General features: G+C 66.9%; 107 protein-coding genes and 1 pseudogene (1 of these 108 cut by a window edge). 51 read left to right on the top strand and 57 right to left on the bottom strand.

Annotated features, from left to right (window positions below; all coding sequences use genetic code 11):
• Window positions 1-411, top strand: partial view of a 2-hydroxy-3-oxopropionate reductase gene (locus JC881_RS16560; RefSeq protein ID WP_198786794.1) — the end only. 501 nt of this gene lie to the left of the window's left edge; the window shows 411 of its 912 coding nt (coding positions 502-912); the start codon falls outside the window, past its left edge; its stop codon occupies window positions 409-411.
• Window positions 412-633: 222 nt separating this feature from the next.
• Here the strand turns inward: JC881_RS16560 and JC881_RS16555 are convergent, their stop codons facing one another.
• Window positions 634-1,974, bottom strand: coding sequence for an NAD(P)/FAD-dependent oxidoreductase (locus JC881_RS16555; protein WP_198786793.1), 1,341 nt, complete (start codon window positions 1,972-1,974; stop codon window positions 634-636).
• 248 nt (window positions 1,975-2,222) lie between these two features.
• Between JC881_RS16555 and JC881_RS16550 the strand changes: the two genes are divergently transcribed.
• The 5 genes from JC881_RS16550 to JC881_RS16530 all read left to right on the top strand — a co-directional run bounded on the left by JC881_RS16550 (window position 2,223) and on the right by JC881_RS16530 (window position 7,822).
• The gene (locus tag JC881_RS16550) at window positions 2,223-4,526 is read left to right on the top strand and encodes an NADP-dependent malic enzyme (protein ID WP_198786792.1); all 2,304 of its coding nucleotides are present in this window, start codon (window positions 2,223-2,225) and stop codon (window positions 4,524-4,526) included.
• Window positions 4,527-4,706: 180 nt separating this feature from the next.
• Window positions 4,707-5,741 carry an ABC transporter substrate-binding protein gene (locus JC881_RS16545; protein WP_198786791.1) on the top strand — a complete coding sequence of 345 codons (1,035 nt, stop codon included), beginning with the start codon at window positions 4,707-4,709 and terminating at the stop codon, window positions 5,739-5,741.
• The gene (locus tag JC881_RS16540) at window positions 5,741-6,568 is read left to right on the top strand and encodes an ABC transporter ATP-binding protein (RefSeq protein WP_198786790.1); all 828 of its coding nucleotides are present in this window, start codon (window positions 5,741-5,743) and stop codon (window positions 6,566-6,568) included. The genes JC881_RS16545 and JC881_RS16540 overlap by 1 nt, the downstream gene beginning before the upstream one ends.
• Entirely contained in the window at window positions 6,568-7,338 is a 771-nt protein-coding gene (locus tag JC881_RS16535) for an ABC transporter permease (RefSeq protein ID WP_198786789.1), read from the top strand. Before JC881_RS16540 ends, JC881_RS16535 begins: the two co-directional genes overlap by 1 nt.
• A 7-nt stretch (window positions 7,339-7,345) precedes the next feature.
• Window positions 7,346-7,822 carry a nucleoside deaminase gene (locus JC881_RS16530; protein WP_198786788.1) on the top strand — a complete coding sequence of 159 codons (477 nt, stop codon included), beginning with the start codon at window positions 7,346-7,348 and terminating at the stop codon, window positions 7,820-7,822.
• 12 nt (window positions 7,823-7,834) lie between these two features.
• Here the strand turns inward: JC881_RS16530 and JC881_RS16525 are convergent, their stop codons facing one another.
• Genes JC881_RS16525 through JC881_RS16515 form a run of 3 tightly spaced genes read right to left on the bottom strand, consistent with a single transcriptional unit; the run spans window position 7,835 to window position 10,103 of the window.
• A complete protein-coding gene (locus tag JC881_RS16525) occupies window positions 7,835-8,056 on the bottom strand; it encodes an oxidoreductase-like domain-containing protein (RefSeq protein WP_198786787.1) in 222 nt (73 codons plus the stop codon).
• 13 nt (window positions 8,057-8,069) lie between these two features.
• Complete coding sequence (locus JC881_RS16520) at window positions 8,070-9,419, bottom strand: sensor histidine kinase (protein ID WP_233101838.1); 1,350 nt, start codon at window positions 9,417-9,419, stop codon at window positions 8,070-8,072.
• 3 nt (window positions 9,420-9,422) lie between these two features.
• Window positions 9,423-10,103: a response regulator gene (locus tag JC881_RS16515; protein ID WP_198786786.1), complete on the bottom strand. Its 681-nt coding sequence runs from the start codon at window positions 10,101-10,103 to the stop codon at window positions 9,423-9,425.
• 139 nt (window positions 10,104-10,242) lie between these two features.
• Between JC881_RS16515 and JC881_RS16510 the strand changes: the two genes are divergently transcribed.
• Window positions 10,243-10,929 carry a phosphatase PAP2 family protein gene (locus JC881_RS16510; RefSeq protein ID WP_332875255.1) on the top strand — a complete coding sequence of 229 codons (687 nt, stop codon included), beginning with the start codon at window positions 10,243-10,245 and terminating at the stop codon, window positions 10,927-10,929.
• Between the two features lie 21 nt (window positions 10,930-10,950).
• On the opposite strand, the gene JC881_RS16505 is transcribed toward JC881_RS16510, so the two are convergent.
• Window positions 10,951-11,379, bottom strand: coding sequence for a GlcG/HbpS family heme-binding protein (locus JC881_RS16505; protein WP_198786785.1), 429 nt, complete (start codon window positions 11,377-11,379; stop codon window positions 10,951-10,953).
• Between the two features lie 86 nt (window positions 11,380-11,465).
• Here JC881_RS16505 and JC881_RS16500 point away from each other — a divergent pair, with 86 nt between their 5' ends.
• Window positions 11,466-12,389, top strand: coding sequence for a LysR family transcriptional regulator (locus tag JC881_RS16500; protein WP_332875254.1), 924 nt, complete (start codon window positions 11,466-11,468; stop codon window positions 12,387-12,389).
• Here JC881_RS16500 and lpxO read toward each other — a convergent pair whose 3' ends face one another.
• From lpxO to JC881_RS16485, 3 genes are all read right to left on the bottom strand, one after another.
• Window positions 12,390-13,286: a lipid A hydroxylase LpxO gene (gene lpxO, locus JC881_RS16495; RefSeq protein ID WP_198786784.1), complete on the bottom strand. Its 897-nt coding sequence runs from the start codon at window positions 13,284-13,286 to the stop codon at window positions 12,390-12,392. It abuts the gene before it with no gap.
• 104 nt (window positions 13,287-13,390) lie between these two features.
• Window positions 13,391-14,818, bottom strand: a complete 1,428-nt coding sequence (locus JC881_RS16490; RefSeq protein WP_198786783.1) for a sensor histidine kinase — start codon at window positions 14,816-14,818, stop codon at window positions 13,391-13,393.
• The gene (locus tag JC881_RS16485) at window positions 14,815-15,498 is read right to left on the bottom strand and encodes a response regulator (RefSeq protein WP_198786782.1); all 684 of its coding nucleotides are present in this window, start codon (window positions 15,496-15,498) and stop codon (window positions 14,815-14,817) included. The genes JC881_RS16490 and JC881_RS16485 overlap by 4 nt, the downstream gene beginning before the upstream one ends.
• 226 nt (window positions 15,499-15,724) lie before the next feature.
• On the opposite strand from JC881_RS16485, the gene JC881_RS16480 reads away from it, so the two are divergent.
• Window positions 15,725-16,780 carry an alpha/beta fold hydrolase gene (locus JC881_RS16480; protein WP_198786781.1) on the top strand — a complete coding sequence of 352 codons (1,056 nt, stop codon included), beginning with the start codon at window positions 15,725-15,727 and terminating at the stop codon, window positions 16,778-16,780.
• 13 nt (window positions 16,781-16,793) lie between these two features.
• Here the strand turns inward: JC881_RS16480 and JC881_RS16475 are convergent, their stop codons facing one another.
• The gene (locus JC881_RS16475) at window positions 16,794-17,711 is read right to left on the bottom strand and encodes an NAD(P)-dependent oxidoreductase (protein ID WP_332875253.1); all 918 of its coding nucleotides are present in this window, start codon (window positions 17,709-17,711) and stop codon (window positions 16,794-16,796) included.
• A 66-nt stretch (window positions 17,712-17,777) separates the two neighbouring features.
• Here JC881_RS16475 and JC881_RS16470 point away from each other — a divergent pair, with 66 nt between their 5' ends.
• Entirely contained in the window at window positions 17,778-18,125 is a 348-nt protein-coding gene (locus tag JC881_RS16470) for a winged helix-turn-helix transcriptional regulator (protein ID WP_198786779.1), read from the top strand.
• A 4-nt stretch (window positions 18,126-18,129) separates the two neighbouring features.
• Here the strand turns inward: JC881_RS16470 and JC881_RS16465 are convergent, their stop codons facing one another.
• On the bottom strand, window positions 18,130-18,531 hold the full coding sequence (locus JC881_RS16465; protein WP_198786778.1) for an OsmC family protein: 402 nt from the start codon (window positions 18,529-18,531) through the stop codon (window positions 18,130-18,132).
• Window positions 18,532-18,616: 85 nt separating this feature from the next.
• On the bottom strand, window positions 18,617-19,084 hold the full coding sequence (locus JC881_RS16460) for a winged helix-turn-helix transcriptional regulator (RefSeq protein ID WP_013542969.1): 468 nt from the start codon (window positions 19,082-19,084) through the stop codon (window positions 18,617-18,619).
• A gap of 128 nt (window positions 19,085-19,212) precedes the next feature.
• Here JC881_RS16460 and JC881_RS16455 point away from each other — a divergent pair, with 128 nt between their 5' ends.
• The gene (locus JC881_RS16455) at window positions 19,213-20,514 is read left to right on the top strand and encodes a D-amino acid dehydrogenase (RefSeq protein ID WP_198786777.1); all 1,302 of its coding nucleotides are present in this window, start codon (window positions 19,213-19,215) and stop codon (window positions 20,512-20,514) included.
• A gap of 23 nt (window positions 20,515-20,537) precedes the next feature.
• Here JC881_RS16455 and JC881_RS16450 read toward each other — a convergent pair whose 3' ends face one another.
• Window positions 20,538-21,665, bottom strand: coding sequence for an aromatic ring-hydroxylating dioxygenase subunit alpha (locus JC881_RS16450; RefSeq protein ID WP_198786776.1), 1,128 nt, complete (start codon window positions 21,663-21,665; stop codon window positions 20,538-20,540).
• Window positions 21,666-22,018: 353 nt separating this feature from the next.
• On the opposite strand from JC881_RS16450, the pseudogene JC881_RS16445 reads away from it, so the two are divergent.
• The 3 genes and pseudogenes from JC881_RS16445 (at window position 22,019) to JC881_RS16435 (ending at window position 24,448) form a co-directional block, all read left to right on the top strand.
• Window positions 22,019-23,052, top strand: a pseudogene (locus JC881_RS16445) (ABC transporter substrate-binding protein).
• Window positions 23,049-23,579, top strand: coding sequence for a nucleoside deaminase (locus tag JC881_RS16440; protein WP_198786775.1), 531 nt, complete (start codon window positions 23,049-23,051; stop codon window positions 23,577-23,579). The pseudogene JC881_RS16445 and the gene JC881_RS16440 overlap by 4 nt, the downstream one beginning before the upstream one ends.
• Before the next feature lie 38 nt (window positions 23,580-23,617).
• Window positions 23,618-24,448, top strand: coding sequence for an urease accessory protein UreD (locus JC881_RS16435; protein ID WP_198786774.1), 831 nt, complete (start codon window positions 23,618-23,620; stop codon window positions 24,446-24,448).
• A 20-nt stretch (window positions 24,449-24,468) separates the two neighbouring features.
• On the opposite strand, the gene JC881_RS16430 is transcribed toward JC881_RS16435, so the two are convergent.
• From JC881_RS16430 to JC881_RS16420, 3 genes are read right to left on the bottom strand one after another with little or no spacing between them, the layout of a single operon-like run.
• Window positions 24,469-25,050, bottom strand: a complete 582-nt coding sequence (locus JC881_RS16430; RefSeq protein ID WP_198786773.1) for a hypothetical protein — start codon at window positions 25,048-25,050, stop codon at window positions 24,469-24,471.
• The gene (locus JC881_RS16425; RefSeq protein WP_198786772.1) at window positions 25,047-27,464 is read right to left on the bottom strand and encodes a hypothetical protein; all 2,418 of its coding nucleotides are present in this window, start codon (window positions 27,462-27,464) and stop codon (window positions 25,047-25,049) included. Before JC881_RS16425 ends, JC881_RS16430 begins: the two co-directional genes overlap by 4 nt.
• An 8-nt stretch (window positions 27,465-27,472) precedes the next feature.
• Window positions 27,473-29,968: a type VI secretion system Vgr family protein gene (locus tag JC881_RS16420; protein ID WP_198786771.1), complete on the bottom strand. Its 2,496-nt coding sequence runs from the start codon at window positions 29,966-29,968 to the stop codon at window positions 27,473-27,475.
• A 225-nt stretch (window positions 29,969-30,193) separates the two neighbouring features.
• On the opposite strand from JC881_RS16420, the gene JC881_RS16415 reads away from it, so the two are divergent.
• The 5 genes from JC881_RS16415 to nikR all read left to right on the top strand — a co-directional run bounded on the left by JC881_RS16415 (window position 30,194) and on the right by nikR (window position 34,908).
• Window positions 30,194-31,678: a DUF4331 domain-containing protein gene (locus JC881_RS16415; protein WP_198786770.1), complete on the top strand. Its 1,485-nt coding sequence runs from the start codon at window positions 30,194-30,196 to the stop codon at window positions 31,676-31,678.
• A gap of 10 nt (window positions 31,679-31,688) precedes the next feature.
• Window positions 31,689-31,982: a hypothetical protein gene (locus tag JC881_RS16410; RefSeq protein ID WP_198786769.1), complete on the top strand. Its 294-nt coding sequence runs from the start codon at window positions 31,689-31,691 to the stop codon at window positions 31,980-31,982.
• A 23-nt stretch (window positions 31,983-32,005) separates the two neighbouring features.
• Window positions 32,006-33,175 (top strand): tetratricopeptide repeat protein, encoded by a 1,170-nt coding sequence (locus JC881_RS16405; protein WP_233101837.1) that lies wholly within the window; start codon window positions 32,006-32,008, stop codon window positions 33,173-33,175.
• Window positions 33,176-33,185: 10 nt separating this feature from the next.
• A complete protein-coding gene (locus tag JC881_RS16400) occupies window positions 33,186-34,337 on the top strand; it encodes a HupE/UreJ family protein (RefSeq protein ID WP_198786767.1) in 1,152 nt (383 codons plus the stop codon).
• Window positions 34,338-34,425: 88 nt separating this feature from the next.
• On the top strand, window positions 34,426-34,908 hold the full coding sequence (nikR, locus tag JC881_RS16395; protein ID WP_198786766.1) for a nickel-responsive transcriptional regulator NikR: 483 nt from the start codon (window positions 34,426-34,428) through the stop codon (window positions 34,906-34,908).
• Window positions 34,909-34,937: 29 nt separating this feature from the next.
• Here nikR and JC881_RS16390 read toward each other — a convergent pair whose 3' ends face one another.
• Both JC881_RS16390 and JC881_RS16385 read right to left on the bottom strand, forming a co-directional pair.
• Window positions 34,938-37,049, bottom strand: coding sequence for a TonB-dependent receptor (locus tag JC881_RS16390; protein ID WP_233101836.1), 2,112 nt, complete (start codon window positions 37,047-37,049; stop codon window positions 34,938-34,940).
• 101 nt (window positions 37,050-37,150) lie between these two features.
• A complete protein-coding gene (locus JC881_RS16385) occupies window positions 37,151-38,029 on the bottom strand; it encodes a LysR substrate-binding domain-containing protein (RefSeq protein WP_198786765.1) in 879 nt (292 codons plus the stop codon).
• 106 nt (window positions 38,030-38,135) lie between these two features.
• Between JC881_RS16385 and JC881_RS16380 the strand changes: the two genes are divergently transcribed.
• The 5 genes from JC881_RS16380 to JC881_RS16360 all read left to right on the top strand — a co-directional run bounded on the left by JC881_RS16380 (window position 38,136) and on the right by JC881_RS16360 (window position 44,553).
• A complete protein-coding gene (locus JC881_RS16380) occupies window positions 38,136-38,726 on the top strand; it encodes a cysteine dioxygenase family protein (protein WP_198786764.1) in 591 nt (196 codons plus the stop codon).
• A gap of 83 nt (window positions 38,727-38,809) precedes the next feature.
• Complete coding sequence (locus JC881_RS16375) at window positions 38,810-40,384, top strand: rhodanese-like domain-containing protein (RefSeq protein WP_198786763.1); 1,575 nt, start codon at window positions 38,810-38,812, stop codon at window positions 40,382-40,384.
• 54 nt (window positions 40,385-40,438) lie between these two features.
• A complete protein-coding gene (locus JC881_RS16370) occupies window positions 40,439-41,458 on the top strand; it encodes a Bug family tripartite tricarboxylate transporter substrate binding protein (RefSeq protein WP_198786762.1) in 1,020 nt (339 codons plus the stop codon).
• A 53-nt stretch (window positions 41,459-41,511) separates the two neighbouring features.
• The gene (metC, locus tag JC881_RS16365) at window positions 41,512-42,720 is read left to right on the top strand and encodes a cystathionine beta-lyase (RefSeq protein WP_198786761.1); all 1,209 of its coding nucleotides are present in this window, start codon (window positions 41,512-41,514) and stop codon (window positions 42,718-42,720) included.
• Between the two features lie 177 nt (window positions 42,721-42,897).
• Complete coding sequence (locus JC881_RS16360; RefSeq protein ID WP_198786760.1) at window positions 42,898-44,553, top strand: ankyrin repeat domain-containing protein; 1,656 nt, start codon at window positions 42,898-42,900, stop codon at window positions 44,551-44,553.
• Window positions 44,554-44,571: 18 nt separating this feature from the next.
• On the opposite strand, the gene JC881_RS16355 is transcribed toward JC881_RS16360, so the two are convergent.
• The 4 genes from JC881_RS16355 to JC881_RS16340 form a co-directional block, all read right to left on the bottom strand.
• Window positions 44,572-44,991, bottom strand: a complete 420-nt coding sequence (locus JC881_RS16355; RefSeq protein ID WP_198786759.1) for a sel1 repeat family protein — start codon at window positions 44,989-44,991, stop codon at window positions 44,572-44,574.
• Between the two features lie 120 nt (window positions 44,992-45,111).
• On the bottom strand, window positions 45,112-46,383 hold the full coding sequence (locus JC881_RS16350) for a glutamate carboxypeptidase (RefSeq protein WP_198786758.1): 1,272 nt from the start codon (window positions 46,381-46,383) through the stop codon (window positions 45,112-45,114).
• 117 nt (window positions 46,384-46,500) lie between these two features.
• A complete protein-coding gene (locus tag JC881_RS16345) occupies window positions 46,501-46,707 on the bottom strand; it encodes a YbdD/YjiX family protein (RefSeq protein ID WP_013542989.1) in 207 nt (68 codons plus the stop codon).
• A 7-nt stretch (window positions 46,708-46,714) separates the two neighbouring features.
• Window positions 46,715-48,787, bottom strand: coding sequence for a carbon starvation CstA family protein (locus JC881_RS16340; protein ID WP_198786757.1), 2,073 nt, complete (start codon window positions 48,785-48,787; stop codon window positions 46,715-46,717).
• A gap of 188 nt (window positions 48,788-48,975) precedes the next feature.
• Here JC881_RS16340 and kdsA point away from each other — a divergent pair, with 188 nt between their 5' ends.
• Window positions 48,976-49,821, top strand: coding sequence for a 3-deoxy-8-phosphooctulonate synthase (kdsA, locus tag JC881_RS16335; RefSeq protein ID WP_198786756.1), 846 nt, complete (start codon window positions 48,976-48,978; stop codon window positions 49,819-49,821).
• Here the strand turns inward: kdsA and JC881_RS16330 are convergent.
• Complete coding sequence (locus tag JC881_RS16330) at window positions 49,818-50,330, bottom strand: C40 family peptidase (protein WP_198786755.1); 513 nt, start codon at window positions 50,328-50,330, stop codon at window positions 49,818-49,820. The genes kdsA and JC881_RS16330 overlap by 4 nt on opposite strands.
• A 78-nt stretch (window positions 50,331-50,408) precedes the next feature.
• Complete coding sequence (locus tag JC881_RS16325) at window positions 50,409-50,843, bottom strand: DUF3806 domain-containing protein (RefSeq protein WP_198786754.1); 435 nt, start codon at window positions 50,841-50,843, stop codon at window positions 50,409-50,411.
• A 90-nt stretch (window positions 50,844-50,933) separates the two neighbouring features.
• Here JC881_RS16325 and JC881_RS16320 point away from each other — a divergent pair, with 90 nt between their 5' ends.
• Both JC881_RS16320 and JC881_RS16315 read left to right on the top strand, forming a co-directional pair.
• On the top strand, window positions 50,934-51,494 hold the full coding sequence (locus JC881_RS16320) for a hypothetical protein (protein ID WP_198786753.1): 561 nt from the start codon (window positions 50,934-50,936) through the stop codon (window positions 51,492-51,494).
• Window positions 51,491-52,699, top strand: a complete 1,209-nt coding sequence (locus JC881_RS16315; RefSeq protein WP_198786752.1) for a PrsW family intramembrane metalloprotease — start codon at window positions 51,491-51,493, stop codon at window positions 52,697-52,699. The genes JC881_RS16320 and JC881_RS16315 overlap by 4 nt, the downstream gene beginning before the upstream one ends.
• Window positions 52,700-52,820: 121 nt before the next feature.
• Here JC881_RS16315 and JC881_RS16310 read toward each other — a convergent pair whose 3' ends face one another.
• The 4 genes from JC881_RS16310 to JC881_RS16295 are packed head-to-tail and all read right to left on the bottom strand — an operon-like array spanning window position 52,821 to window position 56,732.
• The gene (locus JC881_RS16310) at window positions 52,821-53,564 is read right to left on the bottom strand and encodes an amino acid ABC transporter ATP-binding protein (protein ID WP_198786751.1); all 744 of its coding nucleotides are present in this window, start codon (window positions 53,562-53,564) and stop codon (window positions 52,821-52,823) included.
• A gap of 12 nt (window positions 53,565-53,576) precedes the next feature.
• Window positions 53,577-54,716 carry an amino acid ABC transporter permease gene (locus JC881_RS16305; protein WP_198786750.1) on the bottom strand — a complete coding sequence of 380 codons (1,140 nt, stop codon included), beginning with the start codon at window positions 54,714-54,716 and terminating at the stop codon, window positions 53,577-53,579.
• A 17-nt stretch (window positions 54,717-54,733) separates the two neighbouring features.
• On the bottom strand, window positions 54,734-55,609 hold the full coding sequence (locus JC881_RS16300; protein WP_198786749.1) for an ABC transporter substrate-binding protein: 876 nt from the start codon (window positions 55,607-55,609) through the stop codon (window positions 54,734-54,736).
• A 55-nt stretch (window positions 55,610-55,664) separates the two neighbouring features.
• A complete protein-coding gene (locus JC881_RS16295; RefSeq protein ID WP_198786748.1) occupies window positions 55,665-56,732 on the bottom strand; it encodes a TauD/TfdA family dioxygenase in 1,068 nt (355 codons plus the stop codon).
• A gap of 394 nt (window positions 56,733-57,126) precedes the next feature.
• On the opposite strand from JC881_RS16295, the gene JC881_RS16290 reads away from it, so the two are divergent.
• Window positions 57,127-57,771: a GntR family transcriptional regulator gene (locus JC881_RS16290; RefSeq protein ID WP_198786747.1), complete on the top strand. Its 645-nt coding sequence runs from the start codon at window positions 57,127-57,129 to the stop codon at window positions 57,769-57,771.
• A gap of 31 nt (window positions 57,772-57,802) precedes the next feature.
• On the opposite strand, the gene JC881_RS16285 is transcribed toward JC881_RS16290, so the two are convergent.
• Window positions 57,803-58,903 (bottom strand): AraC family transcriptional regulator, encoded by a 1,101-nt coding sequence (locus JC881_RS16285; RefSeq protein ID WP_198786746.1) that lies wholly within the window; start codon window positions 58,901-58,903, stop codon window positions 57,803-57,805.
• 131 nt (window positions 58,904-59,034) lie between these two features.
• Between JC881_RS16285 and JC881_RS16280 the strand changes: the two genes are divergently transcribed.
• The 6 genes from JC881_RS16280 (at window position 59,035) to JC881_RS16255 (ending at window position 66,055) form a co-directional block, all read left to right on the top strand.
• Complete coding sequence (locus JC881_RS16280; RefSeq protein WP_198786745.1) at window positions 59,035-61,251, top strand: DUF6351 family protein; 2,217 nt, start codon at window positions 59,035-59,037, stop codon at window positions 61,249-61,251.
• 247 nt (window positions 61,252-61,498) lie between these two features.
• Window positions 61,499-62,365: a branched-chain amino acid ABC transporter permease gene (locus JC881_RS16275; RefSeq protein ID WP_198786744.1), complete on the top strand. Its 867-nt coding sequence runs from the start codon at window positions 61,499-61,501 to the stop codon at window positions 62,363-62,365.
• Entirely contained in the window at window positions 62,365-63,402 is a 1,038-nt protein-coding gene (locus JC881_RS16270) for a branched-chain amino acid ABC transporter permease (protein WP_198786743.1), read from the top strand. Before JC881_RS16275 ends, JC881_RS16270 begins: the two co-directional genes overlap by 1 nt.
• Window positions 63,395-64,159, top strand: a complete 765-nt coding sequence (locus JC881_RS16265; protein ID WP_198786742.1) for an ABC transporter ATP-binding protein — start codon at window positions 63,395-63,397, stop codon at window positions 64,157-64,159. Before JC881_RS16270 ends, JC881_RS16265 begins: the two co-directional genes overlap by 8 nt.
• Window positions 64,146-64,853: an ABC transporter ATP-binding protein gene (locus tag JC881_RS16260; protein ID WP_198786741.1), complete on the top strand. Its 708-nt coding sequence runs from the start codon at window positions 64,146-64,148 to the stop codon at window positions 64,851-64,853. The genes JC881_RS16265 and JC881_RS16260 overlap by 14 nt, the downstream gene beginning before the upstream one ends.
• Before the next feature lie 29 nt (window positions 64,854-64,882).
• Entirely contained in the window at window positions 64,883-66,055 is a 1,173-nt protein-coding gene (locus JC881_RS16255; protein WP_198786942.1) for an ABC transporter substrate-binding protein, read from the top strand.
• A gap of 60 nt (window positions 66,056-66,115) precedes the next feature.
• On the opposite strand, the gene JC881_RS16250 is transcribed toward JC881_RS16255, so the two are convergent.
• Window positions 66,116-67,171 (bottom strand): AraC family transcriptional regulator, encoded by a 1,056-nt coding sequence (locus tag JC881_RS16250; protein WP_233101835.1) that lies wholly within the window; start codon window positions 67,169-67,171, stop codon window positions 66,116-66,118.
• A 213-nt stretch (window positions 67,172-67,384) separates the two neighbouring features.
• On the opposite strand from JC881_RS16250, the gene JC881_RS16245 reads away from it, so the two are divergent.
• Window positions 67,385-69,475 carry an alpha/beta fold hydrolase gene (locus JC881_RS16245; RefSeq protein ID WP_233101834.1) on the top strand — a complete coding sequence of 697 codons (2,091 nt, stop codon included), beginning with the start codon at window positions 67,385-67,387 and terminating at the stop codon, window positions 69,473-69,475.
• Between the two features lie 72 nt (window positions 69,476-69,547).
• Here the strand turns inward: JC881_RS16245 and JC881_RS16240 are convergent, their stop codons facing one another.
• Window positions 69,548-69,871, bottom strand: a complete 324-nt coding sequence (locus JC881_RS16240) for a hypothetical protein (RefSeq protein ID WP_332875251.1) — start codon at window positions 69,869-69,871, stop codon at window positions 69,548-69,550.
• 306 nt (window positions 69,872-70,177) lie between these two features.
• On the opposite strand from JC881_RS16240, the gene JC881_RS16235 reads away from it, so the two are divergent.
• Window positions 70,178-71,389 carry an L-dopachrome tautomerase-related protein gene (locus JC881_RS16235; RefSeq protein ID WP_198786740.1) on the top strand — a complete coding sequence of 404 codons (1,212 nt, stop codon included), beginning with the start codon at window positions 70,178-70,180 and terminating at the stop codon, window positions 71,387-71,389.
• A complete protein-coding gene (locus tag JC881_RS16230; protein ID WP_198786739.1) occupies window positions 71,389-72,255 on the top strand; it encodes a 2-keto-4-pentenoate hydratase in 867 nt (288 codons plus the stop codon). The genes JC881_RS16235 and JC881_RS16230 overlap by 1 nt, the downstream gene beginning before the upstream one ends.
• Before the next feature lie 9 nt (window positions 72,256-72,264).
• On the opposite strand, the gene JC881_RS16225 is transcribed toward JC881_RS16230, so the two are convergent.
• Both JC881_RS16225 and JC881_RS16220 read right to left on the bottom strand, forming a co-directional pair.
• Window positions 72,265-73,182 carry a LysR family transcriptional regulator gene (locus JC881_RS16225; RefSeq protein ID WP_198786738.1) on the bottom strand — a complete coding sequence of 306 codons (918 nt, stop codon included), beginning with the start codon at window positions 73,180-73,182 and terminating at the stop codon, window positions 72,265-72,267.
• Window positions 73,183-73,213: 31 nt separating this feature from the next.
• Window positions 73,214-74,035, bottom strand: coding sequence for a helix-turn-helix transcriptional regulator (locus tag JC881_RS16220; protein WP_198786737.1), 822 nt, complete (start codon window positions 74,033-74,035; stop codon window positions 73,214-73,216).
• Between the two features lie 99 nt (window positions 74,036-74,134).
• Between JC881_RS16220 and JC881_RS16215 the strand changes: the two genes are divergently transcribed.
• A complete protein-coding gene (locus tag JC881_RS16215; RefSeq protein ID WP_198786736.1) occupies window positions 74,135-75,031 on the top strand; it encodes an SDR family oxidoreductase in 897 nt (298 codons plus the stop codon).
• A gap of 43 nt (window positions 75,032-75,074) precedes the next feature.
• Here JC881_RS16215 and JC881_RS16210 read toward each other — a convergent pair whose 3' ends face one another.
• Window positions 75,075-75,911, bottom strand: a complete 837-nt coding sequence (locus JC881_RS16210) for an oxidoreductase (protein ID WP_198786735.1) — start codon at window positions 75,909-75,911, stop codon at window positions 75,075-75,077.
• Between the two features lie 124 nt (window positions 75,912-76,035).
• Here JC881_RS16210 and JC881_RS16205 point away from each other — a divergent pair, with 124 nt between their 5' ends.
• Both JC881_RS16205 and JC881_RS16200 read left to right on the top strand, forming a co-directional pair.
• Complete coding sequence (locus JC881_RS16205; RefSeq protein WP_198786734.1) at window positions 76,036-77,010, top strand: AraC family transcriptional regulator; 975 nt, start codon at window positions 76,036-76,038, stop codon at window positions 77,008-77,010.
• Window positions 77,011-77,146: 136 nt separating this feature from the next.
• A complete protein-coding gene (locus JC881_RS16200; protein ID WP_198786733.1) occupies window positions 77,147-77,758 on the top strand; it encodes a DUF4329 domain-containing protein in 612 nt (203 codons plus the stop codon).
• Window positions 77,759-77,785: 27 nt separating this feature from the next.
• Here JC881_RS16200 and JC881_RS16195 read toward each other — a convergent pair whose 3' ends face one another.
• Entirely contained in the window at window positions 77,786-78,682 is an 897-nt protein-coding gene (locus tag JC881_RS16195; protein WP_198786732.1) for an AraC family transcriptional regulator, read from the bottom strand.
• 101 nt (window positions 78,683-78,783) lie between these two features.
• On the opposite strand from JC881_RS16195, the gene JC881_RS16190 reads away from it, so the two are divergent.
• Window positions 78,784-79,527, top strand: a complete 744-nt coding sequence (locus JC881_RS16190; protein WP_198786731.1) for an SDR family oxidoreductase — start codon at window positions 78,784-78,786, stop codon at window positions 79,525-79,527.
• Between the two features lie 18 nt (window positions 79,528-79,545).
• Here the strand turns inward: JC881_RS16190 and JC881_RS16185 are convergent, their stop codons facing one another.
• Complete coding sequence (locus JC881_RS16185; protein WP_198786730.1) at window positions 79,546-80,451, bottom strand: LysR family transcriptional regulator; 906 nt, start codon at window positions 80,449-80,451, stop codon at window positions 79,546-79,548.
• A gap of 114 nt (window positions 80,452-80,565) precedes the next feature.
• Here JC881_RS16185 and JC881_RS16180 point away from each other — a divergent pair, with 114 nt between their 5' ends.
• From JC881_RS16180 to map, 3 genes are all read left to right on the top strand, one after another.
• Window positions 80,566-80,961: a RidA family protein gene (locus tag JC881_RS16180; protein WP_198786729.1), complete on the top strand. Its 396-nt coding sequence runs from the start codon at window positions 80,566-80,568 to the stop codon at window positions 80,959-80,961.
• A gap of 77 nt (window positions 80,962-81,038) precedes the next feature.
• Window positions 81,039-81,296 carry a ParD-like family protein gene (locus JC881_RS16175; protein ID WP_198786728.1) on the top strand — a complete coding sequence of 86 codons (258 nt, stop codon included), beginning with the start codon at window positions 81,039-81,041 and terminating at the stop codon, window positions 81,294-81,296.
• Window positions 81,293-82,087, top strand: a complete 795-nt coding sequence (gene map, locus JC881_RS16170) for a type I methionyl aminopeptidase (protein ID WP_332875250.1) — start codon at window positions 81,293-81,295, stop codon at window positions 82,085-82,087. The genes JC881_RS16175 and map overlap by 4 nt, the downstream gene beginning before the upstream one ends.
• Before the next feature lie 32 nt (window positions 82,088-82,119).
• On the opposite strand, the gene JC881_RS16165 is transcribed toward map, so the two are convergent.
• From JC881_RS16165 to JC881_RS16155, 3 genes are all read right to left on the bottom strand, one after another.
• The gene (locus tag JC881_RS16165) at window positions 82,120-82,767 is read right to left on the bottom strand and encodes a hypothetical protein (RefSeq protein ID WP_198786727.1); all 648 of its coding nucleotides are present in this window, start codon (window positions 82,765-82,767) and stop codon (window positions 82,120-82,122) included.
• 59 nt (window positions 82,768-82,826) lie between these two features.
• Window positions 82,827-83,243: a nuclear transport factor 2 family protein gene (locus tag JC881_RS16160; RefSeq protein WP_198786726.1), complete on the bottom strand. Its 417-nt coding sequence runs from the start codon at window positions 83,241-83,243 to the stop codon at window positions 82,827-82,829.
• Window positions 83,244-83,361: 118 nt separating this feature from the next.
• Window positions 83,362-84,468, bottom strand: a complete 1,107-nt coding sequence (locus tag JC881_RS16155; RefSeq protein ID WP_198786725.1) for an SMP-30/gluconolactonase/LRE family protein — start codon at window positions 84,466-84,468, stop codon at window positions 83,362-83,364.
• Window positions 84,469-84,729: 261 nt separating this feature from the next.
• Here JC881_RS16155 and JC881_RS16150 point away from each other — a divergent pair, with 261 nt between their 5' ends.
• From JC881_RS16150 to JC881_RS16135, 4 genes are all read left to right on the top strand, one after another.
• Window positions 84,730-85,560 (top strand): class I SAM-dependent methyltransferase, encoded by an 831-nt coding sequence (locus tag JC881_RS16150; RefSeq protein WP_198786724.1) that lies wholly within the window; start codon window positions 84,730-84,732, stop codon window positions 85,558-85,560.
• 142 nt (window positions 85,561-85,702) lie between these two features.
• A complete protein-coding gene (locus JC881_RS16145; RefSeq protein ID WP_198786723.1) occupies window positions 85,703-85,993 on the top strand; it encodes an excalibur calcium-binding domain-containing protein in 291 nt (96 codons plus the stop codon).
• Between the two features lie 38 nt (window positions 85,994-86,031).
• Entirely contained in the window at window positions 86,032-86,502 is a 471-nt protein-coding gene (locus JC881_RS16140; RefSeq protein ID WP_198786722.1) for a hypothetical protein, read from the top strand.
• Between the two features lie 194 nt (window positions 86,503-86,696).
• On the top strand, window positions 86,697-87,536 hold the full coding sequence (locus JC881_RS16135; RefSeq protein ID WP_198786721.1) for a HEAT repeat domain-containing protein: 840 nt from the start codon (window positions 86,697-86,699) through the stop codon (window positions 87,534-87,536).
• A 31-nt stretch (window positions 87,537-87,567) separates the two neighbouring features.
• Here JC881_RS16135 and JC881_RS16130 read toward each other — a convergent pair whose 3' ends face one another.
• A complete protein-coding gene (locus tag JC881_RS16130; protein ID WP_198786720.1) occupies window positions 87,568-87,867 on the bottom strand; it encodes a hypothetical protein in 300 nt (99 codons plus the stop codon).
• 85 nt (window positions 87,868-87,952) lie between these two features.
• Window positions 87,953-88,597 carry a DUF938 domain-containing protein gene (locus JC881_RS16125; protein ID WP_198786719.1) on the bottom strand — a complete coding sequence of 215 codons (645 nt, stop codon included), beginning with the start codon at window positions 88,595-88,597 and terminating at the stop codon, window positions 87,953-87,955.
• Window positions 88,598-89,046: 449 nt separating this feature from the next.
• Between JC881_RS16125 and JC881_RS16120 the strand changes: the two genes are divergently transcribed.
• The 3 genes from JC881_RS16120 to JC881_RS16110 all read left to right on the top strand — a co-directional run bounded on the left by JC881_RS16120 (window position 89,047) and on the right by JC881_RS16110 (window position 91,086).
• A complete protein-coding gene (locus tag JC881_RS16120; protein ID WP_198786718.1) occupies window positions 89,047-89,778 on the top strand; it encodes a hypothetical protein in 732 nt (243 codons plus the stop codon).
• Window positions 89,779-89,818: 40 nt separating this feature from the next.
• The gene (locus tag JC881_RS16115; protein WP_233101833.1) at window positions 89,819-90,436 is read left to right on the top strand and encodes a hypothetical protein; all 618 of its coding nucleotides are present in this window, start codon (window positions 89,819-89,821) and stop codon (window positions 90,434-90,436) included.
• Window positions 90,437-90,681: 245 nt separating this feature from the next.
• The gene (locus JC881_RS16110; protein WP_198786716.1) at window positions 90,682-91,086 is read left to right on the top strand and encodes a hypothetical protein; all 405 of its coding nucleotides are present in this window, start codon (window positions 90,682-90,684) and stop codon (window positions 91,084-91,086) included.
• A 620-nt stretch (window positions 91,087-91,706) separates the two neighbouring features.
• On the opposite strand, the gene JC881_RS32445 is transcribed toward JC881_RS16110, so the two are convergent.
• From JC881_RS32445 to JC881_RS16030, 17 genes are all read right to left on the bottom strand, one after another.
• Window positions 91,707-91,949, bottom strand: a complete 243-nt coding sequence (locus JC881_RS32445) for a hypothetical protein (protein ID WP_233101832.1) — start codon at window positions 91,947-91,949, stop codon at window positions 91,707-91,709.
• Between the two features lie 435 nt (window positions 91,950-92,384).
• Window positions 92,385-93,095: a response regulator transcription factor gene (locus JC881_RS16105; protein WP_233101831.1), complete on the bottom strand. Its 711-nt coding sequence runs from the start codon at window positions 93,093-93,095 to the stop codon at window positions 92,385-92,387.
• Window positions 93,092-94,462 carry a cache domain-containing protein gene (locus JC881_RS16100; protein WP_198786715.1) on the bottom strand — a complete coding sequence of 457 codons (1,371 nt, stop codon included), beginning with the start codon at window positions 94,460-94,462 and terminating at the stop codon, window positions 93,092-93,094. Before JC881_RS16100 ends, JC881_RS16105 begins: the two co-directional genes overlap by 4 nt.
• 45 nt (window positions 94,463-94,507) lie before the next feature.
• Window positions 94,508-95,500 carry a hypothetical protein gene (locus JC881_RS16095; RefSeq protein ID WP_198786714.1) on the bottom strand — a complete coding sequence of 331 codons (993 nt, stop codon included), beginning with the start codon at window positions 95,498-95,500 and terminating at the stop codon, window positions 94,508-94,510.
• Between the two features lie 22 nt (window positions 95,501-95,522).
• The gene (locus tag JC881_RS16090) at window positions 95,523-96,794 is read right to left on the bottom strand and encodes an MFS transporter (RefSeq protein WP_443083353.1); all 1,272 of its coding nucleotides are present in this window, start codon (window positions 96,792-96,794) and stop codon (window positions 95,523-95,525) included.
• 123 nt (window positions 96,795-96,917) lie between these two features.
• The gene (locus JC881_RS16085) at window positions 96,918-97,856 is read right to left on the bottom strand and encodes a VTT domain-containing protein (protein WP_198786713.1); all 939 of its coding nucleotides are present in this window, start codon (window positions 97,854-97,856) and stop codon (window positions 96,918-96,920) included.
• Window positions 97,857-97,973: 117 nt separating this feature from the next.
• Window positions 97,974-99,356 (bottom strand): heavy metal sensor histidine kinase, encoded by a 1,383-nt coding sequence (locus JC881_RS16080; protein ID WP_198786712.1) that lies wholly within the window; start codon window positions 99,354-99,356, stop codon window positions 97,974-97,976.
• Entirely contained in the window at window positions 99,353-100,090 is a 738-nt protein-coding gene (locus tag JC881_RS16075) for a heavy metal response regulator transcription factor (RefSeq protein ID WP_198786711.1), read from the bottom strand. The genes JC881_RS16080 and JC881_RS16075 overlap by 4 nt, the downstream gene beginning before the upstream one ends.
• A gap of 168 nt (window positions 100,091-100,258) precedes the next feature.
• Entirely contained in the window at window positions 100,259-103,441 is a 3,183-nt protein-coding gene (locus tag JC881_RS16070; protein ID WP_198786710.1) for a multidrug efflux RND transporter permease subunit, read from the bottom strand.
• Complete coding sequence (locus JC881_RS16065) at window positions 103,438-104,646, bottom strand: efflux RND transporter periplasmic adaptor subunit (protein ID WP_198786709.1); 1,209 nt, start codon at window positions 104,644-104,646, stop codon at window positions 103,438-103,440. Before JC881_RS16065 ends, JC881_RS16070 begins: the two co-directional genes overlap by 4 nt.
• Before the next feature lie 4 nt (window positions 104,647-104,650).
• Window positions 104,651-106,132: an efflux transporter outer membrane subunit gene (locus JC881_RS16060; RefSeq protein WP_198786708.1), complete on the bottom strand. Its 1,482-nt coding sequence runs from the start codon at window positions 106,130-106,132 to the stop codon at window positions 104,651-104,653.
• Window positions 106,133-106,319: 187 nt separating this feature from the next.
• Window positions 106,320-107,330 (bottom strand): aldo/keto reductase, encoded by a 1,011-nt coding sequence (locus JC881_RS16055; RefSeq protein ID WP_198786707.1) that lies wholly within the window; start codon window positions 107,328-107,330, stop codon window positions 106,320-106,322.
• A gap of 88 nt (window positions 107,331-107,418) precedes the next feature.
• Window positions 107,419-108,966: an alkaline phosphatase D family protein gene (locus tag JC881_RS16050; protein ID WP_198786706.1), complete on the bottom strand. Its 1,548-nt coding sequence runs from the start codon at window positions 108,964-108,966 to the stop codon at window positions 107,419-107,421.
• Window positions 108,963-109,724 carry a glycerophosphodiester phosphodiesterase family protein gene (locus tag JC881_RS16045; protein ID WP_198786705.1) on the bottom strand — a complete coding sequence of 254 codons (762 nt, stop codon included), beginning with the start codon at window positions 109,722-109,724 and terminating at the stop codon, window positions 108,963-108,965. Before JC881_RS16045 ends, JC881_RS16050 begins: the two co-directional genes overlap by 4 nt.
• A 32-nt stretch (window positions 109,725-109,756) precedes the next feature.
• Window positions 109,757-110,677 carry an ABC transporter permease subunit gene (locus JC881_RS16040; protein WP_198786704.1) on the bottom strand — a complete coding sequence of 307 codons (921 nt, stop codon included), beginning with the start codon at window positions 110,675-110,677 and terminating at the stop codon, window positions 109,757-109,759.
• A 24-nt stretch (window positions 110,678-110,701) separates the two neighbouring features.
• Window positions 110,702-111,607, bottom strand: coding sequence for an ABC transporter permease subunit (locus tag JC881_RS16035; RefSeq protein ID WP_198786703.1), 906 nt, complete (start codon window positions 111,605-111,607; stop codon window positions 110,702-110,704).
• A 28-nt stretch (window positions 111,608-111,635) separates the two neighbouring features.
• On the bottom strand, window positions 111,636-112,261 hold a 626-nt coding region (locus tag JC881_RS16030), incomplete at its 5' end, for an extracellular solute-binding protein (RefSeq protein ID WP_198786702.1).

Genomic DNA, 112,261 nt, shown 5'->3' with positions numbered 1-112,261 from the left:
GTGGGCGCCGTGGGCGACGGCCAGGTCTGCAAGGTGGCCAACCAGATCATCGTGGCGCTGAACATCGCGGCGGTGGGCGAGGCGCTGCTGTTCGCCTCGAAGGCGGGCGCCGATCCGGCCAAGGTGCGCCAGGCGCTGATGGGCGGCTTTGCGAGCTCGCGCATCCTCGAAGTGCACGGCGAACGGATGATCAAGCGCACCTTCGCGCCGGGTTTCCGCATCGCGCTGCACCAGAAGGACCTGAACCTCGCGCTGCAGAGCGCGCGTTCGCTGGGCGTGGCACTGCCGCAGACGGCGGGTGCGGCCCAGTTGATGAACGCCTGCGCGGCGCTCGGCCATGGGCAGCAGGATCACTCGGCACTGGTGCGCGCGCTCGAAGCGCTCGCCCAGCACACCGTCACGCCGGACTGATCGATCACTCCCGTTCGGGCGGCGTCATGACCGCCGTTCGGGCTGAGCTTGTCGAAGCCTTGCGCCAGCACTTCGACAAGCTCAGTGTGAGCGGGCTGCTCTCGAGCCCAGGGCGCTCCCTTTACGACCACCGTTCGGGCTGAGCTTGTCGAAGCCTCGCCCGATCGGGCGCTGGCCCTTCGACAGGCTCAGGGAGAACGGTGATGACGCGAAGGCATCGCGTCAGGTTTTCGCTGCCTCCAGCGACTCTTTCAGGTTCCGCCTGCGCCATGCCCAGGTCTTCACGGCCTGCGGCAGGATGCCGATGCACGAGGCGTAGTACGTCACCTTGAAGCCCCAGAAGCGCGGGCCGATGGGCGTGTCGCGGAACAGGTCGCCGGCCAGGATGGACAAGAGCGCCTCCTGCATGCGCCACACGTTGCGCGGGTTCATGAAGAGCCGGCGGATGGCCGGCGAGGTGATGCGGTAGATGAACCACGAGAACATCTTCGGCCCGTGCTTCATGACCTTCTCGTAGTGGCGGAAGGCGCGCTCGGCCTCCTTCGCTTCGCCCTTGAGCCAGTGGTCGGCCGCGGTCGCGGCCTCGAAGCCGCTGTTCATCGCCAGGTACACGCCCGAGGAGAACATCGGGTCCACGAAGGCGTAGGCATCGCCCACCATCATGAAGCGGTCGCCGCGGCAGAACTTGGAGTCGTAGGCGTAGTTGCCGGTGGTGGTGGCGCCCTCCATCAGCGTGGCGTTCGCAAGGCGCGCGGCCAGCTTGGGCGCGAGCGCGATGGTCTGCATGAGGAAGTCTTCGAGCGACGCGCCCTGGCGGCGCTTGAAGTACGCGGGCGAGGCCACGGCGCCGACGCTCACGGTGCCGTCCTTCAGCGGGATGTACCAGAACCAGCCGTGGTCGAACCAGAAGAGCGTGATGTTGCCCTCGAAGCGCCCGGGCCGGCGCTCGGCGTTGGCGAAGTGGCCGTAGAGCGCGGCGCTCGCGTGCTTGCGGTTGCGCTGCTTGGCATCGAACTGGTTGGACAGCAGCGTGTCGCGGCCGCTCGCATCGATCACGAAGCGCGGGCGCCAGGTCGTCTCGGTGCCGTCGTCGGCCTTGATCTTCACCAGCGGGCGGTTGTCGGGCGTGCCCTTGCCGGCGTCCATGTCCACGCCGGTGACGCGCTGGCCCTCGAAGGTGCGCGCGCCGCGCTTGCCGGCATGGCGGAACAGCAGCTCGTCGAATTCCGAGCGGCGCACGTGCACCGCGTACGGAAAGCTCTTGTCCATCGCCTCGCCGAAATTGAAGTGGCTCGTGTGGTCGTGCCAGGGCGAGACGAACTCGGCGCCGTGCTTCTTGATGCCGATGGCCTCGACCTCGGTGCGCACGCCCAGCCGGTCGAAGAGAGGCATGTTCATCGGCAGCAGCGATTCGCCGATGTGAAAGCGCGGGTGCTGCGCCTTCTCGATCAGGACCACGTCGTGGCCCTTGTCCGCGAGCAGCGCGGCCACGGTGGAGCCCGAAGGGCCGCCGCCGATGACCACGACGTCCGGGTCGGTGCTGGTGAAAGGTCCGGGTGTCATGCGCTGCCCCTCCGTTGTCTTTGTGTTTGGGTTGACGATGCCCGCCGCCCTCGCGGCAAGGCTCGGCTTTCTTATGGTTAACCTCGATTCACCTGGATGCACCTCGATCAACAGCGCCGGAGTTTAGCGAACCGGCCGCCCCGGTTTCGCGCAAGCTATGGGTTCAGGCGTTTTCGGCATTCCCCCCGCGGGAGAGGGTCGCGCTTTTGCGGTAGCCTCATTGCCCGTCAGAAACAAGGAGACATTTCATGGCTGCACCCCTCTCCCCCGCAGAAGAAGCACTTCGCGAGGCAGCGCGCGAATACCATCGCTCGCCCGTCAAGGGCAAGATTTCGATCACCCCCACCAAGCCCCTCTTGAACCAGCGCGACCTGTCGCTGGCCTATTCGCCGGGCGTGGCCTATCCGTGCCTGGACATCGCCGCCGACCCGTCGCTGGCGGTCGAATTCACCGCGCGCGGCAACCTCGTGGGCGTGGTCACCAACGGCACCGCGGTGCTGGGCCTGGGCAACATCGGCCCGCTGGCCGCCAAGCCGGTGATGGAAGGCAAGGGGTGCCTCTTCAAGAAATTCGCCGGCATCGACGTGTTCGACATCGAGCTGGCCGAGAACGACCCCGACAAGCTGGTCGACATCATCGCGGCGCTGGAGCCCACGCTGGGTGGCATCAACCTGGAAGACATCAAGGCGCCCGAGTGCTTCTACATCGAGAAGAAGCTGCGCGAGCGCATGAACATCCCGGTGTTCCATGACGACCAGCACGGCACGGCCATCATCTCGGCCGCGGCGCTCATCAACGGGCTGGAGCTCGTGGGCAAGAAGATCGAGGACGTGAAGATCGCCGTCTCGGGCGCGGGCGCCGCCGCCATCGCCTGCCTCGATGTGATGGTCGGCCTGGGCGCCAAGCCCGCCAACATCTACGCCTGCGACTCCAAAGGCCTCATCTACATCGGCCGCGCGGGCGGCTTCGACGAATCGAAATCGCGCTACGCCCAGAAAGACACCGGCGCCCGCACCCTGGCCGACGTGGTGAAGGACGCCGATGTGTTCCTCGGCTGCTCGGCCCCCGGCGTGATGTCGGCCGACATGGTCAAGACCATGGGCACGCAGCCCATCATCCTGGCGCTGGCCAACCCCGAGCCGGAGATCCGCCCCGAGCTGGCCAAGGCCGTGCGGCCGGACTGCATCATCGCCACCGGCCGCTCGGACTACCCGAACCAGGTCAACAACGTGCTGTGCTTCCCGTACATCTTCCGCGGCGCGCTCGATTGCGGCGCGACCAAGATCACGGAAGAAATGAAGCTGGCCTGCGTGCGCGAGATCGCCGACCTCACCAAGGCCGACATCAGCGAGGAAGTGGCCACGGCCTACGCGGGGCAGGAGCTCTCGTTCGGGCCCGACTACATCATTCCGAAGCCCTTCGATTCGCGCCTCATCCTGCGCATCGCGCCGGCCGTGGCCAAGGCAGCCGCGGCTTCCGGTGTGGCCACCCGCCCCATCGAGGATATGGAGGCCTACCGCCAGCACCTCACGCGCTTCGTCTACCAGACCGGCATGTTCATGCGCCCGGTGTTCACCGCCGCCAAGCTGGCCACCGCCAAGCGCGTGGCCTACGCCGAGGGCGAGGACGAGCGCGTGCTGCGCGCCGCGCAGCTGGCCGTCGACGAAGGCCTGGCGCACCCGATCCTGGTGGGCCGCCCCGCCGTGATCGAGGCGCGCATCAAGAAGGCGGGCCTGCACATCCGCGCGGGCACCGACTTCGAGATCGTCAACCCCGAGGACGACCCGCGTTTCCGCGTGTACTGGGAAGCCTTCCACAAGCTCATGGGCCGCCGCGGCGTGACGCCCGAGGCCGCCAAGACCATGGTGCGCCGCTCCAACACCACCATCGCCGCGCTGATGCTGCACCTGGGCGATGCCGACGCGATGATCTGCGGCCTGGTCGGGCGCTTCGACGTGCACCTGGAGCACATCCGCAACCTGATTGGCCTGAAGCGCGGCGCGCCGGGTTTCGCGACGCTCAACGCGCTCACGCTGGAGAAGCGCACGGTCTTCATCACCGACACCAACGTGAACGAAGACCCGAGCGCCGAGATGCTCGCGAGCATCGCGCTCATGGCCGCCGAAGAGGTGCGCCGCTTCGGCCTGCCGCCCAAGGTGGCCTTCCTCTCGCACTCGAACTACGGCACCTCCAGCCGCGGGTCGGCGCGCAAGATGCGCCTGGCGCGCGACCTGTTCGCGCAGATGGCGCCCGACATCGAATGCGACGGCGAGATGCACGGCGACGCCGCGCTCTCGGAAGAAGTGCGCCGCACCGCGCTGCCCGAGACCACGCTCACGGGCGAGGCGAACCTCCTGGTGTGCCCGAACCTGGACTCGGCGCACATCCTCTACAACGTGCTCAAGATGACCGGTGCCAACGGCATCACGGTCGGCCCGATCCTCCTGGGCGGGGCGGGCTCGGCGCATGTGCTGACGCCTTCGTCGACCGTGCGGCGCGTGGTCAACATGACGGCGCTGGCGGTGGCCAATGCGACGACCGCGCTGAAGTAACCCACGCTGCCTCCAGCGAAAACGCCCCGCCGTGGTGACGCAGCGGGGCGTTTTTTCGTGTTTTTGCACTGGAAGCACTCCGTTGCGCACCGCCGTGGCCAGCCCGGAAGGGTTCGCACCAATCGCGTGCGGGCACCGTTTTTGCTTGAATGCCGAAGCATTCACCTTCACGGATCCCGCATGAACAAGCGCCAACTGCTCCAGTCCTTTCTCGCCGCCTCGGCCCTGAGCTTCGGCCTTTCAGCGGCCCATGCGCAGGCCCCGACGCCGATCAAGTTCCAGCTCGACTGGCGCTTCGAAGGACCGGCGGCGCTGTTCCTGCACCCTGCCGCCAAGGGCTACTTCAAGGCGGCGGGCCTGGACGTGACGATCGACGCGGGCAACGGCTCCGGCGGCACGGTCACGCGCGTGGCATCGGGTGCCTACGAAATGGGCTTTGCCGACCTCGCGGCGCTGATGGAATTCCACGCCAACAACCCCGATAGCCCCAACAAGCCGGTCGCGGTGATGATGGTCTACAACAACACGCCGGCCTCGGTCATGGCGCTCAAGAAGAGCGGCATCACCAAGCCCGCGGACCTGGCCGGCAAGAAGCTCGGCGCGCCGGTGTTCGACGCGGGCCGCCGCGCGTTCCCGATCTTCGCCAAGGCCAACAACATCGGTGCCGTGAACTGGACCGCCATGGACCCGACGCTGCGCGAGACCATGCTGATGCGCGGCGACATCGACGCCATCACCGGCTTCACCTTCACCTCGCTCCTGAACCTGGAGGCGCGCGGCGCCAAGACGGCCGACGTGGTGGTGCTGCCCTACCCCGACTACGGCGTGAAGCTCTACGGCAACGTGATCATCGCGTCGCCCAAGCTCATCAAGGAGAACCCGGCGGCGGTGAAGAAATTCCTCTCGGCCTTTGCCAAGGGTGCCAAGGAAGTCATCGCCAATCCGGCGATGGGCATCGAGTCGGTGAAGGCGCGCGACGGCATCATCGACAGCAAGCTGGAAACCCGCCGCCTGCAGCTGGCCATCGACACGGTGATCAACAGCGCCGACGCGCGCGCCGAGGGCTTCGGCGGCGTCAACGCGGGCCGCATGTCGCTCATGGCCTCGCAGGTGTCCGACGCCTTCAACACCAAGACCCGCGTGAGCCCCGATGCCGTGTGGACCGCCGCCCTGCTGCCGCCGGCCGCCGAACTCAGCGGAATCCTGCGCAAGTGATGGCGGACGCACCGAGCGACACTGCCGCCCCCTTCGTCGAATTCCAGGACGTCTGGCTCGCCTACAACGAGGAGCTGCTGCGCGAGAACCACTTCGCGGTCGAGGCGATCGACCTGAAGGTCAAGCGCGGCGAGTTCATCGCGATCGTCGGGCCTTCGGGCTGCGGCAAGTCGACCTTCATGAAGCTCACCACGGGGCTGAAGATGCCCTCGATGGGCAAGATCCGCATCGACGGCGCGCCGGTGACCGGACCGCTCAAGATCTCGGGCATGGCCTTCCAGGCGCCGTCGCTCCTGCCGTGGCGTACCACGGTCGACAACGTGCTGCTGCCGCTGGAGATCGTGGAGCCCTACCGCTCGAACTTCAAGGCCAGGCGAAAAGAATACGTCGAGCGCGCGCGCAGGCTGCTGCAGAAGGTGGGCCTCGCGGGCTATGAAGACAAGTTTCCGTGGCAGCTCTCGGGCGGCATGCAGCAGCGCGCGAGCATCTGCCGCGCGCTCATCCACGAGCCCAAGATGCTGCTGCTGGACGAACCCTTCGGCGCGCTCGACGCGTTCACGCGCGAGGAGCTCTGGTGCATCCTGCGCGACCTCTGGACCGAGCAGCAGTTCAACGTGATCCTGGTGACGCACGACCTGCGCGAATCGGTGTTCCTGGCCGACACGGTGTACGTGATGAGCAAGAGCCCGGGCCGCTTCGTGGTGAAACGCGATATCGAGCTGCCGCGTCCGCGCGAGCTCGAACTCACCTACACGAAAGAGTTCACCGACATCGTGCTGGAACTTCGCGGGCACATCGGCGCGATGCGCGGCAAGGCGGTCGCATGATGAAGAATTCGAAACAGATCGAACGCTGGTCGCCCTGGCTGCTCTTGGTCGCGGTGCTGCTGCTGTGGCAGATCATTTGCGCGGGCTTCGAGGTCTCGGACTTCATCTTCCCGAGTCCGTGGCGCATCTGGACGCAGTTCTGGGAGTTCAAGGAGATCATCGCGGGCCATGCGTGGCGCACCTTCTGGGTCACGATGGCGGGCTTCGGCCTCGCGATCGTGGTGGGCGTGCTGATGGGCTTCGTCATCGGCAGCTCGCGCATCGCGTATGCGGCGATCTATCCGCTCATGACGGCCTTCAACGCGCTGCCCAAGGCGGCCTTCGTACCGATCCTGGTGGTGTGGTTCGGCATCGGTGCGGGGCCGGCGATTCTCACGGCGTTTCTCATCAGCTTCTTCCCGATCATGGTCAACATCGCGACGGGCCTGGCCACGATGGAGCCCGAGCTCGAAGACGTGCTGCGCGTGCTCGGTGCCAAGCGCTGGGACGTGCTCATGAAGATCGGCCTGCCGCGCTCCATGCCCTACTTCTTCGGCTCGCTGAAGGTGGCGATCACGCTGGCCTTCGTCGGCACCACGGTGAGCGAGATGACTGCGGCCAACGAGGGCATCGGCTACCTGCTGATCTCGGCCGGCTCGGCCATGCAGATGGGCCTGGCCTTCGCGGGCCTGATGGTGGTGGGCGCGATGGCGATGCTGATGTACGAGCTCTTCAGCGTGATCGAAAAACACACCACGGGCTGGGCCCACCGCGGCTCCCAGAACCAGTGAGACGCGCATGACCCACGACCAGATCCTTCGCGCGCTGCGGCGCGCCGACGAAGTGGCCCGCCGCGCGATGGCGATGGGCCGCCACCCCTTCGGCGCGGTGCTCGTCGCGCCCGACGGCGAGACCATCCTCGCCGAGCAGGGCAACATCGACACGGTGAACCACGCCGAGGCAACGCTCGCGCGCCACGCCGCGCAGAACTGGCCGGCCGACTACCTCTGGCAGTGCACGCTGGTGACGACCTTCGAGCCCTGCGCGATGTGCGCGGGCACGAGCTACTGGGCGAACATCGGGCGCATCGTTTATGGCGCGGAAGAATCGGCGCTGCTCGCGCTCACGGGCGACCACCCCGAGAACCCGACGCTGAGCCTGCCGTGCCGCGAGGTGTTCGCGCGCGGGCAGAAGCACGTCGAGGTGATCGGGCCGGTGCCTGAAGTGGCCGAGGAAATGATCGCCACGCACCGCGGGTTCTGGGAGACGCGGTAGGCCGCCAGGTCGCTAGGCCAGCAGCAGCGAAGCCTCGTCGCGCCAGTAGTTCACCGCGGCGAGCCAGCCTTCCCACACGCAGCCGTTGCAGCCGCGCCCGCAGCAGGTGGTGGGCTCGGGCGGCGGTGCGCGCATGGCGAGCCCCTCTGCATCGAGCACCGCCTGCACGCGCGCGATCAACGCCTGCGCGCTCGCAAGGTTCGTGGGCTCGGGCAGCCGGTCGATGAGGTTCATGGCGACGCGATTCTCACGCGTTGAGGTTCAACTCGAGCCGCATCTTCGCGCCACCCGATTCGCTCGAACCGATGGTCAGTTGACCGCGATGCAGGCGCGCGACCTCGGCCACGAGATGCAGCCCCAGCCCCGCGCCGCGCCCGCGCGGCACGAGCCGATGAAACGGCGCCACCACGCGCTCGCGGTCCGCCTCGGGAATGCCGGGCCCCGAGTCCAGCACCTCGATGCACGAGGGCGCGCACAGCCGCACCTCGATGTCGCAGCCCTGCCCGCCATGCTCGATGGCGTTCTGGATCAGGTTGGTGAGCGCGCGTTCGAGCGAGGGCGCATCGCCGTGCACCATCAGCGGCTGCGGCGCATCGACCGAGAGCGTGCAACGGTTCTGGATCGCGAGCGGCGCGATGTCGGCCGCCACGCGCTCGCACAGCGCCCTCAGGTCCACCGGCTCTTCCTGCGGCACGACGTGGTCCAGGCGCTGCAGGTCGAGCAATTGCTCGGCCAGCGTGGCCAGGCGCGCCGAGGCCTGCATCAGCTTCACCTTGAGTGGATCGTTCGGCAGGCCTTCCAGGTGGATCTGCAGCGTGGTGATCGGCGTGCGCAGCTCGTGCGCGGCGTCGGCGAGGAACCGCTCCTGCCGGTCGTAGCCTTCGTTGAGCCGGTCGAAGGCGCGGTTGACGGCGTTGACCAGCGGGCGGATCTCGCTGGCCACGTTCGCGAGCGGCAGGCGCGTGGTGCGCTCGTGCACGTCGATGCCCTCCGCATGCTCCGCGGTGGCCACCACGCCCTGCAGGCCGCGCTTCACCACGAAGGGCGTGGCCAGGATCACGCCCAGGCTGGTGAGCAGCGCCATCGGCGCCACCAGGAACAGGAACACGAGGCCCGTGCCCTTCAACGTGTTCTTCACCGACAGCGGACTGCCGGTCTGCGCGAGCACGTTGACCGGGCCGGCAGTGGTCTCGACGCGCTCGAAGCGGGCCTTGGGCTGGGTGTTGTCCTTCGCGGGCTCGATGGCGATGCGCGCCATGCCGTCGAGCGTCGTCATGAGCGTCGCGTATTTGGGCGGCACATCGCCATGACGCACTTCGGCGCCCTTGGCATCGCGCGCGATGAACCAGAAGCCCGGGTCGCCGTTCTGCAGGCGCAGGAATTCGGCCGTCGGCACCACGATCAGCTTGCCGGCGGCGTCGCGGGTCAGCGCGCGCTGGATCACCGCGACGGTCTCCTGCCCGGTCTCGTCGACCACGCGGCCCAGCACCCACGCCAGGCCGATGAAACCGCCCAGCACCAGCGAGCCGACCACCACCTGCAGCAGGATCAGGCTCCAGATCAGCCGCCAGCGCAGCGAGAGCAGGCTCAGGCTCATGCGTCAGGCCGCCGACGCCGCGCAGATGAGATAGCCCACGCCGCGGATCGCATGGATCTCGACCTGCGCGCCCGCCTTGTCGAGCTTGGAGCGCAGCCGCGAGACGTGCGTGTCGAGCGCATTCGACTGGATGTCGTCCTTGTGGCCGTACACGCGGTCCTGCAGCGCCTCGCGCAGCACGGTGCGGCCGCGGTGCTCGAGCAGGGTCTCCAGCACCAGCAGTTCGCGCCGCGGCAGCGTGAGGCTCGCCTCGCCCACGTGGGCCTGCCGCGCGTGGTGGTCGAAGCGCAACTGCCCGAGCGTCATGACGAAGTTGGCGCGCACCGCGGGGCGACGCGCCAAGGCGCGCACGCGCGCCATGAGCTCGTCCATCGAGAAGGGCTTGGCGAGGTAGTCGTCCGCGCCGCCATCCAGGCTCAGCACGCGCTCCGCCACGTCGGACATGGCGGTGAGCACCAGCACGGCGGCGGCGATGTCGTTCTGCCGCAGGAACGCCACGAGCGAGAGGCCGTCGCCGTCGGGCAGCCCGCGGTCGAGCACGATCACGTCGTGCTGCGCGCCGAGCGCGGCCTCCTCGGCTTCGCGCAGCGAGCCCGCCACATCGACCACCGCCTGGTTCTGGCGCAAGGCCGACGCGAGCGCCTGCGCCAGATCGACTTCGTCTTCGACAAGCAGGATTCTCATGAGGGGATGCAGAGGATGCGGGGAGGCAGTGGAGCGGATGGGCCGGACATTCTAGGAGAGCCCCTAGGCCGCCCAGGCGCAATGTTCACGCAATGCAGTTGCATAAGCTGGGGCGATCCCCTTTCCGAAAGCCGCATCGGTGACATCCCGCTCGAGCCCCGCCGCCCTTCCTTCCGTGCCCTGGTACATGGCACTGGGACAGCGGATCGCGACGCTCTGGTTCGTCAAGATGATCGGCACCACGGCCGGCATCTCGGGCTTCTTCTTCCTGTACTTCTGGGTGATGCACAACCCGCCGTCGACGCCGACGGTGATGCCGCTCACGCCCATCGACCACTGGGTGGCCGTGAGCGACGACGCGATGCTGCTGTACGGCTCGCTGTGGTTCTACATCTCGCTCGCGCCTGCGCTTGCGAAGGACAAGGCCGAGCTCTGGGCCTGCGCGCAGGGCGCCGCGGTCATGGCGACGATCGGCCTGGTGGTGTTCTGGTTCTTTCCGACCACGGTGCCGGTGTTCGCGGTCGATTGGTCGCAGTACCCGGCGCTGCAGTTCTTGAAGGCCACCGACGTGGGTGGCAATGCCTTCCCGTCGCTGCACGTGGCCTTTGCGGTGTTCACGGCCGTGCTGCTGGGCCGGCAGTTGCGCAGCGTGGGCGCGCCCGCGTGGACGCATTGTGTGAACCTGCTGTGGGCCTTCGGCATCGTCTACTCGACGCTCGCGACGCGCCAGCACGTGCTGCTCGACGTGGTCGGCGGCACGCTGCTCGCGGTGCTCGTCAGCTGGGCGCGCACGAAGCGCGAACGGCTGGTGCTGGCCGAAGCCTGAGCCGCGCGGTCAGAGCGGCAGTCAGAGCGCCTCGACGCCCGCGGCCGCCACCTGCGCATCCTGCGTCGACTGCATGCCCGAGACGCCGACGGCGCCCACGAGGCAGCCTTCGTGCATCAGCGGCAGCCCGCCTTCGAGCGGGCATGCGCCCTCGGTGGCCAGCAGGCGCAGGTTGAGGCCGCCCGCGGCGAGTGCCTCTTCGAACACGCGCGTCGGCCGCTTGAAGCGCACGGTGCTGCGCGCCTTGGCCTGCGCGATCTCGACGCTGCCGGTCTGCGCGTGGTCCATCTTGTGCAGCACCACGAGGTTGGCGGCGCTGTCCATCACCGCGATGACCATCGGCCAGCCGTGGGCGCGCGCCTCGGCTTCGGCGGCCGCGGCCACGCGCCGGGCGACGTCGAGGGACACGGGCGCGCCGTACGAAATGATGGGTTGTTGCATGGTGCTCATGGCGATTCCTGTGAAGTGACAAACGATGCACAGGACGATATCGGCGGGCAGAATGCCTGGCCATTCCCCAAAACTTCGCATCCGTTGTGCACGAATCGCCAGCTCACCGCCCCGATGCCATCGCGCCCGTTTCTCTCGCATCCCTTGCGTGGGACGACATCCGCTTCTTCGTCGCGGTGGCGCGCGAAGGCAGCCTCTCGGGCGCGGCGCGGCAGTTGCGCGTGGAGCACTCGACGGTCGCGCGCCGCGTCGGCGCGCTGGAGTCGCACATCGGCGTGCGCCTCTTCGACCGCCTGCCGCGAAGCTGGGCGCTGACGCAGGAAGGCGAAGCGCTGCTCGCACCCGCCGAGCGGTTGGAACAAGAGGTGCTGGCCTTCGCGCGTGCCGCCGCCGCGAACACGGCCCACCAGGGCACGGTGCGCGTCTCGGCGCCACCGGCCTTCGCCAGCCATTTCATCGTGCCGCTGTGGGCCGCGCAAGCTGCGCAAAGCGACCGGTGGCCGGGCATCGCGCTGGACATCGTCGGCGAACTGCGCAGCGCCAACCTGCAGCGCCGCGACGCGGACATCGCGATCCGCTTCATGCGCCCGACCGAGCCGGGCCTGGCCGCGCGCAAGCTCGGCGAGTTGGCCTTTCGCCTCTATGCCGCGCCGGTGTGGCTCACGCGCGCGGAGAGCGACTGGCGCTTTCTCGGCTACAGCGATTCGCCCGGCAACGTGCCGCACCAGCAACTGCTGGCCGAGCTTGCCGGTGCGCGCCCCTTCGTTTTGCGCAGCAACGACCTCACGGCCTTGCACAACGCATGCCGCGGGGGCCTGGGCCTCGCGATGCTGCCGGACTTCATGGCGCGCGGCGACGCTGCACTGGTCGAAGTGCCCGGCGAAGGCCGGCCTGTGATGCGGGAGGTGTGGAGCGTGGTGCACCCCGATGTGAGGCGCTCGCCGCGCGTCAGGGCCGTGGCCGACGCGCTGGCGGAAATGGTCGGCGCCCACGCCGGGCGCCTTGCGTGATTACCAGAAGATCCAGAGGGCGAGGCCGCCGAAGATGGACCACTTCACGAGGTAGTACGCGCGCTTGTCCCAGGCCTTCAGGCGCTTGCCGACCACGCGGATCTGGTAGATGTACTTGAACGCGCGGTTGATGCCGCCCGTCTTGTCGCCCGCATCGTTGGGCGAGCTCGCGGCGGCCAGCAGGTTCTTGGCGAACCAGCGGTTCACGGCGCTGGCCCAGCGGTACTTCAGCGGACGCTCGATGTCGCAGAACAGGATCACGCGGTCGTGGTCGGTGGTGTTCTCGGCGTAATGGATGAAGGTCTCGTCGAACACCACGGCCTCGCCGTCGCGCCAGTGGTAGCGCTGGCCGTCCACGTCGATGTAGCAGCCTTCGACGCCGGGCGTCCACAGGCCCAGGTGGTAGCGCAGCGAGCCGGCGAAGGGGTCGCGGTGGCGCACGAGGCGGCTGCCGGGCGGGAGCTCGGCGAACATGGCCGCCTTGATGGTGCCGATGCCCTTGAGCAGCTCGGTCGTGCGCGGGCACAGGATGGCGGCCGAGGGATGCGCCTCGTCGTACCACTTCAGGTAGAAGCGCTTCCAGCCGCTCTTGAAGAAGGAGTTGAAGCCCACGTCGTTGAACTGGCTCGATGCCTTGATGCTGCCGCCGTTGCGCATGGCCAGCGCCTCTTCGCGGATGACTTCCCAGTTCTGCTCGAGCACCCGCATCTCGGGAAACTCGGCGGGCGACAGGTACGGCGTACCCGGCACCTTCGAGAAAAGGTACATGAAGACGTTCAGCGGCGCGAGGAAGGTCGAGTGATCAGAGAGCTGTCTGAAGAAGCGATGCCGGACCTGCCCGCGGAAGTGAACGTAGAGCGCGCTGAGCGCGAAGATAGCAAGAATGACCCACTTCATTGTTGAAAGTGTCCTGTAGACGGCGCCGGGGGTAGCCATAGATTGTAAATCTCTGTCCCCAAATGGACCTGACCACGGCCTTTGGCCGCGTCCGGGGGGAGGTTTCAGGTGCAGAGCATGGGCTGGGGCGCCTCGGCCACCGCCAGCGGCAGCCGCACCGTGGCCCTGAGGCCCCCGCCCAGGGCTTCGTCGAGCACGACGCTGCCGCCGTGCCTGTCCACCACCGACTTGACGATGGCAAGCCCGAGCCCGCTGCCGCTCTGCGTCTGGTCGGGGTTGCGGAAGAACCGGTCGAACACGCGCTCCCGCAGCGCAGGCGGAATGCCCGGGCCCCGGTCGGCCACGGTCAGCACCGCCCGGGCGCCCTCGCGGGCCACCCGCACCGTGACCGTTGCGTTCTCCGGGCTGTACTTGATGGCGTTGTTGATGAGGTTGTCGACCATCGAGGCCAGGCTTTCGCGCTCGCCCAATACCGGCACCTGGCCTTCTCCATCGAGCTCCAGCTCCACACCGCGGGCGCGGGCGAGGCCTTCGATCATCGCCAGACGGTCCTGTACCAGCGCATCGAGCGACAGCATGACCGGCAGGCCGCCGTGCAGCACCGCGTCGCTGCGCATGAGCTGCAGCAGTTGCCCCACCAGCCGAGCCGCGCGGTCGTTGCTGCGCAGCAGGTTGCCCATGAGTTCGCGCTGGCCTTCGTCGGTGCTCTGCTCCTTCAACGCCTCCACGTTCACGCGCATGGCCGCGAGCGGCGTTCGCAGTTCGTGGGCCGCGTCGGCGATCAGGCTGCGCTCGCGCGAGGTGCTGTCGCGCACGCGCTGCAAGAGGCTGTTGATGCTCTGCACCAGCGGCTGCAGTTCCTTGTGGGGCGGCGTGTACGACAGCGGCGTCATGTCGGCGGGGCCGCGCTCGGAGGTCTCCTTGGTCACCTGCCGCCAGGGCCGCAGCGCGACGCGCATCGAGAGCCACGCCGGAAAGATCAGGAACGGCAGGCTGATCACCAGCGGCAGCACGTAGAAGCCGCGGTACATGACAGTCACCGTCAGCCGCCAGACGCTGGGCTCGGCCAGCATCACGCGGGTGTCGCCATTGGAAGAGACCAGCGTGCGCGCACGCCATTCGCGGCCGCCCGCCTTCACGGTCTCGATGCGGTCGGGCACCGTGTTGAGGATGACGGGCACGGCCGCCGTGGAGCGGTAGATCAGCTTGTCCTTCTGCCACACCTGCATGACCGGCGCGGTGTCGGACGCGGCATTGCCGTCGCCCACGGATTCGAGCAGCGCCATGTCGAAGGCCGCCAGGCTCTGCTGCTGCCGGGCGGGTTGATCGGCCAGGTTTTCAGAGATCGAGAGAATCGAGCGGAAGATCTTCTCGTACTTCAGGAGCTCGGGGTCTTCGTACGAGTCGTACAGCAGGAGCGCGATGGCCATGGTCCAGAGCAGGGCCACCACGGCCATCTGCGCGAGCAGCAGCCGCCGCATCAGCGAGGGCTGCTTCCACTTCTTCCAGCGCAGCGCCAGGGCCTGCATCATCGGGGCGTGCTCCGCACCAACGACTGCATGTCGATCACGTAGCCGATGCCGCGCACCGTGCGGATGTAGCCCTGCCCGATCTTTTTGCGCAGGTTGGAGATGTGCACCTCCAGCGAGTTGCTGCCGTTGGCCTGGCCGCCGGGCAGCACCTGCTCTTCCATCACGCGGCGCGTGACCACACGGCCGGTGCGCTTGAGCAGCAGCGCCAGCAGGTCGAACTCGCAGCGCGAGAGGTCCACCGGCTCGCCATCGACGATCACGCCGCGCGTGGGCTCGTGCAGCGCGAGGCCGCGCATGCGGATGGTCTCGTCGTTGAAGCCGTAGCTGCGGCGCGCCAGCGCCCGCACGCGCGAGAGCAATTCGGCGAGCGCGAAAGGCTTGACGAGGTAATCGTCCGCGCCGTCGTCCAGGCTGCGCAGGCGGTCGTTGAGCGCATCGCGCGCGCTCAGCACCAGCACCGGCAATATCTGCCGGTCGCGGCGCAGGCGAAACAGGAGGTCGAGCCCGTCGCCATCGGGCAGGCCCAGGTCGAGCAGCACCATGTCGAACGTGCCGCCGGCCAGGGTGCGCAGGGCGTCGTCGAGGCGGCGCACCCACACCACGTCCATGCCCTGGTTGACCAGCGCGATGCGCACGCCGTTGCCGAGATCGAGATCGTCCTCAACAAGCAGAAGGTTCATGGGATGTGCAGGGCGGCATCGCCCATTGGTCGGAATGGGGCGAAGTATCTGCCAAGCCCCGCGCAGGGACTTCAGGAAATCTTCATGAAGGGCGAAGGGCTTCTTCAGGTGCGAAACACACACTGGACCGCTCCCCTGCAGAAAGCACATCGACGTGAATCGCCTTCCCTCGCAACCCCTCCGGCCCTTCTGGTTCCAACCCCGGCGCAGGCACATCCTGCGCGCCATGGCCGCCCTTGCGCCAGCGCTCGCCATGACGGCCTGCGGCGGCGGTGGTGGCAGCGGCAGTGGCGGCGGTGGGGTGGGCACCGGCCCCGCCGCGGTCTGCGTCACCGAACGCCGCGTGAAGGTGTCCAGCGCACCCGAAGTCTCGCTCCAGGTGCGCGACTGGCACCGGCCCGGCATCGCGGGCCCCGTCATCGTGCTGCTGGCCGGCCTCGGCGGCAACGCGCGTTACTTCGACGGCCTCGCGCCTGCGTTGGCGAGCGATTTCTCGCGCGTGGTGGCGATCAGCCGGCGCGGCTACGGCCTCTCCGGCAAGCCGCTGCCCGTCCAAAGCGCCACGCAGCATTACGAGGTGGACGATCTCGTCGCCGACCTGAAGGCGGTGCTCGACGACCTCGCGCTCGAGCGCGTGGTGCTGGCCGGTCATTCGATCGCCGGCAACGAACTCACGCGGTTTGCGGGCCGGTTTCCCGCACGGGTGCAGGGGCTGATCTACCTGGACACCTCCTTCGACTACACGGTGGACGGCGATACCGGCGGCGAGGAACTGCCCACGAACCAGGCGTTCGCCGAGCCCGTTGCAACGCCCGGAGACAACCAGTCGATGCAGGCGGCCATCGCCTTCCAGCGGCGCAAATTCAAGGCCTGGTGGCCGCCGCTCGAAGCGAACCTGCGCGATGCGCTCGACGTGCAGCCCGATGGCAGCGTGCGCCCCAACACACCCGAGAGCGTCGAGACCGCCATGGACACCGCAGCCCACACCTTCTCGCCCGACTACGTGCAGGTGCGCGCGCCTTCGCTGGTGATCACCGCGCTGTTCGCCGACAACCGGGACCTGTTCTCGTGGCTGGAGATGCCGCTCGATGCGAAGACGGAGAAGGACGCCGCCGACTTCCTGCGCATCTATCGCCGCGCGCGCATCACGGACGCGAACCGCCTCGTGGCAGCGCTCAAGACACCGCACCACGTGACGCTCGACAACTGCGCCCACGGCGACTTCCTCATGGAGCGCGAAGCCGATGTGCTGCGCGCGATCCGCTTCATGACGTGGGCATGACGCGATGCGCCGGTCAGCGCAGCAGCTTGATCAGCGCCGCGATCTCTTCGCCGCCGAGCCCCGCCGCATCCGCACGCTTGAAGAGCCCCGCGGCGAACGCCGGGAACTCGGTGTTGATGCCCGAGTCCTCCGCCGTCTGCAGGATGCGCTGCGTCGCCTCGACCGAGATGCGCATCGGGCTCTGCGAGATCTTGAAGTCGCCCGACTGGATCACCGAACCTTCGTGCTGCAGGAACGCGGCGAAGGTCGGCATGATCCCCGCGACGATGCGGCCGAACTCGGCCACGTCGAAGCCTTCGTGCTCGGCGATGCGCGCGCCGTGCATGAACCCGAGCAGCGTGCCGTAGATGGTGGAGAGCGTCGCGAGGTCCATCGCCGCTGCGGCGCTGGCCGTCTCGCCCAGGTACACGGTGCCGCCGCCCAGCACCTTCAGGAGCGCCTCTGCCTCGCGGAAAACGGCTTGCGCGCCCGACATGAGGATGGGCGTGTCGGGCTGGCCCATCTGGTCCGGCGCGGCCTGGATGGCGCCTTCGAGGTAGGTGGCGCCTTGGCGGTGCGCCCACAGCTCGGCATCGCGCGCATCGCTGGGGCTGCCGGTGGTCAACTGCACAAGCAGGCGGCCATCCATCGCGGCGGCAACGCCTTCCATCGCGAGGATGGCTTCGGCGGCGCGGTAGTCGTAGACGCACATCACGGCGACCTGCGCGGCGCGCACCGCCTCGGCCGCGCTGCGCGCGAGCACCGCGCCCTTGGCGACCAACGCATCGGCCTTCTGCGCGGTGCGGTTCCACACCGTGACCTTGTAGCCCTGTTCGAGATAAAGCCGCGCGATGGTGACACCCATCGAGCCCAGGCCGATGACCGAGATTTCCTTGTTGTTCATGATGATCGAATGCAGGTTGTGATGACGCCCGCATCGTAGGAATTCCACTTGCCAATGGTCAAGTACCTACCATAAAGTGCGGTACTTACCAAAACGTCAGTAATGGATCGGCACATGAAGGCGAGCAAACCCTACAACTGCGGCATCGGGCCCGCATTCGAAGTCATCGGCGGCAAGTGGAAAGCGGTCATCCTCTGGGAGCTGCATGTGCAGCCGCGCCGCTTCGGCGAGCTCAAGCGCCTGCTGCCCGACATCAGCGAGAAGATGCTGATCCAGCAGTTGCGCGAGCTGGAAACGGACGGCATCGTCAACCGCGAGGCGTTCCACGAAGTGCCGCCGCGCGTGGAGTACTCCGAGACCAAACTCGGCGCCACGCTCAATGCGGCGCTCGGGCCGCTCGCCGATTGGGGCGATCGCTATGCCAAGCGCGTGGACGCCGCGCGCAAGAAGGCCGAAGGCTAGTGCGCTAGTCGGCCCAGCCGGTCTCGATCTCGGTCTTCACCTCGGTCATGAGCTTGTGCACCGGGCACTTGCCCGCCACGCGCAGCAGTTCGTCGCGCTGCGCTTCGGTGAGGTCGCCGGTCAGGCGCAGGCCTGATTTCAGGCGGTAGACGCCCTTGCGCTCCTCGCTGTCGTCGCGGTCGACGATCACCTCGATGTCTTCCACCGGAATGCCCTTGCGGCGCGCGTAGATCAGCACGGTGAGCGCCTTGCAGGCCGCGAGCGATGCGTCGTACAGGTCGTGCGGCTCGGGGCCTGCATCGCTACCGCCGCCGGCCGGCGAGGCATCGACGGCGATCTCGTGGTTGCGGATCTTGAGGATGTGGCGCGTGGCGGTCGTGCCGTCGCGGTGGATCGTGAGGGTCATTGCCGTTTTTTCCTTGAGGGTCTGAAGAGGAGGATGGGAAGCGCGAGCGATCGTAGCGGCCGCGCCGGGCGTGCGTCGGCAGACGTCAGCGGTCCACGGCGAGCACCAGCGTTTCCTTGATCTCCTCCATCACCACATAGCTGTGCGACTCGGCCGCCACGGGCAGCTTCTTGAGGATGTCACCGAGCAGGTGGCGGTACTCGCTCATGCCGCTCAGCCGCGCCTTCACCAGGTAGTCGAAGCTGCCAGACACCAGGTGGCATTCGAGCACCTCGGGCATGTGCAGCAGCTCCTGCTTGACCTTGTCGAACACGTCGCCCGACTTGGCCGACAGCTTGATCTCCACGAACACCAGGAGCGTCTTGCCCAGTGCCTCGGGCGACACGCGCGCGTGGTAGCCGGTGATGACGCCGTCGCGCTCCATGCGCTTGACGCGCTCGGCGCAAGGCGAGGCCGAGAGGCCGATGTGCTCGGCCAGTTCGGTCATGGAAACCCGGCCCTGGCGCTGCAGCAGGTCGAGGATCTTGCGGTCGATTCGGTCGAGTTCCGGCATTTCACTCCGCAGGTTGCATTGGGCGATTCTTGGCAGTGGATTTCGCCGCCAAATCCTGAAAAACAATGGAATCCACTGCATTGTGCACTTTAGATTCCATGCATTCCATACGAATCGGCGAATACACCATGAAAGTCATCGTTCTCGGCGGCGGCGTGATCGGCACCACCACGGCTTACTACCTCGCGCGCTCGGGCGCCGAAGTCACGCTGCTCGACCGGCAGTCCGGCCCCGCGGAGGAAACCAGCTTCGGCAACGCCGGGCAGGTGTCGCCGGGCTACTCCACGCCGTGGGCCGCGCCGGGCATTCCGCTCAAGGCGATCAAGTGGATGTTCAAGAAGCACGCGCCGCTGTCGATCCGCCCCGACGGCACGCTGTTCCAGTTGCGCTGGATGGCCGCGATGCTGCGCAACTGCTCGCCCGAGCGCTACGCGGTCAACAAGGAACGGATGATGCGCGTGGCCGAATACAGCCGCGGCTGCCTGCAGCAACTGCGCGCCGACACCGGCCTCGCCTACGAGCACCGCACCGGCGGCACGCTGCAGCTCTTTCGCACACAGGCGCAGCTCGATGCGGTGCAGCGCGACATCGCGGTGCTCCAGGAATGCGGCGTGCCCTACGAACTGCTCGACCGCGACGCCCTTGCCCGCATCGAGCCCGCGCTGGCCGGCGCGCGCGACCGCCTCACCGGCGGCCTGCGCCTGCCCAACGACGAAACCGGCGACTGCCACCTGTTCACCCGGGGTCTGGCCGACATCGCGCGCGGCCTGGGCGTGGACTTCCGCTTCGGCCAGTCCATCGACGGCCTGGAGACCGATGGCGGCCGCATCACCGGCGTGCGCACTACCACCGGCAAGATCCTGACGGCGGATCGCTACGTGATGGCCTTCGGCAGCTACTCGCGCGCCGCCGTCGCTTCGCTGGGCCTCGACATTCCCGTGTACCCCGTCAAGGGCTACTCGCTGACCGTGCCGCTCATCGACGAATCGCTCGCGCCGCAATCGACGGTGCTCGACGAGACCTACAAGGTCGCGGTCACGCGCTTCGACAACCGCATCCGCGTCGGCGGCATGGCCGAGCTCGGCGGCTTCGACCTGCGCCTGAATCCGGCCCGTCGCGCCACGCTGGAGAAGGTGGTGAGCGACCTCTTCCCCGGCGGCGACCTCGCGCGCGCCACCTTCTGGACGGGCCTTCGCCCGATGACGCCCGACAGCACGCCCATCGTCGGCGCCACGCGCTACGCGAACCTGTTCCTCAACACCGGCCACGGCACCTTGGGCTGGACCATGGCCTGCGGCTCGGGCAAGCTCATCTCGGACATGGTGATGGGCCAGCAGCCGGACATCCGCACTGACGGGCTCGGCATGGACCGCTACGAACAGGCGCCCTCGCGCGGCGCGCGCCCGCAACCGGCTCCAGCGCCGGCTTGAGCAGCGCCCTGCCCCCAAACCGTTCACGCTGAGCTTGTCGAAGCGCTGCGCGAGGCTTCGACAAGCTCAGCCCGAACGGTGGTGGTGATGACTTGGCCCGCGGAACTTCCGCGGTGCACTTCCGCCTCCCCGTGCTTCGCAAGCAGTTGCATCAGGTGCTTGCGGATCAGCATGCCGGGCCGGTCCGATTCCATCGAATACTCGACGCCGCGCCGGCGCGTATCGACCAGTGCATCGGGGTCGGTCGATTCGAGGATGTCCTTGTCCTCGCGCGTGATCTCCGCATCGAAATCGATCAGCATCTGCGCCGCGCAGTCGGCCTCGGTGTCGTTGCGAAAGAGCCATTGGCACAGCTGCATGCGCCCGTCGTCGATGGGCGTGAAGCAGTTGATGATGATGTGCCGCACCCCGCTCGGGTACTCGATGTCCAGGCGGCGCGAGAACGGCAGGAAGTAGGCGTTGCGCATGTGGCGCGTGGTGATCGCATCGGTCACGCCGCTGATCGCGTGGAACCTGGGCGGATTGGTCGCCTCGATGACCGTCTCGGCGTAGAAGCCCGATTCGTTTTCGACCAACTCGTATTTGCTCGGCTTCGGGCTCGCGGCCACGCCGAAGGTGGCGCGGTGCACGAAGCTGAAGTGCGAGTTGTCGAATGAATTTTCGAGCGCGCGCATCGGGCTCGTCTGCCACTCTTCGTGGAACTGGAAGATCGTGCGATAGCCCGGGTCTGCGAACTCCGGAATGTCGGGGATGTCGGCGATGGGCTCCTCCAGCGCCACCCACGCGTAGCCGTAGCGCGCCGTGCAGCGGTAGGCGGTGGTGCGGTACTCGGGCGAGATCTTGCGGTCGGCCTCGTACTGCGGAATGCGGATGACCTGGCCGCTGCGGTCGTAGGTCCAGCCGTGGTAGCCGCACTGGAGGGCGCCCTGCCCGCAGGCCTTGCCTTGCCCATCGACGCACCAGCCCTTGGAGAGCTTCGCGGTGCGGTGGCAGCAGCGGTCGCGCAGCGCGGCGGGCTGGCCGTCGGCGTCGATGAAGAGAACGATGTCTTCGCCCAGCAGCCGGAAAGGCTTGGGGCCAGCGGCCAGTTCGGTGAGCGGCATGACGGCATGCCAGAACTTGCGGAAGACGGGTTGTCGGGTAACGAGCATGCGTGGGACTCCTTCTGTGTTGCGCGTGGGTACGTACGAACCTGAAAGAGCAATTTCCTGCCGGGACGATGCGTGGGGCACCGCGCGGCTGAACGCTTCTACTCTGCGCAAGCTGCCTTGCAAATTGCGCGCCCGGATTGTGGCGCGCCGCGCTGGCCGATGTACGCCTTTCCACGCAAAGCCCGAGAAAACCCCGAGCGAAAGCCCTTGGCATGCGTCGTGCATGGATGCGGGCAAGAGTAGAAGCGTTCAGCAGCGCACGCACCACGAATGTGCGCCGCCCGGAAATTGCTCTTGAAGCGCCTTCTGCTCCTGTGCAGGGGATTCAAGACCACCGATTCCGAGGCCCCACCATGCAACGCCGATCCTTTCTCGCGGCCAGTGCCGCCGCCCTTGCCGCTCCTTCCGTCCTGGCCCAGGGCGGCAAGTTCACCCCGGTCAAGTTCACGCTCGATTTCCGCATCAACGGCCAGACCGCGCCCTTCTTCCTCGCGCACGCCAAGGCTATTACAAAGACGAAGGCCTCGACGTGACCATCGACACCGGCGCCGGCTCGGTCGCCTCGATCACGCGCATCGCGAGCGGCGTCTACCAGTTGGGGCTGGGCGACATCAGCTCGCTGATCGAGTTCAACGCACAGAACCCGGGCACGCCGATGGTGCAGGCCGTGTACCAGTACTACAACCGCGCGCCCTTCGTGATCATCGGCCGCAAGGACCGCGGCGTGACGGCCGACTTCAAGAGCCTGCAGGGCAAGAAGGTCGCCGCGGCCGCTGTCGAATCGACCCGCCGCGCCTGGCCGATGGTCGCGCGCAAGCAGGGCATGCGCAGCGATGCCTTCCAGTGGCAGACCACCGACTTCAGCGCGCGCGACAACGTGATGGTGCGCGGCGACGTCGATGCCGCCACTTACTTTCACGACTCGGCCATCTCGCTCTTCGCGCGCATGAAGCCCGAGGAACTCGCGGTGCTGAAATACGCGGACGCGGGCGTCAACCTCTACGGCAACGCGATCCTCGCGAGCAGCAACCTCATCGCGCAGAACCCGAAGGTGGTCGCCGCCTTTTTGCGCGCGACCAACCGCGCCATCGTCGAGACCTTCGCCAACCCCGCGCCGAGCATCGCCGCCATGCGCCAGCGCGAGCCCATCCTCGAGGAGAAGATCGAGCTTGAACGCTGGGGCGTCACGGCGCAATATGTGGGCGCGGCGGACACGCGCGGCCACGGCCTCGGCGACATCAGGAAGCTCACGCTGGAGCAACAGGTCGACGAGGTGGCCGAGGTCTTCGGACTCAAGGTCAAGCCCGCGGCTGACGCCATCTTCAACACCTCGATGCTCCCATCGCATAACGAACGCGTGATTGAACGCATGATCTCCAAGGCATGAATTTCAGCAACACAAACAACACCACCTCGCTCCCCGAAGAAACCGCGCTCGACGAGCGCGACGGGCGGTATCTGCGCAAGGCCATCGGCTGGTCGCACCTCGCGCGCCGCCGCGGCAACCGGCCCTTCGGCTCGGTCATCGTCTCGGCCGAGGGCGAGGTGCTGGCCGAGGCCTACAACAACACGGGCGAGACAGGCGACTGCACCGGCCACGCCGAGACGAACGCAGTCCGCGCGCTGGCCGGCCGCGGCATCTCGCGCGAAGCGCTCGCGGGCGCGACGCTCTATGCCTCGGGCGAACCCTGCGTGATGTGCGCGGGCGCGATCTTCTGGTCGAACATCGGCCGCGTGGTGTTCGGCATCGACGCCGAACGCCTGCGCGTGTTCCGCGGCGAGCGGCAGGACCAGCGCGATGCGGAGCTCTCGTGCCGCGATGTGTTCCGCGCGTCGCCGCATCCGATCGAATGCATCGGGCCGGCGTTGCTGGACGAGTCGGCGGCTGCACACGACGGCGCCTGGAAGGTTTGAGCGACTTGCACGGCTTCACTGCTCGATAGACTCGGCGCATGCCCTGGCACGCCCGTCTCCATCTCGACTATCGACAAGAATTCGACCGCACCGTCGCCCGTTTCCGCCACGACGGGCCGCTGCGCATCCTGCAGAGCCTGTACCCCGAGGGCGACGCGATCTGCCACAACGTGCTGGTGCATCCGCCCGGTGGCCTCGTCGGCGGCGACACGCTCGACATCGACATCGAGGGAGCGGACGGCAGCCACGGGTTGATCACCACGCCCGGTGCCTCGCGCTTCTACCGCTCCGAAGGCGAACTGGCGCTGCAGCGCACGCGCATCCGGCTCGCCCGGGGCGCGCGGCTCGAATGGCTGCCGCTGGAGGCGATCTGCTACAGCGGCTGCCAGGCGGAGAACCGGCTGACCATCGAGGTCGAACCGGGCGCCGAGATGATCGGATGGGACGTGACCGCGCTCGGCCTGCCGAACGCAAACCAGCCGTTCGAGCGCGGCACCTATCTGCAGCACATCGAGGTGCCCGGGGTGTGGCTGGAGCGCGGGCGCATCGATGCGGCGGATCAGCGGTTGCTGCAAAGTCCGCTGGGCTTCGGCGGGCACAAGTGCATCGCATCGCTGTTCTTCGTCTCGGGCTCGCCGGCCACGCGGGCGCGCCGCGAAGCGCTGCTGGGGCATGCGCGCGCGCTGCTCGAGGCGCATGGGTTGTTCGACAGTGCTGGTGCGACGAGTCCGCATGCCGAGGTCGTCGTGCTGCGCGTGCTGGCGCCGGTGGTGGAGCCGGCGATGCAATTGCTGCGGCAGGTGTGGCAGGCGTGGAGAGGCGAGCTTTGGGGGTTGCCTGCGGCTACGCCGCGGATCTGGTCGACCTGAGCGAGTCAACCTGCTGCCCCTTAATCGAAATACCCGATGCGGCCGATCATTCTCATGATGACCGAATGCACTTTTCCTGTTGCCGTTCTTGGCGGCTGAACGTCGATTTGAAGGCACACGTTGCCTTCTACTCTCAGGCAAGCGAGATAGAAATTCATCGGCAATACGGTTCCATCGCCATGGAGAGCATCGATATGCGCGACCTGCCCTTTCCAATTAATTCCGGACGTATTTCTTTGCCACGCCACATGCCTGTAGTACCGGCCGCCGGAATCTTCTTGCTCGATCTGGTCACGGGGTGTCGCGGAAGATTTCGGAGTTTCTGGCGAATTCCCTTGCGCCGAGCAATACACATTTACTCGGGCCTCCACCTCTTTTCTTGCTTCACGGATTTTCAGAGTGAATTCAGCAGAATAATAATTTCGGCCTTCAACTTTAGATTCAACGATACCCGCGCTTTCTATTTTTTCAACGATTTCTCTGTCGAACCTCAATCGGCATTTTGATTTAAGGTTTTCAGAAAATTCTTCTCCATTCATCCTCTGCTGTGAATACGCCGGTGCAATGAGCAAGAGCAATAACAGGCCGGTGACCCATCTCATGGGAGCGTTCTTCTGACGAAATTTTCCGGAATTCCCTGTGGCTGATTCTGCGCGTCTTGAAAAACCGACACGTCGAGCAACACCACCAGTGCGTTGACGAAAGCCGTCGACCGGTCGATCAATCCATTCATGTCCGGCGGACTCTGTCCAGTGGACGCAGGATAATTGACCGCAGCAGCGCAATTGGCAAAAGACTGGTTGTAATACCAAGTCTTGATACCATTCCGCACAGTAGGCGTCGAGTTTCTTTGATTGAGATCATTCTCCGCGTCATCCGCATATTTATTGGTATTTCCGACACTTGGCAGATTTGGATGTCTGGCGGTCGGCTCGCATTTTCCCGGCCAGATCCAATAAGCTGCAGAGCTTTGAGCCGCATGACGTGTGTCGAACGCGATTTGGTCTCGCCAGCCATTTTCCAGCACCGTCGGCGGCACAGCAGGCGATATGCCAATAAATTTAAAATATTTATAGTAATTATTATCTCCGCCGTTGATATTTCCATTTGGATTTGTCAATTGAAGAAAGCCGCGTCCGTACCAACCGGCATGCAGCGTCGGGTCGCGTCCGCCGCTTTCCCTCATATCGCTGAGCCACTGCGTTTCCTGAACGGCATTGCCAAAGAAGCAGGCCTGCCGGATCGGTGTGGAAATCAAGAACTTGCGCAGCGCCAGATTGAGGTCTGTCGCTTGGGTTGTCAGCATGGCTTGCGCCCTCGACAAATTGGGGGCTTCCCACGCAGGGACGGCGGATGAACGGTGGCTCCCCGGTTTGCGCAGGACGTTCACGGGTATCAGTTGCGCGAGCTCTCTCTTGCTGCGCCATCCGCACCTTCGCATCAGCCCCACGAACTCGCTGGGATGAAATCGCCAATCGGCGTCCAGGAAGGGTTTAGGCAAGCCTGTGAAGGTGACCGCACGGGCATGCTTCACAAAGCGATCCCACTTCTGCGCACCGGTGGCATCGTCATCGGTCGTCTTGAAGTCCTCGGTCTCCAGCCAGCCGTAGCGCGCCTCGACCGTCGTTCGGTCCCACTCGCTCGGGAATTTGCAGATCGTGCGACGCAGTTTCTCTCTCACCCCAGCGTCACCGAGCCGCTTGGCCAACTCGACGCGGTCCATACGCCGGTCGTTCTGCGGGTCCGGATCGCGGATCAGCGTTTTCATGTGAAGCGAGTCGCATCGCAGGTCCGCATTCGGGTCGTCGTCGAAGCAGTTCCAACCCATGACCGGCGGGAAGTCCGCATCGCTGAACTTGAAGGTGCCTGGCGCGTTCAGGTCGGCCCAGACCTCGCCCGCCGGCGTGACGATCTTGCGCCAGTGCGCAGCATTCGCAGGCAGCGGATCAGTTCCCAGATTGCGCCCGAAGCGCAGCAACTCGTACCAGCCGCTGGGGCTGCTCGCGGCGCGCGTCGCGACGTCCAGCGCGCCGTGGCGATCGTTGCAGACGGTGTACAGGTCGTATTCGAAACTCTGGCTTGCCGCAGCCTTGACTGCGGCCGACGCGCTGCCGCTGCTGATGTAGTCGTACCGGCTGTCGCTGCGCGGTGCACCGATGCGCGCACCCAACCTGTCGCAGCTGGTGAGCGTCGCAACGCCCTTCTCGCAGGTGATCTGCACCCACTGCGGATTGCGCAATGTGTAGGGTGAGGGCTGGCCACCGGCCGCATTGCCGCCGCCTGCATGGCTGGCCGTGCGCAAGTGGCTGGTCGGTTGATTCACGCTGGTGGCGGTGCCGGCGGGCAGATAGACATACACACTGCCGAAGACGCTGTCGCTGCGGCCATCGGCAGTGGGCGGCGGCGGGTCCAGCGGATCGACCCAATCGGGTCCACGTCGGGTCAGCCGCCGGAGATTGGCTTCGTCGCAGCAGATCTCGAAATGAACCTGCCCGTCGTGGCCGTAGATCTGGCCAGGTGCGCCCAGCTCTTCTTTTCGGTAGACGGCATCGCCGATCGTCCAAGGCGCTCTCGTTCGCGGACAGTTCGCGATGCTGGCCATGTGCATGCAGGCGCTGTAGTAGACGACCTCGGTGACAGCGGTCCCTTCCGCACCGATCTCGGTCCTGTGCTCGATGACGACAAACCCATCGCTGGTCCACGCGGCCGTGGGCGTGTCGGCATGAAAAGGGTTGTAGTTGAGCGGATGGGCGACGTCGTTGTTCTGCACCGTCGGCGCGTGGACGAAAACCACCTTGCCGTCGGCAACGGCACGCACGGGCAGATAAGCGCCGCCCGACGAAGGCGCCTGGATGTGAATCCCGTTGTGCCACCCCAGCTTCAGGCTCAAGGGAAACGAGCCTTCGGGTGCATGGGTGCTAGCCAATCGCGAAGCGGGCTGTGCCATCGCGGCGTCGAGCCACGCTTCTTCGGATGAGCCCGCGCGATCGGGCAGGAAGGGAGGACTGATGATCATGGCGGCGTTCAGAGCGAGAAGGGATACGCCGCGTCCTTGCGGGAAGCAAGGTGCAACTCGGGGCGCGGAAAGGCCGTCGTATCGACCGGCCGGTTCATCGGCCCGATCAACGAGTGACTGGCCGCGTGCTCGACCCACGTCCCCTGGGTGCCGTGCTGGATACCCTGCGCATTCCAGCGGCTGAAACTGCCGCCGCCGTTGACCACCAGTTCTTCTTTCGCGGTGATCGTGATGCGGTTGGCGGCGTGGGTGATGTCGAGCTTGGCCAGCAGGTGGATGCTCTGCTGCAGCGCCTTGAACTCGATGTTCGCGCCGGCCGCCACCAGCCGGATGCCGGCCTTGTACGAGAACATCCGGATGGCCTGCTGCACGCTGACCAGGAAGCTCTTGCCCGCGCTCACGCTGGTGTGGCCGCCGCTTGTCAGCGCGTGATGCTCGCCGCTGGCCATGTGGGTGGACTGCGCCGTCGTGCTCTGGATGCCCGCAGGGCTGGCCAGCACGAGATGCGGTTCGGCCAGTTCGGAGAAACGGCCCTCGGCCGGCTTCCCGCCCGATCCCTTGATCGCGTCGTTCTGCGCCTTCAGCACCCGGGTCACCGCATCCTGGTCGCCTGCCGCATGAGCTTCAGCCTGCTGGGCGGCCGTCGACAAGCTCTCATGCCGCTCGCGGCTTCCTGTGAGCCGCGCCAGCGTCTCGTCCATGGACTTGATGTGGCCGGCCGCATTGCCGCGCACCTCGGTGGTGATGAGCAGCCCGTCCGCGGCCCTCACGACGCCATGCCCATCGGTGCGCAGCTCGAAGCCCTCGCCGCGCGGGTCCTTGCGCCCGGCGTTGTCCTCGATGCGCGTGATGTGCCCCAGGCTCAGCTGGCTGTGCTGGTGGTCGGACTTGAGCTGCGCCTGGATCTTCGCGTCGGTGTCGTCCAGGACCAGGTGGTTGCTGCGTCCCGCGGCGCTGTTGCCGCCTTCCTTGGTCAGCTCTCTCGACCTGAAACCCGAGAGCGCCGCCTGGCCGGGCAGCGTCCACGGCGGCAGGTTCGACTGGTTGTGCACGCGCCCCGTGCACACCGGCAGGTCCGGATCGCCGCCGATGAAATCGACGATGACCTCCTGCCCGATGCGCGGGATCTGCACGCCGCCCAGCTGGTTGCCGGCCCAGGGCGAGCTCACGCGAATCCAGCAGGTGCTGTGCTGGTTCCTCAGGCCCAGCCGGTCCCAGGGAAATTGCACCTTGATGCGGCCGAGTTCATCGGTCCAGAGGTTCTGGCCTTCAGGCCCTACGACGACGGCAACGTGCGGGCCGTGCGTGAAGGGCTTCGAGCGCGTGTGCACCGGGCGAAGCACTTCGGCGACGGGATGGGCCGTCAAGTCGACGCTGATGCGCCACTGCTGCTTTCTGTCGGCAGCCGCCTCCTTGACCTGGCTGTCCTGCGCGACGTCCTCGATGAGAAAGCGGGTCTCGATGATCAGGTACTCGGCGTTGGCACTTTCCCTCGGATGCCTTGCGAGCCTGAACGTGCTGCCCGCCACCATGCCGCGGAGATTGCCGCTGGCCTGCACCCTCGCCCCGTGGGTTCGCAGCGCCTGCATGCGCAGCAGGGCGAGCTGGCGGCCTTCGGCTTGCGGATCGTTGGCGGCGTCCATGCCCGCGCGAGGTTGCGCACTGTGGCTGCCGGCCGAGCCGTGGTGCCATTGGTAGACCTCCTGGTCGGCCTGCCCGGTCGGGCGCGGGTCCTTGCGGCTCGCGCCGAGGTCGGCGCGGGGCCGCGTGTAGTCGTAGTCGCGGCTGGCGTACTGACCGCTGGTGAGCCGATGGCAGGGAACGACGCTGTGCAGGTATTCGGCATCGAGCTTCCAGCCGGGCGGGTGGTATTCCACCTCCTTGTATGCGGCGCTCTCGCTGGCGCCGTATGCGCCCATCGCATCGCAGAGGACCAGGCGGTGCTTCCCTTCGGAATGCGCGAAGTGGTAGCTGATGCCCCACTCCTCGCAGAGGCGGCAGAAGAAATCGAAGTCGCTTTCGTTGTACTGGACCTGGTAGTCGCGCACGGGGTACGTTTCCATCAGCCGCTTGTCGATGGGGAAGGCGTAGTCGGCCAGCAGCGCATCGAGGACCTGCACGACGTTCAGGTTCTGGAAGATCCTGCAGTCGGTGGACAAGGTGGCCAGGTGCAGCCACGGACGCAGGGTGAGCCTGTACTGCACATGCCGCCCTTCCTCGCCCCAGAAGGCCGCATCGGTGATGAGCGCGTTGATCTCGCGGGGCGCGCCTTCGTCCAGTTCGATGAGGCAGCCGATCTCGCGGCCGATGAAGTCATCAAGCTCGAAGTCCGCCGCGCCGCTGGCGCCGAGGTTCAGGTCGTCGGGGGTCTTGAGCAGCAGTTCGTACTCGAACAGTGCATTGACGCATTCCCGGCCCGACAACCGCACGGGCTCGAGCGCCGGGCGGCCGAGGACAAAGGGAATGGCAGGGCTTTGGACGCGAAGCGTGCGAGATGAAGTCATCGCCCCAGTGTTCCGGCCGCGCCGGATAACACTGCGAACAATCGTCACCCCCGCAAGGCCTCGCGCCACAAAGTCGCCGAAAGCGGGAGATATGTCACCGCCCGTATGACGCAGCGCGCATTTCGTATGAAGTTCCCGGCCTTCTGTCCGACAAACCGATTGCCGCTTGTCTCCGTATTCGGTCTGGACCTCTTCCATAACCGACTCCTACCGAGGGTGACAGCCATGAATTTCGTTCGAATTCCCTTGCACGCCTGCGTTCTCGCGGCCTGCACGCTGACGGCATCCGGCGCTTTTGCCTCCAGTCACCGCGAGGCGCCCTCGATTGCCGGCACGCCGAAGGTGGACGCCACCGATTTCTACATGTTCCGCAGCTACGAGACCGGCCGCCAGGACTACGTCACCCTCATCGCGAACTACCAGCCCGACCAGAGCCCGTACGGCGGCCCGAACTACTTCGCGATGGACCCGAACGCGCTCTACGAGATCCACCTGGACACCGACGGCGATGCGGTCGAGAACATCACCTTCCAGTTCCGCTTCAAGAACACGCTGCGCGACATCCAGCTGCCGATCGCCGGCAAGCAGGTCTCCATTCCGCTGGTGCAGGCCGGCGGCATCACGGGCCCGAACCAGGCCACCAGCAATCTGCGCGAGACCTTCACGCTGAACATCGTGCGCGGCGATCGCCGCTCCGGGGTGAGCGAGGCCATCACCGCGGCCGGCGGCGTCAAGGAATTCGACAAGCCCACCGACAACATCGGCGACAAGACCTTCGGCGGCCCCACGGGCTACGCCGCCTATGCGGCCCAGCACCTCTACAACGTCAACATCCCGGGCTGCGCGGCACCGGGGCGCGTGTTCGTCGGGCAGCGCAAGGACCCGTTCAGCGTGGCGCTGGGCCAGGTCTTCGACCTGATCAACCTGAACCCGCTCGGTGCGCCGAACGGCAACCCCGATGCGCTCGCGGGCAAGAACGTCACCACCATGGCGCTGGAGGTGCCCATCGCCTGCGTCACCACGGCCGGCAAGCCGATCATCGGCGGCTGGACCACCGCGAGCGTGCGCCAGGGCCAGCTCGTCGCCAGCCCGCCCAAGCGCGGCCACGGCACCACCACGCTGGCCGGCGGCGCATGGGCGCAGGTCTCGCGCCTGGGCATGCCGCTGGTCAACGAGGTCGTCATCGGCCTGAAGGACAAGGACCGCTTCAACAGCTCCAGGCCGAAGGACGACGGCCAGTTCGCCGACTACGTGACCAACCCGACGCTGCCCGCGCTCGTGCAGACGCTGTTCCCTGGCGCGCCGGCACCGACGAACTTCCCGCGCACCGACCTCGTGGCCGCGTTCCTGACCGGCGTGGAAGGCGTCAACAAGCCCGCGAACGTGACCGCCTCGGAAATGCTGCGCCTGAACACCGGCACCGCGCCGACACCCAAGGCCGGCCAGAACAACCTGGGCGTGCTGGGCAACGACCTGGCCGGCTTCCCGAACGGCCGCCGCCCGGGCGACGACGTGGTCGATGCGGAACTGCGCGTGGCCATGGGCGTGCTGTGCGTGGCCACCGGCGCCACCGACACGCTCAAGGTCGGCTGCAAGCCGTCCGACGCGCCCGCGGGCTCGGCGCCGATCACCGACGGCGCGATGCAGAGCGCGGCGCAGTTCCCGGAAACCTTCCCCTACCTGAACACGCCGCTGCCAGGCGCTCAATAAAGAGAACGCCATGACGAAGAACAAGTTCTATCGCGTCGCCGGCCCGCTCCTGGTCGCCGCAACCCTCGCGGGCTGCGGTGGTGGTGGCGGCGGCGGGGGTTTCAGCTTCTATCCCTTCCCGCCCGCCGGCGGGGGCCAGCCGCCGACGATGCCACCGCCCCAAGCGGATGCGTACGACACCTTCATTGCCTACGTCAAGGCGCTGGTGACCGGCGGCGGGCTCGACATGGCCGAGGCCGCGGACGTCGCGATGTTCGATCCGCCGCCGACCTCGGAAACCAAGGACCCCGTCTCCACCGAGTGATGGCGATGCGTCGGCGCCTGCCCATGCGGTACGCACTGCAGGCGTGCGCCGCGGCCCTCTGGATGGCCGCGGCGACGACCTCGGTCGGCGCCGCGCCCCGCGTTCCCACCGACGACCACGAGGTCGTCGAATCGCTGCCCTCGGTCGCCGGATGGTCGCGCGAGGCGCGCACGCTGCGCCGCGAGCTTCAGCAGCGGCCGACCGACGCGACCGTGGCCATCGCCGCCGCCGCCCGCTACCTCGAACTCGCGAGATCGCAGGGCGACGCGCGCTACGCCGGCCATGCCATGGGCGCCCTCGCCCACTGGGCCGCCATGCCGTCCAACGAGACGCCACCGGCCGTGCTGGTGATGCGCGCCACCATCGCACAGTTCCTGCACGACTTCGACGGCGCGGAGGCGATGCTGAAGACCGCGCTCACCCGGCAACCGTCCAACGCACAGGCCTGGATCACGCTGGCCACCATCTACCGCGTGCGCGGCCGCTACAGCGAATCGGATGCGGCCTGCCGCGCGCTCGGCCGGGTCGGGCCGGCCCTCTACGCGCTCGCGTGCATGGCGGAAAACGCCGGCTTGCGAGGCAACCACGACGAGGCACGAGGCACCTTGAAGAAGCTGCTGGACGACCCGCAGCTCCAGGCCCGCGAGCAGGCCGGCACGCGCCAGTGGCTGCTCACCAGCCTCGCCGAAATCGAGGAGCTCGCCGGCCGCCCTGCCGAGGCCGACGCCACCTATCGCCGCGCCCTGCAGGCCGAGCGCTCGGGTTATCTGCTGCTCGCGTACAGCGACTACCTGCAGCGCGCCGGCCGGCCGAAGGAAATTCCCGCGCTGCTCGACACGGAAGCGCGCAGCGATGCGGTGCTGCTGCGCGTGGCCATCGCCGCGCGCGGTCTCGAGGGCGCGCGCGCGGACGCGGACGAACTCAAGGCCCGCTTCGGCGCGGCCGCCGAGCGGCCCGGCACCACCGCGGTCCATGCGCGCGAGGAAGCGATGTTCGCGCTCGACGTCGAAGGCGATGCAAGGCGCGCGCTCGACCTCGCCAGGCTCAACGTGAAGCTGCAGCGCGAGCCCATCGACCTGCTGCTGTTCGCACGCGCGGCCGTCGCGGCGAAAGACGAACCGGCGCGCGCCGAAGTCAAGGCCCTGGTGCAGCAGATCGGCCTGCGCGATGCGCGCGTCGACGCGCTGCTTTGAACGCCACGCCATGACCTCGCGCACCTGCCGCTCCCTGCTGACCTCGCTGTTCTTCTGGATGCTCGCCTTGCTCGTGCTTCCGGCGCACGCCCACAAGGCCAGCGACGCCTACCTGCAACTCTCGCGCGATGGCGACCGCATCGACCTGCGCTGGGACATCGCGCTGCGCGACCTCGATGCGGTGCTGGACCTGGACGCCAACGCCGACCAGAAACTTTCCTGGGGCGAGGTGCGCACACGCCTGGGCGACATCAAGGCCTACGCGCTGGGGCGGCTGCGGCTTCAGGGTGGCCAGTGCGTGCCCGCCGAAACCCAGGCGCCCGCCATCGAGAACCGCATCGATGGCGCCTACCTCGTGCTGCAGATGCGCGCACCCTGCGGCGCGGCCGATGCGCTGTCCATCGACTACCGCCTCTTCCAGGACGTGGACCCGACGCACCGCGGCCTGCTGCGCGCCGAGACCAGGGGCGCCGCCACGCCGCTGCTTCGCTCGCTGGACCCGTCGGCCGGCCCCGTCTCCATCGCGTGGGCCGGTGCGCAAGAGGCCGCGGCGCCCGCCAGCTTCTTCGCCGACGGCATCCACCACATCCTGATCGGCTACGACCACATCCTGTTCCTGATCTGCCTCCTGCTGCCCGCCGTGCTGAAACGCCAGGGCGGCGGCTGGACGCCGGTGCTTGCATGGAAGGACGCGGCGTGGCCGATGCTGGGCATCGTGACGATGTTCACCATCGCGCACTCGATCACGCTGGCGCTCGCGGGGCTGAAGATCGTGACGATTTCGCCGCGCATCATCGAGCCCGCGATCGCGGTCACCATCATCGTGGCGGCGCTGGACAACATCTGGCCGGTGCTGCGCGGGCGCCGCAAGCTCTTCAGCTTTCTCTTCGGCCTGATCCACGGCTTCGGCTTCGCGGGCGCCCTGGGCGAACTCGAACTGCCGACGCGCCAGTTCGTGCTCGCGCTGCTCCAGTTCAACCTGGGGGTGGAGGCCGGCCAGCTGGCGGTGGTGGCCGTGGCGCTCGCGGTGCTGCTGGCCTTGCGCAACTGGCGGCGGTATCCGCCGCTGGTCTTGCACGGCGGCTCGATGGCTGCGGTGGCGCTGGCCACGGTGTGGCTGTGCGAACGGGTGCTCGACGTGAAGGTGCTGCCGTTCTCCTGAGAAAAGAAAGAAGAGAAGAGAAGGAAAGGGAAGACAGGCGCGCTGAATCCGGCGGGTGGCAGCTCGCGTACCTGCAGGCATACCGCCGATGAACCGCTTCACCATTTCCCTCGACGCGCAACTCGCACGGCAGTTCGAGATGCTCATTGCACAGAAGCGCTACACGAGCCGCTCCGAAGCCGTGCGCGACCTGATCCGCTACGGGCTGGGCCGCGCGGGCTTGCGGGGCATGCAGTTCGATGCCGCCGTGTCGTCGTGCATCGCGAACGTCAGCTACGTGTACGACACGCGCGAGCTCGCGCTGGCCTCGCGGCTCCTGGCGCTGCGCCATGCGCACCATGGCATGGCCGTCGCCTGCCACCAGACGCCGCTGGACCACGGCAGCTGCATGGAGTGCGTGGTGCTGCGCGGGCCGGTGGCCGCCGTGCAAGGCGTGGTGGACCAGCTGATCTCTCTGCGCGGCGTTCGCCACGGTCACGCGAATGTCGTGGCGCTGACGGACGACGCGACGCCGCACGCCCACGCGCACGCACTGTCCCATCCGCATTCGCACCTCACGCCGATGAACTGACCGATGAACTGACGCGGACCGCGCGGCGCTCAGAACGTCCAGCGTGCGCTGACACGCGCGGTGCGCGGCTCCATCGGATGCACATGCCGGTCGTCAACGCCGCCGTTGCAAGCGCCCGTCACCACTTCGCCCGCCGTGCACGACGCATAGGCGTACTCGATGTCGTTGCCCTTCTTGCCAGCCAGGTTGAACACATCGAGCCCCAGCGTCAGATGCTTGTTGACGGCATAGCGCGCGCCGAAGTTCACGAGCGTGGCCGAACGTGAGCGAATGCTGTTGGTGGTGTCCAGCGCGCGCGGCCCCAGGTAGCGCAGCCGCAGCGACGCCGTGAGCGGGCCTTCGGTGTAAGTGACGCCCGCGGCCAGCACCTTCTCGACCGCGTTGTCGATGTAGTTGCCTTCGCCCTCGGGCGCGAGCCCCCTGAAACGCGCGCGCGACACCGCGCCGTCCAGCTCCATGCGCCAGGCGCGGCCAAGCTTCCAGCGCAGCGTCGCCTCCAGGCCGCGGCGGCTGCTCGCGCGCCCGGGTTCGGTGGTGCCGGCGTCGCCGACATACACGAGCTCGGAGTCCAGCCTCAGTTGCCACAGCGCCACCGTCGCGGTGAAGTTCTCGTCGGGCTGGAAGCGCCAGCCCACCTCCGCGCCCCGCCCCTTGACCAGGGCCGGCACCCGGTCGGCGGCAGTGCCGCTCGCGGGATCGATCGCGATGGTCGCGCCGCGCACGTCGTTGCTGTGAAAGCCCACGCCCGCGTTCAGGTAGAGCTCGTGCTGCGGCGTCAGCGCGAAGGCTAGGCCCGCCTTGGGGCTGGCGATCGCGTCATGCCCCTTGCCGCTGTTGACCGCGCCATAGGTGGGCTCGCGCCCGTCGACGCGGTAGCGCAGCATGTCGCCGCGCACGCCCGCGTAGCCGCGCAGGCGCTCGGTGAAATACACCAGCTGCTGGCCGTACACGGAGACAAGGTCCTGCGAAACCTTGTCGCTGCGCACCGTGGCGAGCCGCTCGCGGGCCTGCGTGTCGTAGAGGCCCACCTCCGAGATCCGGTCGCCGCGCCAGCTCGCACCGAAGCTCAGCACGCCGTCCAGGCCGCCGAACTTCGTGGGCATCGTGCGGGCCGCCTGCGCGCCGAAGATGCGCCGGCGGTCGGTCTGCTCGAACTGGTCGCCGTTGACCGGGTTGTTCAGGAAATAGGTGAAGTCGGAGAACAGGTCGAAGCGGTAGTCGATGGCGTAGGCGCTCACCGTCGTCTCGCCCTCCGGCCCCTTGTCGAACCACTTGCCCGACAGGCTCACGCGCTGGGTGCTGCCGCCGTCGGTGGGGTTGAGCGAGCCGAAGCGCGAGAGCTCGCCGCTGTCGATCAGGCGCCCGGGCACCTGGTCGGTTGCGGTCCAGCGGCTCTTGTAGGCCATGCCGGTGAGGCTGAAGCCGCGCGTGGGCGAGCCCTGCGAGTAGCGCGCCACGGCGCTCACCTTGCGCAGGTTCTCGGGCACGTCCCAGGGGCCGTCGTTGCCCTCGATCTCGATGGCGCCCAGCCAGGTCTGGTCCTCGCGGGTGTGCGAGCCCGCGGCCAGCAGGCGCTTGAAGTTGCGGGCGCCGAGCGTGACTTCGGCAAAGGGCGCGTCCAGCACGCTGAAGTAGTCCAGCGATGCGCTGCCCGCGAGCGAGAAGTCGCCGCCCTCGGCGAAGTACGGCCCCTTGCGGTAGCGCACGCCCGAGACGAGCTCGGGAATGAGGAAGTTCAGGTCGGCATAGCCCTGGCCGTGTCCGTGCGTGGGCATGTTCACCGGCATGCCGTCGACGGTGACGGCGAAATCGGTGCCGTGGTCCAGGTTGAAGCCGCGCAGGAAGTACTGGTTGGCCTTGCCGTCGCCCGAGTGCTGCGTGGCGACCACGCCGGGCACCGCCTCGACGATGTCGCCGGGGCGCAGCTTGGGGCGGGTCTGGAACGACTCGCGCTCCACCGCGCCCTCGCTGGCGCTGTCGGCTGTGCCTACGACGGCATCGCGCGGACCGACGACTTCGATGGCAGGCAGGTGGGTCTGCTGGGCGGACGCTGCGGCGCTGCCGAGCAGCGCACAAAACAGCGTGCCAGGCAGCGCACCAGGCATCCAGGGCTGCGAACCCAGGCCAGAGGGAAATTTCATGAACACCTTTGTCTCGAAGCCGATGGGATCTTTCGCACGCCCATCGATTACGCGAAGAAGGTGCCGGCGGATTCGGCGCTGCCGCAAACGCCTCAAGCCACTCAGGCCGGCATGTCGGTCCGCGGCAATCGCAGGTGTTTCTTCAGCGTCTCGAACACCTGCCGCGTGACCGGGTTCACCACATGGCTGCGCACGTACAGGTAGTACGCGAGATCGGGCAGCCGCGGCATGCCGTCACCCGCGCCCAGCACGCGCAGGCCCGCGTCGAGCTGCTCCACGCCGCGCGCCGTCACGCCGAGCCCTGCCCGCAGCGCCGCCTTGATGCCGATCAGGCTCGACGAGGTGTAGCGCGGCGTCCATGCCACGCCCGCCGCATCGAGCGCCTCGTGCCCGATGCGGCGAAAGATGCTCGGCCCGTCCGCCATGATGAGCGGCACCGGCTTCGTCGGGTCGTGCACATAGCCCGCGGCGCACAGCCACACGGTGGGCGAATTGCGCAGCACCACGCCCTCGAACTGCGACTGCGGATCGGCGCGGTTGGAGATGATCATGTCGACCTCGCCGCTCTTGAGCGATGTCATCAGGTAAGGGCTGCGGCCGATATGGATGTCCAGCTGCAACAGGGGCGACGTGCGCGCCACCTCGGTCAGCAACAGCGGCAGCATCGTCTCGGCCACGTCGTGCGGCGCGCCGATGCGCAGGTTGCCTTCGAGCTGGCCTTGCCGCAGGCTGCGCAGCGCCTCGTCGTTGAGCGCGAGCATGTGGTGCGCATAGCTCAGCAGCCGCTCGCCATGCTCGGTCAGCCGCTTCTGGCGGCCCTGCTTGACGAAGAGCGGATGGCCGATCTGCTCTTCGAGCCGCTGCATCTGCTGCGTGATGGCCGACTGCGTGCGTGCGAGGTGCACGGCCGCCGCCGCAAAGCTGTGGTGGCTGACGACGGCCGCGAACGAGCGCAGCAGTTCAAGATCGAGCGTGGGCATACATTAATTTTATTGATGTGTTTCTTGCGCCGCTTGGATTGTGGCGTCACGCCGCCGTCACTACAGTGAATGCACACGAATTAGGCAACCCCACTGGAGAAACCGCATGAGCACCCCATCCGAGCAACGCCGCCAGGCGGTCGAGGCATCGATCGGCGAAATGAAGAAAGCCATCGGCGGCGCTGAACCGACCCGCGAAAAGCTCGATGCGGTGCTCGAATCGCTGCAGGGCCTGGCCGCCCACGCCGAGTACTGGGGCGCCGCCGACTTTCCGCCGCCCGAAGCCGGCGAGCACCAGGCCCGCTACCTGATCGCCGAAGACCCCGACCAGAGCTACGCGCTCTACCTGAACGTGATGCGTCCGGGCAAGAAGATCGTGCCGCACAACCACACGACCTGGGCCTGCATCGCGGCCGTCGAAGGCACCGAGCACAACCGCGTGTATGCGCGCACCGACGATGGTGCCGTGCCGGGCGTCGGCAAGCTGAAAGAGACCGAGCTGGTTGTCGTCGCACCTGGCAAGGGCATCGCGCTGATGCCTGAAGACATCCATTCGGTCGAGATCCAGGGCGAGCAGGTCATTCGCCACCTGCACATGTACGGCCGCGCGCTCGAGACGCTGAACGCGCGCACCGCCTACGACCTGGCTGCAGGCACGTACCAGACCATGGGCATCGGCGTGCAGACGCGCCGCTAGACCTCCACCACCTTCTCCGATCCATCTTCTTCATGCGAGGCGCGCGCCTTGCAGGACCGCGTTCGTCCCAACGACTTGCATTCATGACTTCCCACATCGACCCGAAGACCCTCAAATCCTGGCTGCACGACGGCAACGAGATCGCGCTGCTCGACGTGCGCGAGCACGGCCAGTACGGCGAGGCGCACCTGTTCTACGGCATCCCTCTGCCCTTCAGCCGGCTCGAAGTCGATACACCGCGCCTCGTGCCGCGCCGCGGCGTGCGCGTGGTCGCGTATGACGATGGTGAATCCGGGGTGGCCCTGCGCGCGGCCGGGCAACTCGCTGGGTTGGGCTACACCGACGTGCACGTGCTGCAAGGCGGCGCACCCGCGTGGAAGGCCGCGGGCTACGTGCTCTTCGCGGGCGTCAACCTGCCCTCCAAGACCTTCGGCGAACTGGCCGAGGAGACGTACCACACGCCTCGCGTCAGCGCCGACCAGCTGGCCGAGATGCTCGCGCGCAAGGACAAGGTCGTGGTGCTCGATGGCCGCCCCGTGAGCGAGTTCCACAAGATGAACATCCCGGGCGCGACCTGCTGCCCCAACGGTGAGCTGGCCTACCGCGTGCGGCGCCTCGTGCCCGACACGACCACGCCGATCGTCATCAACTGCGCGGGGCGCACGCGCAGCATCATCGGCGCGCAGACGCTCATCAACCTCGGGCTGCCCAACCCCGTCTATGCGCTGGAGAACGGCACGCAGGGCTGGTACCTGAACGACCACACGCTCGGGCACGGCGGCACGCAGCGCTATGCGGCCGACAGCGGCAACACCGATCTGCGGCCCGCGGCCAAGGCGCTCGCCGAGCGCTTCGACGTGCCCACGGTGTCCGCGAGCACCGTGCAGCAATGGGCCGCGGAAACTGGCCGCACCCTCTTCCTCTGCGACGTGCGCACGCCCGAGGAGTTCGCGGCCGGTAGCCTCCCCGGCGCGCAGCACACGCCCGGCGGCCAGCTGATGCAGGCCGGCGACCAGTACTTCGGCGTGCGCGGTGCGCGGCTCGTGCTGCTCGACAACGACGGCGTGCGCGCACCGACCATCGCGAGCTGGCTGCGGCAGATGGGGCACGACGCGAGCGTGCTCGAAGGTGGGCTGGCGAGTGGGCTGTCGCTGGCCCCTGCCGCCGCGCCGAACGCGCCCGCATTGAAGACCATCGATGCACAGGCGCTGTCCGCCCGCCTTGCGCAAGGCGATGTCGCGCTGGTCGATCTGCGCGGCAGCATGCAGTTCCGCGCCGGCCACATCCCGCAGGCCCGCTGGTCGATCCGTCCGCGCCTGGCCGCCGACATGAAGGGCGAGACGCGCCAGATCGTGCTGGTCGCCGACGATGCCGCACTGGCCGCATGGGCCGCCGCGTCCGAACTCGCGGACCACGCTGCGCTGCTGCTCGAAGGTGGCATGGCCGCATGGCGCGCCGCCGGGCTGCCCATCGAGGCGACGCCCGTGCTGCCCGCCGATGCCGACTGCATCGACTACCTGTTCTTCGTGCACGACCGGCACGACGGCAACAAGGAGGCCGCGCGCCGCTACCTCGCGTGGGAGACCGGCCTCGTCGCGCAGCTCGATGCGCAGGAGCGCGCGGCTTTCAGGCTGCCCCCCGCCGCATCGCACACCTAGCCACTGCTTTCCTTCCGCTCGTCGTTGTCCGTTCCTATCCCCAGGAGTCCTGCCATGTCGTCTGCTTTTCGCGTCTCACGTTGTGCCCGCCTTGCCCGCCTTTCCATTGCCGCCACATGGCTCGCGGCGCTGGCCCTGCAGCCCGCATCGGCCGACCCGCTGCCCGCGCGCAACGGCTTTCCCTCGCAGACGGTGAAGTTCATCTCGCCCTTCCCGCCCGGCGGCGGCAACGACGCGACGGCGCGGCTGGTCACCACGCGACTGCCGGAAATCATGGGCCAGGCGGCGGTCGTCGACAACCGCGGCGGCGCGGGCGGCAACATCGGCGCCAAGACGGTGGCCGACTCCAGGCCCGACGGCTACACCGTGCTCACCTCGCAGGTGTCGATCATGGCGGTGAACCCCACGCTCTACGCTTCGGCCGGCTTCGACCCCATCAAGAACTTCATCCCGATCACGCAGATCAACGCCGCGCCGCTCGCGCTGGTGGTCGATGCCAACTCGGCGCTCAAGAGCTTTGCCGATCTCGCCACCAAGGCCAAGGCCGCGCCCGGCAAGGTGACCTATGCGACGCCGGGCAACGGCACGCTCTCGCACCTGGTGGGCGTGGTGCTCGCCAAGGACAACGGCATCGACATGACCCACGTGCCCTACAAGGGCGCCGGCCCCGCGCTCACCGACCTGCTCGGCGGACAAGTCGATGTGCTCGTCACATCGACCGCCTCGGTCGCGGGCCTCGTGCAGAACGGCAAGCTGCGCGTGCTCGCGGTGACCAGCCCGCGCCGCATCGGCGTGTTCGCCAAGTCGCCGACGCTCGAGGAACTGGGCTACGCGGGCGCGCGCTTCGAAGACTGGTACGGCTTCTTCGCGCCGGCTGGCACGCCGCCCGAGCGCGTGGCCTATCTGAACGAAGCCATCGTGCGCACGCTGCGCCTGCCCGAGGTGACCAAGCTGGTGAACGACGGCGGCAGCGAAGTGGTGGCCAACTCGTCCGAAGCCTTCGCCGCGCAGCTCAAGCAAGACATCGACCGGTGGTCCCGCATCGTCAAACTCTCCGGCGCGAAGGCGGATTGATTCATCGGTTAGCGCACCATAGAGGCCTGGCCCACGCTCGACAGAACACCACCATGTCCGACTCGCACAAAGAAGACCCCGCTGCACAGGCGCTCGACACGCGGCTCACGCGCACCGGCAAATCGCCTGCCTATTTCGGTGGCACGCCCGTCAACACGCCGCTGGTGCGCGCCAGCACCGTGCTGTTCGACAGCGTGGCCGCGATGCGCGACACCCGCGCGCGCCGCGACGACGAGCGCGCCTTCAGCTACGGCGCGCGCGGCACGCCCACCACCTTCGCGCTCGAAGACGCGGTGAGCGAACTCGAAGGCGCCTACCGCACGCGGCTCTTTCCGACGGGCCTTGCGGCCATCGGCATGGTGCTGCTGTCGTACCTGAAGCCGGGCGACCATGTGCTGATGTCCGACAGCGTGTACGAGCCCACGCGCAACCTCGTGCATTCGTTTCTCGAACCCTACGGCATCCGCAGCAGCTTCTTCGCGGCGGACGGCAGCGGCATCGAAGACCTCTTCGAGCCCACCACACGCTTGGTCTACGCCGAGTGCCCCGGCTCGCTGGTCTACGAGATGTGCGACCTGCCCAGGCTCGCTGAGCTCGCGCATGCACGCGGCGCGCTGCTCGCGGCCGACAACACCTGGGGTTCGGGCGTGCAGTACCGCCCGCTCGCGCTCGGCGCGGACATCTCCACCATGGCCGCCACCAAGTACCTCTCGGGCCACTCCGACGTGATGATGGGCACCGTCGCCACCACGCGCGAGGCGTGGCAGCCGCTCAACGAGCGTTGCGACGCCTTCGGCATGACCGTGAGCCCCGACGATGCGTGGCTGGTGCTGCGCGGCATGCGCACGCTCTCGGCGCGGCTGCAAATGCACGAGCGGCACGCGCTCGAAGTGGCGCATTGGCTCCAGGCGCGGCCCGAGGTGGCGACGGTGTTCTGCCCCGCGCTGCCGCAGCACCCGGGCCACGACCTCTGGAAGCGCGATTGCAACGGCATCAACGGGCTCCTTTCGTTCGAGCTCAAGCCGGGCATTGAGAACGCGGCGGTCGAGCGCTTCGTCGATGCGCTCGCGCTCTTCGGCCGCGGCTCGTCGTGGGGCGGCTATGAAAGCCTCGTGGCCTGGACCAACATGCGCGCCGCGCGCAGCGTGACCGACTGGACCGCGCGCGGCGCGGTCGTGCGCCTGCACATCGGCCTGGAAGCGCCGGCCGATCTGCAGCGCGATCTTGCGCAAGGATTCGCGGCGATGGCCGCCTCGCGTTGACCCTCCGGCGCCTCATGGCCTACCATCGCCCCCGCGGTGCAAGCCGCGCCCGGGCCCGCGGGAAGGGTTGAACCCACTTGCTTTCGCATGCTGCCGCACGCTTGCGCGGCGCTACCAACCAGCTCCTTTGTGCAGCCGGATTTGCGGGTCGTCGGCGCTTCATGCACGGAGGTTCATGTGAAACGCATTCCCGCACGGCCCGATCTCGGGCATCTCAAGAAGCAAGCCAAAGCGTTGCTTGCCGCCTACCGCAGCGGCGATCCCGCCGCCCTCTCCCGATTCCGCGACGCACTGCCTGCCGCCGCCCGCAAGGACGATGCGGCCATCGCCGCGCTCGGCCTGCGCCTGCACGACGCGCAGTCGTGCCTTGCGCGCGAATACGGCTTCGTGTCGTGGGTCGATCTGCAGGGCTTCGTGCTCGCACGCATCGCGCAGGCGAACGATCCGGCGCGCGCGGTGCTGCTCTGGTCGCGCGCCGCGTATGCGGGCGAAATCTCTGGCGGCAACAACCTCGCGAGGCCCGCGGTGGCTGCGCGCCTGCTCGAAGAAAGCCCCGGCCACCTGGGCGACGACCCGCACCTCGCGTGCGCCATCGGCAATGAGGACGTGCTGCGACGGGCGATTGCGCGCGACCCCGAATGGGTCCGTCGCGCGGGCGGTCCGCTCATGCTCCCGCCGCTCAATGCCGTCGCGTACTCCAGCCTGATGCAACTGCCGGCCTTTCGCGAGCGCCTGCGCGCCTGCGCGAAGCTGCTGCTCGATGCCGGTGCCGATCCGAACCAGTCCATCGGCAGCCGCTGGCCGCCCGCTTCGCTCAGTGCGCCATCCGAGGAATTCAAACTGTCCGCGCTGTACGGCGCGGCCGGGATGAACCGCGATGTGGAGCTCACGCGCTTGCTGCTCGACGCCGGCGCCGATCCGAACGACGGCGAATCGCTCTACCACTCGCTCGAAGAGCCCGCCTGCACGCGCCTGCTGCTGAAGGCCGGCGCGCGCGTCGGCGGCACGAATGCGCTCTACCGCGTGCTCGATCTCGACCAGCTCGAATCGCTGCAGCTGCTGCTCGCGCACGGCGGCGATCCGAACGAGGCCGCGCCCGGCGAGCCCACGAGCGACTGGGGACGGCCGCTGCTGTGGGCCATCCGGCGGCGGCGTTCGGCCGCGCACATCGAGGCGCTGCTGGACGCGGGCGCCGATGCGTCGGTGCGCACGCCCGAGGGCGTCGATGCGCGCACGCTCGCGCTGCGCTTCGGGCTGACGGAGGTGGCGCAACTGCTCGCACAGCGGACCGGCGGCGACGCGCCATTGCCGCCCGACGAAGCGTTCGTCGCCGCATGCGCGCGCGGCGACGAGCCTGCCGCACGGCGCATCCAGACGGAACATCCTCAGGTGATTGCCACGCTGTCTCCCGCGCAACTGCGCCTGCTCCCCGAGCTGGCCGCGCAGCCGGGCTGCGGTGCGGCCATTCAGCTCATGGTCGAGCTCGGCTGGCCGGTCGCCACGACCGGCGGCGACTGGGACGGCTCGGCGCTGAACCACGCGGTGTTCCGCGGCGATGCGGCGCTCGCGCGCTTCTTGCTCGCGCACGGCGCGACATGGACCGAGCAGCACGGCTTCGGCGACAACGCCAGCGGCTCGCTGTCGTGGGCCTCGCTCAACCAGCCCACCGACGACGGCGACTGGGTCGGCTGCGCCGAGGCGCTCGTCGCGCACGGCATGCCCGCCGCGCAGCCCGACCCGGGCGGCTCGGAGGGCGTGATCGTCGGCGGGCGGCTCAAGTGGTTTTCCGACGAGGTGACCGACTACCTGCTCGGCGCGTCCAGGGCGGCTTGAAGCGCAACGAGCGTCATCTCAATCGCAAGCGCTCACGCCCGCCGGCGAGTGGCGCAGGCGGTTGAGAAACGTCAGCTGCACCTTGGCCGTTTCGCTCCCCTGCATCGCGGCCTGGCGCATCCACTGGCGCGCCTCGCAGCGGTCCGCGCGCACCGACAGGCCGTAGAGCACGGGGCCGGTGAGCAGCACCATGCCGAGCATTTCCTGTGCTTCGGCATCGCCCTGCGTGGCCGCTTCGCGCAGCTGATCGAGCATCGTGCGGTAGTCGCGCGCGGTCTGGGCTTCGAGCGCGAGCTGGAAGCGCTGCGCCGCATGCAGCTCGAGGCCGCGATCGGAAGGCCCTGCCGCGGCGAGCGCAGCCGCCAGGCACAGCGCGCCCGCGAGAAAGATACGCCAGCGCAGCGACCAGCTGGCGATCTGGTTGAGTTCGGATGGCATCGACGTTCTCCACAGGTCATTGATGTGGAGGCATCGTGCCCCTGCGCGCGCCGGAAGAAAAACTGGAATTCACGCAGGCGGCCTCAGGCGGCGCCTGAGGCTGAATGCTTCAATGCTCGCTCAGTTCGCGCTCAGGTCCATCAGCATGCGCGAGAGCAGGTACACGCGCGGCACCACGCTCTCGACCTCGGCGTATTCCTCGGGCGTGTGGATGCCGCCGCCCACGATGCCGAAGCCGTCCAGCACCGGCACGCCCACGCCCGCCACCAGGCTCGCATCGGCCGCGCCGCCGCTGCTCTCGATGGTGAGCTTCTTGCCGATCTCGGCGTAGATGCCCTCGGCCATCGCGACCAGCTTGTCCGACGCGGGGGAACGCGGCATCGGCGGCAGGCCGCGCACCAGGCGCACGCGCACCTCGGTGTCGGGGATCAGCTTGTTCTGCGAGATGCGGATGAGGTCCTTCTCGACGCGGTCGAACTCGTCGGGCGTGGCCACGCGCACGTCGCCCTTGGCGCTGGCGCTCGCGGGAATCACGTTGGTCGCGCCGCTGGCCGTGAGCACCGTGAAGTTGACCGTGGTCTTCTTCGCGGCGTCCGCCGTCTTGGACAACTGCAGCACCTGGTGCGCCACTTCCATCGCGGCGTTGCGGCCGGTTTCGGGGGCGACGCCCGCGTGCGCGGCCAGGCCCTTCACTTCGACGAGCGCCGTGGCCGAGCCCTTGCGCTCCACCACGAGGCCGTCGGCCGGACGGCCCGGCTCCAGGTTGAGCGCCACGTCGTGCTGCTTGGCCACGCGTTCGATGAGCGCGGTGGTGCCCACCGACCCCATCTCCTCGTTCGTGTCGATGAGGAAGGTGATCTGGCCGTAGTCCTTGAAGCCGATCTTCTGCAGCACCTTCAGCGCCTGCAGCCCGGCGACCACGCCGCCCTTGTTGTCCATCACGCCGGGGCCGTAGGCGCGGCCGTCCTTGATGTAGAAGGGCTTGGCCGCGGCCGTGCCGTCCTTGAACACGGTGTCGATGTGGGCGAGGATGAGGATCTTCTTCTTGCCCTGCCCCGTCAGCGTGGCGACGACGTTGGTGCCGGGGTGCGGGTCGGCCGGAAAGGTCTCGATGCGCGCGCCGAGCTGGCGCAGTTCCTCGACGGCCATTTCGCGGACCTTGGCCAGCCCTTCGGTCACGGTCGAGCCGGAGTCGATGTTGACCATGCGCTCCAGCAGTTTCAGCGCCTCGTCCTTCTGCTGCGTGGCCGCGTCCAGCGCGCCCTGGTGCGGCTTCTGGGCCATGGCGTTGCCGGCTGCGGCGAACAGTGCGCAGGCCAGCAGCACGCCCTGGCAGGCGGCGCGCAGCGGCGCGGGGTTCTTGACGGGGGATGGGCGCTTGGGAAAAGTCATGAGGTCCGTTCTGATGTTCGCTGATGGCCAGCGCAAGAAAAAGCCTGCTCCTCGCAGGCGAAGCAGGCTATCACCCGCGTTCCGCGCGGGTCAAGCGAACGATGTACGGACCGGCCCCTAGCAGCAACGCCCCTTGCCTGCTCCATACCGCGCCTCCAGCCGCTCGCGGAAGAAGGCCTCGTAGCTCATCGGCGGACGGTCCGGGTGCGTGGCCGCCATGTGGGTCAGGTAGGCGTCGTAGTCGGGCAGGCCGACCATCAGCCGCAGCGACTGCTTGAGCGAGCGGGCGAAGTAGCGCCCGGCTTCGGGCAATGCGAGGGCCATGGCGTGCTCAGTGCGCCGCGGCCGATGCGACGCCGGCGGGCTCGAACGGCGTCTCCTGCGTGGTCGGCCGGTTGGCCGTACGCGCCGCGAGACACGCCTTGATGCTGTAGACCAGCACGCTCAGCACCACGAACATGAAGAGCGCGCACAGCGCCGCATCGAGCCGGTCGTTGAAGACGATGCGCGACATCGCCTCGGGCGTCTTGGCGGGTGCCACGAGCACGCCGTTGGCCAGGCCCTCGGTGTACTTGGCCGCATGCGAGAGGAAGCCGATCTTCGGGTCCGCCGAGAAGATCTTCTGCCAGCCCGCCGTGAGCGTGCAGGCCAGCAGCCACACGGCCGGCGCGATGGCCACCCACGCATAGCGCTCGCGCTTCATGCGGAACAGCACCACCACGCCCAGCAGCAGCGCGACTGCGGCGAGCATCTGGTTGGAGATGCCGAAGAGCGGCCACAGCGTGTTGATGCCGCCCAGCGGATCGACCACGCCCTGGTAGAGAAAGTAGCCCCACGCCGCCACGCACAGCGCGGTCGCCACGAGGTTGGCCGGCAGCGAATCGGTGCGCTTGAGCGCGGGCACGAAGCTGCCCAAGAGGTCCTGCAGCATGAAACGGCCGGCGCGCGTGCCGGCGTCCACCGCGGTGAGGATGAAGAGCGCCTCGAACAGGATCGCGAAGTGGTACCAGAAGGCCATCATGGCCTGCCCGCCGATCACCTGGTGCAGGATGTGCGCCATGCCCACGGCCAGCGTCGGCGCGCCGCCTGCGCGGCCGAGGATGGTGGTCTCGCCCACGTCCTTGGCGGTCTGCAACAGCATCTCGGGCGTGATGACGAAGCCCCAGCCCGACACGGTGGCGGCCACCTGCTGCGCGGTCGTGCCGACCAGTGCGCCGGGGCTGTTCATCGCGAAGTACACGCCCGGCTCGATGCACGAGGCGGCCACCAGCGCCATCACCGCGACGAACGATTCGGCCAGCATGCCGCCGTAGCCGATGAAGCGCGCATGGCGCTCGTTGTCCAGCATCTTGGGCGTGGTGCCCGAGGAGATGAGCGCGTGAAAGCCCGACACCGCGCCGCACGCGATGGTGATGAAGAGGAACGGGAACAGGCTGCCCGACCACACCGGCCCGTTGCCCTGCGCGAACTGCGTGACGGCCGGCATCTGCAGCGTCGGCATCACGAACACGATGCCGATGGCCAGCGCGATGATCGTGCCGATCTTCAAGAAGGTCGAGAGGTAGTCGCGCGGCGCGAGCAGGAGCCACACCGGCAGGCTCGCGGCGATGAAGCCGTAGCCCACCAGCATCCAGGTGAGCGCCTTGCCGTCGAAGGTGAAGAGCGGCGCCCACTCGGGGCTCTGGCTCACGGCCTGGCCGCCGAAGATGGCGAGCATGAGCAGCACGAAGCCGATCAGCGACACCTCGCCGATGCGCCCCGGGCGGATGAACCGCAGGTACACGCCCATGAAGAGCGCCACCGGAATCGTCGCGGCCACGGTGAACGTGCCCCACGGCGATTCGGCCAGCGCCTTCACCACGATCAGCGCCAGCACCGCCAGGATGATGATCATGATCATGAAGGTGCCGAAGAGCGCGATCATGCCGGGCACCACGCCCATCTCCTGCTTGACGAGATCGCCCAGCGACCGGCCGTCGCGCCGCGTGGAGATGAAGAGAATGATGAAGTCCTGCACCGCGCCCGCGAACACCACGCCGGCCAGGATCCACAAGAGGCCGGGCAGGTAGCCCATCTGCGCCGCGAGCACCGGGCCCACCAGCGGCCCCGCGCCCGCGATGGCCGCGAAGTGGTGGCCGAACAGCACGTTCTTGTCGGTCGGCACGTAGTCCAGGCCGTCGTTGTGGCGGTGCGCGGGCGTCTTGCGGTTGCCGTCCAGCCCCAGCACCTTCTCGGCGATGAACAGGCTGTAGTAGCGGTAGGCGATCAGGTAGGTGCAGATCGCGGCGGCCACCACCCACAGGGCGTTGACGCTTTCACCACGGGTCAGGGCCACGGTGCCCAGCGCGAATGCGCCGACCACGGCCACGACCAGCCACACCAGGTGGCGGCGGATGCTGTGCATGCGGATGTCTCCTCGGTATTGAACCCGAGGAGTCTTGCGTGACTGCGGCCCGTTGCCATCCGTCAGACCGCGTGGTGCGGTTGCGTGGCTTTGCTTAATGGAAAACCCGAGGGGGCGCCTGGGAAAAACCGGATCGCCCGCCCCCGCGGGCCGTGAGAATGCCGCCACGTATCCGGAGAACTCCCACCATGTCCACCGTCACCATCCATCCCCAGATCCATGCTCGCAACGACGGCGCCTTCGTGCTGTTCGGCGGCGTCAACGTGCTCGAGTCACGCGACCTGGCCCTGCGCACAGCGGCCGAATTCGTGCGTGTTGCCGGCAAGCTGGGCATTCCCTATGTCTTCAAGGGAAGCTTCGACAAGGCCAACCGTTCGTCGATTCATTCGTACCGCGGCCCGGGCCTGGACGAGGGGCTGAAGATTCTCCAGGAGGTCAAGACCGAGTTCGGCGTGCCGCTGCTGACGGACGTGCACGAACCCTGGCAGGCCGCCCCGGTCGCCGAGGTGGTCGACGTGTTGCAGCTGCCCGCCTTCCTGGCGCGGCAGACCGACCTGGTGGTGGCGCTCGCCAGGACCGGCCGCGTCATCAACATCAAGAAGCCGCAGTTCCTGAGCCCGTCGCAGGTGCTGAACATCGTCGAGAAATTCAAGGAAGCCGGCAACGAGAAGATCATCCTGTGCGACCGGGGCACGTGCTTCGGCTACGACAACCTGGTGGTCGACATGCTGGGCTTCGGCGTGATGAAGAAGGTGACGCAAGACCTGCCCGTCATCTTCGACGTGACCCATGCGCTGCAGCAGCGCGAGGCGGGCGCCGCCGCGTCGGGTGGCCGGCGCGAGCAACTGGTGGACCTGGCGCGCGCCGGCGTGGCCGTGGGCCTGGCCGGGCTTTTTCTCGAGGCGCATCCAGACCCGGCGCAAGCCCGGTGCGACGGTCCGAGCGCGTTGCCGCTCGCGCAGCTGGAGCCGCTGCTCACGCAGCTCAAGGCATTGGACGATCTGGTGAAGTCGTTCCCGGTGCTGAATATCTAGGGCCGCCGCGCCTGCGTCGGCTGGCGCGACCAGTAGACGCCGTCGAGCCGGTCGAGCCGCACCTCGCCGCCGGTCGACGGCGCATGCACGAAGCGCCCGTCGCCGACGTAGATGCCCGCATGCGACGGCGAGGCATTGCCAAAGAGCACCAGGTCGCCCGAACGAATCTCGGACATCGCCACCGGCCGCCCGAACGACGCCATGCGCGCCACCGTGCGCGGCGGCACCTGGCCCAGGCTGCTGCGGTACACATAGCCGATGAGCCCGCTGCAATCGAAGCCGCCCTCGGGCGTGTTGCCGCCGTAGCGGTACGGCGTGCCGACAAGGCCCAGCGCGTGGATCGTGATGCTGTTCGATTGCTCGGTGGTGAGCGGCGGGATGTTGGAGACGGATGGCCTCTGCGGTGCGGGTGGGCTCGCGCAACCGACCATCAGCAGGAAGACGGCCATCGGGAGCAGTCGGTGCAGCGGCATGCGGGGGCGTGGCGTTGGCACGGTGGTGTCGGGCATGGGGTGATGGCGGGTCTTGTGGACGTGACCGGACTTTACCGGCTCGCCAGGATACGGTCCGACGCTCGGGACTTGCCTCTAGGCGCCCGGGTAATGCTCCGCCAGCACCTCCCGCACCATCTCCTGCAACCCCTTGAATATCTCTGCCACATCGACCGGCTCGCCATCCTCGATCCGCTTGGAAAGCATCGTCTGCGGAAACAGCAGCAGCGTCGTCTGCTTGTAGCGGATCGCGGGGTCCCTGCCGTACTCGTCTTCGACCATCCACCAGTCGTAGTTTTCCTGCGTTTCGATGAAGACCTTGCCGAAGGCCAGGCCCAGCGCCTGCAGCGAATACGTGGCCTCCGGCTCGACGATCTTCGAGTCGATGACCTTCTGCAGCGCCGCCAGATCGGCCGTCGTTCCCGACAGCGCAAGGCCCGTCGCTTCGGACACCAGTTCCGCCGCGTGCATCAACTGGTGCGCGATGGCATGAAGGTCGTCAGTGGTGGGGGTCTCGATTTTTTGTTCCATGGCGCGCGTCTCTTTTCGACTCGTTGGGATGGCCGGCACTTTGCCATGAAGTCGTGTCGATGGGCCAGCATCGTATGGCACGATCCACGCATGCCCGAGCCCTCACGCCGCATCCCGTACCGCACCTGGCCAGGCGCACTCGCGGTGCTGCTGGCCATCGCCGCCTACGTGGGGGGCCTCACCTTCTGGAACAACCGCACGCCCGGCGCGCGGCCCTTGCCCGTGGGGCAGACCGTGGCCGTCGGCCATGCCCGGTTCGAGCCCGCCAACGGATGGGAGATGGACGTGGCCCGCTCCAAGGCCGGCAGATCGTTGATGCTCTTCAAGGGCGGCCACAAGTTCCTGGTCACCACCGGTCCCTGGGTGGGCGGTCCCGATGGGCCGCTGGTGCGCCAGCAACGGCTCATGGAGCGCGGCCAGCACCTGGAGATCGACGGCGACGTCTCCGATTTCGTCACACCGTGGGGCCTGCAGGGCAAGACCTTCGCGTACTACGGATCGAAGCTCGCCGGCCGTTTCTGGCAGGTGGTCGACCTGCAACGCAAGTCGCTCGTGCAGATCGATTTCTACGGTGCCAGCGACGGCCTGAACGAAGCGATGGCCGAGGCCCGAAGCATGCTGGAATCGATGGACCTGGAGGCTTCGCCATGAGCGTCGGCGACACCCAGAGCCTCACCGGCCCCGAACAGGACCGCGGCGAATGGCCGGTGGGCACCGACTCGTTCTTCCAGCCGCAACGCGCGGCGTTCTGGCTGCTCGCGGCGATGATCGTCAACGGGCTCTTCTACACGGTCAACATGTTCTCCATGGGGTTCCGCGTGGTGCCCGTCACCGCGTTGCTGGGGCTCCTGGTGTGGGGCGTGTACACGCTGATCTTCGTTCTCGTCTTCCGCACGCTGGACCTGCTCGAGCAGCACCCGCCCGAGGCCTTCGTGCTGGCCTTCGCATGGGGTGGTTTCGGCGCGGTGTATTTCGCCGCGCCGGCGAACATGGCCATCCAGGGCCTGTGCGCCAAGCTGGTGTCGCCGGACTTCGTGGCGCTCTGGGGGCCGGCCATCGCGGGGCCGATCACCGAGGAGTTCCTGAAGCTCGCGGGCGTCGTCCTGCTGGTGCTGGTCGCGCGCAACCAGTTCCAGACCTACCTCTCGGTTCTGATCGTGGGCGCGATGGCGGGGCTGGGCTTCCAGGTGATCGAGAACCTCACCTACACCGTCAACGCGTCGATGCATTTTCCGCTCGAGAACCAGGTGGCTCCGGTGTTCCTGAACCTGTTCACGCGTGGCCTCCTGAGCGGCCTCTGGAGCCACGCGGCCTACACGACGATCGCGTCCTTCGGCGTCGCATGGTTCCTGTTGCACCCGGAGCGATCGAAGGCAACGCGCACTGCCGTGGCCCTCCTGTGCTTCGCGCTTGCATGGGCCATGCACTTCATCTGGAACTCGCCGTGGCTGGAGGACCTCTTCGACGGCGGCTACGGCGAGATGGCCGTGATGCTCGTGGTCAAGGGCATCCCCGCGATGATCGCGGTCGGGCTGTTTTGGCGCGTTGCCGCGCGCGAGAACGGCGCGTACCTGCACGCGCTCGCGGCCTACTTCGTGCCCGAGCGCGAACTCATCCGCGATGACGAATGGGTGCGCCTGGGCGCCCCGCTGCAGCGCTACAAGGTCCGCCGCGAAATGGGCTGGACTTTCGGCCTGCGCGCGAGGTGGCTGAAGACGCAGTTGCAGCGCGAGCAGTTGCGCCTCGTGCGCAAGGCGATGACGTACGGGCGCGGGGCGCAGACGCTGCGGCACGAGGTGGCGATCAGGCGGCTGCGGGCCGAACTGGAGCCGCTCGTCGCGGCAACACCGCGATGAAGCGCGGCGCCGACGCTGCCGGCAACTGACGGTTGCCGCCACGCGTGCCCCTCGCGGGCTCGGCCCTCGGGTTGCGCCCAACCGATCAAGGTGAGGCGGGCGATCGCCACGATCGTTCGCGCTAGATGCGCTTTGCCTCCCGGATGCTGCGCAGGAACGAACGGGTCCGGTCGCGCTGCGGCTCGGCGAAGATCTGTTCCGGAGGCCCCTCCTCGCAGACAACGCCGTCGCACAGGAAACACACCTTCGACGAAACCTCCCGTGCAAAACCCATTTCGTGGGTTGCCAGCAGCATGGTCATGCCTTCGTTCGCCAGGTCGCGCACGATATTGAGCACTTCGGACACCAGTTCGGGATCCAGCGCGGAAGTGATTTCATCGAGCAGCAGGACCATGGGGTCCATGGCCAGTGCGCGGACGATCGCAACGCGCTGCTGCTGGCCGCCCGACATGCGATCGGGATATTCCTTGGCCTTGTGCGCGAGGCTGAAGCGCTTGAGCAATTCCATGGCGCGGTCTTCGGCCTCGGCCCTGGGCTGCTTCAGGACCTGGATCGGCGCGAGCGTCACGTTCTGCAGGACGGTCATGTGCGGGAACAGGTTGTAGCCCTGGAACACGATGCCGATGTCGCGGCGCAGGGAGTTGACGTCCACGCCGGGCCCCGTGATGCGGTCGCCGTGCACCCGTATCTCTCCCGAATCGATGGGCTCCAGGCCGTTGATGCAACGCAGCAGCGTCGACTTCCCGGACCCCGAGGGACCGATGAGGCTCACCACCTGATGCTCTTCGACCGACATCGCCAACCGGTTGAGCACCGGCAGGTCGCCGTACGACTTCGAAATTTCCCGGATCTCGATAAAGGACATGTTGAAACTTTGTTAAGCGTTGCCCGCCCGCATGCGGGCGCGGTCGCGGCGGGCCATCCGCTCCACGAAGCGCGTCTGGGGGATGGAAATGACGATGAAGAGCAGCGCGACGGTGGTCGCGGCGGACAGGTTGTAGTAGTTCGAGGCAACGATCATCGATTGATTGAACGAGTCGACGACCCCGACCACGTTGACCAGCGCGGTGTCCTTCTGCAGCGCGATGAACGCATTGAGAAGCGGCGGAATGATCTGGCGCACGCCCTGCGGCACGACCACGAACCGCAGCGTCTGCATGTGCGACAGCCCCAGCGACCGGGACGCGGCGGTCTGGCTCCAGTGAACGCTCTGGATGCCCGCGCGATAGATCTCGGCGACATAGGCACCCACGGTCAGCGTCAACGCGACCACCACATAGGTCGTGAGCGACAGGTCCTTCAGGATGGGCACGCCCGTCAAGGGAAGACCGAAGCCGACGAGGTAGATCACCAGAACGGCGGGGATCGACCGGAACACGTCGACGTAGGCGGTCGCGATGAAGCGCAAGGGCTTTCCGGCCGCGCCGGGAGCGAACATCGCCAGCGCCACGATCAACCCCCAGACCAGCACGAGGACCTCCGCGATCAGGAAGATCTTCACGTTGACCCAGAACGCATCGAGGACCAGCGGGAATGTCTTGACGATCAACGGCACCAGGAAGAACGTCTTGGCGACCGCCTGGTTGTTGGCCAGCAGGAACTGAAAGCCCAGCACCACGATGAATTGCGCCAGCGTGTAGCCCAGCGCAATCCAGCTCTGCACGCAGGCGTCGGATCTCTCGATGCGCGCCGCCACGACATCCATGCGTCCCACCGCGGCCCGAACGCCCCGGCAGCGACGCAACGCACGCACCAGCGGCCAGGCCACGCAGAGCGATGCGATCGCCAGGGCGCCTGCTCCCACCGATGTCCACCAGCCATCCCAGGCGCTGCCCCTCAAGGCTTCACGCAGGGACTGGATCGTGTACCAGCTGGCCGCGACGACAAGGAGCACGCCCACCAGTGCAAAGGCAAAGAGCACCAGCGGCACTTTCGGCATGCCCCCGATGTTCAGGCGGCGCTCCTGCCCCGCGGCTGGAGGAGGCATTCCGGCGGACTGCTGCGGTGCGCTGTTCATGGTCGGGGTCTCGGGTCTCAGGGGTTGAAGACAGGCACTTTGGTGGGATCGGCACCGAGCGTGGGCGTCAGGTACTGGTTCGCCAGTCTCGCGAACGTGCCGTCGCGCTTCATCTCCTCGATCAACTTGTTGAAGGTCGGCATGTTCACCGAGTCCTTGTTGACGAGGCCACCCCAGCGCTCACCCGTGTCGTAGCGGCCGACGACCTCGAACATCCCGTTGGATTGCTTGGCGCGGGCCAGCAGGTTGGGCGTGTCGTACAGCACGGCATCGACCTGGCCGGCGGCGAGTGCCGCGTACATCGCGGCCGCTTCGGCAAAGACCTTGGGCTGCTCCACGGGCTTGACGTTGTCTGCAAGGTAGCCAAGGATGGTGGTCCCCTGCTTCACGCCGAGACGCATCTTCTTGATGCTCTCCTTGTCGGCCTTGACGCCGGCTTTCACGAGAATTCCCTGGTCCGAGCTGAAGTACGGCTCGGTGAAGTTCACCACCTTCTTTCGCTCGTCCGTGATGGTCACCTGGCTCAGCGCGATGTCGAAGCCCTGGGCCTGTCCGGTCAGGATCTGGGCGAACGAGCGATTCACCACCACCACGCGATCCAGGCCCGCGCGGTACGCCATGTTGGCGGCCATGCAGTACTCGAACCCGTCCTTGATCGTGTCGATCGAGTCCCCGTTCCACCACCCCGGCGAAGGCAGCACGGGCCGCACCGAAAGCGCGCCCGGGACCACCGTTTCCAGCTTCACCGAACCGCGCTGGCCCGTGACTTCGCATTTGCCATAGTCCGGTGCTGCCAAGGCCGTGCACGACACGGCGCTCACGATGAGTGCGGCAAGTACCGAAGAGATCGGCCGTGCGTTGGAAGTTGCTTGCTTGCGCTTGTGGAATTTCATGTCGGGGCTCCGTTGGTTGATTGGAATTGAGAGGCGGCAGGTTCGATGCCCTGATTCAAGCAGGCAGTGCCGCAGCGGGCTGCGCGATCCCGCCGTGCGGCTTGCCCGAGGCGACATCGCCCCACAGCACGGCATGGTCGCCGGGCAGCGCGCGTGAGTTGGGCACCGAAAGCCATAGCCGCATGAGCATGCGGTCCTCGCCGGTCTGCACGTTGTCCTTGAAAGCCGTGCGGCCGTGATAGATGACGTGGTTGTTCAGCAGCTGAATGTCGCCGGGCGCGAAGCGCATCTCGAAGCACTCCTCTTCGGCGACGTCCATCAGCATGTGGATGGCTTCCCACTCGGCATCGCTCAGTTTGCGGACACCGGGCAGCATCTGCGCGTTCTCGATGTAGGTCAGCGAGAAGTGACTCGTGAGCTTGCCGTCGCGCACGCCGAAGATCGGAAGATCGTAGGCCACATGCTCGCCGCCGGCCTCCTCGCCGAATCGGCTGCGGGGAATCGGTTTGCAAAGAAGGGCATGCAGATCGGGCCGGCGCTCCAGGATCCTGTTGTAGACGGTCGCGCTGCTGGCGAGCTTGCTGACGCCGCCTTCGGAGGCCTGGCGCACGCACAGCAGCCCGACCACGTCGCAGCGATCGGTATGAAAGCGCAATTGTCCCGGCGACAACGTGCGCGCACCCGAAGACAGGAACTGCTGGCCGTGTTCGTCGACGGTCGCCCCATAGAGCTTCGCACCCACGCCCATCCCCTCGTCCTTGATCTCGCGCATGACCTCGCCGCGGTAGTTCTGGAACATCGGCGTGCCCAGATGGGCACCGAAGGCATACCAGAGTCGGCGCAGCTGCTCCTGGTGGTAGCGGCTCACGTCGAGGCCGCGGATCTTGACCATGCCGGAGCCGTTCTCCAGCTCTTGGCGAACCTCGTCGAAGAACGCGGCGGCATCGGGGAGCGCGAAGTTCTGACGATCGATCCTGCGCCAATCGAGCCCCTCCGTCTTCTGCAACGCTGCATCGATTTGCGCCAGCACGATCGAGGGAAACTGTTTGACCCATCGATGGTTTTGGCCCATCTCAGCACCAGACCAAACGCAAGTGCCGTTCAGATAACTCGACTCGGACATGAACTCTCCAGAAAGATGATGTGGCTTTGTCTAACGATGTATAGACAGGCGCCGATGTTATGCAGCGAGTCGCGCCCGCCGCAACCGGGGCGGGGGCCAATCGAGGGCAAACACCTACCGAATGGCTCCATGATGAAATCCAACATTGGATCCAATATTGGGCGCGACGCACAAATTCGGGGCCTTTGTTTTCGCCCTGGCCTCCAAAGAAAATGTCGAGCAAGAAGCGTTCCAGATTGGATCCAATCCAGGATCAGTTCTCCCAGTTCCTCACGCTGCATCCAGGGAATCGCGCCGCGTTCGACGTCTGCCCTCCCCTTCGAGCGACGGATCCGAGATGGGATCTTCCGTAGAATTCCGCGCAGTTCATGGTGAAGACAACAAGGGAGTTCGAATGGTGGCCCAGGCACCGATCGGCGATCAGATCCTCTCGGCCGATTCCGTCACGGAATCCTTGCGGCAACTCATCCTGAGCGGTGAACTGGGGATCGGCGTGCAGCTGAAACAACAGGCGCTGGCCGAGCGCTTCGGCGTCAGCCGCATCCCCGTTCGCGAGGCGCTCAAGCGCCTGGAGGCCGAAGGCCTCATCGAACACCGCGCCCACCAGGGATCGACCGTTGCATCGCAGTCGATCAAGGACCTGATCGAGGCGCTGGACATCCGGATCGCGCTGGAAACGAGAGCGCTCAAGCTGGCGATCCCGCACCTGCGCCCCGCGAACCACCGCGCCGCCAGGGAAATCATCGCGCGCTACGCCGGCAGCGAATCGCCGCAGGAGTGGGCCGACCTGAATCTCGAATTCCACCTGACGCTCTACCGCCCATGTGGGCGCGACAAGCTGCTCAAGATGATCGAGGAGAGCGTGCGAGGCATCGCCCGGCACCTGCGGGCATTGCAGTCGCACAAGGTGGGGCGCAAGTCATCGCAGGCCGAACACACCCAGATCCTGAAGGCCTGCATCGCCAAAGACATTCCGCTCGCGGTGGAATTGCTGGAGAAGCACATCGAGCACACGCAGGCGGCGTTGGCCGGACCGTGACGGCGAGCGCCGCATCAACGCGCCTGCGTCATCACCGTGTCCCGGCTTGCAGCAAGGCCTCCGGCAATTCGCGCGACGCCGCGATCGCCTCGCGATCACGGTAGTCGCCGGGCGTGCCGCCGGTCCAGCTGCGAAAGGCGCGGTGAAAAGCCGCCACGCTCGAGAAGCCCAGGTCGACGGCGATGGCGATCAGCGGCTCGGTGCCTCGCGTCAGGCGAGAGATCGCGATGTCGCGCCGCAGCGCGTCCTTGATGTCCTGGAACTTCATGCCCTCGGCCTGCAGGTGGCGCACCAGCGTGCGCGCCGAAAGGCCAAAGGCCGCGGCCACATGCGCGATGTCACTGTCGAATCCGAGGTTCGCTTCCAGGAAGGTGCGCACGCACTGCGTCGTGCTGCTCTGCCCCACCGGCACGAAGAGCCAGTCCAGCGGCGCGCGCATCAGGAACCTGCGCAGCTCCAGCTTGGAATGCGGCTGCACCGGCCGGTCGAGGTACTTGAGGTCGAAAGCCATCGCGGTGTGCGGCTGGTCGAAGTGCACCGGGCCCGGAAACATGAAGAGATAGTCGGCCGCGTCGTGCGGCCGCGCGAAGCTGAAGTCGATGCGCGCCAGCTCGATGCGCGCGCCGATCACCCATGAGCACATGCCGTGCACCAGCTTCAGGTGCAGCTCCTGCACCAGGCGCGCGCTGCGGCTCCTGGGCGGATAGGCGTCCACGCGCACCCATGCATGGCGCTCGTCGCGGCGCACGGTGAACCGCGAGCCGTCGTCCAGCACGTGGTTGAACTGCGCCCAGCGCCGCAGCGCGGTGTGCAGGTTGGGTGCGTCGAGCATGAGGATGCTCAGTATCTTGAGCGTGCCGCAGCGCAGCGGCCGCGCATAGAGGCCGGGCATCTCGTCGTCCAGTTCGAGCGCGACGCCGCGGAACAGCTGCGAGAACTGCTCCTCGGTCACGCGGCCCGCGGGCTGCGCCATCAGCGCGGGCGAGATGGTGGCCTGGCGCAGCAGCCGATGCAGCGTGTCGCCCTCGAGCGCAAGGCCGTGCAGGAAGCTCTGCACGTAGGAGATGGGCAGCGTCGGCCGCTGCTCGAAGGCCTGCGCGCTTCGGTGTTCCTTGGCCGCGGCAATCAACATGGCGCGATATGCAAACGAAGTTGGCGCGATCCGAGAACACGGGTCGGGATGCGCTGGCTAGAGTCGGCTCCGACCCGAGGAGGCAGCAAGAGAGTCATCGGGTCGATTCCTAGAACAACTGAGAGACAACCATGAAACACACGCTCGATTCGGCATCGATCGCGCAGCCGCATGCGCGGCCGCATTCGCGACATCTGCATCTACTTTCATTCGCCCTCGCCGGCGCGGCAATGCTCGCGGGCTGCGGAGGCTCTTCGGACAACGGCAGCGGCTTTGCGCCCATCTTCGGCGGCGGCGGTGGCGGCAACAACAACCCGCCGCCGGCGCAGTTGGACAAGCCCTCGATCGCCCTGCTCTCCTCCAAGCCACAGTACGTGAGCGGCGGCGACGCACTGGTCGAGGTGAAGGCGCCGCAAGGCAGCAGCACGTCGCAGCTGACGGTGGCGCTGAACGGAAAGACGGTCACCGAACAACTCAGTGCCGACGATACCGGCAAGTTGCGCGGCGTGATAAAGGGTTTGACCGAGGGTGAGAACACGCTGTCGGTCACCGCGAGCGCGCAAGGCCGCTCGGCATCGGAGGCCAAGCTCGTGCTGACCAACTACGCGCAGACCGGGCCGATCCTGGCCGGCCCGCTGCTCGCGCCCTACGAATGCCGCACCGTCGAGTCGAACATGGGCGCGCCGCTGGACGCCAACTGCTCGGCCACGCGGCGCTTGGACTACTTCTACCGCACGGCCGCGGGCAGCTTCAAGCCACTGGCCGATCCGCTGTCGCGTCCGACGGATCTGGCAGAGACCACGACCATCGAGGGCAAGAAGGTGCCCTACATCGTGCGCGTCGACTCGGGCACCGTCGGGCGCACGATCTACCGCATCGGCGTGCTCGACGAGCCCACGGCCGACAGCGTGGACCCGGCCAAGTACAAGCCCAGCGCGGGCTGGAACCACCGCCTCGTCGTGAGCTTCGGCGGCGGGGCCGGCACGCAGTACAACCAGGGCGTCAACCAGGCGACCGATGCGCTCGCCGACCTGCAGCTCTCGCGCGGCTTCGCCTACATGATCTCCACCGAGCTCGTGAACGGCCAGCGCGGCAACGCGGTGCTGCAGGGCGAGACGCTGATGATGCTCAAGGAACTCTTCGTGGAGACCTACGGCGTGCCCAAGTGGACCGCCGGCAGCGGCGGCTCGGGCGGCGCCATCCAGCAGCTGGTGATCACGCAGATCTACCCGGGCCTGCTGGACGGCCTGCAACCGTCGCTGACCTTCCCCGACGGCAGCCTGCACGTGGCCGATTGCCGCCTGCTGGAGAACGTCTACAAGGCCGACCTGGCAACCTGGACCAACCCCAAGCGCGCGGCCGTGGACGGCTTCACCAACGGCACCTGCCGCGCCTGGGACCTGAGCTTCGTCAACACCATCGTCGCGACCAACGCGGCAGGCTGCGCACTGAAGGACACGACCAAGGTCTACGACCCGATCAACAACCCCAAGGGCGCGCGCTGCACCACCGCCGACATGCGCACCAACGTCGTAGGCCGCGACCCGGCCACCGGTTTCGCGCGCAGCCCGCTGGACAACGTGGGCCTGCAGTACGGCCTGGAGGCGGTCAACAAGGGCGCCATCAGCGCCGAAGAGTTCGTGCTGCTCAACGAGAAGGTGGGCGGCTACGACAAGGACGGCAACCCGGTGCCCAAGCGCACGGTGGGCGACCCGCTGGCCCTGCAGCGCGCCTACGAAAGCGGGCTCGTCAATTCGGGCGGCGGCGGCCTGGCGCAGGTGCCGATCCTGCATTCGCGCACCTACAACGACGCATCGGGCGACATCCACTCGCACGAGCGCGACCTGGTGGTGCGCGCACGGCTGCAGCGCGCCAACGGCCGCACGGACAACCAGGTGATCTGGGTCGGCCCGCGCACGGGCTACCCGCTCGCGTCGCTGTCACTCGACGTGATGACCGCCTGGCTCGATGGCATCACGGACGATCCCGCGCCACTGTCGATCGACAAGGTCGTCGCTCACAAGCCGGGCACGGCGACCGATGCCTGCTTCGACGTGAACGGCACGCGCTTCAACGAGTCGCCGGCCTACGGCGCCACCGGCATCTGCTCGGCGCTGTACCCGCTGCACGGCGAACCGCGGCAACAGGCTGGCGCACCGGCGACGAACGACATCAGCAAGTGCCAACTCAAGCCGCTGGCCGCCGCCGACTACGTGCCCACGTTCACGCCCCTGCAATGGACGCGGCTGAACACCGTGTTCCCGGACGGCGTGTGCGACTGGTCCAAACCCGGCGTGGGACAGGTTGCGCTCAAGGGCACCTACCAGAAGTACGGCGAACTGAACTGAGTGCCCGAGCTCCATCCGGCCCTCTCACGAGGGCATGGACGAGGGAATGGGGCTTTCGCGAGGCGATGCAGCAGCGTCGCCTCCGGAAGCGCAGCCGCTTCAGCGACCACCGTCGAGTCGCTGAAGCGACAGCGCTGGTGCGGGCAAACCTGAGTCGACGGACCCCACGCTGGCTTTCACAATCCTGTGCCTTGGCAGCCGGCATCGTTCCGCGCTGCCGAACACGGCACAACGAACAAGGAGCGACGTGGAACTGTTCTTTCAGCAACTGCTCAATGGCCTGACCGTGGGAGGCGTCTACAGCCTGGTGGCCCTGGGCCTCACGCTCGTCTACGGCATCCTGCACGTGCCGAACTTCGCGCACGGCGCCTTCTACATGGCAGGCGCGTTCGCGGGCTACTACCTCATGACGGCCTTCGGCCTGAACTACTGGCTCGCCATGGCCGGCGCCGCCGTGGTGGTGGCGGTGATCGCGATGCTGGCCGAGCGGCTGGTGTTCCATCCGCTGCGCAATGCGCCGGACCTGCACGACATGATCGCGGCCATCGGCATCCTGCTGTTCATCGAGGCCGGCGCGCAGGCGATGTTCGGCGCGGACTTCCATCGCATGCCCACGCCCTACGGCCAGATCGTCGAAGTGTTCGGGCTCACGGCGCCGCTGCAGCGCCTGCTCATCATCGCGGGGGCGTTCGGGCTGATGGTGTTGCTGCACCTCTTTCTCAATCACACGGTGCTGGGCTCCACCATCATCGCGATGGCGCAGAACCGCGACGGCGCGGCGCTGGTGGGCATCGACGCCACGCGCGTGACGCTCCTGGTGTTCGCGATCTCGGGGGCGCTGGCCGCCATTGCGGCGGTGCTCTATGCGCCGATCAACCTGGTGTATCCGGCCATGGGCAACCTGGTCATCACCAAGGCCTTCGTGATCATCATCCTCGGGGGCATGGGGAGCTTTCCCGGCGCCATCGTGGGCGGGCTGATCATCGGCATGGCCGAGAGCTTCGGCGGTTTCTATTTCTCGACCGACTACAAGGACATCATCGCCTTCGTGCTGCTGGTGGTGATCCTGTCGTTCCGACCGCAAGGCCTGTTCACGCCGAAGGGAGCGCGCTGATGGGCCGGCTCCTTCAAGGCAAGGCCGGATGGGCGCTGCTGGCGGCCGTCGCGCTGGCGTTTCCGCTGTTCGCGCAGAACAACTACCTGATCTCGGTGGCCACGCAGGCCTTCATCATGGCCATCGCGGCGCTGGGGCTGAACCTCATCACCGGCTACACGGGGCAGTTCAACCTGGCGCACGGCGCGTTCATGGCGGTGGGTGCCTACACGGTGGGCATTCTCACGGTGGACCATCACGTGCCGTTCTGGATCGCCTTCGCCGCGGCGGGCCTCGTGACCGCGGTGCTGGGCTACTTCATCGGCATCCTGTCGCTGCGGTTGAAGGGCCACTACTTCTCGATCTTCACGCTGTGCGTGAGCTACATCATGTTCCTGCTGATCGAGAAGTGGGAAAGCCTCACGCACGGGCCGGTGGGCATCATGGGCATCCCCGCGCCCACGGGCATCGGGCCGCTGCAGTTCGGCACGCCGCTCGCGCAGTACTACCTGGTGCTGGCCTTCCTGGCGCTGGGCATCTGGGTCATGGCGCGCATCGTGCGCTCGCTGCTCGGGCGCAGCTTCATGGCCGTGCGCAACAGCGACGCGCTGGCCGAAGCGCTGGGCACCGACCTCATGCGCACGAAGACGCTGTCGTTCGTGCTGTCGGTGGTGTATGCGGGCTTTGCCGGCGCGCTCTATGCGGGGCAGGTGCGCTTTCTCGGGCCCGACCTGGCGAGCGAGGCCGTGACCTTCGACCTCGTGATGTTCGTGCTGGTGGGCGGCATCGGCACCCTGCTGGGCCCGCTGGTGGGCACCTTCCTCGTGACGTGGTTGACGCAGAGCCTGCAGTTCCTGCAGGACTACCGCATGGTGGTGTTCGGACCGGTGCTGATCGCGCTGATCATCTTCCTGCCCGACGGCATCGTGGGCACGTGGCTCAAGCGCCGCGCGCGGCGCGCGGATGCCAGGCGCGCCGCCGCGCCCTCCCACTCCGCGCCCTCCGCCCCCCACGCCCCGAAAAAAGCGACGACCACCGAGGCGCAGCCAAATGCTTGAGATCCACGACATGACCAAGCAGTTCTTCGGCCTCACCGCCGTGGACAGCGTGAGCACGCGTTTCGAACGCGGCCAGGTGAGCGCCATCATCGGCCCCAACGGCGCGGGCAAGACCACCTTCTTCAACCTCGTGGCGGGCACGCACAAGCCGAGCTCGGGGCGCATCGTGTTCAACGGCAAGGACGTGACCGGCATGCGCCCCGACCACATCGCGCGGCTGGGCATCGCGCGCACCTTCCAGAGCACCCACCTGTTCGACAACGCGACGGTGCTGGACAACCTCATCGTGGGCCATCGGCTGCGCACGCACTCGGGCCTGTGGGATGTGCTCGTCAACAGCCGGCGCCTGCGCGACGAGGAACGCCTGTGCCGCGACAAGGCCGAAGAGGCGCTCGAGTTCGTCGGCCTCTCGCACGTGGCCCACCGCATCGCGGCCGACATCACCCAGGAAGAACGCAAGCGCGTGGCCTTTGCGCTCGCGCTGGCCACCGACCCCGAGCTGATGCTGCTGGACGAACCGGCCGGCGGCGTGAACCCCGAGGAGACCGTGGGCCTGGCCGCGCTGATCCGCAAGCTGGTGGACCACGGCAAGACCGTGTGCCTCATCGAACACAAGATGGACATGATCATGCGGCTGGCCGACAAGATCGTCGTGCTGAACAACGGCGCAAAGATCGCGGAGGGCACGCCCGCCGAAATACGCCGCGATCCGCATGTCATCGAAGCCTACCTGGGAGCCGACCATGCTGCGGTTTGAAGGCGTCGACCTGCACTACGGCAGCTTTCGCGCATTGAGCGGCGTGACGCTGCATGCCGAGCCCGGCGAGCTGGTCGTGCTGCTGGGCGCGAACGGCGCGGGCAAGACGTCGATCTTCATGGCGGCCAGCGGCATCCAGCGCCCGAGCGCGGGGCGCATCCGCCTGGGCGAGCGCGAGATCGCGGGGCATCGGCCGGCGCAGATCGTTGCAGCGGGCCTCGTGCATTGCCCCGAAGGCCGCAAGCTGTTCCCGATGATGTCGGTGCGCAAGAACCTCACGCTGGGCGCCTATGTGCACCGGCGCGACAAGGCCGGCATCCAGCGCTCGCTCGACGAGGTGTTCAGCCTCTTCCCCATTCTCGAAGTGAAGCAGAACGACCCGGCGGGCTCGCTCTCGGGCGGCCAGCAGCAGATGGTGGCCATCGGCCGCGCGATGCTCGGGCGGCCCAAGGTGCTGCTGCTCGACGAGCCCTCGCTCGGCCTGGCGCCGCTGGTGGTCAAGCAGGTGTTCGAGGTCATCGAGCGCATCAACAGGCAGGGCACGACCGTGCTGCTGGCCGAACAGAACGCCTACTCGGCGCTGGCCATCGCGCATCGCGCCTACGTGATCGAACGCGGGCGCATCGCGCTGGAGGGCGATCGCGAGTCCTTGCTCAACAACGAGGCCGTGCGGGCCGCGTACATCGGGGCCTGACCCCCTACAACCAGGAGACCAACGCAATGATGAAGACCGCCCTTTCACGCCGCAGGCTTGCCGCCCTGCCCTTCGCCGTCCTGCTGCTCGGCGCGGGCACCGCCTTCGCGCAGGAGACCGTCAAGATCGGCTTCACCGGACCGCTGAGCGGCGGCGCCGCGCTCTACGGCAAGAACGTGGTCAACGGCATGGAGATGGCCATCAAGGAGATCAACGCGGCGGGCCTGGAGGTGGCCGGCAAGAAGGTCAAGCTGGAGCTGGTGGCGCTCGACGACAAGTACGCGCCGGCCGAAGCCGCCATCAACGCGCGCCGCCTGGTGCAGCAGCACCAGACGCCGGCCGTGTTCGTGCCGCACTCGGGCGGCATCTACGCGATGCAGGCCTTCAACGAGCAGGAGAAGTTCATCGTGATGGCGTACTCCAGCACGCCCAAGATCACCGAGACCGGCAACAAGCTCACCATCCGCATTCCGCCCACGTTCAATTCGTACATCGAGCCCTTCACCCGCTACGAGATGAAGAAGTACGGCAAGAAGGTCGGCATGCTGCCGGGCGACCACGAGTACGCCAAGAACTGGAGCGCGCTGTTCGAACCGGCCTGGACCAAGGCCGGCGGCACCGTGGTGTCGAACAACCCCATGTCGTACAACCGCTCGGCCGACTTCTACAGCGGCGTGAGCCGCGTGCTGGCCGAGAAGCCCGACGTGCTGTTCATCGGCGGTCCCTCCGAGCCCACGGCGCTGGTCGCCAAGCAGGCGCGCGAGCTGGGCTTCAAGGGCGGCTTCCTCATCATGGACCAGGCCAAGCTCGACGAGATGGCCAAGGTCACGGGCGGCCTCGCGCCGCTGGAAGGCGCGATCGGCGTGTTGCCGGTGTCGTACGACGATCGCGCGGGCCCCAAGGCCTTTGCCGCGGCCTACCGCAAGGCCTACGGCGCCGACAAGGACCCGACCACCGAGTCTTCCTACAACTACGCGCTGGTCCACGCGCTCGCGGGCGCGATGAAGATGGCCGGCACGACCACCGACGCCGCGGCCATCCGCGCCAAGATCGGAGACGCGCTCATCCAGCTGCCCGAGAAGACCAATGCAGGCTCCTTCAAGGGCGTGGACGCCGTCGGCGGCACCATCGTCGACCCGCTGGTGGCGACGGTGGATGGCGGGAAGGTCAGGCCGGTGAGCCTGAGCGAGTTGATGAAGTAACGGGATCAAGGGGCGCCGCTCGCGCAATGGTGCGCAATGAGTGGCGCGTAATGAACATGCTCATTGCGTGAGCGCCACCCCCTGGGGTGCCGCCACGCGGTGCGCGCGGCCCGCCTGGCGCCTGTAGGCCAGCGGCGTGCTTCCCGTCCACGAACGGAACGCCCGATGGAACGCGCTGACGGTGGCGAAGCCCGTCGCGCGCGCAATCGCGGCGATGCTCTCGCGGCTCTTGAGCAGTTTCTGGACCGCGATGTCGCGGCGCAGCACGTCCTTCACCTGCTGGAACGTCGTTCCCTCCGCGCTGAGATGGCGCGCCAGGGTGCGCTCGGAACAATTGAGGGCCAACGCCGCGGACTGGATGTTGCTGCTCTCGTGCAGGCGCGACTCCAGGTGGCTGCGCAGACGATGGCTCAGCAGCGTCTTGTCGAAGGGCACGAAGAACCAGTTCTGCGGCGCGCCTTGCAGGAAGTCGCGCAGTTCCGAGCGGGTGCGGCTTCGCACCGGTTGCTGCAGATAGGCCGCATCGATGTACATCGCCGTGGCGGGCTGGTCGAAGTAGACCGGTCCCGGAAAGATGTAGACGTACTCGGCCGCGTCGGGCGGCCGGGGAAACGCGAAGTCGACCCGCTCGATGCCCAGCCGTTTGCCCACGATCCACGAGGCGATGCCGTGCACGAGCTTCAGGTGCAGTTCCTGCACGAGCCGCGCACTGCGCGCCTGGGTCGGGTAGAGCCGGATGGCGATCGAGGCCAGTGCGCCCTCGCGGCGGACCTCGAAGGAGAAATCGTCGTGCAGCACCCGGTCGAATTGCTGCCAGCGCCGCATGGCGGTCGCCAGGTCGGGCGCGTCCAGCATGAGGATCAGCAGGATCTTGAGCGTGCCCCGGCGAAGCGGCCGGCCGTAGAGGCCGGGCATCTCGTCCTCCAGGTGCGCCACCAGCAGCTGGAACAGGGTCGCGAACTGCTCCTGCGTCACCCGCGCGCCGGGCAGCGCGAGCAACCGGGCGTCAATGCTGGCGCGGCGCACCAGCAGGTTCAGGTCCGCATGCGAAAGGGCCAGTCCTTCGACGAAGGCGTTGACGTAGGAAGTGGGAAGGGTCGCGCTGAAGGGGTCCAAGGCAGGGCCGCAGCTGAAGCTCGAATCGGCGCGCGAGCGTAGTGCAGTTTGGCAGGATCTGCAAATTCTCTGGCGCGAAGCGGGAACACGTCGGCAGGCATTCTTCCTAGCATCAAGGCGCACCCGGTCACGTGGCCGGGTGCGACCTGCAATGCGGCCTCCTCATGAGGCGCGGCGTCCCGGTCTCATAAAAACAGCTACGGAGACAAGATGATGAATTCGACAAGAAGGCCGATGCGCCTGAGCGGCGCAGCTGCGCTGGTGGCCATCGCACTCGCGGCCTGCGGCGGCGGCGGCGGCGGAGGGGGCACGCAATTCCCCGTGATCGTGCTGCCACCCGCGGGGAGCGGCTCCCCGCCTCCCGTCACCAATCCACCGGCCGTCGATCCGCTCGCCAAGGCGCGCATGCCCGACTATCCGGATGTGGTGGGCGAATACGTGCAGATCGAAGGCGGCGCGCAGCCCACCGATCCGAGCGTGCTGCAGACCCCCAAGGAGTTCAATGCCGCCACCTTCCTGCGCGTGCGTTCGGCCCTGGACGGCGAGACGCCGCGGGCCGCCAATGCGGTGATGGTGGTCATGCCCGGCTTCTCCAGCACGCCGGGCCACTGGATGTACCTGGCCGCGCAGCTGGTGCAGAAGGCCAATGAAAAGAAAGGCGGTTGCGTGAACGGCACCGCCCTCGTCGATTGCCGGCTGGAGGTGTGGATCGTGCAGCGCCGCGGCGCGCACCTGGCCGATACGCTGGGCGCCCGCAACGCGCTGGTCGACAGGAATCCTTCAGCCGCCGTCAGCTACTACTTCGGAAAGTCCGTCATGGGTTCCGATGGGCGGACCACGCTGGACGGGCAAGGCAAGTTCCCCGTCGCATCGCCCAAGACCCTGGTCGGTGCCGTGGACTCCACCTGGCGTCCGCTGTTGCAGAGCGACCTGAGTTTCATGGCGGACTGGGGTTTCGAGACCTATGCGCGCGACGTCGAAAAAATGATCGCGCTCGTCAAGCAGGAGTCGGGCAGCAAGAACGTCTTCCTCGCGGGCCATTCGCAGGGCGGCAGTTTCACCAGCGTCTTTGCAGGCCGCCTGGGCACCGATGGCCTGCGCGGCCAGCAGAACCTGGCCGGCATCGTGATGCTGGACGGCGGCGGCTACGGGACCCTCACCTCGCCCACGCCCACGCAGGTCGCGACGCTGAAGACCGCGATCGACGACCTGCGCAGCGGCGCGCGCGCGGTCTACACCGATGCCACGGGCGCCAATTCGGCATCGGGGCCGGCGGTCGGCGCGCGCGAGATGGCGAGCCTGCGCTACACGACCGAAGACCAGAAGGCGGAATCGCTGTTTCCGCCGCGCCAGGCGGGCATGCTCACCACGACCGCCTTCCCCGGTACCGCCGCGGACACCGGCAACGCCTTTCTCGGCGCGATCCGGCTGAGCCAGGTCGCGCGCGCCGGCATGGGCTTCGACACCAGCCCGACCACGGCCCCCACGACGCCACCCGCGCCGCTGGCCGTCAATCTGCAGGACTCCCTGATCGTGAGCCTGGGCGAAAGCCTGGGGCTGCTCGACTTCAGGCCGGTCGCCGGCACCGAGGCTGATTGCGACATCCTGCCCTCGGGCAAGTGCGTGCCGCGCATCAGCCAGATCGACGCGACCAAGGTGTACGGCTGGATCGAGGCGGGCGGCGGCTCGTCGATCCCGGCCGCGACCAAGGTCGGTGTCGGCAAGGCCAGCCAGTTCCTTCGCGGCTATTCGTGGACCACCAACCGGACCAACATCCAACCGATCGCGTACAACTTCCGCACCAGCGGCCAGCGGACCGTCGATGCCCGCGAAATCGTCACGGCCAACTGGTATCCCTCGGAGCGCTATGAGGCGGAGATGTCGTTCGTGGGCGCGGGCCCGACCTTCGTCTTCGACCACAAGGGCATCCATATCGACGTGGACAAGAGCGTCGTCAACGTGCCGCTGTACTACGCCCACCAGGGCCCGGCGTCGCCGACCAATCCGTCCGTCTTTCCGCTGGTGACCGACTACACCAACATCGGATCGGCAGGCACGGTGCAGTCCGCGGAAGCGGCAGCCAGGTCGCGCGTGGATCCCGTGGTCTCGTCGCAGTACTACAAGCACACCGATTTCGTCTCGGCCGACGATTCGCTCGCCGGCACGCCGGGTGCAGCGGCGCCCGGCCAGCCGGGTGTGAGCCTGGTCGCCAACACGCTGGTGGACTGGGTGTTCGCCCGCACCGGCAGCAAGCTCGCAGCGGTGCCGTCGCCCAAGGAACTGGGCGTCGTCAACACGCGCTGACGATGCGGCCGGCTCGGAGGCGGCCGGCTCGGAGGCGGCAGGCCTTCGGGCCGGCCGCGCGCCGTTCGGCATTCACGCCCGGCGACGCCTTGACCCGAACTCGCCGATCCAGCTGTCGAGTTCGGCCATGCCTTCTTCGGTGATGCACGTCACCGTCGCGGACTGCGACGGGATATAGGGCCCTGTCGACGCGAGAGCGTGAATCTTCGCCTCGATCAAGCCGGTTGCCTTGAGCACCGACACAAGCCTGACCTCTTCGGGCGCGTCGACACGCAACGGCAGCTGAACGTGCTGGAGCCTCATCAAGAAATAAAGTGGCATGAAGCGCCTACGCTCCGACCCGTGCCAGGGTTTCGCTTTGAAGCGAATACGAGCGCGCTTCGTGAACGAAGTCACGGCCACCATCCATGAACCCGATCTCGAACGCGGTCACGCAGGTCTGAGCGACAAGAAAGCGTTTGTCCCTTGACGGGGTCGCATCGACCCCTCGCCTTGTCCAACGTGACCGTGACCGTGAGCGCGAGCGCGCACCTGCGCCGCTTCGCAGGCCGATAGCCAGTCTTCGCCGGATTCCCTGAAATCCGTTGAAAGTGTTTCGCCGTTTCGCGGCTTTTCATGCCCCTGCTCCGCCATGACACTGACTCGCCGAGAGTCCGCGACACGACGGACTCCGGGTAGCCCCAAACGACAGGAGACTGAACAGTGAACACGATTTCCCGCAGCCGCATGCGCGCTGTCCTGGCAGGCTTTGCCTGCATCTTCGCCACCGCCGTCGCGCCGTCTTCGGCGCTCGCCGAAGCCAATGCGAGCGACGCCCTCGCGGCGAAGCCGGAGCTCTATGCAGAACTCGATGCGGCCGGTGTCGGCGGCATCACCCAATTGGGGAACGGCAGGATCGTGATCGGGTACCACCCCTTCTACTCGCCGGCCGTGCAGGTCGCGCTCCTGAACGAGGACCGCAAGTCCACGACCCCTTATCCCAGCGTCGATTGGCAGAGTTGCAAGAACGCCGACGGCACCTGGAAGAAGGAATTCGACCACTGCCTGGACTGGGTGCTCGGCCTGCACACGGACAGCAAGGGAATCCTCTGGATGCTGGACTCGGCCAAGTCGGTCGACAAGGCGGCCGGGCGGCCCGCGGGCCTGGTGCCCAAGCTGGTGGGGTGGAACACCCGTCGCAACAAGCTGGAGCGCGTCATACGAATCGGCGGCGAGGCCACCGTGACCGAGTCGCAGCACAACGACTTCGTGGTGGACGCAAAGCACAACGTGATCGTTATTGCAGACGAGGCGATCGGCGAAGATTCCAAGGGCATGGGCGACAAGGCGGCGCTGGTGGTCGTCGATCTTGCGACCGGCAAGAGTCGCCGCCTCCTGCAAGGGCACGCGAGCGTCCAGCCCGTCAAGGATCCCATCCGCTGGGACCAGGGCACGCCGACCGCCGGGACCTTCGCGCTTCATGTCGGCGTGGACGGCATTGCGTTGGATCGCCGGAGCGAATGGCTCTATTTCGCGCCGTTGTCGGGCTACAGGATGTACCGCATCCGCATGAGCGATTTGCTCGATCGCAAGCTCGACGCAGCACAGCTTGGCACCAAGGTCCAGGTCTACGCCGACAAGCCGTTCAACGGCGGCCTGTCGATCGACCGCGACGACAACCTCTACCTCACCGAGGTCGGCGAACGCGCCATCGGCATCATCCCGCCGGACACCCGCAAGTACCGGCGCTTCGTCGCCGATCCCGACATGGTGTGGCCCGATGGGGTGACCTACAACAGCGACGGCCACATGTACACCGGCGCGGCGCAGCTGACATTGACGAGCGCCTTGCAAGCCGACGGCGTTGCCAGGAACAAGGCGCCCTATCGGGTCTACCGCTTCAAGCCGCTCGCTGCCGGCCAGCCGGGCTTCTGATGATGATGCGGCGACACCTTCTCCTCTGCCTGGCCGCCTGCGGGTGCGTCGGAGCCCATGCGGCCTGCCTCGACGATGCGGCTGTTGCCGACTTCGCCGAGAAGTACATCGCCCGAACCCCGGCCGCTGCGCCCGAGGGGCTGAGCGATGCGGATGCCGCGTGCAGCCGCGCGAAGCTCCACGCGCTTCTCGTCTCGCGGCTTGGCCCGGTGATCGGCTACAAGGCCGGATTGACCAACGCGGCCGTGCAAAAGCGCTTCAACACCGACAAGCCGGTATGGGGTCGTCTCTATGAGGGCATGGTGCTGGCGAACGGGGCGACGGTAGATGCCGCGTTCGGCGCACGGCCGCTGTTCGAAGCCGACATGCTGGTACGCGTACGCAGCGACGCAATCAACACCGCGCGAACGCCGCAGGAAGTGCTCGACGCGATCGATCAGGTGATCCCGTTCCTGGAACTGCCCGATCTCATGGTGCAGACCCCCCAGCGGCTGGACGGCGCGGGACTGGCCGCCATCAACGTGGCCGCCCGGCTCGGCGTGGCGGGCCAGCCGATCGGGGTGCCGGCGTCGCCCGCCGACGCCCACGCGATGCTGGACGCGCTGCGCGACATGAAGATCCGGGTGACCGACGACAAAGGAACGGCGCTCGCTGAAGGCCGCGGCAGCGATCTGCTGGGCCATCCGCTCCAGGCGGTCGTCTGGCTCGCAGGCGCACTGGCGTCCGAGGGGGTGAAGCTGAAGCCGGGCGATCTCATCAGCCTCGGTTCCTTTTCACCTTTGTTGCCACCCCGTTCGGGGTCGCGCATCACCGCGACCTATGAAGGATTGCCAGGCGCGGTTTCTGTCGATGTGAACTTCAAATAGCGCACCGGCTCAGGCAGAGGTTTTCAGCATCGGAACTTCCGCCAGGCGCGCCGCGATGAAATCGACCAGGCTCCTCACACGCAGCGGCATGAAGCGGTTGCTGGCAAACACCGCGTTCAACGGGTAGTGCTCGCCGCGCCACTGAGGCAGCAGGCGCACCAGTTGCCCTGATGCCAGATCGTGAATCAGATCCAGCTCCGACTTGTAGAGAATGCCCTCGCCCGCCAGCGCCCACTGGTGAGCAATGGAGGCGTCGTCCACTTCGCGATCGCCGGCCACCTTCACGTTGGCCCATTCGCCATCCCGCTCGAAACGCCAGTCGACATAACGCGTGCTGCGCAGCTCGAAGACCAGGCAGTTGTGTCGATGCAGATCCTCAGGTGACTGAGGCGTGCCGAAACGCGCGAGATAACGCGGCGACGCGCACAGCACGCGGCGCGTCATGGCAAGGCCTCGCACGACGGCGTTGGGGTCGGTCGCCACGCCGTAGCGCAAGGCAACGTCCACGGGGTCGCGCAGCACATCGTGCACCCTGTCGCTCACCGACAGCCCCAGGCGCAAGGCCGGATTGGCCGCGAGAAACGCGTCGAACCATGGCAGCAATACGCTGCGAGCCAGGTCCGACGGCGCCGCGACGCGAATCGTCCCCGACAACGTGAAGCTTTCCGACAGCACCTGCGCCTCGCCTTCGTCGATCAGCGCCAACGCGCGGCTGGCGTAGCCCAACAGGTTCTGGCCCTGGCTCGTCAGCCGGATGGAGCGCGTGGACCGCTCGAAGAGCCGCACCCCCAACTGGCCTTCGAGTCGCTTGAGCATGCTGCTGGCAGTTGCAGGCGTCATCTTCAGCACCTGGGCTGCGGCCGTGAGGGACCCGGTGCGCGCGGCCTCGACCAGGAGGCGCAGATCTTCGATGTTCTGGATTTTCATCGGCCTGTTCATCCTTCGTGGCGCGTCGCCCTCACGAACCCGCAAGCAGGCCCTGGACACGCAGCGCATCTTCCGGCGAAGCCGGATTGAAAACCACCATGCCCAGTTCAGGCCGCCCTTCCACCGCGAAGGTGGAGAACTCGAGGTTCACGGTGCCGGCGACCGGATGGTGCAGGCGCTTGGCACCTTCGCTCATTGCCACGACTTCGTTGTCGGCCCACAGGGACTTGAATTCGGCGCTCTCCTCGGACAGTTCGGCAACGAGCCGGGACACCTCCTCGTTCGAGCCCGACCGGGTGACGTCCGCGCGGAACGCACCCACGACCACGCGCGCCACCTTGGCCCAGTCTTCCTGCGCCTGCTGCACCTGAGGCGAGGAAAAGAGAAGACGAAGGATGTTCCGCTTCTCCGGCGCGAGCTTGCCGTAGTCGGTGAGCAGCGCCGCGGCGACGCGGTTCCATGCGACCACGTCCCAGGTCATGGTCTTGACGATGGCTGCGCTGAGGGGGAACGCGTCCAGCACCCGCTGCAGGCGCGAGGTGATGCCCTCGACCGGGCGATAGCGAACCTCGGGCGGCCTGCCCAGCGCCAGCATGAACAGATGCTGGCGTTCGAGTTCGGTCAGCAAGAGGCTTTCCGCCAGCCGGTTGAGCACGCCCGCAGAAGGCGCGCCGCCGCGCCCCTGCTCCAGCCACGTGTACCAGGTCGGGCTGATGCTCGCGCGCTGCGCGACCTCCTCGCGCCGCAGGCCCGGCGTGCGGCGACGCGCGGCGGAGATGCCGAAGGCGGCCGGGTCCAGGCGGGTGCGCCGGCTGCGAAGGTAGCTGCCGAGCAGCGCGAAGTCGGTGGCCATCGGGAAGGTGGTAGTTCCTATAACAGGATGATCTAACGTCTTTACCAGTCTAGTTCGTCACGCTTCAATGGGCCACCAACCCCAAAGAGAGAGCTCGACATGCGTGTTTTTCTTACCGGCGCGACCGGTTTCATCGGCTCCCGTGTCACGCGTCAACTGCTGCAGAACGGGCATCAGGTGCTGGGCCTTTGCCGCTCGGACGCGGGCGCCCGCTGGCTGACCGAAGCAGGAGCCCAGGTGCATCGCGGCACGCTAGAAGATCCGCAAAGTCTCGCGGCAGGCGCGGCCGCGGCGGATGCGGTCATCCACACCGCGTTCGACCACGACTTCTCGAAGTTCGTGGAGAACACGCAAAAAGACAGCCGCGTCATCCATGCCATGGGCGAGGCGCTCGCGGGCAGCGACAAGCCTTTCATCATCACCTCCGGCACCGGCATGGGCAGCGCAGGGCCGGGCACCGTCGCGGTCGAGGACGTGGCGAATCTCGACAATCCGAACCCTCGCGTGGCCTCGGAGATCGCCGGTGCCGAGCTGCGGGCCAGGAAGGTATCGGTCGCCGTCGTCCGCTTGCCGCAGGTGCACGACACCGTCAAGCAGGGCCTGATCTCGCCCCTGATCGAACTGGCCAGGGCAAAGGGCGCTTTCGCCTATGTGGGAGAGGGTCTGGGCCGCTGGCCCGCCGCGCATGTCGAGGATGTCGCGCTGCTCTATCGCCTGGCACTGGAGCAGCACGCCCCCGGGGCCTGCTGGCATGCGGTTGCCGAAGAAGGCGTCCGCATGCGCGACTTCGCCGAGGTCATCGCGCGCGGCCTGGGCATTCCCGCAACGTCAGTGACCCGGGACGAAGCAGCCGCGCATTTCGGGTGGCTGGCCATGTTCGCCGAGCTGGACATGCCCGCCTCTTCCAGGCTGACCCGCGACCGCATGGGGTGGACACCCACCGGTCCGGGTCTGTTGGCGGACCTCGGTCGAGCCGACTACGGCGCCGTGCGCTAGTTGCCGTTGCGCGTCGATCGATCGAGGCCGATGGACGCGCCCATCAAGCGATGTCGGTCGATCGCGTCAGCGCCTCGTGGCGCGTCAGGCTCGCCTGCATGGCGTCCAGCTTGGCGCGGACCAGCCCGAGCGCGTCGCTGCCGAGCAGCAGGTGCTGCGGAGGCTGCGGCATGTCCACTAAAGCGAGGATCGCGGCCGCGGCCTTGTCCGGGTCGCCCAGCTGCTTGCCGCTCTTGTCCACGCGCGATTGCCGGATCGGATCGAACAGGCTGTCGTAGTCATGGATGGAACGGGCGCTGCGAACCATCGAGCGACCCGCCCAGTCTGTCCTGAACGATCCCGGGGCCACCGCCGTGACCGCGATGCCGAGGCCCTTCACTTCCTGGGCCAGCGTCTCGGAGATCCCTTCCAGGGCGAACTTGCTGCCGCAGTAGTAGCTGATGCCGGGCATCGTGATGTAGCCCCCCATCGAGGTGATGTTGACGATGTGGCCGCGCCGGCGCTGGCGCATGAACGGCAGGAACGCCTTCATGACCGCGACCGCGCCAAAGACGTTGACATCGAACTGGCGGCGCATTTCGTCGAGCGACGATTCTTCGAGGATGCCCTCATGGCCATACCCCGCGTTGTTGATCACGACGTCCACCGGCCCGTGCTCGGCTTCGACGGCAGCAGCGAGTGGTGCGACGGCGTCGAACTGCGTCACGTCGAGCAGCTTCACATGCGCCTCTGGGCCCGCTTGCGTTTTGAATTCCGCCGCAGCCTGCTCGCTTCGCACGGTCCCGACGACGCGATGGCCCGCGTGCAGTGCGGCGTTGGCGATGGCGCGACCGAAGCCGCTGCTGACGCCTGTGATGAAGAATGTCCTGGTGTTTTTCATGCATCGATTCTCGGAATCGAAGGCGCCGCGAGCCAGTCCCGATGCGATGTTTGGTTTGCCTATTCCTATGAGCGGCACCCGGTTTCCGCTCCTCTTCGGCCCGTATTGATGCACAGTGCGATGAATGAAGAAATTGCGCGCATCGCCTCCCGATCTCGCAGCCGGCGCCCGCAAGGCGCGGCAGGCCCGCATGGTCGCGCTCCTGAAGCGGCTCGCGCCGCAAGAAGGCTACACACTGACGGCGCTGCCGGACGTGCGCTTTCTTCGCTCCGATCGCCCGTTGGCGTCGACCCCCGTGCTCTACGAACCCGGGATCGTCGTGGTCTGCCAGGGCCGCAAGCGCGGACTCTGGGCGAACGAGGTCTACCTCTACGACGCGCAGCACTACCTCGCGGTGTCCGTGCCGGTGCCCTTCACCATGGAAACCGATGCGAGCGCCGACGAGCCCTTGCTCGCGATCTACTTCAGCCTCGATCTCACCGTCCTCGCCGGTCTTGCGTTGCAGGTCGATGAACTCATCGAGAGTCCGCCCAGCGCACCGGCCGGCATGTTCTCGACACCGATGGACGACGCGTTGGCGCAGACCGTCCTCCGGTTTCTCGAGGCGATGGGTTCACCGGTGGAAGCTGCGTTGCTCGGGCCGGCGATCGTGCGCGAGATCTACTTTCGCGTGCTCATCGGCGAGCAAGGTGCATCGATGCGCGCGGCGCTCGCCGGCCGGGGCCAGTTCGGAAAGATCGCCAAGGCGGTGCGGCGCATCCACACCACGTTCAGCGATCGCCTCACCGTCGACCGCCTGGCACGTGAGGCGGGCATGAGCATCCCCACGTTTCACGCCCACTTCCGCACCATCACCCAGAGCTCTCCCATGCAGTACCTCAAGTCGGTACGCCTTCACCAGGCGCGCCTGCTGATGCTGCGAAACGAGAAGACGGTGTCCGCCGCGAGCATCGAGGTGGGATATGAAAGCGCATCGCAGTTCAGTCGCGAGTTCAAGCGCTTCTTCGGGCTCAGCCCGAGCGAGGAGATCGCCCGCCTGAAGTCGAGCTTCGCCATGCCGCCTCTGCCGGGCAAGCAGGTGTGGGTGACATCGCACTGATCGTCGCGATGTCTTGCGGAGGCTCTCCCGCATGGGCGACCCCAAGCTCCCCGCCATGCCGCCCCGACACTTCGGCCGCCCGTCATATCCACTCCGGCGGATGGCAAACCGCCCTCGCCCCCGGCAGACTCGAAGGATGGCCACCACCATCTTCACCCCGCCGCCCTTCCCCGAACCCGACCAGCCCTTCGACACCCCCGAGGAGGCTGCACGCGCCGCACTGCAGGCATTGCTGGTGCAATCGATCGGCACCCGCAACGAGTTCGGCGGCGTCATCTGCAAGTTCAACGACAAGTTCCATGTCGCGCCGTACTTCGTGGGCGAGCGCAACAGCGTGAGCCCCGGGCTTCGGCTGCGCAACAAGGGCTGCATGCCGGTCGGGGCCGAAGCGGTGGCGGTGGCTTACTTCCACACGCATCCCAACGTCGTGGGCGCCGGCATGGCGATGCAGCCCGATGTCTTTTCGGACGAAGACATCGGCGTGGCGAACGGCGCGGAAGTCGACGCCTACATCGGCAGCGTCTCGGGCCTCTTCCTGAAATTCGAGCGCGCGACGCAGAAGACCTACATCGCCGGCCAGTGCCTGCGCAACGCCGACACGGGGCCGGTGCCGGACTGGAAGAAGATCAAGCGCAAGCTGGACCTGAAGTACGAATTCTTCTCGCCGTCCGCACCGGAGAAAGCCGTGGTCAAGCCAAAGCCTCGCGTGCCCGACCGCAAGGGGCCGACGATGGCGCCGCTGCGGTAAGGTTCACCTCGAATACCACGCGGGCGGCTAGTGCTGCCGCGCATACCGCCCCGGCGATTGCCCCACATGCCGGCTGAACGCTGTGCTGAACGTGCTGGCCGAGCCGTAGCCCACGCGTTCCGCGACTTCCGCAATGCCGAAGTCGTTGCGCACAAGCAGGTCCTTCGCCACGGCCATGCGCCAGGCCAGCAGGTACTCCATTGGCGGCAGCCCGACGGCGCGCGAGAAGCGCTCGAAAAACGCCGAGCGCGACAGCGCCGCCTTCTTCGCGAGCTCGGCCACCGTCCACGGTTGCGCGGGGTCGCCGTGCAGGTGGCGTAGCGCAATCGACACCCGCGCGTCCGCCAGCCCGCGCAGCAGCCCCGGCGGCGCGCCTTCGCCGGGTGTGGAGCGCAGCGCTTCGATCAGCAGCAATTCGACCAGCCGTTCGAGCACCAGGTCGCGTCCCGATTTCGCGTCGAGCGACTCTTCCCTCACGAGTTGCACGAGCACCGACAGCCGCCCCACATCGCGCACATGCAGCAGCGTCGGCAGCAGCGATGCCAGCAACGAGGCGTCCGGCGAATCGAAGGCGAAGTAGCCGCCGAGCATGCGCACGTCCGCCGGGCCTTCGCGCCGGCCGTGGCGGATGTCATCGACCGGCGCGGGTGCGAGCCTGGGGTCCACGAAGACCGGTGCCGCGGGCTCGAGCCCCGACATCGTGAACCCGGGCGTGAACGGCATGAGCACGAAGTCGCCGGCCGAGAGCGTGATGGGTTGTTGCCCATCGACTGCAAGAACGCATTCGCCTTCGAGCATCGTGCAGAAGCTCGGCTCGCCGAAAGCCGAGTAACGCACGGCCCACGCACCGGCGCCGCTGATGACCTTCGAGTACACCGCGCGCGGCCGAAGCAGCGAGACGACCTCGGCGAGTGGATCGGTCATGCCGGACTCCTGCAAACAAATGATGGACTGATGATTATAGGAAGTCCTGCCCGTCGCCGATATCGTGACGCATCTTCCATTCACTCACCAAGGAAATCCCAATGAAGACCGTCCTGATCACCGGCTGCTCCTCCGGCTACGGCCTCGAAACCGCGCGCCACTTTCATGCGCAGGGCTGGCACGTCGTCGCGACCATGCGCACGCCGCGTGCCGAACTCCTGCCCCGCTCGGAGCGCCTGCGCGTGCTGCCGCTGGACGTGACGAAGCCCGAGAGCATCGCCGCCGCGCTCGAAGCCGCCGGCCCCATCGACGTGCTCGTGAACAACGCGGGCCTGGGTCTCTTCGGCGCATTCGAGGCGACGCCGATGGCCACCGTGCGCGAGATCTTCGAGACGAACACCTTCGGCATGATGGCGATGACGCAGGCGGTGCTGCCGCAGTTCCGGCTCCGCAGATCGGGGCTGGTCATCAATGTGACCTCGACCGTCACGCTGGCGCCCATGCCGCTCGTGGCGGCGTACACCGCGAGCAAGACGGCGATCGAAGGCTTCACCGAATCGCTCGCGTTCGAGCTCGAACCTTTCGGCGTTCGCGTGAAGCTCGTGGAGCCGGGCTATGGGCCGGGCACGCGCTTCACCGCCAATGGCGCCGAGCGCATGCAGGGGCTGATTCCCGAGGCGTATGCGCCCCTGGCGCAGTCGATCTTCGCGACGCTGGGGAACCCGAGCGCGGTGACTACCGAAGCGGATGTGGCCGAGGCCGTATGGCAGGCGGCAAACGATGCGAGCGCCAGGCTGCGGTATCCGGCAGGGGCCGATGCGATGGCGCTCTCCGCGCAAGCATGAGCGTCCTGGCGAATGGGCTCAGTCCCCGAGTTCCTCGACCATCAGGTCGATGAAGCGCCTGACGCGCGGCTCCAGCAGGCGCCGCGTCGGATAGAGCGCAAGGATCTTCACCTCCCCCGCGTCGATGCCGGGCAGCACCTGCTGCAGCCGGCCCGCGGCGAGGTCGTCCGCCACCAGGAAGTCCGGAAGCAACGCGATGCCCATCCCCGCGACGGCTGCGTCGCGCAGAGCCTCTGCGCTGTCCAGCCGCAGGCGGCTGCGGCCCGGGGCCTTGACCCACGCGCCGCCGTCGCCGCTGCGCAGGCGCCAGCTCTGCTTCTGGTTGCGGCTGCTGAAGAACAGGCAGTCGTGCGCCGCGAGCGCATCGATGTCCTGCGGCGCGCCGCGCCCGGCGATGTAGGCGGGCGAAGCGCACAGCAAGGCCTTGTACTTGGCGACCACGCGGGAGACGAGCCCCGTGTCGGCGCTGGCTTCCTGCGCGCCGATGCGCACGGCGAGGTCGAAGCCGTCTTCGACGATGTCGGCCACGCGATCGGTGAAGCTCACCTCGGCCTGCAGATCGGGCCAGGCTGCCAGGTATTTCTGCAGCAGCGGCAGCACCACGAGCCGGCCGAACGCATCGGGCACGGTGAGGCGCAGCACGCCGCGCGGCGTGCCGCTGCGGCCCGCCACGCTTGCCTCGGCCTCATCGACGGCAGAGAGGATCTGCAGGCCGCGCTCATGGAACACCCGGCCTTCGTCGGTGAGGCTCAACGTGCGCGTCGTTCGGTTCAAGAGGCGAACGCCGAGCCGGTCTTCCAGCCGGCTCACGGCCTTGCCGGCCGCCGAGCGCGTGAGGCCCATGGCCTGCCCGCCGGCGATGAAGCTGCCTTCGTCGACGACGGACAGGAAGACCAGGATTTCATTCAGGTTCGCACGCAGCATGGGTGGTGGTGATCGTCGGTAATCGATGTGGAACGTTCGTCGCGTCTGTGTAGAAACCGCTTCGCCAATGGCGTGACTACAGTCGTTTCATCCACTGACTGCAAGGAAATCTTCATGAAACAACAACCCGCCCTCTACAGCCACGGCGTGCCGTGGGAAGAAGCCTTCGGCGTCGGCCAAGGGTACAGCGTGAACGGCACCATCTACATCTCGGGCCAGTTCTCGCACGACATGCAGGGCGCGTTCGTCGGCGAAGGCGACATCGCCGCGCAGACCCGCCAGACGCTGGACAACCTCGACCGCGTGCTCGCGGGATTCGGCGTGACCAAGACGAATCTCGCGGAGCTGGTGATCTACGTGACGGACCCGCAAGCGCACACCGAGGCGCTGGTGCCGGTGTTCAAGGCCTACATGGGAACGCATCGGCCGGCGGTGACGCTGATCGGTGTGACGGCATTGGCGTTCCCGCACCAGCTGATCGAGATCAAGGCAGTGGCGCATACCGATTGAGGGAGCGCCACCCGGCCGGCGTCAGACCATACGCAATGTATATAATGCATATACGTTTCATATAGAGGTCGTCGCCGATGGGTATCGTCAAGATTTCGGACCTGATGCATGAGAACCTGCGCGTGGCAGGCAATGCCCTGAGCAGGTCCATCAATTCGCAGGCAGAGCACTGGATGCGGGTCGGCATGCTGACCGAGATGCACCCGGAGCTGGACTACCGCGAAGTCTGCCAGCTGCTGATCCAGGCCGAGCTCTCGGGCGGCCTGGACATCACCGCGGCCGCCACCGCCCCCGCCGGCAAGCCGCGCTCGTCCCCGAACGGAAAACACCAGTGACCGGCGGCAGCGTTCCCATCAAGTCCGCGGAAGAACTCGCGATGTCGCGACGGGCCGCCCAGCTGGCCGCCGAGGTGCTCGCCATGATCGAGCCCCACGTCGTGCCGGGTGTGAGCACCGACGCGCTCGACCGGCTCTGCCACGACCACATCGTGAACGTGCAGGGCGCCATTCCCGCGAACGTGGGCTACCAGGGATACCCGAGGACCATCCTCACCTCCGTCAACCAGGTGGTGTGCCACGGCATTCCCTCGCCCGACAAGATTTTGAAGAAGGGCGACATCGTCAACATCGATGTCGCCGTCATCAAGGACGGCTGGTTCGGCGACACCAGCCGCATGTTCTTCGTGGGCGAGCCCAGCGTGCTGGCGCGGCGGCTGGTGGAGACGACCTACGAAGCCATGCTGGCCGGCATCCGGCAGGTCAGGCCCGGCGCAACGCTGGGCGATGTGGGCCACGCCATCCAGTCGATCGCGCAACGCGAGCATTTCAGCGTGGTGCGCGAATACTGCGGACACGGCATCGGCCGCATCTATCACGACGAGCCGCAGGTGCTGCACTACGGGCAGCGCGGACAGGGCCTGCGGCTGGCGCCGGGTATGGTCTTCACCATCGAGCCGATGCTCAACGCAGGCAAGCGCGACACCCGGCAAATGCCCGACGGATGGACCGTCGTGACCAAGGACAGGTCCCTGTCCGCCCAGTGGGAACACATGGTGGCCGTCACGCCCGAGGGCTACGAGGTGCTCACGGCCTGGCCGGGCGGCACGGGCAGCTACGCACCGGTCTGACGCGCTACAGCGCCTGCAGCGCTTACAGCCTCCTACAGCGCGAGCCACTCCCAGCGCTTGTACGCCCACTCGTACTTTCCGCACGCATAGGACACCAGCGTCTCCACGGCCGCATCGGCGCTCAGTGGTTCGGCGCTGTGATAGTGCGCCCCCGTCGTGACCAGTTGGTGCTCCAGGTGAAAGCCCTTGGCATCGGCGTACACCTGCATGTACGTTCCGCCGCGCAGCTCGATGACGGCGAAGGCGGACGCCTCGTTGCGCAGCAGCGGAACCCAGTGGCGGATGTTGGCTTCGCTCGCCTGCTCCGCCACGCCGAAATCGGGACAGTCCAGCATCGGCGTCTGGTACTCCGCGCCGATGTCGAAGACGAGGTGCTCCTCTGCGCTCGATGCACCGTTCCTGAAGATGGCGATGAAGAAACAATCGTTGATCGCCAGCGGCACATGCACCAGCAGCGCGTCGTGCGCCTTGGCGCGCCGGGCAAAGACCTGCGCCGGTTCGGGCGCCGCCCAGTCCTCGAGCCGCAGCGGCTCGCGAAGGCTCTCCGCAAGCGCCACCGCGCTGCGCTTGATGGCGTCGCTCGGGTCGTGTGCCTCGGTGCCGCCGTGCAGCAGATCGAGGTATTCGTGCAGCTGGATGAGCCTCGAAGGAGGCGGCTTCGGTTTGCGAGAAAAGAACATGGGGATGCGGCTCTCGTGAAGCCGCGATTCTGTCGCAAAGCCGCTGCCCGCAACGCCCTCTACCTCGTCGCCGCCGAGACCGCCGCCGTGTCGTAGTACTCCATGAACTCGACGATCTTGCCGTCGCGAAAGCGCACCACGTCCGCCTTCGGCGTCTTCACCGCCTTGCCGGTCTGCCGGTGCGCCCATTCGCAGCTTCCGAGCATGACGACGCGGTCGCCCTGGGCGATGAATTCGTTGGCGTCGTAGCTGATCAAGGTCCACTGCGCGCCCATCTGCTCGAAGTAGCGCAGCACTTCGTCCTTCGAACAGCACTCCCTGGTGAACTCCGCGCCGGCCGCGCCATCGCCCAGCGAGCGCCATCGCACGTCGTCGTCGATCATGTCCATCCAGTGCTGCGCGCTCGCGGCCTGGGAACCGTTCCAGAGGTCATAGCCCTTGCGCAGCGCCGCCACGTTGGCTTCCTGTTCGGTCATGCATGTCTCCTTCGGCCAGGGTGCAGAAGAGAAGCGTCGCGCGGCGGCCTGGCCGGTCGCGCGCGAGGATCGCATGATGCGCCTGGCTACCTGGGGGAGCAATCGGGGAATGACCCCGCTAACGCTTCAACCACCCCAACCCCTTCGCATGCAGGCTCTGCACATAGAGCCGCTCCCGCGTCTCGGTCACGGCCGTCGTCTCGGGGTACGCACCCGTCGCATCCTGCAGGCTCGCGAGCACCTTGCCGTCTTCGTTGAACGCCACCACGTGGCCATAGGCCCTGGGCACCGGCCAGAGCGCGCGCGGCAGGCGCATCGTCACGCTGCGCAGGAAGGGCTTGTCGGCCAGCTTGTCGATGGTCGGATTGCGCGGCTTCACCAGGCCCACCCAGATCTTGCCGTCGAGCCCGCGCATGAGGTTGTCGGGGTAGCCCGGCAAGTTGTCGAGCAGCACCGCGGCCTGCGGGTTGATGCCCGCGGCGGCATCGAGATCGCGCGCATCGGTGCTGATCTTCCAGACGCGGTACTTGCCCGTCTCGGCGACGAACAGGCTTTTCTCGTCGGCGCTCAATGCAATGCCGTTCGCGAACGCGAGGCCGCGCGCGACCACGCGCGTTGTCTTGGTGGCCGGGTCGTACGCCAGCACGCGGCCCGTGGCGGACTGCTCCAGGATGTCGAGCACGCTGGCCTCGAACGTGCCGCCCCACTCGGCCGGCGAGAAGCGCGTGGAGGCATCGGTGAAATACATCGTGCCGCTGCCGCGCGCCACCACCACGCCATCGGCATAGCGGATCGGCTGGCCGTCGACCTGGTGGGTGAGCACGGTGATCTGCTTCGTCGGGCTCACCGACAGCAGCCCCTTGATCGCATCGGCCGCGATGAGATTGCCGGCCGCATCGAAGTCGAAACCCAGCACGCGGCCGCCCGTGTTGACGAAGGCTTCCTGCGCGCTGCCGTCGGGGTTCATGCGAAGGATGTTGCCGCTGAGCACCGTGGTGTAGAGCTTGCCGTCGGGGCCGATGGCGATGTGCTCGGGGCCCTCTTCGCGGCCCAGGTCGATCATGTTGAGGTGCGCGAGCTGGTCGTTCACCGCGAAGGCGCCGGTGTAGCCGGGGTCGGCGGGCGCGGACCAGACGACGGGCTTGACGGGGACGGGCCAGAGTGCGAGGTAGGCGATGGCTGCGAGTAGCAGGAGGCCGAGCAGGGCAAAGGACTTCTTCAGCATGCGATCTCTCGTTGTTTTGCAGGGGCCGATTCTGGCGAATTTCGCTCGAATGGGTTAACGAACATTTTGATCATTTCAACAACCACGGGACCACAGTCGCCTATGTTCCTGCGCGTTTTTTCCTCTCTCTGTTTGGAATTCGACTATGGAGCAGAACCGCACATTCCGGCCTTGGAACTGAAGCCTCGCACCCGAACCACGGAGGACTCCGACGCTACCCTGCGCATGGATTTTTTATGCGATTAACGGGAGCAAAAAACCATGAAAAAAGGGATGCAGCTGAGCGCTCGGCAGAGGTTGAAGATCAATCTCCTGAAGGGCGTGCATGCTGTCAACAAGCTGTGCCTGACGGCCAACAACATCGCGCCGCCGGACTACCTTTCGACGCCGTATGGCGGAGGCTCCTACTTCGAGACGGGCCTTCATTTCTTCACGCACTTTCTGGACCTGTGCGACCTCAAGCGAGACTCTCAGCTTCTCGATGTCGGATGCGGCATCGGCCGCATGGCCATGCCTCTGACGGCGTTCCTGAATGAACAGGGCCGCTACGAGGGCTTCGACATCATGCCGCTGGGCATCGACTACTGTGCCCGCCACATCACGCCCAGCTTCGCGAACTTCAATTTCCAGGCTGCCGACGTCTTCAATGCTTTCTACAACCCCGAGGGAAAGCAGAGCGTCGAGACCTTCCGCTTTCCGTATCCGGACGCGAGCTTCGACATCGTGTTCTCCACGTCGGTGCTGACCCACCTCGCGCCGCCCGCGATCGAGAACTACATCCGTGAAACGGCGCGGGTTCTGAAGCCGGGCGGCAAGTGCCTGCACACCTGCTTCATGCTGAACGTATCGACGCTGGAGGCGATCCGCCTGAAGCGCGATGCGCCGGGTTTCAGGTACCAGATGGAGGGTTTCATGACCTCCGATCTCCACAACGTCGAGGACGCCATTGCGGTGCCGGAACAAGTCTTTCGCAGCATCTACCGGGAGACTGGGTTCGATGCGCTCGAGGTGTATCCAGGCTCCTGGTCAGGGGGAGCGGGGCCGCATCTTTCTTTTCAGGACCTGTGTGTGGCTGCAAAGGGAAAAGGCTGAGGCGCGGTTTTCAAACATGGCTGCTTGATCGCGCCGCCGTACCGTAATAGCCCGCCGCACCGGGTCGCGTTTTCAGGTCTGGTTGCTTTCGACCGGCTCAAGTAAGCTCGCGCGCACACGCCCGGAGGCGGAGGAGACGAACATGATGCGACTGCTCGTGATTGCGCTTTTGGCTTTCGGCACCTGGAAAAGCTATGAGCACTATCAGGCGAAGCGGCTCTCGGCCATGCAGAGCGAGCAGCCGGCGGCGCTCAATTTCTCCAGCAAGCCGAACGCTGCGCCTTCAACGGCGAGCTTCTCTTGCGACGGGCGGAAGTACTGTTCGCAGATGACCTCTTGCGCGGAGGCCACGTACTTTCTGAAGAACTGCTCCGGGGTGAAGATGGATGGGAACAACGACGGTGTGCCTTGCGAGCAGCAGTGGTGCCGTTGAAGGTTGCGCGCAACGACAAGCAACCGGAATTCGAAAGCATGACCATCAAGATACTCAAGGAATCTGCAATCGAATGGGTGCGTGCTCATCCGGCGATGTTCTTCGATGCCGGCCAGGCTACCGCTCAGAACCTCGTTGAACAGCTGACGAACGGCGCACGGGTCTTGGGTGCAACGACGGTCGAGACCATCACTGCTGGCGCATGGCATGTTGTAGCCGCGAGGGAAGACTGGTTTCCCAATGCGCGGATTCCGATCCCGGGCGACTTCAAGTTCAGTGCTCTCGTTGGCTTCCCCGAGCAAGGCGACAACTGCGTACGGCCCGAATTTCTGATTGCGGCGTTTGCCAGCGATGTCATCGTGAAGGCGGAGAACTCGGAGCCCATCGTCCTCGGAACTGTTTTGCCGGAGGATGAAATTTACGAAGTGCTCGCACGCAACAAGACTTGGTGCCGCGTCATTGCATTTCGCGGAGTCGAGTCCCGGCTTTACAAGCCCCCGGCCAGTTGAGCGGATCGCTTCAAGGCTACACACAAGAACCGCATCGCGGTGACTTGAAGGACCGGTTCGGGGTGATGTGGGTGCTGGACGTCGCGGCGCAGTGCAGCGCAGCTTGAGTGGCGCAGCAAGCCCCCTCGCCCTTCGCTTACGCGACCGCAGTGCATCGCTTCGGACCGATGTACCGGCAGATAACATCGGCCGCCATGAAGAAACCGGCGAGAAACCTCAACAGGACGCGAACCGAACGGCAGCTGATCCGCATGGCGCTGCGCGGCTGGGGCAGCGACCGGCACTGGCGCGCGATTGTCGAATTGCAGATGCGCGGCTCCCCGCAGACGCTTGAACTTGCACGCTCGCTGTCTGCCAGCGCCAGCTGGAGACGTCGAGGCCTCGGCCTCTGCATCGCGTCTCAGCTGCGGCAACACCAACGCGGCGACTACTTCGGCAGCGTCGAATACGCGCGGGAAGAAACGCAAACCCTGCTGCTTGCAGGCTTACACGATCCGCATGACGAAGTGGTTCGCGCGGCAGTCTCGGGCCTTGGTCATCGGCCGCATCCCGACGCATTGCCCGAACTCTTGAGGCTGTCGACGCATCGCAATGAATTGCTCCGATGGAACGTTGCGGTATCGCTGGGCCATTACCCCGAGCCGGACGCCATCGAAGCGCTGCTTTGGCTCGCGAGCGACCCCGATGACGACGTGCGCAACTGGGCAACGTTCGGCCTCGGCTCGCTTCAGGAAGCGGACACGCCGGAGATTCGCGAGCTTCTGTGGAAGAACCTGCAGGACCGTGATGACGAAGTGCGCGGTGAAGCACTGGTGGGACTGGCCAAACGGTCGGACCCGAGAGCGATCACCTATCTGGCGGAACACCTGGACGCCGATTGCCGCGTGTACGAACTGGAGGCCGCGGAGAAATTGGCGAGCCCGTTGCTCGTGGATGCGCTGCAGAGAATTGCAGACGACTTGAATGAGTCAGAGGTCAGCGGGTATTGGCTTGACCGGTTGAACGCGGCCATCGATGCATGCCGTTCGCACTAGCTTCGGACCACTGAGGCTCGACCGAAGCTGTTCAGTCCGCCGCGTTCATGAAAGCCCCGGCCGCCAGCGATTCGAGAAATTCGCGCTGCTCCGGGGTCGATAACTTTCGCGGCGTGTATCCATGAGCATCGGGTTCTGCAGTGGCAGCGTCCAGCCACTCGCGGGCTACGGCCATGACGGCCTGCTGCTCCTCTGGCGAATACTCGTCGGCCATTTCAAAGCTGATTCGCTCGATCTCGTCGGCTACAAAGTTGTCGTCGCGAAACGTGTCGTCGGCCAGGAACACGAGTGCCCAGAGGTATCGAACAACTTCAGCAGCGAGGCTCTTCATAGGTTTGCTTTTTCTACCGGATGAATTGTTGAGGACGGCGGTCCACAGCGAATGCGCGTGCTGCCAAGGAGAAGCCCTGCAGTTTTTACTGCAACCCGAACACCAGCAGCAGGTTGTTCGCCGGCATCGCATGCCGCTCGCGCAACGCGAGGCCTGCGCGGCGCGCCTCGGCCGCCACGTCTTCCAGGCGGCGGATGCCCCATGCGGCATTGCGGGCGCGCAGGTCTTCGTCGAACGCCGTGTTGCCCGGCGCCGTGGGAACGTCGTCTTCGATGTAAGGCCCGTAGGTGACGAGCAACCCGCCAGCGCGCAGATGCCGCGCGGCGCCTTGCATCAGGGCGGCGCATGTGGGCCACGGCGCGATGTGCAGCATGTTGGCGCAGTAGATGGCGTCGAACTTTTCTTCTTGCCCTTCTCCTCCTCTTGCTTCAGCGAACGCGGGGCCCTGCGACGGCCATTGAGGCGACATCACGTCCAGGAGGAGCGGCGGGCGGAGATTGGGGAGTGCGGCTTCTGCGACGCGGGCTGCGAGGGCGGGGAGCGTGCGGGGGTCTGCGTCGGTGGGTTGCCAGGTCCATTGGGGCATGGAGGCGGCGAACCAGGCGGCGTGTTGGCCTGTGCCGGAGGCGATTTCTAGCGCGATGCCGCGCTCGCCGAGGACGCGGGTCAATGCATCAAGGATGGGCTGCTTGTTGCGATCGGCGGCGAGGCTGTGGGGAAGGTTGGACATTCGAAGAGGCGACATCTGGTTGAAAGCTATCGAGCGCTGGAGTTGGCGCCCTTCTCTATCTGATCGCCACGCGTCATATGCGTCTGAATTTTAGGGCCGCCGGGGCATTGCCATGTCGGCTGTCAATGGGCTGCGCCCCGATCAGTGACCGGCCGAAGCGCATTGGCATCGCGCGACTCGATTTCGTTACGCACCGGCGCGCCCCTGGCGATGAACGTTGGCGCGGTCGCGCCGAGGCGAGTGGCTTTCATTGGGGGGGGCCAGACAGTCTTGCCCGTTGTTTACTCGCTATGCATGAGACCGCTTCAGACCGATCATGGACGCTCGGTGTGTCTTCGCAAATGGCTACTATCGGCCAGAACCGGCCCCTCACCGCGGGGCTCCAGTCTTAGACCATCGCAAGCTGGCAAACGATATAACGGCTGCCAAAGCATGCACATCGAATTACGATGAAATTCAATGATCTTGCCCGCAAGGCCGCCAAGGGCTCCGGACCGCTGTCCTACGGTGGTTCAGTTCATCCGGAAGACTTGATTCGGTTTTCGCTGGCGTATGGCGCTGACGGCGCTGATGAGATTGAACGGCTCTGCAAGCTGCACGGATGGCACGAGGACGGCTTGCTGGAAGACGGAACCAGGGTAGTGCCGCTCGCACGTTGGGCGGTGGCCTGCGTCGCCTACGGCCGCGGCGGCGTAGCTTCGCTGCAGCATTTGCTGACCGATCGAGCGCTCGCGACGTTTGCTATTGCGGTTCTAGTCGAAGTTCGCACCGAGACTTGCGTAACGATGCTGTTGGACTACTGCATGTCGACAACCGCCCTTTCGGACGAGCCAGACGATCCGTTCTGGCGAGCACTCGGCGCGTTGAACGCGTTGACGAGCTTCGACGACGGGTTGGTGCCACCGCAAGAGCAGCAGACGAAGTTGAGAGATTTGGTGATCGAGACATTCAACAGTGCCACCATGTCGTATCAGCAGGCACTTTGCCTGTGTGCACTTAGAGGAGCGCCGATCGAAGGGTCATTGGAGTGGGCGGATGCCCAGACGGTGACCGACCATGGTGCGATGCGAGCAAGAGCCGCCGCGATAAAGTCTCTCCGGCGTCGTCTTTCCGGCTCTTACAAGCCGCCCGGTGCTGAGCAGAAGCGCCAGATCCGCAAGCGGCGAGCGCTTGACGGTTAGCGCTTTCGGCCATGAACGGATTTTCATACTAGGAATGCGAATGCGTGCTCTACGCTTGGCTGCGGGAACAAGGGATTTCGGTGTTCAAGCCTCGGCCTCACTGTGTGCTTTGTTGTTATGGGCCGTAGGAATCAATGCCGAAGCACAAGAGAGATGCCCCTCTGCGGCGGAGCTTCTGAGCAGTCGCGAGATGGTGAACTTGACTCACATCCTCGGGCCAAAAAGCGGTGTCAATGGCCCACTTTGCTCGCCAGGTTTCGTTGAAGTCACGGCTGCCGGAAAGCCGCTCTGCACGGCGGGCCCATCTGCCCAAGTGATGAGGATAGGTGTTCAGATCCGGCCTCAAGCTGACCAGGCAATTGCCGCAAGCTTCATTGTGCGAACGCAAGGTTCCACACGCGACCTCGCAGCAGATGTGGTGGGTGCGAAGCTCGTCGATGCCGATCTGCTTAGCCTGCCCTCCTCACTCAAACGTTTTGTGGAAACAGCGCCAAGCGTCGGTCTTTTTCAGACCACGGATGGGCAGTTGATCGTGAATGCACGGTCGAACGACGTTGAGGCTAATACTCTGAACTTTCAAGTTTTTTTCCTCGCCTCCTTCGTCAGGCAGGATCCTGAATTCGTGACGTGCATGAAAGAATACGGCTTCTTTCGTTAGGTGATTTGAGACTCGATCCCTGACAAGACGCTTCCATCTACCAGGTGCTGCTTAGATTGCAGTCGTGAACTTCCCACACGAGATCCGCCGCCCGGGAGAAAGCTCGAAGACCGCAGCGGGTCTTTTGACACCGACCGCCCTTCGGCTCTCCAAAGCCGCCGTTGAATTCAACTTAGGTAGCGACGGCCATGAACACACAGCATCGCTGAGACCTGACAACCTCAACGCCTCTCAACGGTAAGACCATGGGCGCCCCCATCTGGATCAACAACAACGCGGACCTTTGGATCAGCAATGGGATGAAAGATGCCTTTTGCAGAGTGCTTACGACCGTCGCGACTCTTGAAGGCCACGATGTCATGGCCGTCTATACAGACGCACCAGGCGTGGCAGGCACTTACCGAGTTTCCGGTTTGGGTATTGATCTCGACGAGTTCAATGCCTATCTCGGTGGATCGGAGGGCGTACGGCGCCACCTTGATGTCTGTCGCGCACGATTGCCAGAAGTCGCCGAGTCCTGCGGCCTGACGCCGACGCACGCCGGGTACATGTTGAATTTGTTCGCGTGGGCAGCGCACATCATGGATGGAAACCCGCTCCCCACGAGCTGTAACTACTACCTGGACTGCCCGCCCGGCATCGGGGGCTGATGCAAAAACACCGCTCGCAGCCGTCGATCGCGGTAAATCAGTCACGCCTAACAGACAGCCGCGCTTGGCAGGCTGCGGCCTTTGATTGCCCCAACACGATCACTGCGCTGAATACGCTTGGATGAACGCCTCGATCTCGGCCGGACCGCTCCAGCAGAAGTGTCCAGGCTCATTGCAGTGTTCTTGGATAAGCAGAAGCACCGACGGCGAATAGACCAACTGGGCTCGCACGTCCTTCACAAACCTGGACGGAATGACGAGCTTCACGAATCTCTTGGAGCGTCTATGCCGACCAACTACAACGATCTTTTCGTAGCCATCACCCCATTGCGCCGGCATGCAATGAACTTTCGTGCCGGTCGAAAAATGAGGCACATGGATACCAAGGGGCGGTCGAACGTTGCCGACCAAACACCACCGCGATGGCGGCTTGGAGCGGACGTCTAAGGTTGGTGTCACTGATTTGAGCTCCGGGGTAATGTCGGGTCGAAGAAGCCCAATTCCGTCTCAGTTTGGCGGTGGGCCGTTGAATCCGCGGCCGGAGACGAAAGTCTAGCCTCGGCTGGCCAAAAACCTCAAGAGCGGGCGCCAAGCCGCAATGAACCTCGGCGCCCGAGCCCTTAGCTAGCCGGCCCCATTTCCTGATATAGCTCCCGCGCCTCTCCCGCTAAATCAGAGGCGAGCCACACCAGGTTCTCCCGATGCGCCGGCCCCACTTCCTCGAACCATCCATCGTCGCCGTAGCAGCACCACAGCAGCGTGTGCAGTTGCTCCAGCTTGTTCTCAAGTACATCCGATGCGGTTTGCGCGGATGCGTTGGAAGAGTTCGTCCGGGGACCCCGGGACATAATTCGATCAGCCATGTGTTGTGCTTTCAGTAAAAAGTAATGCACGTCATTTGGTTAGACGGCCATGGTGTTCGCGCACCGTGGCCGTCGCCTTTTGCGCCTCACGTTCGCATCGCTGCTCATCGCAGCGACAGCCCGCCGTGAAGCAAAGCGGTTCATCCGTCCATCGATCCGATCGGTGTGTGTGAGTGGTGGGTCGTCAGCACCCAAGGGCATTCACTGTAGAGAACCACAGCCCCGCGCAGCGAGAAATTTCTGCCCATTAATTCTCGAATTGCGCGGTCAATCGACGCGCGGCAGGCGCAATACACAAAGCTCTGACAGTCCTCTCCAGAGTTCACTGTTGCGGCCGAATCGAAGGCTTCGTCGGTGGCTTCATCAGCGGCTTGATCAACGGCTCAATCGACGGCTCAATCGACGGCTACATCGGCAACGCATCGCGCAAGAAATTCACCCCTGCCCGAACTCCCGCGCATGCTCCACCGCGTACTTGATGAGCTCCGCCTGCCCTTCGATGCCCAGGCGCCGCTTGATGCTCTGGCGGTGCGCCTCCACAGTGCGCACGCTCAAGGAGAGGTCGCGCGCGATCTGCTTGCTCGATTCGCCGCGGCCGAGCGCGGTGAGGATCTCGCTCTCGCGCGGCGTGAGCAACGGGCGCGGCGCCTGGTTGCGAAAGAGCTTCTTCGAGACGGCGGGGCTCAGGAACGTGCCGCCCGCGGACACCGCCTCGATGGCGGCCACGATCTCGGCCGCGGGCGCGTCTTTCAGCACATAGCCGCGCGCGCCCACCTGCATGGCCTTCTGCACGTACTCGGGGTTGTCGTACATGCTGAGCATCACGATGTGCGGCGCGGGGTGCGATGGCGCTTGTTGCTGGTCGCGCTGCAGCACGAGCGCGGCTAGGTCGATGCCGTTCATGTCCTTCATGCCGACATCGACCAGCATGAGGTCGCACCGCAGCGTGTCGATGAGCGCGAGCGCCTCGGCGCCGCTGCCGGCCTCGCCGACGATCTCCAGGTTGGGCATCGCGCCCAGCCGCGCGCGCAGGCCGTCGCGCACGAGCGGGTGGTCGTCCACGATGAAGAGGCGGATGGGCCTGGGTGCCTGCTGCGTGCGCACCTGTGCGGGTGGTGCGGGTGGGGGTGGTGCTGCTGCTGTCATTCCGGTTCAGGCCTCGCGCTGCGGGCCGGCACCTCGGCCTCGATGGATGTGTGGCCGCGGCCCGAGCGCATCGCCAGCCGCCCGCCGATCGCCTCGACGCGCTCGCGCATGTTGCGAAGACCGATGCCGTGGCGCGGGTCCAGCTGCATTGCCTCGACGTCGAAGCCCACGCCATCGTCGCTCACCTCCAGCCGCACGGCCTCGTCGGTGAAGCCGAGCGCGATGTGCACGCGGTGCGCCTCGGCGTGCTTGCGCACGTTGGTGAGCGCCTCTTGCGTCACGCGAAAGAGCGCGGTCTTGGTCTCCTGCGAAAGCTCGAAGGGCTCGCCCTCGACCATGATCGATGCGTCGATGCTGCCCTCTTCGCCGAACTCGTGGCCCAGGCGCTCCAGCGCCGCGGGCAGGCCCAGCGTGTCGAGCAGCGCGGGGCGCAGACGGTGCGAGATGCGGCGCACTTCGGTGAGCGAATCGTTCAGGCGCTGCAGCGCCTTGCCGAGCGCGGGCGGCGCCGCGTGGTGGTCGCGGCCGAGCGCATCGACGGCCGATTCGATCAGGAGCTTGGCCGACACCAGCGTCTGGCTCGTGCCATCGTGCAGTTCGCGCGCGAGGTGGCCGCGCTCTTCTTCCTGGGACTGCACCACGCGCCGCGCGAGCAGGCGCAGCTTGGCCTCGGCCACGCGGTGTTCGCTCAGGTTCAAAAACAGGCCCGTCGCGCTCACCACGCCCAGGCACAGCGCCGCGATGCCCGCGATCCACAGCAGCGTGGCGGTGACGTTGGCGTTCATCTGCTTGTCCAGCGCGTCCATGGTCGATTCGATGTCGTCCAGGTACAGGCCCGTGCCGACCATCCAGTTCCAGCGCGGCAGCGCCGTCACGTAGCCCAGCTTGGGCGCCATCTGCGCGCTGGAGGGCTTGCGCCATTCGTACTCGACGTAGGCGCCACCGTTTTCTTTCGCGCCCTTGATGAGCTCCTGGATCGTGAAGCGCCCCTTCGAATCGCGCATGCCCCAGAGGTTCTGGCCGACCAGCTCGGGCTGGCGCGAATGCATGAGGGAGTTGCCCTCCAGGTCGTAGACGAAGAAGTAGCCGTCGTCGCCGTAGTCGAGCGCCGCGAGCCGGCGCAGCGCCTCGTTGCGCGTGGCCTCGTCGTCCTGCCCCGAGTCGTACAGCGGGCGCAGGTTGCTCACGGCCAGTTCGACGTAGCTGCGCAATTCGCTGCGCCGCTGGGCCATGTAGCTGCGCTCGATGAGCGCGCGCTCGCGCTGCGCAAGGTCGTGCTCCTGATGTCGCACCGCCAAGGCCACGAGCACCAGCGCGACGAGCAGCGGAGCGACGGCCAGCGCGACGATCTTGGTGCGGAGGTTCATGGGGGAGGAAGACTAACACTGGGGCCCTCCCGCGGATTCTCTGGTTCAGCGTTCGGGGTTGGCCTGCGGCAGCAATCCGCGCCCACTCAACGCCTCCAGCAGCGCCTCCTGATCCGCACCACCTTCAAGCAACAGATCCAGGTTCCTGCCCGTCTTCGGCCGGACAGCAAGAAAGCCGAATTCGTACCCAAGCCCACGCGCATGCCGATGGCTGATGCGGGTCTGCATCAAGTCGATCTGCCATGCGCCATCGGTGCTGCGCAACCGTGTGCCGTCGAGCTCGAAGGCGCGCACCCGCGAATGCGACAGGAGGCCGATCTGCGCGAAGGGAATGGCCCACACCAGCCACGCGATCATCGGCAGGAGCACGCAGAGCACCACCACCGTCTTCAGAAAGCCGACGTCGGGCGCGTACAGCACCAGTGCCACACCCGCAGCGGCGGCGAGCGCATACCCCGCCACGATCCATGCGAGAAAACATCGCCAGCAAAAAACGATGGCGCGGCTTTGCAGGATGCCCGTCGCTGTCGCCATTGCCCCTGCATCGCTTCTGAGCGCGAGATAGTGATTGATGACCGGAGCCAGTTCATCGACGGGCGCCGTGAGCATCAGCTTGTTGAAGGGGCGCGTGTGAACGACCAGGTAGTTGTCGCTGTCGGGAATGCCCTCGATGGTCAGCACGTCGATCCATTGCACATGGCCGAGCCCGTCGATCGACAGGCCGCGCTCGTCGACGTCGACCTGCGCGCTGGCGCTGAACGCCTTCGGCCGGCGCTTGACCGATGCGAGCCAGCGCTCTTCGACCCAGATCCACGCAGCGGCGACGACGAGGAGGCCGACCATCCACACGGCGATGAGCACCAGCAGCGCGACGGTGCTCAGCACGGCACGCCAACCAGTCGCGTCTTCGTCGAAGAGCCATGCGGCACCCATCATCATCAGGGCGGAATACACCGTGCAGAGGACCACGATCGCGCCGATGCCGCGGGCGTCCATCTGCGTGACGGGGATCTTTCGCGAGAAGACCGGTGGGTTCATGGCGCGACGGCAGCAGTCGCGTTTATCCGCCGACTGCCAGAGGCACGGGCCGGCGACGGAACTCCGTCAGGTAAAGCAGCAACGCCATCGACACGAACCCGCCACCCAGCAGGCACAACCCGGTCCATCCATGGAACGCATACACCGCCGCCGCAATGCCCGAAGCCACGGCCGCACAGATGAAGATGAAGGTCATGAAGAGGCCGTTGAGCCGCCCCCGCAGTTCGGGCGCCAGCATGAAGAGGCTGCGGAAGTTCAGCACCTGGCACAGCTGCACCGCCCCATCGAGCAGGATGCCAGCGGCGACCAGTCCGGCCAGCGAATGGAAGTGCATCGACACGGCGCCGAGCACGAAAGACAAGAGCGCGACGACGATCGCAACGCCCGTTGCAGGCCGCGTCCATCCACGATCGGCCAAGCGCCCCGCGACCGGCGCCAGCAGCGCCCCCGCCGCACCCGCGAGCGCGAAGAGGCCGATGCCGCGCTGGCCCATGCCGAACTCGTGCACCAGCGCGAGCGGCACGGCCGTCCAGAAGGCCTGGAAGGCCGCGAACATCATTCCCTGATACCAGCCGCGCCGGCGCAAGAGCGGCGTGTTCCACACGATGCCCGGCAGCGAGGCCATGGTGCGGGCATAGCCGATGGACGCATGCGGCCGGCGCTCGGGCAGCACGCGCCACAGCACGGCGATGAGCGTGGCCATGAGCACCGCCGAAATCCAGAAGAGCGCGCGCCAGCCTAGGCTCGCGGCCACCATGCTGGCGAAGGGGCGCGACAGCATGATGCCGCCCAGGAGGCCCGCCATGATGTTGCCGACCACCTTGCCGCGCGAGGCCTCGGGGGCGAGGTGCGAAGCGAAGGGCAGCAGCACCTGCGCCGCGACCGCGCAGGCGCCGACCATGAAGGACGCCGCGAGAAAGGTGACGGCCGAGTTCGAGAGCGCGATGCCCGCGAGGCCGATGACCGCCCCGAACAGCGCGCCGATGATGAGCCGCCGGTTCTCGACCACGTCGGCCAGCGGCACCAGCAGCAGGAGGCCGGCGCCGTAGCCCAGCTGGGTCAGCGTCATGATCAAACCCGCCAGGCCCGCATGCAGTTGCAGCGCGTCGGAGATCGGGCCGATCAGCGGCTGGGCGTAGTAGATGTTGGCCACGCACAGGCCGCAGGCGACAGCGAAGACGAAAGTGAGGGCAGGCGTCAGCGTTGGCGCGTGTCCGCCATGGCTGGCACGGTGGGCCTTGTCGGCCCGGGCGATGTTCGCCGCGGAGGGGGTGGGAGCGTCGGGGAGTGGCACGGGAGGCCTCGGTAACTGGGGAGCGGTGGGAGCGGAGGAGCGAAAAGAAGGGGGGCGCCAAGGGTTAACCCGGCCCCGGGGCACCTTAGCACGCGAGGCTTGTTCCTGCAGGTGCGGGGCTGGTCAGTGCAGGCTGGTGGGCCGGCCCGAGGCCACCCACGCATCGAGCCCGCCGGTCAGCGGCAAGGCGCGACGCGCCCCGCGCGCCAGCAGCACGCGCGCGGCCTGCGCGGCCGATACCTCGTTGGGGCAGTTGCAGTACAGCACCACGTCGCGGTTGGGGTCGATCGCAAGGTCCAGGTGGCGGTGCTGCAGCGCCTTCAAGGTGTAGGGCAGCGCACCCGGAATGCGGCGTGGATCGACCTGCACGCCGGCCTTGCCGCGCACGTCGATGATCAAGGGGGGCTCCTCGCCGCCGAGCATGTCGTACAGCTCGTCCACCGAGATGCGCGGCATGCCCGTCAGGCGCATGAAGGCGCGGCGGCGCCAGTAGCGCACGGCCAGGATCACCAGCAGCAGCACCGCGATCGCGGCAGTGGCGATGCCGCCGGCCTGGGCCAGCACGGCGAGCACTTCCTGGATCTGGTCGCGAAAGGCCCAGCCCAGGCCCAGGAACAGGCCCGTCCAGATGAGCGCGGCGCCCACGTCGAAGCTGATGAAGCGCCGCACCGACATGCCCAGCGCGCCGGCCATCGGCGGGGCCACCACCGAGACGCCCGGCACGAACTTGGCGGCCAAGAGCGACAGGCCGCCCCAGTCGGTGATGAGCGATTCGCCGCGCCGCACGCACGAGTCGGGCGACAGCGAGATGCGGCACAAAAGGCGCATGAAGCGGTAGCCGAAGCGCCGGCCCGCGTAGAACCAGGCGCCGTCGCCCAAGAGGTTGGCGACGACCGCGGCGAGCACCACGCCGACGACCGACACATCGCCCGCCGCCATTAGCGCGCCGGTGACCACCAGCACCGCGGCGGCCGGCACCGGCAGGCCCAGGCGGGCGGCAAAGCTCGCGGCGAACACCACCAGGATCGCGTTCTGCACCAGCAGCGACATCAGCTGTGCCATGCCAGCCTTTCGGTCGATGCGCCAAGCAGTTGCGGGGTGGGAGCGGGGTTCATGCGAACCCCGATTGTCCGGCATGGCCCAAGAACGTACCGGGCGCAGGCCATTCGAAAGCGCGTTTCAGCCGGTCCGCGAGACGCTGAAAGCGAAGGTGTTCACCCCGCCCTCGCTCGATGCGCTGACCTGCCCGCCATGCATGCTCGCCACCGCCTTCACGATGGCCAGCCCCAGGCCGTGGCCGTGGTGCTCGCCGCTGTCGTTGCGCGACGCGTCCACGCGGTAGAAGCGGTCGAACAGGTGCTGCAGGTGCAGCTGGCCGATGGCCGCGCCGGGGTTCGACACGGCGATCCATGTCGCCGCGGCTTCCTCCCGCAGCGTGACGGTGATCTGCGCGCCCGGCGGCGAGTGCTCGATGGCGTTCTGCAGCAGGTTCGACATGGCGCGGCGAAAGAGCGCGCTCTCCAGCCGCGCCTGGGCCTCCACGTCGCCCGCGATGCCGACGCGCGAGCCGCTCTCGTCGAGCACGAACTCGAAGAAGTCGATGGTCTTGCGCACCTCCTGCGCCACGGGCGTGAGCACGAGGCCGGTGGCCACTTCGCCGCGGTCGGCGCGCGCGAGAAAGAGCATGTCGTTGACGATGGAGCGCAGCCGCTCCAGGTCTTCCAGGTTGGCCTGCAGCACCTCTTCGAAATCGCCCGCGCTGCGCTGGCGCGAGAGCGCGACCTGCGTGCTGCCGATGAGGTTGGCGAGCGGCGTGCGCAGCTCGTGCGCCACGTCGGCGTTGAAGGCCTCCAGCTGCCCATAGGCTTCTTCGAGCCGGGCGAGCGCGCCGTTGAAGGCCTCGGCGAGCGCGGAGAGTTCGACCGGCAGCGCCGTGGTCTGCAAGCGCTGCGACAGGGTCTTGGGGCGCAGTGCCTGCGCCTCGCCCGACAGCCGCTCGAGCGGCCGCAGCCCGACGCGCGCGATCCAGTAGCCCGCGACCGCCACCACCAGCACGCCGCCCAGCCCGAGCGCGAGCAGCGCGGTCAGGAAGGTCTCGCGGGTGCGTTCGTAGGGCTCGGAGTTGCGCCCCACGATGAGCCGCACCGCCGGCCGGTTCTCGAACGGCGGCACGTGGACCGAGAGCGTGCGGAACGGCCGCTCCTGCCCGGGCAGCACGATGTCGGTGCTGCGGCCGTTGGCCTCGCGGGTGAGGCCGTCGATTTCGGCCAGGCCCTTGCCGTACTGGAAGCGCGGGTCGTCGCTCAGCACCCAGAAGCGCACGCTGCCGTCCTCGGGCGTGAGCGCGTCCATGCGGGCCTGCACGCGCGACCAGCGCTCGGGCGTGCCGATGGCCTGGATCCAGAACTGCAGGCTCTTGACGGTGGTGTCGAGCTCCTCGTACTGGTGGCGCTCCAGCTCGCGCGCGAGCACGCCGTGCAGCGCGGCACCGATGAGCGCGAAGGTGGCGAGCGCCGCCACCGTGAACATCGCCACCAGCCGCACGGTGATGGAGCGCTTCACGGGGCGCCGCCCTCCCCTTGTGCTTCGTTCTGGCCGCCTGCGTCGGCGTCGCGCTGTTCGCTCGCCTCGCGCACCTCCATCACGTAGCCCATGCCGCGGATGGTGTGCAGCACCTTGGGGCTGAAGTGCGCATCGATCTTGTCGCGCAGCCGCTTGATGGCCACCTCGACCACGTTGGTGTTGCTGTCGAAGTTCATGTCCCACACCAGCTCGGCGATGGCGGTCTTCGAGAGAATTTCGCCCTGGCGGCGCGCGAGCACCGCCAGCAGTGCGAACTCCTTGGCGGTGAGGTCGATGCGCGTCGCGCCCCGGAAGGCCTTGCGCGCAAGCAGGTCGATCTGCAGGTTCGCGATGCGCAGCTGCACGGGCTCTTGCTTCCGCCCGCGGCGGTTGAGCGCCTGCAGGCGCGCCAGCAGTTCGAGGAACGAGAAGGGCTTGATGAGGTAGTCGTCCGCGCCTTCGTGCAGGCCCTTGATGCGGTCTTCGACGCGGTCGCGCGCGGTGAGCATGATGACCGGCGTTTCCTTCACGGCGCGCAGCGCGCGCAGCACCGCGAAGCCGTCCTGCCCGGGCAGCATGACGTCCAGCACGATCACGTCGTACTCGTGGGTGAGCGCCAGGTGCTGGCCGTCGATGCCGTTGTGCGCCATGTCGACCGTGCAGCCCTGCTCGGTCAGCCCCTTGGAGAGGTAGTCCGCGGTTCTCAGCTCGTCTTCGACAATCAGGATCTTCATGGCATTGCAGCTTTCTTCGTCGACCGAAAGATTCCTCGACCTTTCGCACTGGCAAACCCCTTCGCACTGGCAAACCCGTTCGCACTGAGCTTGTCGAAGTGCCAGTTCGGTAGCGGCTTCGACAGCCTCAGCCCGAACGGTCGGTGGTGCATCAAATCCCCGCATCGATCAATGCGCTTGCGCCACCGGCGGGGTCTCTTGCCCGCTGCCTTCACCCTTGAGGGCCTTGCGGGCCTTGCGCGCTTCCTTGCGGCGCAGGTACCAGTAGTGGGCGCGGTCCAGGTACAGGTAGACCACCGGCGTGGTGAACAGCGTAAGTGCCTGCGAGAGTATCAGCCCGCCGACCATCGCGTAGCCCAGCGGCCGGCGCAGCTCCGAGCCCGAGCCGTGGCCCAGCATCAGCGGCAGGCCCGAGAGGAGCGCGCACATCGTGGTCATCATGATCGGGCGGAAGCGCAGGAGGCACGCCTGGTAGATCGCCTCCTGCGGCGCCATGCCCTGCTCGCGCTCGGCCTTGAGCGCGAAGTCGATCATCATGATGCCGTTCTTCTTCACGATGCCGATCAAGAGAATGATGCCGATCAGCGCGATCACGCTGAGGTCGTACCCCCCCGCCATGAGGATGAGCAGCGCCCCCACGCCGGCCGAGGGCAGCGTCGAGAGAATCGTGAGCGGGTGGATGTAGCTCTCGTACAAAAGGCCCAGCACGATGTACACCGCCACCAGCGCCGCGGCGATGAGATAGGGCTGCGACGACAGCGAATCCTGGAAGGCCTGCGCCGTGCCCTGGAACGAACCGCTGAGCGATTGCGGCAGGCCCATGTCGGCCTGCGCCTTGTTGATGGCGTTGACCGCATCGCCCAGCGCATGGCCCGGCGCGAGGTTGAACGAGATCGTCACCGCCGGGAACTGGCCCTGGTGGCTGATCGAGAGGTACGCGGTCTTGCTGGTGTCCACCTTCACGAAGGTGGAGAGCGGCACCTGCTGGCCGGTGAGCGGCGAGGTGAGGTACAGCTTGCTGAAGAGCGCCGGGTCCTGCTGCAGCGCGGGCGTCACCTCCAGCACCACGTGGTAGCTGTTGAGCTGGGTGAAGTACTGCGCCACCTGCCGCTGGCCGATCGCGTCGTACAGCGTCGCGTCGATCGTCGCGGGCGAGATGCCGAAGCTCGATGCGCGGTCGCGGTCGATGGTGAGCACGGCCGATGCGGCGGCGTTCTGTTGGTCCGAGGCGAGGTCGGTGATCTCGGGCAGCTGCCTGAATCGCGCGAGCAGCTTGGGCGCCCAGGTGTTGAGCTCGTCCAGGTTGGCATCGGTCACCGTGTACTGGTATTGCGTGCGCGACGACCGGCCGCCCACGCGGATGTCCTGCCCCGCCTGCAGGAACAGGTTCACGCCCTGCACCTTGGCCAGCTGCGGGCGCAGCCGCGTGATGATCTCGTCGGCGGTGGCGCTGCGGCCTTCGTCCTTGGGTTTGAGGCTGATGAAGAAGTTGCCGGTGTTGTAGGTCGAGGAGCTGCCGTTCATGCCGAAGCCGGTCACATCGGGGTCCTTGCGCACCACGTCGGCCAGCTCGAGCATGCGGGCGTTCATGGAGGCGAACGAGGCGTCCTGCGCCGATTCGGCAAAGCCCGAGATGAAGCCCGTGTCCTGCTGCGGGAAAAAGCCCTTGGGAATGACCATGAACAGAAAGCCCGTGGCCGCCACCGTGGCGATGAAGACCATCAGCGTGATGAACTGGTGGTCCAGCACCACGTGCAGCCCGCGCTTGTAGCCGTTGAGCATCGCGTCGAACCCGCGCTCGAAGAGCTGGTAGAGCCGCCCGTGCTTGCGCGCGTGCTCGTTCTTCAGGAAGCGCGAGCACAGCATCGGCGTGAGCGTGAGCGAGATCACGACCGACACCACGATGGTGAGCGTCACGGTCACCGCGAACTCGCGGAAGAGGCGCCCCACGATGCCGCCCATGAGCAGGAGCGGAATGAACACCGCGATGAGCGACACCGAGATCGAGATGATCGTGAAGCCGATTTCTCCCGCGCCCTTGTACGCGGCCTCCAGCGGCGACATGCCCTCTTCCACGTAGCGGTAGATGTTCTCCAACATCACGATGGCGTCGTCCACCACGAAGCCGACCGCGATGGTGAGCGCCATGAGCGAGAGGTTATCGAGGCTGTAGCCCAGCAGGTACATCACCGCCACCGTGCCCAGGAGCGCGAGCGGCACCGTCACGCTGGGGATCAGCGTGGCCGGCACGTTGCGCAGGAACACGAAGATCACGGCCACCACCAGCGCGATGGTCAGGAGCAGCGTGAACTCCACGTCTTTCACCGACGCGCGGATGGTCTGCGTGCGGTCGATGATCGCGTTGACGTCGACGGTCGGCGGAATCGATGCCTTCAGGCGCGGCATCGCGGCGTTGATGCGGTCCACCGTCTCGATCACGTTGGCGCCCGGCTGCTTGGTGATGGCCAGCACGATGGAGCGGCCGTTCTGCACGGTGCTGCCCGCGGGCGCGGCGGCGCCGGCATAGGCCCAGCCGGCGATCTTCGCGTTCTCGGGGCCGTCCACGGCCACGCCGATGTCGCGCACGCGGATCGGCGCGCCGTTGCGGTAGGCCAGCAGCACGTCGTTCCACGGCTGCGCCTTCAGGAGCTGGTCGTTGGTGTAGACGGTGAAGCTCTGGTTCGGCCCGTCGATCGTGCCCTTGGGCGCGTTCACCGTGGCCGATGCGAGCACGGTGCGCACGTCCTCCAGGCTCAGGCCCAGCCCGGCCATCTTGGTCGGGTCGAGCTGCACGCGCACCGCGGGCTTCTGCGCACCGCCGATGTTCACCAGGCCCACGCCCGCGATCTGCGAGATCTGCTGCGCGAGGATGTTGTCGGCGTAGTCGTTCACCTCGGTGAGCGGCAGCGTCTTCGATTGCACCGAGAGGATCAGGATCGGCGAGTCGGCCGGGTTCACCTTGCGGAACGTGGGCGGGCTCGGCAGGTTGGCCGGCAGCTGGCCGGTGGAGGCGTTGATGGCCGCCTGCACGTCCAGCGCGGCGGCATCGATGCTGCGGTCCAGGTCGAACTGCAGCGTGATCTGCGTGGAGCCGAGGCCACTGGTGGAGGTCATCTGCGACAGCCCCGCGATCAGCGAGAACTGCCGCTCCAGCGGCTGCGCCACGTTGGACGCCATGGTCTCGGGGCTCGCGCCCGGCAGGTTGGCCGAGACCTGGATCGTCGGAAAGTCGACCTGCGGCAGCGGTGCCACCGGCAGCAGCGGAAACACCGCCGCACCGACCAAGAGGATGGCGAGCGCCAGCAGCGTGGTGCCGATGGGGCGTTTGATGAAGGCGGCGGAGATGCTCAATTGCCGCTCCCGCTGGGGGTGGTGGCAGCGGTGGCGGCCGCGGCCTTCTTGGCGGGCGGCGGCTCCACGATGCTGGAGCCTGGCTTGAGCTTGTACTGCCCATCGACCACCACGCGCTGGTCGGCTGCCAGGCCCTTGTCGATCACGGCCACGCCGTCGGCGATCTGCAGCACGTGCACCGGCACGTTGCTGGCCTTGTTCTCGGCATCGACCACCCAGATGTAGGTGCCGTCCTGGCCGCGCTGCACGGCGGCGGCGGGCACGGTGAGCGAGTCGGGCCGGCGGTCCAGGTCCAGCCGCACGTTGACGTACTGGCCGGGCCACAGCGTGTGCTGCGGGTTGGCGAAGCTGCCCTTGAGCTGCACGGTGCCGTTGGTGGTGTCGATCTGGTTGTTCAGCAGGATGAGCTTGCCGGCGCCCAGCATCTGGTTGCCGGCGCGGTCGTAGGCCACCACCGCGAGCGGCTGGTTGCTCTGCTGCTGCACGCGGTTGATGTCCTGCACCGCCTCTTCGGGCAGCGTGAACTGCACCGCGATGGGGTCGATCTGGTTGATGACGACCAGGCCGTTGGTGTCGGCCGCGTGCACGATGTTGCCCGGGTCCACCAGCCGCGCGCCGACGCGGCCGTTCATCGGCGAGACGATGCGCGTGAAGCTCAGTTGCACCTCGGCGAACTGCACCTGCGCGGCATCGGTCTGCACGGTGGCGGCGAGTTGGTTGACCAGCGCCTTCTGCGTGTCGAGCTGCTGCTGCGTGGCGGCGTCCTGCGCGATCAGCGTGGTGTAGCGCTTCAGGTCCGCGCGGGCGTTGGCCAGTTGCGCCTCGTCCTTCGCTCGGGTGGCCTGCGCCTGTGCGAGCTGCGCCTGCAGCGTGCGCGGGTCCAGTTGCGCGAGCAGCTGGCCGGCCTTCACGTCCTGCCCTTCGGTAAAGCCGACCTTGTCGAGTTGCCCGTCGATGCGCGCCTTGACGGTGACCGTGGCCATCGAGGCGACGGTGCCAATGCCCGAGCGGTAGACCTGCACGTTCTGCGGCGTGACGCGCGCGGTCGTCACCTGCACCGGCGGTGTCTTGGGGGCTTCGGGCTTGGCGCCGAAGGCCTTGTTGTGGTTGAGCGCCCAGGCGCCGCCGCCCAAAACGATCACGAGCGTGGCGGCCGCGACCCAGGTCGAGCGGCGCTGAAGGGGGGCTTGGGTTGTCGTCGTCATGGCATCAATTTCCGGAAGTCGTTGCAGCGGCGGCGTCCGCGGTCCAGCCGCCGCCGGTGGCCGCGATCAGCGAGACGCTGGCCGCGAGCTGGCGGCCGAGCACCTGCGCGGCGGTGCGCTGGTTGGTGAGCGAGAGCTGCTGGGCCGTCACCACGCTCAGGTAGGTGGCGGTGCCGGCGCGGTACTGGCTCAGCGCCAGGCGCTCTGCCAGTTGCGAGGCCTGCACGGCCTGTGCCTGCAATGCGGATTCGCGGTCGAGCACGCGCAGCGCCGCGAGGTTGTCCTCGACCTGCTGGAAGCCGCCGAGCACGGTCTGCTTGTACTGCGCGACCGAGGCGTCGTAGACGGCCACGGCCTGGTCGGTGTGCGCTTTGCGCAGGCCCCCGTCGAACACCGTTTGCGCAAGTGCCGCACCGAGCGACCACACGCGGCTGGGTGTGTTGAACAGCGAGGCGAGGTTGCCGGCGCTGAAGCCGCCGCTCGCGCTGAGCACGATCTGCGGGTAGTACGCGGCCTTGGCCACGCCGATGTTGGCGTTGGCCGCCTGCACGCGGCGCTCGGCGCCGGCGATGTCGGGGCGGCGCTCGAGCAGTTCCGAAGGCAGGCCCGCGGGGGTGACCGGGAGTTGCACGCGCAGCGCCTCGGTGGACGAGAGCGAGGCGGGCGTCGCCTGTGCGGATGAAGCCAGCGGCTGCAGCGAGAACGATGCGGGCGCCTGCCCCGTCAACACGGCGACGGCGTGTTCGAGCTGGCTGCGCTGCGCTTCGAGATCGACCGCCTGCGCCTCGGCGGTCTTGAGCTGGCTCTCCGCGAGCGCCACGTCGGAGCGCAGCACCGTGCCCGCGGCGTACTGGTGCTGCGTGAGTTCGAGCGCCTTGGCGTAGGCGGCGGTGGTGCTGGCATACAGGTCGCGCTGCAGGTCGATGACGCGGATCTGCAGGTAGTCCTGCACGAGCGTGGTCTGAATGCTCAGGCGCGCGCCGGCGAGGTCGTCGGCGCTGGCCTGCGCGTCGGCGTTGCCGGCCTCGACGGCGCGGCGCACGGCGCCCCACAGGTCGGGCTCCCAGCTCGCGGCGAGGCCCAGGGTGTCGGTGGTGCCCAGCTTGACGGCGCCGGTGCTGTTGGTCTGCGCGCGGGTCCCGCCTGCGTTGATGCCCACGGTCGGGAAGAAGCCCGCGTGCGCGGCGGCTGCTATCGCCTGTGCCTCGCGGTACTGGGCTTCCGCGACGCGGATGTTCTGGTTGGCCGCGTTGGCCTGCACGACCAGCGCGCTCAGCGTGCCGTCGCCGTAGGCCTCCCACCAGGGATGGCTGGCGTCGACGACCTGCGGCGTGGCGGTCTTCCAGGGGCCGGTTTCCTTGTAGGCGACCGGCAGGTCCATGGAGGGCCGCACGTAGTCGGGGCCGACGGCGCAGCCTGCGAGGAGCAGTGCGGCGAGCGCGATGGCTGTCGCTTTGGGTGATGGGGAGGTGGCGAAGAGAACCATGGTGGGTTCACTCTAAGAACTCCCATCAAACCCTTCGCTGTCGACTAACTGACAGTTCTGACAGTTTTCGGTTTTGCTCCCTCCCCCGCTGGGGGAGGGTTGGGGTGGGGGCACGGCGGCGCTCGCCTTGGGCGCTCTGCCTGCCCCCATCCCAGCCTTCCCCCAGAGGGGGAAGGAGCAATGCATTTCAACGTGGCGCGTCGCCCTTGCGGTACTCGGCCGTGAGCTCGTCCAGCTTCTGCTTGAGCGCCGGATCGAGCTTGTATTCGGCCGCCGCGATGGTCGCATCGAGTTGCTCGGGCCGGCTCGCGCCGAGCAGCGGCGCGGTGATCAGCGGATTGGCCATGACCCACGCGACCGCCAGCGTCGCGAGCGGCACGCCCGCCTCGTCGGCCAGCTTGTGCAGCTGCGTCACGGTGTTGAAGCTGCGCTCGTTCCAGTAGCGGTCCTGGTACATGTTGCCGGCGGTGCCGAGCGTGAAGCGGGTGTTCTCCTCGGGCTTGGCGCCGGGCTTGTACTTGCCGGTGAGGAGGCCTCCGGCCAGCGGGTTGTAGGGGATCACGCCCAGGCCCTCTTCGCTCGCGAGCGGCAGCAGCTCGCGCTCGATCTCGCGGAACAGCAGGCTGTAGCGCGGCTGCACCGAGACGAAGCGCGTGAACCGGTGCAGGTCGGACTTGCCCAGCGCGCGGGCCAGGCGATAGGCCAGGAAATTAGACACGCCGATGTAGCGCGCGCGGCCCGATTTCACGATGACATCGAGCGCCTCGAGCGTCTCTTCGAGCGGCGTCTCGCGGTCGTCCATGTGCAGCTGGTAGAGGTCGACGTGGTCGGTCTTCAGGCGCTTGAGCGAGAGGTCGATGGCGTCCAGCAGGTGCTTGCGCGATGCGCCCTGGTCCCACGGATTCGGGCCGACCTTGTTGACCGCCTTGGTGGCGACCACGAAGCGGCGGCGGCCCGCGGGGCCTTGTTTTTCGAGCCAGTTGCCGATGATCTCTTCGGTGCGGCCGGTGGTCTCGACGGTGCCGCCGAGCGGGTACACGTCGGCGGTGTCGAGGAAGTTGATGCCGCCTTCGGCCGCCTTGTCCAGGATCTGGTGCGACACGGCCTCGTCGGTCTGCAGGCCGAAGGTCATGGTGCCCAGGGCGAGGCGGGACACGGTGAGGCCGGTGCGGCCGAGTCGGGTGGTGGGAATGCTCATGGGGGCGCGCTCCGAGGGAGATGAGGGAGGGATGGGGGGCGGCGGCCATCATAGGCACGGCCGCGCAATCCTGCAGGCGCGGGAGATTTCAGGTGGTTTCGAGATGCACGCCGGGCGCGCCGCGCGCCACCGAGAAGCGGGCCATGGGGGCCACGGCCGAGTCGGCGTTCTTCTCATCGTCCACCGCGCGGAACTCGACCGCGCAGCCGCGCGCATCGAGCGTCATGAGCGCATAGCCGCGCTTGTCGGCGCGGCCGTAGCGCAGGTGCTCGTTCTTCGCAAGCATGTTGGCCACGCTCGCGGCGCTCGGGCCTTCGGAGGTGATGGCGCCGCCGACGAACTCGGTCGCGATGGCCGGGCCTTCCGGCTCGCGGCGCAGGTCGGCGGCCCAGAAGGCGTGCACGTCGCCGCTGACGACGAGCGCATCGCCGCCGCGCGCCTTGTTCGCGGCCAGCGCGTCGAGGAGGCGCGTGCGGGAGGCGGCGTAGCCGTCCCAGCCGTCCATCCAGTAGCCGTGCTCGGGGCCGCGCTTGCGGTCGGCTTCGGCGAGCAGCGTGGGCTGGGCGACGACGGTCCAGCGCGCGGGCGGCGCGGCCAGTTCGTTCGCGAGCCACGCCTCCTGCTTCGCGCCGAGAAAACTGCGCTCCGGTGCGGACCGGTCGGCGCAGTCGGCCAGCGGCGAGGCGCTGCGGCCCGCGAGGCACGCATGGTGCGAGCGGTACTGGCGCCCATCGAGCAGCAGCAAGTCGAGCATGCGGCCGAAGCGGTGGCGTCCGTAGATGGTGGCATCGGCGCCGCGCGGCCGCATGCTCGCGGGCACGGGCATGTGCTCGTACCAGGCCTGGTAGGCGGCGGCGCGGATCGCGAGGAACTGCGCGGGATCGATGGTGCGCGGCGAAACGTCGTCGGTGTAGTCGTTGGCCACCTCGTGGTCGTCCCAGGTCACGAGCCAGGGGAAGGCGGCGTGCGCGGCCTGCAGGTGCGCATCGGTCTTGTAGAGCGCATAGCGGTCGCGGAACTCGGCCAGTTGCGTCGGGATGCCGCCTTCGTGACGACGCACATGGCGCGAACCCCAGGAGCTTTCGTAGATGTAGTCGCCCAGGTGCACGACGAAGTCGAGCGGCTGCGCGGCCATGTCGCGGTACGCCGCGTAGTAGCCCTGCTCGTACTGCTGGCACGAGGCAAAGGCGAAGCGGATGGCCTGCGCGGCCTCGTCGCCTTCCGCCGGCGCGGTGCGCGTGCGGCCGACGGGGCTGCGCGCGCCGCCCGCCGTGAAGCGGTACCAGTACGGGCGGCCCGGCTGCAGCCCTTGCACCTCGACATGCACCGAATGCGCGAGCTCCGCCGTGGCCGTCGCCGTGCCCTTGGCGGCGATGCGCCGGAAGCGCTCGTCTTCCGCGACCTCCCATCGCACATCGACCGGCGCATCGCCCATCCCGCCGGCTTGCAGCGGCTCGGGCGCGAGCCGCGTCCAGAGCACCATGCCGTCGGGCCGGGGCGTGCCCGAGGCCACGCCCAGCGTGAAGAGCTCGCGCGATGCCTGCTGCGCGTGCAGTTGAAGAAAGGGATGGCCCAGCGATGCGGCAGCGAGCCCGCTGCACAGCAGGCGCCGCCGCGAGATCGGCCGTGCGCTCATCGGCGCGCGGCCAGCGCGAGATCGGGCCGGTCGGTGGTGATCTGCCGTATCGGCATCGCGAGCCAGTGCGCGATTTCCTCGGGCTCGTTGATGACCCATGCGCCCAGCCGCTCGGTGCCGAGCGCGGCCAGGCACTGCGACCACGTCGCCGCGAGCAGCTTCTTCTCGACCGCGACCACACACCCGGGCATCGCCGCATAGCGCGCGAGCGCGCGGCCGATGCCGCCGAGCATCTCGGCCGAGCGGTGGTCCAGCGACGCGAGCACGCGGCCGCCGGGCCAGCAGGCGAGCACCTGCTCCAGCACCTCGGGCACGAAGCAGGTGAGGTAGCTGCGCTGCGCAACACCCGCGTCGTGCAGCGCCTGCACCATGCGCGCGACCGCGCCCGCGGGCAGTTCGCCGGCCGCGTCGGTCTTGATCTCCACATGCAGCTCCATGCGCGTGGGCGCGAAGAGGCGCAGCACCTCGGTGAGCGAGGGCACGCATTCGCCGCGCTCACCGCCGTGCTCGCCCTGCTCGCCCTGGCCTTCGCGCAACCGCATCGCCAGCACTTCCGCGCCCGTGCGGTCGCGGATGGGGCCGGTGCCTTCGGTGGTGCGGTCCAGCAGCGGATCGTGGATGACCACGGCCGTGCCGTCGCGCGTTTCCTGCACATCGAACTCGACCGCATCGGCGCCCGATGCGATGAGCTTGCGAAAGCCGCCCAGGCTGTTCTCGGGCCAGAGGTTGCGTGCGCCGCGGTGCCCCACGATGATCATTTTCTGCAGTGTCCTTGTTGGTTGCGTGCGCTTCACTTGCTGCTGTCCACCAGCCCTTTGACGAACGACCGCTGCAACGCTACCACCACGAGGATGGGCGGCAGCATCGTGAGCAGCGCGGCGCTCATCGCCACGTTCCAGGCCGGTTGCGAATCGGCGCGCGGGATCAAGTGCTTCAGGCCGATCACCGCGGTCGCCATGTCCTTGTCGGTGGTGAAGAGCAGCGGCCAGAGGTACTGGTTCCAGCCGTAGAGAAACAGGATGATCGCGAGCGCCGCGATGTTCGAGCGCGAGAGCGGCAGCAGGATGGTCCAGAAGAAATGCATCGGCGAGGCGCCGTCGATGCGCGCCGCTTCGCACAGCTCGTCGGGCACCGTGAGGAAGAACTGGCGGAACAGGAAGGTGGCCGAGGCCGAGGCGATGAGCGGAAGGATCAGGCCCGGGTACGTGTCGACCATGTTCCACGACAGCTGGATGTCGATGCTGTGGCCGGTGACCGCATTCCACAGCTGCGACAGGTGCAGCGTCTCGACCAGCCACTGCACTGGCAGCGCCGCATTGGCCACCGACTCGTAGGTCGGCGAAATGCGCACCTCGATCGGCAGCATCAGCGAGACGAAGATGAGCCAGAACGCCGTCATGCGAAAGCGGAAGCGGAAGTACGTGATCGCGAAGGCCGACAGCAGCGACACCGCGATCTTGCCGACCGTGATGCCCAGCGCCACGATGAACGAGTTGAGGAACAGCCGGCCGAAGTTGGCCTGCGTCCACGCGGTGCGCAGGTTCTGCACGAACTGGTCGCCGGGGAGCCACGGCAGCGGCACCTGCTGCACCTCGCCGATGGTAAGCGAGCCCGCGACGAAGGCGAGGTACAGCGGCACGCAGACGCACGCCACGCCCACGAGCAGGATCGCGTGGCAGACGGCATCGAGCACGGGGGCGCGTTCAACCATGGCGGCGGTCCTTTGTGTGAAGCGTCATACGTCGTAGCTCACGCGCCGCTCCACGTAGCGGAACTGCAGCAGCGTCATGAAGAGCGCGAAGATCATCAGGATGACCGACTGCGCGGCCGAGGAGCCCAGATCCAGGTTGATGAAGCCATCGACGTAGACCTTGAACACCAGCACGTTGGTCGCGCCCGCCGGCCCGCCCTGCGTGACCGCATCGACGATGGCGAAGATCTCGAAGAAGCCGTAGACGAAGTTCATCACCGCGAGGAAAAACATCGTCGGCATGAGCAGCGGCAGCCCGATGCTGAAGAAGCGCTTGAGCGGCCCCGCGCCATCGACGGCCGCCGCCTCGAGCAGCGACGAAGGCACTGCCAGGAGGCCCGCGAGCAGGAAGATGTAGTCGTAGCAGACGTGCTTCCACGAGGCGGCCAGGATCACCAGGATCATCGCGTCGGAGCCCACGCGGTTCGGGTCCCACGCGAAGCCGATCGCATGCAGCACGTGCGCGAGCGGCCCCACCGCCGGGTTGAAGAGAAACGCCCAGAGAATGCCCGCGATGACCGGCGCAATGGCATAGGGCAGCAGGATGATCGCCTTGTAGATGCCGCGCCCGCGGATCACGCGGTCGCTCGCGAAGGCCAGCACCAGCGCGACCGCGATGGTGAGCAGGTTCTGCAGGATGGTGAACACCACCGTGACCTTCACCGACTCGTGGTAGGTCTCGCTCTGCAGCAGCTGCGCGAAGTTGTCGAAGCCCACGAAGTGCACCGTGTTGCCGAACGGGTCGGACAGGAAGAAGGCCTGCCCGAGCGCGCGGAACGACGGAATGAAAAAGAAGAACAGCAGGATCGCCAGCTGCGGCAGGAGCAGCAGCACGGGCAGGCGCACGTCCTTGAAGTGTGCGCGCTTGAGTCCTGCTTCGGGCTTGGCCATGCTTCGTTCTTCCGGGCCCGGTGCCGCTTCAGTAGCGGCCCTTGTTGAGCTTCTCGTACTGGCGCAGGATTTCGTTGCCGCGCTTGACGGCATCGTCCATCGCCACCTGCGGCGTCTTCTTGCCGGCGACCACGTTCTCGAACTCGTCGCGCTGCGCCATCATGGTCTGGGTGAAGTTGCCGAAGTGAAAGCCCGTGGAGTTGGCCGTGGGCGTGCCGCGCGTGAGCTGCAGGATCGCGATCTCGCGCGTCGGGTGGTCCTTGTAATAGCCCTGCGACTTGGCCATTTCATACGCCTTGTTGGTCAACGGCACGTAGCCCGTGGCCTTGAGCCACCAGACCTGCGTCTCGGGCTTGGCGAGGTAGTCCAGGAACGCCGCGGCGGCCTCGTACTCGGCCGGCTTCTGGCCCTTCATGACCCACAGCGACGCGCCGCCGATGGTGCTGTTCCGGGGCTGCTTGCCCTCTTCCCACGGCAGGTACGTGGCGCTCCAGTCGATCTTGGCCTCGCGCTCGATGCCGCTGTGCGCCGCCGTGGAGGCGAAGAAGGTGGAGCACTTGCCCGAGGTGAACAGCTGCTCGGGGCTCAGGCCCTGGCCGGCGATCTGCATCACGCCGTCGTCGATCCATTTCTTGATGCGCCCGACCTGCGAGA

The organism is Variovorax sp. IB41, assembly GCF_016405905.1.
In the GTDB taxonomy this organism is placed as follows: domain Bacteria; phylum Pseudomonadota; class Gammaproteobacteria; order Burkholderiales; family Burkholderiaceae_C; genus Variovorax.
The sequence above is the reverse complement of the archived record's forward strand: the minus strand, read 5'-3'. Positions and strand labels throughout refer to the sequence as shown.

Bases quoted from the DNA above. Each gene is read 5' to 3' on its own strand.
- JC881_RS16195 (WP_198786732.1), bottom strand. From the start codon at position 78,682: ATGACCGATCCACTCGCCGAGGTCGTCTCGCTGCTTCGGCCGCGCGCG.
- JC881_RS16385 (WP_198786765.1), bottom strand. From the start codon at position 38,029: ATGCCCACGCTCGATCTTGAACTGCTGCGCTCGTTCGCGGCCGTCGTC.
- JC881_RS16440 (WP_198786775.1), top strand. From the start codon at position 23,049: ATGAATTTCAGCAACACAAACAACACCACCTCGCTCCCCGAAGAAACC.
- JC881_RS16105 (WP_233101831.1), bottom strand. From the start codon at position 93,095: ATGACAGCAGCAGCACCACCCCCACCCGCACCACCCGCACAGGTGCGC.
- JC881_RS16540 (WP_198786790.1), top strand. From the start codon at position 5,741: ATGGCGGACGCACCGAGCGACACTGCCGCCCCCTTCGTCGAATTCCAG.
- JC881_RS16205 (WP_198786734.1), top strand. From the start codon at position 76,036: ATGAAGAAATTGCGCGCATCGCCTCCCGATCTCGCAGCCGGCGCCCGC.
- JC881_RS16265 (WP_198786742.1), top strand. From the start codon at position 63,395: ATGCTTGAGATCCACGACATGACCAAGCAGTTCTTCGGCCTCACCGCC.
- JC881_RS16180 (WP_198786729.1), top strand. From the start codon at position 80,566: ATGAAACAACAACCCGCCCTCTACAGCCACGGCGTGCCGTGGGAAGAA.
- JC881_RS16300 (WP_198786749.1), bottom strand. From the start codon at position 55,609: ATGAAATTCCACAAGCGCAAGCAAGCAACTTCCAACGCACGGCCGATC.
- JC881_RS16230 (WP_198786739.1), top strand. From the start codon at position 71,389: ATGATGATGCGGCGACACCTTCTCCTCTGCCTGGCCGCCTGCGGGTGC.
- nikR (WP_198786766.1), top strand. From the start codon at position 34,426: ATGAACCGCTTCACCATTTCCCTCGACGCGCAACTCGCACGGCAGTTC.
- JC881_RS16430 (WP_198786773.1), bottom strand. From the start codon at position 25,050: ATGAGATGGGTCACCGGCCTGTTATTGCTCTTGCTCATTGCACCGGCG.
- JC881_RS16135 (WP_198786721.1), top strand. From the start codon at position 86,697: ATGAAGAAACCGGCGAGAAACCTCAACAGGACGCGAACCGAACGGCAG.
- JC881_RS16295 (WP_198786748.1), bottom strand. From the start codon at position 56,732: ATGTCCGAGTCGAGTTATCTGAACGGCACTTGCGTTTGGTCTGGTGCT.
- JC881_RS16455 (WP_198786777.1), top strand. From the start codon at position 19,213: ATGAAAGTCATCGTTCTCGGCGGCGGCGTGATCGGCACCACCACGGCT.
- JC881_RS16465 (WP_198786778.1), bottom strand. From the start codon at position 18,531: ATGACCCTCACGATCCACCGCGACGGCACGACCGCCACGCGCCACATC.
- JC881_RS16525 (WP_198786787.1), bottom strand. From the start codon at position 8,056: ATGAACCTCATCGACCGGCTGCCCGAGCCCACGAACCTTGCGAGCGCG.
- JC881_RS16505 (WP_198786785.1), bottom strand. From the start codon at position 11,379: ATGAGCACCATGCAACAACCCATCATTTCGTACGGCGCGCCCGTGTCC.
- JC881_RS16085 (WP_198786713.1), bottom strand. From the start codon at position 97,856: ATGGCACAGCTGATGTCGCTGCTGGTGCAGAACGCGATCCTGGTGGTG.
- JC881_RS16325 (WP_198786754.1), bottom strand. From the start codon at position 50,843: ATGGAACAAAAAATCGAGACCCCCACCACTGACGACCTTCATGCCATC.
- JC881_RS16110 (WP_198786716.1), top strand. From the start codon at position 90,682: ATGGGCGCCCCCATCTGGATCAACAACAACGCGGACCTTTGGATCAGC.
- JC881_RS16515 (WP_198786786.1), bottom strand. From the start codon at position 10,103: ATGAGAATCCTGCTTGTCGAAGACGAAGTCGATCTGGCGCAGGCGCTC.
- JC881_RS16310 (WP_198786751.1), bottom strand. From the start codon at position 53,564: ATGTCCTTTATCGAGATCCGGGAAATTTCGAAGTCGTACGGCGACCTG.
- JC881_RS16200 (WP_198786733.1), top strand. From the start codon at position 77,147: ATGGCCACCACCATCTTCACCCCGCCGCCCTTCCCCGAACCCGACCAG.
- JC881_RS16405 (WP_233101837.1), top strand. From the start codon at position 32,006: ATGCGGTACGCACTGCAGGCGTGCGCCGCGGCCCTCTGGATGGCCGCG.
- JC881_RS16280 (WP_198786745.1), top strand. From the start codon at position 59,035: ATGAAACACACGCTCGATTCGGCATCGATCGCGCAGCCGCATGCGCGG.
- JC881_RS16100 (WP_198786715.1), bottom strand. From the start codon at position 94,462: ATGAACCTCCGCACCAAGATCGTCGCGCTGGCCGTCGCTCCGCTGCTC.
- JC881_RS16390 (WP_233101836.1), bottom strand. From the start codon at position 37,049: ATGAAATTTCCCTCTGGCCTGGGTTCGCAGCCCTGGATGCCTGGTGCG.
- JC881_RS16040 (WP_198786704.1), bottom strand. From the start codon at position 110,677: ATGGTTGAACGCGCCCCCGTGCTCGATGCCGTCTGCCACGCGATCCTG.
- JC881_RS16115 (WP_233101833.1), top strand. From the start codon at position 89,819: ATGCGTGCTCTACGCTTGGCTGCGGGAACAAGGGATTTCGGTGTTCAA.
- JC881_RS16155 (WP_198786725.1), bottom strand. From the start codon at position 84,468: ATGCTGAAGAAGTCCTTTGCCCTGCTCGGCCTCCTGCTACTCGCAGCC.
- JC881_RS16225 (WP_198786738.1), bottom strand. From the start codon at position 73,182: ATGAAAATCCAGAACATCGAAGATCTGCGCCTCCTGGTCGAGGCCGCG.
- JC881_RS16160 (WP_198786726.1), bottom strand. From the start codon at position 83,243: ATGACCGAACAGGAAGCCAACGTGGCGGCGCTGCGCAAGGGCTATGAC.
- JC881_RS16535 (WP_198786789.1), top strand. From the start codon at position 6,568: ATGAAGAATTCGAAACAGATCGAACGCTGGTCGCCCTGGCTGCTCTTG.
- JC881_RS16075 (WP_198786711.1), bottom strand. From the start codon at position 100,090: ATGAAGATCCTGATTGTCGAAGACGAGCTGAGAACCGCGGACTACCTC.
- JC881_RS16185 (WP_198786730.1), bottom strand. From the start codon at position 80,451: ATGCTGCGTGCGAACCTGAATGAAATCCTGGTCTTCCTGTCCGTCGTC.
- JC881_RS16220 (WP_198786737.1), bottom strand. From the start codon at position 74,035: ATGGCCACCGACTTCGCGCTGCTCGGCAGCTACCTTCGCAGCCGGCGC.
- JC881_RS16140 (WP_198786722.1), top strand. From the start codon at position 86,032: ATGACCATCAAGATACTCAAGGAATCTGCAATCGAATGGGTGCGTGCT.
- JC881_RS16555 (WP_198786793.1), bottom strand. From the start codon at position 1,974: ATGACACCCGGACCTTTCACCAGCACCGACCCGGACGTCGTGGTCATC.
- JC881_RS16255 (WP_198786942.1), top strand. From the start codon at position 64,883: ATGAAGACCGCCCTTTCACGCCGCAGGCTTGCCGCCCTGCCCTTCGCC.
- JC881_RS16120 (WP_198786718.1), top strand. From the start codon at position 89,047: ATGAAATTCAATGATCTTGCCCGCAAGGCCGCCAAGGGCTCCGGACCG.
- JC881_RS16415 (WP_198786770.1), top strand. From the start codon at position 30,194: ATGAATTTCGTTCGAATTCCCTTGCACGCCTGCGTTCTCGCGGCCTGC.
- JC881_RS16330 (WP_198786755.1), bottom strand. From the start codon at position 50,330: ATGCCCGACACCACCGTGCCAACGCCACGCCCCCGCATGCCGCTGCAC.
- JC881_RS16215 (WP_198786736.1), top strand. From the start codon at position 74,135: ATGCGTGTTTTTCTTACCGGCGCGACCGGTTTCATCGGCTCCCGTGTC.
- JC881_RS16470 (WP_198786779.1), top strand. From the start codon at position 17,778: ATGAAGGCGAGCAAACCCTACAACTGCGGCATCGGGCCCGCATTCGAA.
- JC881_RS16260 (WP_198786741.1), top strand. From the start codon at position 64,146: ATGCTGCGGTTTGAAGGCGTCGACCTGCACTACGGCAGCTTTCGCGCA.
- JC881_RS16035 (WP_198786703.1), bottom strand. From the start codon at position 111,607: ATGGCCAAGCCCGAAGCAGGACTCAAGCGCGCACACTTCAAGGACGTG.
- JC881_RS16175 (WP_198786728.1), top strand. From the start codon at position 81,039: ATGGGTATCGTCAAGATTTCGGACCTGATGCATGAGAACCTGCGCGTG.
- JC881_RS16545 (WP_198786791.1), top strand. From the start codon at position 4,707: ATGAACAAGCGCCAACTGCTCCAGTCCTTTCTCGCCGCCTCGGCCCTG.
- JC881_RS16045 (WP_198786705.1), bottom strand. From the start codon at position 109,724: ATGATCATCGTGGGGCACCGCGGCGCACGCAACCTCTGGCCCGAGAAC.
- kdsA (WP_198786756.1), top strand. From the start codon at position 48,976: ATGTCCACCGTCACCATCCATCCCCAGATCCATGCTCGCAACGACGGC.
- JC881_RS16520 (WP_233101838.1), bottom strand. From the start codon at position 9,419: ATGAGCCTGAGCCTGCTCTCGCTGCGCTGGCGGCTGATCTGGAGCCTG.
- metC (WP_198786761.1), top strand. From the start codon at position 41,512: ATGTCCGACTCGCACAAAGAAGACCCCGCTGCACAGGCGCTCGACACG.
- JC881_RS16490 (WP_198786783.1), bottom strand. From the start codon at position 14,818: ATGATGCAGGCCCTGGCGCTGCGCTGGAAGAAGTGGAAGCAGCCCTCG.
- JC881_RS16150 (WP_198786724.1), top strand. From the start codon at position 84,730: ATGAAAAAAGGGATGCAGCTGAGCGCTCGGCAGAGGTTGAAGATCAAT.
- JC881_RS16130 (WP_198786720.1), bottom strand. From the start codon at position 87,867: ATGAAGAGCCTCGCTGCTGAAGTTGTTCGATACCTCTGGGCACTCGTG.
- JC881_RS16245 (WP_233101834.1), top strand. From the start codon at position 67,385: ATGAATTCGACAAGAAGGCCGATGCGCCTGAGCGGCGCAGCTGCGCTG.
- JC881_RS16435 (WP_198786774.1), top strand. From the start codon at position 23,618: ATGCCCTGGCACGCCCGTCTCCATCTCGACTATCGACAAGAATTCGAC.
- JC881_RS16425 (WP_198786772.1), bottom strand. From the start codon at position 27,464: ATGATCATCAGTCCTCCCTTCCTGCCCGATCGCGCGGGCTCATCCGAA.
- JC881_RS16055 (WP_198786707.1), bottom strand. From the start codon at position 107,330: ATGAGCATTCCCACCACCCGACTCGGCCGCACCGGCCTCACCGTGTCC.
- JC881_RS16380 (WP_198786764.1), top strand. From the start codon at position 38,136: ATGAGCACCCCATCCGAGCAACGCCGCCAGGCGGTCGAGGCATCGATC.
- JC881_RS16480 (WP_198786781.1), top strand. From the start codon at position 15,725: ATGGCCGCCCTTGCGCCAGCGCTCGCCATGACGGCCTGCGGCGGCGGT.
- JC881_RS16305 (WP_198786750.1), bottom strand. From the start codon at position 54,716: ATGAACAGCGCACCGCAGCAGTCCGCCGGAATGCCTCCTCCAGCCGCG.
- JC881_RS16420 (WP_198786771.1), bottom strand. From the start codon at position 29,968: ATGACTTCATCTCGCACGCTTCGCGTCCAAAGCCCTGCCATTCCCTTT.
- JC881_RS16315 (WP_198786752.1), top strand. From the start codon at position 51,491: ATGAGCGTCGGCGACACCCAGAGCCTCACCGGCCCCGAACAGGACCGC.
- JC881_RS16370 (WP_198786762.1), top strand. From the start codon at position 40,439: ATGTCGTCTGCTTTTCGCGTCTCACGTTGTGCCCGCCTTGCCCGCCTT.
- lpxO (WP_198786784.1), bottom strand. From the start codon at position 13,286: ATGAAGTGGGTCATTCTTGCTATCTTCGCGCTCAGCGCGCTCTACGTT.
- JC881_RS16340 (WP_198786757.1), bottom strand. From the start codon at position 48,787: ATGCACAGCATCCGCCGCCACCTGGTGTGGCTGGTCGTGGCCGTGGTC.
- JC881_RS16125 (WP_198786719.1), bottom strand. From the start codon at position 88,597: ATGTCCAACCTTCCCCACAGCCTCGCCGCCGATCGCAACAAGCAGCCC.
- JC881_RS16050 (WP_198786706.1), bottom strand. From the start codon at position 108,966: ATGAGCGCACGGCCGATCTCGCGGCGGCGCCTGCTGTGCAGCGGGCTC.
- JC881_RS16485 (WP_198786782.1), bottom strand. From the start codon at position 15,498: ATGAACCTTCTGCTTGTTGAGGACGATCTCGATCTCGGCAACGGCGTG.
- JC881_RS16145 (WP_198786723.1), top strand. From the start codon at position 85,703: ATGATGCGACTGCTCGTGATTGCGCTTTTGGCTTTCGGCACCTGGAAA.
- JC881_RS16210 (WP_198786735.1), bottom strand. From the start codon at position 75,911: ATGAAAAACACCAGGACATTCTTCATCACAGGCGTCAGCAGCGGCTTC.
- JC881_RS16065 (WP_198786709.1), bottom strand. From the start codon at position 104,646: ATGACGACGACAACCCAAGCCCCCCTTCAGCGCCGCTCGACCTGGGTC.
- JC881_RS16345 (WP_013542989.1), bottom strand. From the start codon at position 46,707: ATGGCCCTCGCATTGCCCGAAGCCGGGCGCTACTTCGCCCGCTCGCTC.
- JC881_RS16355 (WP_198786759.1), bottom strand. From the start codon at position 44,991: ATGCCATCCGAACTCAACCAGATCGCCAGCTGGTCGCTGCGCTGGCGT.
- JC881_RS16060 (WP_198786708.1), bottom strand. From the start codon at position 106,132: ATGGTTCTCTTCGCCACCTCCCCATCACCCAAAGCGACAGCCATCGCG.
- JC881_RS16550 (WP_198786792.1), top strand. From the start codon at position 2,223: ATGGCTGCACCCCTCTCCCCCGCAGAAGAAGCACTTCGCGAGGCAGCG.
- JC881_RS16460 (WP_013542969.1), bottom strand. From the start codon at position 19,084: ATGCCGGAACTCGACCGAATCGACCGCAAGATCCTCGACCTGCTGCAG.
- JC881_RS16095 (WP_198786714.1), bottom strand. From the start codon at position 95,500: ATGAACCCACCGGTCTTCTCGCGAAAGATCCCCGTCACGCAGATGGAC.
- JC881_RS32445 (WP_233101832.1), bottom strand. From the start codon at position 91,949: ATGGCTGATCGAATTATGTCCCGGGGTCCCCGGACGAACTCTTCCAAC.
- JC881_RS16375 (WP_198786763.1), top strand. From the start codon at position 38,810: ATGACTTCCCACATCGACCCGAAGACCCTCAAATCCTGGCTGCACGAC.
- JC881_RS16320 (WP_198786753.1), top strand. From the start codon at position 50,934: ATGCCCGAGCCCTCACGCCGCATCCCGTACCGCACCTGGCCAGGCGCA.
- JC881_RS16400 (WP_198786767.1), top strand. From the start codon at position 33,186: ATGACCTCGCGCACCTGCCGCTCCCTGCTGACCTCGCTGTTCTTCTGG.
- JC881_RS16530 (WP_198786788.1), top strand. From the start codon at position 7,346: ATGACCCACGACCAGATCCTTCGCGCGCTGCGGCGCGCCGACGAAGTG.
- JC881_RS16450 (WP_198786776.1), bottom strand. From the start codon at position 21,665: ATGCTCGTTACCCGACAACCCGTCTTCCGCAAGTTCTGGCATGCCGTC.
- JC881_RS16410 (WP_198786769.1), top strand. From the start codon at position 31,689: ATGACGAAGAACAAGTTCTATCGCGTCGCCGGCCCGCTCCTGGTCGCC.
- JC881_RS16165 (WP_198786727.1), bottom strand. From the start codon at position 82,767: ATGTTCTTTTCTCGCAAACCGAAGCCGCCTCCTTCGAGGCTCATCCAG.
- JC881_RS16285 (WP_198786746.1), bottom strand. From the start codon at position 58,903: ATGTTGATTGCCGCGGCCAAGGAACACCGAAGCGCGCAGGCCTTCGAG.
- JC881_RS16270 (WP_198786743.1), top strand. From the start codon at position 62,365: ATGGGCCGGCTCCTTCAAGGCAAGGCCGGATGGGCGCTGCTGGCGGCC.
- JC881_RS16190 (WP_198786731.1), top strand. From the start codon at position 78,784: ATGAAGACCGTCCTGATCACCGGCTGCTCCTCCGGCTACGGCCTCGAA.
- JC881_RS16350 (WP_198786758.1), bottom strand. From the start codon at position 46,383: ATGACTTTTCCCAAGCGCCCATCCCCCGTCAAGAACCCCGCGCCGCTG.
- JC881_RS16290 (WP_198786747.1), top strand. From the start codon at position 57,127: ATGGTGGCCCAGGCACCGATCGGCGATCAGATCCTCTCGGCCGATTCC.